Genomic DNA, 109,099 nt, shown 5'->3' on the forward strand with positions numbered 1-109,099 from the left:
GAGGCCGCGACGATGCGGCGCATCGCGGCCGAGATCGGCGCCGGTGCCATGTCGCTGTACCGGTACGTCCCCAGCCGCGACGACCTGATCGAGCTCATGGTGGACCGGATCGAGGGCGAGCAGGACCTCCCGGGCCGGCCCACCGGCGACTGGCGCGCCGACCTGACGCTGGTCGCGCACGAGACCCGCGCGATGTGGCTGCGCCACCCGTGGTTCGCCGGCCTGCGCCGGGCCCGGCCGGTCATCGGCCCCAACCAGCTCCAGATCACCGAGTTCGCGATGGGGACGCTGGACGTCGGCCTGCCCATCGACGAGATCCTCGGCCTCATCGACATCCTCAACGGCTACATCGAGCGCGCCGTCCGCAGCGAGCTGACGTGGACCGAGGAATCCCGGCGGACCGGCGTCGGCGAGTCCGACTGGATGGCCCGCAACGGACCGTACGTGCGCCGCCTCATGGACAGCGGCGACTACCCGATGTTCACCCGGATCGTGGTGGAGGCCCGTCAGCCCCACATGGACTTCGACGAACGCTTCCGGTACGGGCTGGACCGCGTGCTCGACTGCATCGCCGTCGCGATCGAAGCCGCCGTTCCGAGCTGACGGGCGGCCGCCGTCTGCGCGGGCTCGCGCGCAGCGGTTCGCGCACTGGACGGGCACCTCGGTCACCTGGGCGAAGGGCCTGTTCTCCTCCCTGGGAGACGCGCTCCAGCAGGTCGAGGTCGAGGGCGACCCGGCCTGGGTGGTGGCCGGTGACCTCGACGTGCCGGACGCCGAGCCCCACGGCGTGCGGCTCCTGCCCTACTTCGACGGATACGCCTACCGGGTCGGCAACCAGCCGCCCGCCCTGCTCTACCCGGGCCGGGCCGCCGAGCGCGTGCTGCCCGGCAACTTCCAGATCCTGCTCGTGGACGGCATCGTCGCGGGCCTGGGGCACCAGCGGCGCTCCGGCTCGCGGGTCGACATCACCGTCGAGCCGCTCGGCCCCCTGGACGCCGCGCGGCTCAGCGATCTCGACAGGCAGGTGGAACGGGTCGGGAGATCCTCCAGGCCAGGCCGCGGCTCATCCTCGGCACGGTCACCGTAGGGAGTCGCGCCTAGCCGACAATTAGTTTTGTCTTGACTCCTATGCTTGTCGGATGTCAGGGTGAGGGCATGGACGAAGTTGCGGTGATCGAGGACGCGGCGGCGGCCGAGGTGTCGCTCGATCCGATGCGCGCCCGGCTCCTGGCGGAGCTCACCGAGCCGGCGTCGGCGACGATGCTGGCCGCCCGGGTCGGGCTGGCCCGCCAGAAGGTCAACTACCACCTCAAGGCACTGGAGAAGCACGGGCTCGTCGAGCTGATCGAGGAACGGCGCAAGGGGAACGTCACCGAACGCATGATGCGGGCGACGGCCGCCTCCTTCGTCATCTCCCCCACCGCCTTGTCGGCGGTCCAGCCCGATCCGGGCCGCGCCCCCGACCAGCTGTCGGCGCGCTGGCTGCTCGCGGTCGCCGCCCGGCTGGTCCGCGACGTCGGCACCCTGATCACCGGCGCCTCCAAGGCCGACAAGCGGGTCGCCACGTTCGCCATCGACGGGCAGGTCCGGTTCGCCTCGCCGGCCGACCGGGCCGCGTTCGCCGAAGAACTCGCCGGAGCCGTCACGGCCCTGGTGTCCCGCTACCACGACGACAGCGCCCCGGGCGGACGCGAGCACCGCGTCGTCGTCGCCCTCCACCCGAACGTTCCCGCCCCGTCCCAGGCCGGCGAGACCACCGACGACACGAAGGAGTCCTGACATGGGCCACGAGTTCGAGTTGCAGAAGGAGATCACCCTCGCCGCGAACCCCGAGGACGTGTGGGACGCGATCGCCACCGGGCCGGGCGTGGACGCCTGGTTCATGGGCCGCAGCGAGATCGAGCCCCGCGAGGGAGGCGCCACCAGGTTCACCATGGCCGGCCAGACCGAGACCTCCACCATCACCGGCTGGGAACCGGCCAAGCGCTTCGCGCACCGCACCGAGCCCGGCGAGGACGGGGCCTTCATGGCCATCGAGTACCTCATCGAAGGCCGCGACGGCGGCGGTACGGTCCTGCGGCTCGTGCACAGCGGCGTCCTCGGCGGCGACTGGGAGAACGAGTTCGAGGCCATGAAGACCGGCTGGGACATGTACCTGCACACGCTCGGCCAATACCTCCTGCACTTCCGCGGCCGCAGCGCGGGCACGGTCAGCGCCTTCCGGCCCGGCGTCTCCGAGGACGGCTTCTGGGCAGCGCTCAAGACCCGGCTCGGCCTGGGATCCACGGTGGCCGAGGGCGACCGGGTCAGCCTGTCGGTCGAGGGACTCGATCCCATCGAGGGAGTCGTCGACTACGCCGACCTCCCCTCGTTCCTGGGCGTGCGCACCAATGACGCGCTCTACCGCTTCATCTACTCCGGGGCGCACCGCGGCAGCGTGGCGCTGCTGGGCCACCACCTCTTCGCACCGGGCCTCGACTCCGGACAGGCAGAGAAGACGTGGCAGGGCTGGCTCAACGAACTCCCGGTCGGCTAGCGCCGCCGGGCCGACGGACGGCCGCCGGGCCGGGGGTCAGCGCCCGGCGTCGTCGATCCGCGGCAGCCCGTCGTCCGTCGGCTCACGCAGGCGGGCGGCGAGCTCGCGGCGCACCCGTACCGGACCCGCCTCGCGCCAGGCGTCGATACTCCAGCAGATCGGGTTCCAGGTCGGTGACCTTGTGCAGGTAACGGTCGATCTTGGCGATCCGCGCCTTGCCGGGGTCCCGCCTGGTCATCCGATCCCTCGGGCCTGGTCGCCTATAGTTGGTATCCGCAAGATAGTGGCCACCTCGGAGGAGACACCATGGCGGAGACCACGTCCTGGACGGCGGCGGCGTCGGCCGACCCGGAGAACGCCTGCCCGATCGCCCCGGTGGTCGACATCGTCTTCAGCCGGTGGACCACCCCGATCCTCTGGACGCTGCACGCGCACGGCAGGCAGCGGTTCGTGGAGCTGGAACGCCGCATCGGCACGATCACGCCCAAGGTGCTGACCCAGCGGCTCCGGCAGCTGGAGCGCGACGGCCTCATCGTGCGCACGTACCACCCCGAGGTCCCGCCGCGCGTGGAGTACGAGATCAGCGAGCTGGGCCTGAGCCTGGCGCCGCTGTTCGCCACACTCGGCGAGTGGTCGGCGGCCAACCTGCCCGAGGTCGAACGGGCCCGCGCGTCCTACGACGCGAGGTGAGATCCGGCCGGGCCGTCAGGACGTGGGCTCCTGGTCCGGCGCAGGGAAGCGCAGTTTGTCCACGGCGCCGCGCCGGCGGCGTTCGGGACGGCGGTCGTAGCGCGCGGTGGTGGCCGGTGAGGAATGCCCGACGAGCTGCTGCACGGTGACAAGGTCCACGCCCTCGTCGAGGAGGTCGCCGATGAACGTGCGCCGGAAGTCGTGCGGCGTCATCGACGGCAGCCCCGCCTCACGCCGCCGTTTGACGACGACGTTGCGCACCGCCGCGTCGGTGAGCGGGCGATGCTGCAGTGCCCCCGACTTGTGCACGGGTTTGAACAGCGGCCCGGCCGGCCGGTCGTCCAGGGAGAGCCAGGTTCCGAGCAGCGCGGCGGCCGACTCGTGGAGGTACTCCATCCGTTCCTTGTCGCCCTTGCCGACGATCCGGAGCGCGCGTTCACCGGGGTCGTAGTGTTCGCGGCGCAACCCGGCGATCTCCGAACGCCGCGCACCGGTGGTGTAGAGGGTGGCGAGCAGCGCGGCGTCCCGGCGCCCGGCCGGGCCGGGATCGAGCGCGCAGGCCCGCAGCAGAGCGGCGAACTCGGCACCGTGGATGCTCCGGCCGCTCGGCAGCCTGCTGCCCGTGAAGTTCTTGACCGACCTGGCGCGCTGGTAGTCGTCGGTCGACAGCTCCCCCAGGCTCCACGCCGCCCGCAGCACCCCGCGCAGCGCGGCCAGGTGCTGGTTGCGGTAGGCGGGCGACCAGGGACGTTCGGCTCCGTCAGGGCCCGGCGACGTCTGCCGTCCGAGAAGCGCACGGATCGCCGCCGTGTGCTCGGTGCGCAAGGCCGCCCAGGGAAAGTCTCGCCCCGTGGTCCTCTCCGCTGACGCGCCCGAGGCCTCGACGAGGAACGCGGCGATGCGGTCAAGGCAGGCGGCCATGGTCCGCCTGGAGCGAGGGCTTTGCAGCGACGCCACGTACACCAGGTAGGGGTTGCGGGGCGCGGGCACCTCAGCCGTGATCAGGTGCGGCGGCTCGTTCAGGTGTGTCCGGGGCGCGGCCGTCGGCACGACCTCACTCACATGATCCACGCGTAGACCCTAGCCCCCGCCCGGTCAGCGCGCGGGTCAGCGCCGCGAGATCGTCGGGCTTGTCGGAACCGCCAAAGTCGAACCGGAGCCCCGCTCGCTTGGCGAGGCGGGCGAGCAACCCGACGCCGCCATGGGGCAACGTCGTCGTGATCACGTGGGAGTGGTGAAGGCGCTCCAGCCGGCCATCGAAGACCGCGGCGTCAACGTCGAGCGGAATGTCCGTCTTTCTCACGACAGGAAGCCGCCGACCACACGCCGGACCTTGGTCATCGCCGCGTCGTCGCCCAGCCGCGCCGCGGTGTTGGCCGCGGTGAGAACGGCGTCGATCTGGAAGGCCGCCAGATCGACGTCCAGCTCGGCGATCTCTTGCGCGCGGACGGCCTGGCGCAGTTCCCCGGCGATGAGGGCCAGCCAGTCCTGGTGGTGGCGGATCAGCGCGTCACGGACTGGTCCCGGCCGGCTGTCGAAGTCGGGGAGGCTGGCCACCCAGAAGCAGCCGCCCGCGAACAGCGGCGTCTCGACGTAGGTGATCCAGTGTTCGGTCAGCGCGTGAAGGCGCGCGGCACCCGAGCGGACGGCCATGGCGGGCCCGACCACCGCGTCGAGGAACGCCTCGCGCGCCGCCGCGACCGTGGCCAGCTGCAGTCTCTCCTTGGTCCCGAACAGGGTGGCGATCCCGCTCTTGCTGAGCCCGAGATCGGTGGCCAGGCGCCCCATGGTCAGCCCGGTGAGGCCCTCCAGCGACGCCACGTCCACGGCATGCCGGGCGATGGCCTGCCGGGCGCGCGCGCCACGCAGCAGGCGCTGATCCTCACCCTGCGGCGGATCCTCACGCAGCCGCTGATCGTCGCTCTGCCGTTGATCTTCCGTCCGCGGGTGGTTCACATCGCCCATGCCTCCATCCTGTCACGGCTCGCCTTCTACGTACGAACGATCGTACGTTTACTTTCGTAGCCCTCACCGCGAACGTTCAGACCGAAGAATCCGGCCCGTTCTGCGTGTCGCCCGCCACCGGCGCGGACCTCCTTGCCGTCGCCCTGGCGCCGATTCGTCCCGATCGGAGACGGCCTGTCGGCCGACACCGGCCTTCCGGTTACACCAGGCTGGGCTGGCCGGACCATGTCGCCGACGCCCTGCGCCGCGTTCAGCCGAGCGAACGCTGCGGCGTGTGTTGGCGGTCACCACGGGCGCCGGCGCTCAGCTGACGACGTTCACGCTGGGCCGGGCGTTCGTCGTGCCGAGGTTCGAGGACTGGCCGGACCGGGTGCGCACGCTCAACGCCATCACCCGGCGGCAGGCCGCCGAGGTCATCAACTGGCTCGCCCGCCTGAGGGCCGAGGTCAGGTGACCGTGACCTCTATCGGCGGCCTACCTTGCTCAGGAAGTCGGCCAGGTTGGCCGTGGTCCGGTCGATCTGTTCCTGGAGGGTGAGCGACTCCTGGATACGGGCTCCGGGACCGGCCTGCTTCTTGCCCCTCAGATAGAGGGAACACGCCAGATCGGTGCAGAAGTAGGCGCCCACGGAATTGCCCTCCTGCCCGTTCCGGCCCGCTCTGCGCGCGGTCATCAGCGAAACGCCGTCTCCTGGGTGCGTCGTCAGGCACAACGAGCACATGCTGCGCCGTGCGTGCCCGGCGTAGGACGCCGTCAAGCGCAGCGCCACGCCCACAAGCCCGCCGTCGTCCGGCTCGGTGACCAGATAGGCGCGCTGCGGCGAAGCCGGGTCTCGCCACCCGAGGAAGTCCAGGTCACCCCACGGAAGTGTGGCCAGGTCCCTGGGCACGGCCAGACGCTTCGCCTCGCCCTTGGTGCAGTTGACGAACGATGCGCGGATGTCGCGCTCGGTGACTGGTCTCATACTTGTAAGGTATGTTTCCTAGGAGCATTAGGCAAACACTTAGGAGTATTAGGAAGGGTGACATATGGCACGTGCCGGACTGAACGCAGAACGGCTGACCCAGGCCGCGGCCGACCTGGCTGACGAGGTCGGGTTCGAGAACGTGACGATCTCGGCCGTGGCGCGCAGGTTCGGGGTCACGAACGCCAGCCTGTATTCGCATGTCAAGAACCTGCAGGACCTGAAGGCCAGGGTGGCGGCGCACGCCCTCGCCGAACTCGCCGACCGGGCCGCCGCCGCGCTGGCCGGCCGCGCGGGCAGGGACGCGCTGGCCGCGTTCGCGAGCGTGTACCGCGACTTCGCGAAGGAGCATCCGGGCCTGTACGCGGCTGCGCAGTTCCGGCTGGACCCGGAAACGGCGGCCGCCGGTGCCGCACGCCGGAATGCCGAACTGACGCGGGCGCTGTTGCACGCCTACACGCTGCCGGAGCCTGACGAGACCGATGCGGTACGGCTGCTAGGCAGCGTGTTCCATGGCTATGTGAGCCTGGAGATCGCCGGTGCGTTCAGCAATCATCCCCGTGACATCGACGCATCGTGGTCCAAGGCGCTGGACGCCCTGGACACGGCCCTACGAAACTGGCCCTCGTCCTGACGCACGCCACGGCGCGCTCATGGCCGTACAGCTCCCGCGGTCACCGTGGGGTGAGCCGGATGACCGGGTATTGCCGGTCGGATTTGGCTTGGTACTTGGCGTAGCGGGGCTGGGTGGCGGTGATGCGCTGCCACGCCTGTTCACGGTCGGCGTCGTCGAGCCGGTGCGGCGTCACCGGCACGGCCTCCTGGCCGGGCATCTCGATCGCCGCCTTGTCCGGGTGCGCCATCAGATTGACGTACCAGGCCGGGTCCATGCTTCCGCCGCCCGATGCGACGACCAGCCGGGTGTCCTCGCCGTCGGCGAACCAGGCCAGGGGCGTCTGCCGCGGCAGGCCGCTGCGGCGCCCCTCGGTGTGCAGGATCAGCACGTCCATGCCCATGAACCTCCCGCGGCCACGTCGGATCTTGCGGTTGATACGGGCGTTCATCGTCCGCTGCATCCACCGTGACACCGCTCCGGGCTTGCGGCCTCCGCGGCTGTCTGTCTGCTCTTCACGTGTCATCGTGCTGCCTGCCCGGCCGCGATCAAGCCTTGGCCTGCTGCTGGATCCGGATCAGATTGCCCGAGGGATCACGGAAGGCGCTGTCGCGCGGCCCCCAGGGCTGGTCGATGGGTTCCTGCAGGACCTCGGCGCCGGAGGCCCGCACACGCTCGAACGTCGCGTCGACGTCGTCGGTGCTGAAGATCATCATCGGCAGGACGCCCTTCGTGAGCAGCTCCTGCAGGGCGTCGCCGTCGGCCTGGGAACGACCGGCGTGCGGCTGCGACAGGACGATGTCCACGTCCGGCTGCGTCGGGCTGCCGAGCGTGACCCAGCGGAAGCCGTCCGAAGAGACGTCTTTGCGGACCTCAAGGCCCAGCGCGTCCCGGTAGAAGGCCAGCGACTCGTCCACGTCGTTGACGGTGATGTGGCAGTACTGAAGTGCGATGGTCATGTCACCAACAGTAGGCAACGGCCATTCCGGCGTGCTTCTCCGATCCTGCTCGGCGGCTCCGCCCCGCGTACAACGGCCTTGGGGAACATCGGAACAGCGGCTATCGGTGAGAATGATCATGGTCGGTTAGTGCACTGATCCACTCCGTCGCTGGGGTTCGGCGAAACGGCCGCCGGACCGGCCCCGAAGGCGCCGTTGCTGGAGCGGACGGCGGAGCCCAAGCGCACGGCGCTGATGCGGCATCTGGAGGCGAAGGCGATCGACGAGGCCCTGGACCTGTTCCAGGTGCTCATGGCCACCAGGCTGATCAGCACGGCCAGGCGCGCCACTGACAAGGAGCGGCTGTCCACGCTGCCGCAGTCGGAGAAGGCGTCGCGGACGCTCGCCCGCGCGGCGAAGGCGCTGTTAGAGGAGCTGGAGCTGGTCGAGGAACTCGACGCGGACGTGGACGTGGCCGCACTGTGGGCGGCGGTGGAGGAGGTGGCGCCCGGGTTGCGGTGATGAGCGCGACGGCCACCGTGGTGGCCTTGGTGCCGCAGGACGAGGATTCCGCTGAGACCGCCACGCGGTCGGCCCTGGCCACCAGGTACAACACGGTGAAGCCGTTCCTGGCGCTGCTGGGCGAGTCCAAGGCGCTGTCGGCGGCGACGGGCGGTGCCCGGGTGCTGGCCGGGGTCCGCGGGCTCCCGGCGCTGGCCCGGCGGAAGGTGAGCGTCAAGCCGCTGCTGCCGCGTGAGGTGGACGACAAGCTGGTGCCGCCAGCGTGGCGCGAGGCCGTCTACGCCAACCCCGACCTGCCGCAGGGGGCGGTCGACCGCGACGCGTACGTGGTGTGCGTGCTGGAGCAGCTGCACCGGGCCCTGAACCGGCGTGACGTGTTCGCCTCGCCCTCGCACCGCTGGTCCGATCCACGCGCGCGGCTGCTGGACGGAGCCGAGTGGGAGGCCGTGCGCGAGGACGTCCTGGCAGGGCTGAGCCTGGACATGCCGGTCGAGGAGCACCTGGCGGAGCTGGTGCGGGGCCTGGACGCGGGCTGGAAACCACTGGCCGAACGCCTCGCGGAGGCGGGGCCGTCCGCGAGGGTCAGCATCGAGACGACCGACAGCGGCCGGGTGAGGCTGAACGTCGACAAGCTCGGCGCGCTCGGTGAGCCGCAGTCCCTGGCCTGGCTGTGCGGCCGGGTCGAGAAGATGCTCCCGAAGATCGACCTGCCCGACTTGCTGTTCGAGGTGCACGCCTGGACCGGGTTCTTGGATGCCTTCGTCCACCTCGGCGACGGCACCACCCGTATGAAGGACCTGGTCACTTCGGCGGTCGCGTTGCTGGTGTCGGAGGCGTGCAACATTGGCCTGACCTCCGTGGTGAACCCGAACTACGAGGCGCTCACCCGATCCCGGCTCGTGCACGTCGACCAGTATTACCTGCGGGCCCACACCATCGCCGCGGCGAACGCGAAGCTGATCTCCGCCCAGGCCGAGGTGCCCATCGTCCGGTTCTGGGTGAAGGGCTGCTCGCCTCCGTGGATGGACTTCGGTTCGTCGTCACCGTGCGGACCATCAGCGCGGCGCCCTCACCGAAGTACTTCGGGTCCAAGCGCGGCATTACCTGGCTCAACGCCGTCAACGACCAGGTCGCGGGCATCGGGCAGATGGTCGTGCCCGGTACCCCGCGTGACTCCCTGCACATCCTGGACGCGTTGCTGAACCTGGACGGCGGGGTGAAGCCGGAGATGGTGGCCACCGACAACGCCTCCTACTCCGACATGGTGTTCGGCCCGTTCAAGATTCTGGGCTACAACTTCTCCCCGCGCTTCCCCACCTTGCCGACCAGCGGTTCTGGCGCGCGTCCATGCCCGGGGTGGAGGCGAGGATCTACGGGGTGCTGGAGGACCTAGCCCGCAACCGCGTGAACCTGAACAAGGTGATCACGCACTGGCCGGACATGCTGCGGGTGGCCGGTTGCCTAGTCACCAACCAGGTCCGCGCCTACGACCTGCTGCGGGTGGTCGACCCGGTCGACGACACCTACCGCCGCCAGATGAACCGGCAGCTCACCGTGCAGGAGTCCCGCCACAAGCTCGCCCGGGACGTGTGCCACGGCAAACGCGGCACCATCCACCAGGCGTACCGCGACGGGATGGAGGACCAGCTCGGCGCGCTCGGCCTCGTGCTCAACGCCGTGGTGCTGTGGACGACGCGGTACATCGACGCGGCCGTCCAGCACCTCCAATCCGAGGGCCACGAGATCCGGGACGAGGACATCGCCCGGCTCTCACCGCTCAAACACCGCAACCTCAACGTCCTCGGACGCTACAGCTTCACCGCCTCCAACCCGGCCGGAGGCGACCTGCGGCCCCTGCGCGACCCGGACGCGCCCGACCTGGACGAGGACGAGTCCGGTGCCGAGTGACCCTGGACCGGGTCCAGCCCACATACGCCGGAAACCCGCATTGAACGGAGCTCAGTGGCACTGCCAGGTGAAACGGGCTTGGTCGAAACGACGGGCGGCAAGGTCTTCGGCGGTGGTCAGCCAATAGAGGCAGCCCGCATCTCCCCACATCATGTCCGCGTCGTCGTCGCTGGCGAACTGGGCGAGAAGCTCCCACCGTGACGCCTCGGCGAGGATGTCGTCCCGATGGGGATTGTCGGGGGTCCAGTCGCCGAGATCCCAGTCCGGTGGAAAGTCGGCGACCTCGTACTCGACCTGGCCCTGGACATTGTTGGGCAGGCCACCCATCTGGTGCTTGCTGGTAGAGCACAGGACCCGCACGGCGTCGTTGAACTCGGCGTACATCGGGTCGCTGTCCAGCGTCTCAAGGGCGATGCCAAGTGGTCCATACATCTCGTAGGTCTCGATCATCGGAAAGCAAACGGCCGGCTCGGCATGAAGCAGCACCTGCTTGTAGGGCTCCAGCGGCCTCGGTGTCCGGCATGGCTGCACAGGTGTTCCCGCAGGGACGTACAGGATCCGGGAGCCGGGCCGGGACTCGGGTTCTGACGGACTAACCCAGCTTTGATAGTTGTCGGCCTGCCCGTCGAAGTAGAAGAACAGCAGTGTGCCGCTCGTCGGTAGGGGCAGCCCCGTCCTGGTGGCCGACAGCGGGCCGCAGTCGAGTGCGGCGACGAAGGACAGCGGACCGTGACCCTCCCATACCGGCCAATCGAGGGTCTTCGGAAGCCGCGGTTCGCCGCCCAGGAACCCGACCGGTGCGTCTCCGGGCTGGGCAGCCGAAAGGATCTGACCTGACGGTTTCAACAGCGAGCAATATCGGTCCGCGAGATCGGCGGGAAGCCGTTCATGCGCCAAGGCGCTGACCTGAGAGCAACTGATCATCATGCGGCGGAAGTATGCCAAACGCCTGTGACGGAGCGAACCAGAACGACCGGCGGTCCGACACCGGCTCCCGGAACTGGCAGCCTACGCATGCGCCCACCTGTCGGCAAACGAGCGTTTGACGACAGGCGTCGCGCGCGGTCGATGACCCGGGCGTGATCAGGGCACCGGGACGGCAGCGATCCAATCAAATCCGATGGTGATTGATGACAGGGTTTGACGATAGATGGGGTCCGATCCTCCGCAGGGAAGGGCCCCGATGGCGAACCTGATCTACAAGCGGGTTTCGACCGACCAGCAGTCGACCGCCCGGCAGAACCTCGTCCTCGCCGAGGCCCGGATCGCCGACCCGGTCACCTTCGAGGAACAGGCCGGCACTTCCAGCCGCCTCCACCCGCTCCAGCGGCCCAAGTTCGGCGAGCTGCTGACCTACGCGCGGCCCGGCGACACCGTGCACATCTCCGAGATGTTCCGTCTCGTACGCGGCACCCAGCACATCCTCGACGTGCTGCACCGCAACCGCCTCGCCCTGCGCATCCACGACGGCGCGTTCTCCGCGATGGACCTCACCGCCCGCCACCCACGCACCGGAGAACTGCTGTCCACGGTCAAGTTCATGGTCCAGACCCTCGCGGCCGCCGGAGAACTCCAGCGCGACCTCCAACGCGAACTGACCTACGACGGACTACGGGCCGCCGAAGCCAAGGGCAACAAGGGCGGCCGCCGCCCAGCCATCACCACCGACAAGACCACCGCCGTCCGCACCGCCTACCTGAACGGCCGATCCATCGCCACTCTGGCCCGCGAGCACGGCGTCAGCCGCGGCGCCATCCGCACGGCCGTCGCCGACCTCATGCCCAACCACACCGCGACGGCCGACCAACAGAACGCCCCAGCCCCGGAGCTGCCGGTCACGCTGGACATGCCGGGCAAGGTCGCCGACTTCCTCCGCACCGCCGAGCTGGAGCCTGCCGAACGGGCCGCGCTCGACCACGGCGTGACCGTCCGGCGCGGCCAGGGCTACACCCTGCGCATCAGCGCCACGTCCGCGATCCACCGCCAGCTCCTCGCACACTGCCAGCCCTCGACGGCAGCACCCAGGGCCACCCCCGCCATCCCGGCACAGCGCAAGGCCCGCCGCGAGTACGAGAACCGCGTCAACGCCCTCCCGGCAGCCACAGCCGGACCATGATCGTTCTCACCGATAACCGCTGTACTGATGTTCCTCAAGGCCGTACAACGGTGCCCCGGCCTCATCCAGGAGGCCGGGGCACCGATGACCAGGCTGTGGGTCATCCCCGCTTGGTGACTGTCCGCTTCTTCACGCCCGTGTCGCCGGCCGTGGCCTTCCAGGTCTGCTTGCCCTTGGAGTTCTTGTAGCTGAGGTAGGTGTAGCAGTACTTGGTCTTCTTGCACGTCCTGGTTCTGAGAGCGGCGAAAAAGCCGTTCCTCTCAAGCACGATGGAGGTCCTGATAGTCGTCTTGCGCGAGCACGCGATGCCCACCTGCGCGTAGACCTGCTTACCGGAGAAGTAGATCTGGCTGTTCTTCGGAGTCGTTATCTTGCAGCTGATCCGCTGAGCCTCGGCCGTGTCCGCCGCTTGGGCGGGAGCGCTCAGGACGGTCGCGAGCGCCACTGGGACCAGCCCTGCCAGGACGGCTTTCCTTCTCATGGACTTCCTCTCGGGACGACGGACGTGCGCTGCCAGAACCTCTTCCTGGCCCACCTTGGGCGGCTATGAGCGCAGACCGCTCAAGCCGACCATCCGTGCGTCTCCAAGCCGTCTCAGGAACGTCTCCGCGCCTACTCGCCAGCGCGGCGCTCCAGCCGTCTACGCGGCGCAGAACTCGTTGCCCTCCGGGTCCAGCATGACCCACCAGTGCCCGGCAGGGCCTTGGTCCACTTCGCGGACGCGGGTCGCGCCCAGGCCCTCCAGCCGTGACACCAGTGCGTCGAGACCGCCGGGCTCGCTGTGCACGTCAATGTGCAGGCGGTTCTTGCCGGACTTCTCCTCGGGTACATCCTGGAAGAGCAGCCGCCGCCCTCGGCCGATGCCGCTGGTCTCGTCGAAAGGGTCCTCGGGATGGCGGATTGCGGCGTAGCCACGGAAAATCTTGCGGCCGTGATGCTCGATGATCGCCTCCTCACCGACGTGGCCCGCGGCGAGCAACCGTTCGATGAGGGTGCTGGGATCCTCCACCTCGTAGTCGAGGGCCCCGGCCCAGAAGTCGGCGAGCGCGGGCGCGTTGTTGCTGTCGATGACCAGTTTCCAGCTCAGTGCCATGTAACTGGTTATATTGGTTACATGGACTCGACCGCAAGCGCGAGGGCCGCCGTGCAGGTCAAAATTTCGGTCCGGTCGATGTGACGGTGACAGGACCGCCAGACGGTGCCTGGCCTGCGCCGTAAGGCGATGCTCGCGGTGCAGGCGGCCGACCCGCGATCACAGCGTGCCGGGGGCTTGAGCGGCAACCGAACGGCCAGTCACGTCAAGGAGCCCGCAGGGCGCGTCTTATCGTGACCGGCCGTGCCGATGATGAGGTTCACGGTGCGGCGGAAGGTCGCGGCGGCGGCTTCGCCGTCAACTTGGGTACGCATGACGGGCAGCACCGCGCAGGTGAGTTCATCGGGCCGAACAGATTCGTCTCGACCTGAGCGCGCCCACCACCTGGTGGCAGGCCACCAGGTCTGATAGGCGAGGTTGGCGCCCAGACCGCGGCCTACACCCCGGTGATCAGGGAGGTTGGCGTGACGACCCATCAGGAGCCGGTGTCGGCGCGTGAGACGAGGTCGGCGATGCGGGCCCACATCTGCGGTGGGTTGGAGTACATGGGGAAGTGGGCGCAGTGTTCGATCTCGGCGAGTTCGACGTCGTCTTCGGCCAGGGTTGGGAGGTAGGACAGGGTGTTGTTCTGCTCTCCGTACATGAACATCTTCGGTGCGGGGAGCGCGAGGAACCGGTCGAGGAGTTTGCCGTGGTCGGAGAGGCCGACCATGGATTCGAAGATCGGCGTGACCGCTGCGGCCCGGATCTTGTGGGGAAGGCTGGAGGCGTACAGGGCGCCCCCGTAGAAGCGCGAGTCGCCGACGCGTTCGGCGAGGCGGGCCAGGAACTCGTCGGGATCGTCATGGGAGTGGGTGAGGATCTGTCGGCTGAGGAAGCAGTCCTCAGGCGCGAGGTTGCCCTCGATGTTGGTGAAGCTGGCGATCCTGCCGGGGTCGCTGTCGGCGAGCAGGAGCGCGGTCAGGCCCCCCATCGAGTGCCCGACGAGGTGGAACCGGTCGATCTGCCGGGCCATGAGAACCCGCTCGGCGACCGAGACCAGGTAGGGGATGGAGACGGCGGCGAGGTCCGCGCAGGTGCTGGCGCCGCAGCCGGGCGCGTCGTAGGCCAGAACGGGGCGGTCGGCGAGCCGTTCCTGGAGGACGACGTCGGCGTAGTCCTCCTTGGTCGATCCGAAGCCGTGCAGGAACACCAGGGGCATGCCGGTGCCGCCTCGGTGGAGACCCGACACCTCGATGCGGGTCGCGTCGACGGTGAGGGGAAGGGTGAAGCGCTGGAGTTTCCTGACGGGGCTCATCGGGCCTCCTCCAGCTTCTGTACCGCCGGCTCGTACTCGGCGGCGGGGGTGCCCTGGGCACGGAGCGGTTCGGACTTGGCGGCCACGGCGAAGATCGGATCGTCCGTCATCGGTGACACCGCCCGGCCGTTTCGAAGTCGTTGTACAGGTCGAGGGTGCTGCGGCCTTCCCGCAGCCGCTTCATCAGCTCGTTCTCGTGGGTCACGCGCGCGACGGCGCGGTCGAGGATCCGTTCGGTGTCGGACGCGGGAAGGGCCACGACTCCGTCGACGTCCCCGACGACGAGGTCGCCGGGGTTGACCGTGACGCCGCCGACCTTGACGGGACGCCCGAGAACGCCACGGAAGTCCTTGCGGGTGCCGAGGATCGCGTTGTTACGCGAGAAGACCGGGAAGCCGAGCGCCGCGGTCTCCGCGGCGTCCCGGACGCCGCCGTCGATGAGCAGGCCCGCGATCCCGCGTTGCTGGGCGGCCACGGTGAGGATCTCGCCCCAGTGGCCGAAGCGGGCGCCGCCGACGTCGGCGACCAGGACCGACCCGGGCGGGGCCTGCGGTACGGCGTGGTGCAGGGCGAGGTTGTCGCCGCCGGCGCCCTGCACGGTGAACGCCGGGCCGCACAGCCGGGCACCGGCCCACAGCGACCGGATCTGCGGGGACAGCGCCACGAAGAGTCCGGACGCCTCGGACAGGGTCGCGCTGGAATGACCACGGGCGAGATCGTTGCTGCTCACGAGGGGCCCTTCCGGGTCTGAAGCGAGTGGTAGCCGTGCTCGGCGCGCGCCTCGGCCAGTGTGGCGCCGCCGCGGACGGCCTCGATGATGGCCTCTTCGGCGCGGTCGATGCGCCGGGCGATGTCCACGACCTCGTCCCAGCGGGCGGTGGGGACGACGAGAGCGCCGTCGTCGTCGGCCACGAGGATGTCGCCGGGGCGGATGACGACACCGCCAATGGTGATGGCCGTCTGGACCGCGGCCACCCGGACACGGTCCTTGCCGGTGCGCATGAACCGGGAAACCGACCAGATCGGGTAACCGGCGGCGGCCGCGACGGCGACGTCACGGCAGGCGCCGTTGATGACGGTGCCCGCGATGCCGCGCTGGTGGGCGGTCCGGCTCATGATGCCGCCCCACACCGTGCAGCCGGTGCGGCCGGCGTTGTCGATCAGGATCACCGCGCCGGCGGGCACGTCGTCCAGGAAGTCGCCTACCGTGCCGCCCGCCTCGTCGACCGGCTCGTACGTCACGGTGAAGACCGGCCCGACGACCCGCTGGCCCTGGCGCAACGCGCCGATGCCGTGGAGGGACCCGGGGAGCCCGAGCGAGTCGAGGGCGTCGGAGACCGGCGCGGTGGACAGGCCGGTGGCGAGGTCCTCGGTGGGGGCGCTCATCGGACCGGCTCGTTCTCTCCGGCGAGGCGGGCGTCGTCCATGGCCTGGGAAAGGGGCGCGCCCGCGCGCACCTCGTCGGCGATGGCGCGCTCCCTGGCAACGATCGCGGTGGCGATCTCCGCGACTTCCTCGGCCCGGACGCGCGGGACGACGACAAGACCGGTCTCGTCGGCGACGATGACGTCGCCCTGCTCGACCGTGAGCCCGGCGACGCCGACCGGCTCGCCGGCGGAGCGCTGCCGCAGCCTGCCCCGCGCCGTGGCCGGGATCGAACCCCGCGAGAACACCGGGAAACCCAGCTCGCGAGCCTCCGCCACATCGCGGCACACGCCGTCGGCGACGACACCGCGGACCCCGCGCTGGACCGCGCCCAGACTCAGGATGCCGCCCCAGCACGACACGTCGGTGCGGCCCTGATTGTCGACGACGATCACACTCTGGTCGTCGGAGATCTCGACGGCCGTAGTGGCGATGTGGGCTCCGGAAGGGCCGTCAGTGCGCGGTTCGAGCCCCACGGTGACGGCGAACCCCACGACCGCCGAGGGCCCCCACACCGGACGGATGCCACCGACTCCGGAGGGAAGCCCGAGCCGGTCGAGCGCGTCGCTGACCGCGGCCGAGCCGACCGCCGCGAAGCGACTCAGGAGAGATGAGTTGCTCATGGCTTCCACCTCAACAGCCTCCGCCTATATTCGGAAGGTCTGATTTCATCTATCAGTAAGAGGCTGAGCGAATCATGATGGAGATCCGGCAGGCCCGGTACTTCGTCGCGGTCGCCGAAGAACTCCACTTCGGCCGCGCGGCCAGGCGGCTGCAGATGTCCCAGCCCCCGCTGTCCCAGGCGATCAAGCAGCTCGAACAGCAGCTCGGCTGCGAACTGCTGCACCGCACCCAGCGGTCAGTCGCCCTCAGCCCCGCCGGAGCCGTCTTCCTGGACCACTGCCGCGCCCTGATCCGGCACGCCGAGGAAGCCGAAGCCGCCGCCCGGCAGGCCGCCACCGGGCGCGGCGGGCGGCTGAGCCTGGGAGCCGTCGCCTCGGCGTTCTCCTGGCCTCTGCCGCTCGTACTGGAGCGGTTCCACCAGGCCCTGCCGGACGTCGAGATCCGCACCCAGGAGATCGACACCCACGAGGCCGCGGCGGGGCTCCTGGACCGCTCGCTCGACTGGGCGATCGTGCGCCAGACCGCCCCGGTGCGCGGCACCACGGCGACCTCGCTGTTCGCCGACCGGTTCGTCGCGGCTCTGCCCCCGCACCACCCCGCCGCCGACGCCACCGGCCCGCTGGACCTGGCGGACCTCGCGGGCGGCCCGTGGGTGTGGCTGCACCGCCACATCTCCCCCGACTACCACGACGCCATGGCGACCATGTGCCGTGCCGCCGGATTCAGTCCCGTCCCCGTCCACTGGGCACGGTCGGTGACCTCGCAGATCGCCATGGTCGAATGCGGACTCGGCGTCACCGTCGTGCCCGCCGCGGCGTCCGCGTCACGCCCCGCCGTCCGCTTCAGACCACTCCGCCACGCGACGGCGACCATCGACCTCACCGCCATGACGAGATCCAACCCCGGCGCACTGGCCGAACGCCTCACCACCATTGCCACACAACTGACCACGGCACAGGCACCCCCGCCGCACCACTGACTCCGATGACGAACACAGCGGGCCGCAACCGGAATACGGCCGATGCCGCCGAGGGCCGTCCCGTCGACCTCGCCGTCGGCCGCCGTCCCCGACCACGCACCTCGGCCTCGAGTCCCATGCGGCGAGACGTGTGCCGGGGAACGAGCTATGCACCGTCGTTGCCATCGCGCAGGGAATGGATCATGCTCCGCAGGATCCGGAACGCCTGTGACCGCTCGGTCTCGGTCATGCCGGCCAGCATTCTGTCCTCGACGGACCGGACCGCTACGGTCGCCTTCTCGAGCTTCCGTCGGCCGCGAGGCGTGAGTCGCGTGGGAAGAGCCTTCCCGGCGGGTGCCTTCGCAGGCCTGGTCACGTCGCCCTCTCGTTCCAGGGCCTGCAGCAGCACGTTCATCGTCTGCCGTGTCACGAACGCGCCCCGCGCGAGCTCGGAGTTCGACAAGCCCGGTCGTTGAGCCAGCAGTTCGAGGCAGGAGTAGTGCGTCACGCTCATGCCGAGCGGCCGCAGCACCTCCTCCATGGCCGCGCGCAGGGCGCTCGACGCCTCTTTCAGCAGGTAGCCCAGCGACGTCTCCAGGTCGACGCCGACATCGTTTTGACCCATGTCAGTATTCTGACATACACTGCCCTATGTCAGAAAACTGACATAGAAGAAGGAGCATTATCATGCCCGCCACCGGCCCTGACTTCATCTCGCTCCAAGCGCGCGACCTCGACGCATCGCAGGCGTTCTACGAGCAGTACCTCGGCCTCGTCCGCTCGCAGGCCGGACCTCCGCACGCCGTCGTCTTCGAGACGAAGCCGATCGCGTTCGCACTGCGCGAGGTCATTCCCGGCACCGATCTCGCATCGGTTGCTCAGCCCGGCATCGGTGCCGCGATCTGGCTCCACGCCACAGACGTCCAGGCCATTCACGACGCTCTCGTCGCCGACGGTCACACCATCGTCTCGGCACCGATCGACGGCCCCTTCGGTCGGACCTTCGCCTTCGCCGACCCCGACGGCTACCAGATCACTCTCCACGACCGCGCCGGATAGGCCAAACGCCACCGGACGATCACCGACCGCGGACATGCGACGCCGATGAGCCGGCCGCGGGGCGAAAGCGGAATCTGCCCTCGCCGGTGGTGGCAGACTCCGACCGGCAGTCCACGCACCGGAGCGACAGCCTGGTCCCGCGGAGGTTCCAGCACGGTATGAGGTGGTGAAGACATGATCTCTCTAGACCTGACACGAGGCCGATTGCGCGCGGCCTCAAACGCTGAAGGGGCCAGGCGCGCACGGGCAGCCCGGCAGAGCCGACGGGAGGGTCGGCTTGATGGTGAGCGGAAGAAGGTGTCAGCTCTACAGAGCAGGCGGCGTCACGCGGCTTGTCCCGCGTCTGGCGTCTGCTGAACTCCTGGCTCGCCGCCCCCGATCGCGCCGCCCGAGTACGACTCCTCCCCGCCGACCTGGCCACTTCCTGACCTCACCGGAAGGGTGAGGCTTGGGACGTCCTGTGGTCGAGGGCTGGGCGTAGGTGGGTGTAGGCCCAGCCGGCCAGGGTGGTGGGTGTGGTGGTGAGCAGGTCGCGTGGCTGCTCGGGGACCAGGTCACGTGATCCAGCTGTCATGCCGACGATGCCCTCGATCGCGGTCGGGTCCAGGCCGGCTGAACGCAGCGCGTCGCGGACCTGGTCGTCGGTGACGACCTGAAGGCCGATCGGACGGTCCAGTGCCCGGGTGAGGATGTCGGCGACCTGGGTGAAGGTGAGGTCTTCGGGGCCGTGCACGGCCTGCACCACCCGGCCGTGCCAGGCGTCGTTGAGCAGCCGTGCGGCGATCACCTCTCCGATGTCGCGGGGGTCGACCCACGGCATCGGCTTGTCCGGCGGCACCGACGTGGTCAGCACCCCCTGCCGCAGGCCCTCGGCGTCCAACAGCAGATTGGTGAAGAAGTACGCCGCCCGCAGATGCAGCACATCGGTGCCGGCGCCATCCAGCCGCTCCTCGATCCGGGCCAGCCCGTCGATGTGTCCCACTCCGTGTCGCCGCTCAGCACCGATGCTGCTCAACAACACCACCCGCGCCACCTCACCGGCCTGGGCGGCTTCCACCAGGCCTGTGGCGGTGCGCTCGGAGGCGGCGATCGGGTCGGGCACCAGGTGCGGTGTCGGGTCCACCCACAACACCGACCGCACCCCCGCGACCGCCTCCCGCACGAACGCGGCATCGGTCAGATCGCCCTGCCGCACCTGCACCCGTTCACGCGTCGCCGCATCCAGCCGCGCCGGATCCCGCACCAGCACCCGCGGCCGCACCCCCGCCTGCAGCAACAACCGAACCACCCGCGACCCCACATGCCCGGTCGGAGTAGTGACGGCGATCCCTTGATGGTTCTCGGTCCGAACGTCCATGGCAGAGACCCTAGGAAGTGCGGACCCACCTGCAGGAGGGCCGAACGTGTCAATGGCCGGACCTTACGCGTCAGCGCCTGACGCTCCTATGTCTGCGCAAGTCGGTGTTGGCTGCTCGGTTGGGTGACCAGACGCGGTAGATCTCGCGACCGGCCCAGCGGGTGTGGCGGGTGCCTCGCCGCCAGACTTGGCGGATCGATCGGGTGGCGGTGATGTCCTGGGTGGGATCGCCATCGACCAGTACGAGGTCGGCGCGGAGGCTACGCGGCGCCGTGCAGGCCAGGAAGCCGCCGTGCGGACCGTCGTTGGCGTCGGTTCCGGCAAGCAGCGGGACGCCGGCGCGGTGCAGCGCGTTGGTGATGCCATCGGGATGACCGGGAAGCCGTCCACCGGGGTGGTGGCGGCGGCCCTTGCGTTGGTGCTAAGCCGGGGCCAGACGCGGTCGTCGCGCCAGAGCTCGGCGCCTGGCTCTTCTATTTCGAGGCGCGGACCCACAACTTCAGTTCATACGCGAACACCGACGATCCAGAGACCTATGCAGGCGCGCAGGTCCTGTACGTTCCGGACGGTACAGAGGGTGAACCGCGCCGCACGCCAGAACCGCTATCCCCGTACCGGCACGTGCCGTTGCGCAAAGAGCCGGGGATGGACCCAGTCCGCATCACGGATCCGGAGGTGTGGGAGCCGCTAGGGCTGACCGAGGATGATCTCGATGGCGTCGAGCACTTCGAGTACGTGCTCTTCGACGAGGACGAGGCCGGTCATCAGGTGGGCGGGGCGACGGCGGGCGGCTCTACTGGATGACCATGTGCGAGGACCTTGAGGCGCGGCGCTTCGACCGGACCCGGCTCGCGTGGCAGAACCACTAGAAAACCTAGCGTGATCGCGCCACAAACGGCCTGGGGCAGAACCGGTCTTTGTGCCCGCCAGTGGGGCGATCTCCTGGCCACCTACAGGAAGTACTGCCGGGCCCACATTGCAGTGTTCGTCCGTGAGCTCACCAGCAGGCCAAGCCGACGCGGAGCTAACGTCGTGTCGATCGATTCCGGTGCGGGGCTGTCGAACGCCACAATCCAGCAGCGACTGGTTGCTGTCCGGCTGTTCTCCGACCACCTCATCGACGAGGGCCTTCGTGAGTCCAACCCCGGACGGGCCTGGTCAAGCTGCCCTCCCGATGAGCGGCAGTGGCGGCTGGTCCTGGCGGTCCACCGCGACCTTCCCTGGGGCATGCGGGCTTTGGCACAAGTCCGGCTTCACACTCGCCTGCCACGGCGGCGCGAAATGTCCGGGTGCTGACGTGTTCGGCCCTTTGGGGGCGGAGCGGCGGTCCTTAGCTTCGATCTTGTCCACGTTCGAGGGGAGGATGATCGATGGATCTGCAAAGGGCCGGTAAGACCGCGGTCGTCGCGGCCGCGAGCGGCGGCCTCGGTGATGGCGACCTGATCGTCGGCGCTCGCCGGTCGAGCAGTGCAACGATTCGCCAAGGCGATCGCGCCGCCGGGCCTCACGCGGTCGAACAGCGAGGCGCCGAAATCGCCTCCCACCAGATCGAGCGCCGCCTCGACCTTCCCGATCGCCGTGACAAGCATCGGCTCGGTGTAGTCCACGCAGGTGTGCGCGCCCAACTCGTACAGCGTGGAGTGGTGGTCGGGACGCGCCAGGGCGGTGACCGTGACGCCGCGCGCGACCGCCGATTACAGGCAGAGGTCGTTCAGCTCGAGTGAGTACGGCACGCTCAGCAGGCGGGGCATGTTCAGCCGGTACGGCTGCGTTGGTCCAGTCCAGGACATTGCTCAAGCCGAGTTCGGCCAGCAGTTCGGGCGTGTGGAAGGTCTCGTTGAGTGCCGGTCCCAGCCAGCCGCGGGGTCGTTGCCCGGTGCCCCGCTCGATGAATCTCGACGACGTCGGCGAGGAAGGCCCGCTCCTCCTCTAGCGGCGTTCCGGCGGGGAGGATGGAGTTGGTCTTGCCGTGTGCCAGCCAGGCCCAGCCCCGCGCGCGCCCGGCCTGGATGATCTGCGGATACCGTTCGGTGACGTCGGAGTTGAGCAGGACGCTGGCGCGCACGCGGTGCCGGTCGAGGATCTGCATCAGCCGCCAGATGGCGACGCGTGGTCCGTAGTCTCGCCAGCCGTAGTTGAGGGGGACGGGTGTCATCGGTTCGCGGTCGACGATCGGGCAGTAGTCGAAGAGCTGGTTCTCCACGGTGTACCTCCCAGTTGTGTTCATGGCGCGGGTCAGCTGAGGCGGACGAGCACGGTCCCGGCGAGCCGGCCGCGCAGGGCGGCGATGAGGGCGGTAGGCGCCCGGTCGAGTCCCTGGATGATCTGGTCCTGTGACCCGAGGTAAGTCTCGGCCGGGCTCAATGTGGTGTCGATGACGCTGGTGTCGGCGGCGTTGACCACGGCGTACTCGCGCCAGCCCGCGAAGTGGGCGACGGGCGCGTGCACCGGAACGGCCGCCGCGAGGGAATCGATGACCTCGCCGACGGCCTCGCCGGGGATGACCTCGCCAGGGTGTGGGGATGCGAGCCCCGGATCGTGCCGTAGGTAGGGCTCCAGCGACATCCAGGTGTTGCGGACCAGCAATTGGCCCGGCCGCGGAGCGGCCACCCGCACGCGGACCAACGCGAAGTGCTCGGGCCCGACCTCGCCGACCGGCCGGGAGGTCAGCAGTATCGCCCGGCCGGTCAGCAACGTTCCGTGCCTCATGCGGCGGCGTTCCTCGTCCTGCCCACCGTGGGGTGCCCGGCGCGTGTTTGATTCATGGTCGGTACGTTAAGAAGGCGGGCCCTGCCCCGGGAGGACTGGACGCGACACGAGGGGGACCGGACGCGTCAGTCCGGGTTCTGGCGGACGGTTCGGGGGCTGTGCCCGTACCAGCGATGGATCGCCCGGCGCAGGGCGCGCGGGTCGGAATAGCCGACGCGCGCGGCGATCGACTCCACGCTCAGCGACGTCTCCCGCAGATACTGGTCCACGCGCCGCTGGCGGAGGCGTTCCAGCTCCTCGCGCCAGCTCGTCCCGGCTTCGTTCAACCGGCGTTGCAGCGTTCGCGGCCCCATGGCCAGCCGGTGCGCCACCCGCGCCAGCTCGGGCGGGCCGTCGCCGACCGCGGTTTCCAGCGCGAGGTGGAACCTGTCCAGCCAGCTGACGACCGGTCTCGCGGTCTCCACTGTGATCCGCGCATGGTCGTTCAAGATCGCCGCAAGCGCGGGGTCGGACTGCGGAAGCGGTGTGGCGGCGTCCGCCTCGGTGAACGTGATCGACGGCGCTCCGGCCTCGAACTCGACGTTGCGCGTGCCGTACAGCTCGCACAGCGCGGCATGGCTGAGCGGTGCCCGGTGCGGCAGCCGCACCTGGACCGGCGTGAGCGGACGTCCGGCCCCCGAACTCGCCACCGTTTGGAACATGGACGGCACGAACTCCGCGATCAGCGGGTAGGACGGGTGATCCCGGTACGGACCGTCCCAGCTGACGGTCACCCCCGCACCGTCACGGGTGACGGCGATCGCGTCGACGGGGTCGGCGATGACCGCGAAGTGAAGGCCACTGGCGCGTAACGCGTCGGTGAGCGTGCCGGCGGCGGTGAACAAGTAATCCCACACGCCCAGGGTCCCCGGCCGCCACAGCTCCATCACCCGGGCGACCCCGCCCACCTCCATCAGCGCGCCGCCGACCGCCTCCCAGGTCCGCATGATGGTGGCGGTGGGTATCCGGACCGGATCCACACTCAACGTGTCGAACCCCGGAAGGCGCATGACCTGTCCCCGGTCCAGCCCGGCGGCGGTCCCCGCGTCGATCAGGAGCCGGGTCAGGTGCGGGGAAACGGTGTGCCGCACCAGCGGTTCACCGGCGCGGCGCCCGGTGTCCACGTCAGGCGCCCGGCCCTCGGGAGGGCCCGTCGGCTCAACGCCCCCCGCTTCACCTGGCAAAACCATAGAAACCAGACACTACAGATCGCCCCCAGAATGGATCAACACCAGGAGCGGTATCCCCCTTGGCCCGACCATTTGCCGACGACACCGACGGCCAGGCCGGACGATGTGGCGCTGCAGCTGGTACAGGGCCGGCCCCCCCGGCGCTCCGGCTCCACCCCTTCGTGATCGGCCGTTCAAGCGACCACGACGGGCCGAGTGCCCTCCTGGGGCACGCTCTCGGCCTTGGGGGTCCGCAAGACGACCATGGCGACGACGAACGCGGCCACCAGCAGTCCTGCCGCCGTGGTGAACGCCAGGTGGTAGCCGCCGGTGAGTGCCTCGGCCTGGTTGTGGCCCTGGCCGAGCAGGCGTTCGGTCTTGGATGCGGCGAGCGTGGACAGGACGGCGACGCCGAGCGCGCTGCCGATCTGCTGGGAGGTGTTGAAGAGACCGGAGGCCAGGCCCGCGTCGCCGCCCTTGGCGCCGGACATGCCCAGGTTGGCCAGGGCCGGGAGGACGAGGCCGCCGCCCGAGATCAACAGCATGACCGGCAGCAGGTCGGCGACGTAGTCTGCGTTCACCGGGACGCGGGTCAGCCAGACCATCGCGGCGAACAGCAGCACCAGGCCGCAGGCCAGGACGGTCCTGATGCCGAAGCGGGCGCTGAGTCGCGCCGAGGCGAACAGCGAGACCGCGCCGACCGTGAGGGCCGCGGGGAGCATGGCCAGTCCGGTCTCCAGCGCGGTGTAACCGAGAACTTTCTGCATGTGGAGCGCGACGATGATCTGGAAGGCGAACAAGGCCGAGAGCGCGAGTACTTGTACGAGGTTGGCGCCCGAGACGTTCCGTGAACGGAAGATGCGCAGCGGCATCAGCGGGGTCTTCGCCCGGGCCTGGCGGAGCACGAACGCGGCGAGCAGCGTGAGCGAGACGGCACCCAGGCCCAGGGTGTGACCGGCGAGCCAGCCGTGTTCCTCGACCTTGACCACGGTATAGATGCCGAGCATCAGGCCGGCGGTGACCAGCACTGCGCCGTAGATGTCGGCCCCGGCTGCGAGCCCGATGCCGCGGTCTGGCGGCAGCGCCCAGACGGCCAGCGCGATCGTGATCGCGCCGATCGGAAGGTTGACGAGGAAGATCCAGTGCCAGTTGAGCAGGTCGGTGAGCACGCCGCCCATGACCTGGCCGATCGAGGATCCGGCGGCCCCGGTGAAGCTGAAGACGCCGATCGCCTTGGCCCGTTCACGCGGCTCGACGAAAAGCGTGACCAGGATGCCGAGCACCACCGCCGAGGCCATGGCGCTGCCCACGCCCTGCAGGAACCGGGCGACGATCAGCATGGCCGGGGTCGTGGCGAAGCCCGCCAGCAGCGAGGCGGCGGTGAAGACCGCGTTCCCGGCCAGGAACATCGGCTTGCGGCCGATGAGGTCGCCGAGCCGGCCGGCCAGGAGAAGCAGCCCGCCGAACGCGATGAGGTAGGCGTTGACGGTCCAGCTCAGGCCGGCGGGTGAGAACCCGAGGTCGTTCTGGATGGCGGGCATGGCCACGGTGACGATGCTGCCGTCCAGGATCGTCATCAGGCCTGCGGCGGACAGCACTCCCAGGGCCAGCCCCCGGGAACGCGTGGTGGTGGTCGACATCGTCTCTCCTGGATGAGACAGCGCGCACCCGGTCATGGGTGGATCCATGACCGGGTGCCGGGGAAGGGCTATCGGATGACCTTTTCGGCGCCGCCGTCGACGATGTAGTCGACACCGGTGACGTAACCGGCCGCCGGTGAGCCGAGAAAGACGATCACATTGGCGATCTCCTGCGGGGTCCCCCAGCGGCCGAGCGTGACATTGGCCGCCCCGGGCAGGTCGGTGAGGAACTTCTGGGTGTCGTCCGACCCGCGGGCCGCGCTCAGCCTGGGGCCATACTCGTCCCACAGGGGCGTCTGGATCAGCCCGGGCGAGACAGTGTTCACCCGGATCCCGCGCGGGCCCAGCTCATCTGCGAGCCCCTTGCTGAAGTGGCTCAGCGCAGCCTTGGAGCTGCCGTACCAGTTCGGGCCGGCGGTCGGCCACCGGGCGACGCCCGTCGAGATGTTGACGACCGCTTCCCGCAGCAGGGTCTCGAGCGCACGGGTGACGCGCATCGTGGCGAAGAAGTTGAGCTCGAAGGCCTTCTGCCAGGTCTCGTCCGTGGTGTCGGCAAGCCCGCCGACCGGCAGCCCGGCCAGGCCACCCACCCCGTTGACGAGCAGGTCCACGCCGCCGAGCTCGGATTCGGCGGCCTGCCTGACCTTCTCCACGCCCTCGGCGCCGGTCAGGTCGGCCTCCACGGTAACGGCGCCGGTCTCTTTCAACGCGGGCGTCACGGTCCGGTCCACGCCCAGAACGCGTACACCCTCGGCGATCAGCGTGCGGACCACCGCGCCCGCGATGCCACCGCTCGCGGCGGTCACGACGGCGGTCTTCCCGGCGAGTTGCAGATCCATAGCTTTCGTCCTCTCAAGCCACGCCCCGGTCGGCGTTTCTCACGCCTGAACGCTAAGGAGCACGAGGGGCCCGAAGGAGGGTCGAACACGTCACGAAGAGGACAGAACGCGTCAGGCATCAGCCGATCGCCGCCGACGCCGAATGCGCGAGCTGTTCAGACGGCGTCACGCTCGCGGCGGGGTCACCAGGTCGAGCGTGCGATCCGAGATCGCGGGACGGCTACAGGGCGCGCAACGGATCCCTCGCATGGTCCGGAGGTTGGCACGCCCAATCTCCCCTCAAGGATCAAGTTGTAGCGTGTGCGGCGTGCGGCCGGGTCGCGGCGGCAGAACCTTGCCGATGGCGGAGACCGGAACACCTTCCACCACCTGCTCCAACGGGGACCGCATAGGGGCGGGCAAGAAAGCGAGGATCTCGAAGGCCCTCCGCTCGGGTCCGTGCGACCAGATGAAAGGTAGCTCTGCGTGACAACGTGAACGGCCCAGGGCGCTGGGGGAGCTACGCCCTTCGATCGGCAGGGGTGTTCGCCCCGTGGGACCACGGAGGTGGCCGCCTTCCCCGCCTTGGGGTGATCGATGTCAGTGCCATCGCTTCATGGCTCCGTCGGCGATGGCGTCGGCGGCCTCGCCGATGTGGCGGCCGACCATCTCCAGGCGTCGGATCAGCGCCTGCCGCTTCATCGATTCGATGGTGAGGGCACCGGTGAGGACCTGTGCGTTCTCGTACTGGCAGAGACGGCGGATCGTGCCGGCGGCCTTGCGGACCGGCATGGCGCTCCTGGTGGCCCGGGTGGGCCGGTCGGCCAGGTGGCCGGCGGTCTCCTGCAGGCTTTCCACGCTGGTGAGGACTTGGGTGAGAATCGGCCCGAAGCGTGACTGGTCGCTGACTCGGTACAGATGTGACTCGCGGATGAAGTCGCGGAGCGTGTCGAGCACGTCGTCGATGGACCGGGAGAGCCGGAACAGGTCCTCGCGGTCGAGTGGTGTGATCACCGCGTCGCCCAGCTCGCCGATGAGCCGGGCCCGGCAGGCGTCACCGCGATGTTCGATCTCGCGGATCCGGTCGTGGGCCGCCGCGGGGTCGGTGGTGCCGTGGATCATCGCCAGCGCGAGCCGGGCGCCGTCGAGAGTGGCGCGCAGCTGGCCGCCGAGCGCGTCGGCCAGTGCGGTGTCCATGCGTCCGCGGACGATGCCGCTGAGCCGGCGCAGATACCTCATGCCAGTGCACGCTGGGCCAGAAGCGCCGCCGCCGCTGCCGAGAGCAGGCTCGCCGGGAGCGTCACCAGCCAGGCGAGGACGATCTGCCCGGCGATGTTCCAGCGCACGCGGGCACGGCCGTGCCGGGCGGCGGCGCCGGCCAGGCCCCCGGCGAGGGCCTGGGTGAGGCTTACCGGCGTCCCGGCCATCGCGCATCCGAGCACCGTCCCCGCGGCGGCGATCTCCGCAGACACAGCGTGGACCGGCCGTACGGCGACCAGCCGGCCGCCCAGCGTACGGCCGACCCGTGCCATGGCGGACACGGTGCCCAGCAGCCACAACCCGGCGATCAGGACGAGCGTCGGGAGCGGTGCGGGCACCGCGGCGCCGGCGGCCACCGGACTGGACATGACGGCGAACACAGCGAGCATCTTCTGGCCGTCGTTCGCCGCGTAGGCCACGCACTGCAGCCCGAAGCCGAACCTGTGCACGTGCAGCAGGGCGTTGGGGCCGGTGGCCCGGGCCAGGCCGTGCGCGACGGTCACCGCCACGGCCGCTCCGACCAGGGGTGCGACCATACTGATCGCGAGCACGGACGCGAGTACGCCGGGAGAGACCGGCAGGCCGAAACCGAGCCCGGCACCGGTGAGGCCGCCCACGATCGCCAGCGTGAGACTCGTCGGACGGCCGGTCCAGGTGATGCAGCCGGCGACGACGAACGCGGCGAGGACGGCGACCGCCATGGCGGTACGGCCGTGCGGGCCGTCGAAGGTCACCAGACGGCTGGCGAACGTGGTGGCGACGTGGGCGCCGAGGAGCAACGGCACGGCCACGACCGCACCGCTCAACAGGAGCAGCCCGGACGAGGGGCGGGGGCGGGAGAACTTGAGGGTCGTCGCCAGGAGCGCACCGCCTTCGCTCGCGCCGCTGATGAGGATGAAGAGCACTGCGACGATCGCGAACGTGACGGTCACGCCTGCTCCGCTTTGGCCGGGACGCCCGGGGTGGGCGATGCGGCGAGCATGTCGATGAACTGCCGCGCGGGGCTGGAGGAAGGGAGATCCCGGCGGATGATCGCCCACAGCGGCTTGCGCAGCCGGGCCTGCTCGATCCGCAGGGCATGCAGGCTACCGGTGCGCAGTTCGTCCTGGACGGCCCCGGCGAGCACCAGGGAGATCCCCAGGTCGTTGCGCACCGCCTGCTTGACCGCTTCGGTGCTGCCGAGATTCATGGTGACGCGCAGCTTGTCGGCGGCCGCGCCGAGCCGCTGCCTGAGCAGCGTGCCGGTGCCGGTCTGCGGCTCGCCGCCGAGGATCGGCTGCCCGGCCAGGTCGGCCGGGGCGACCGTCCGCCGGTCCCGCCAGGCGTGCCCGGGCCCGACGATCACCACGAGTTCCTCGTCGGTCCAGGCCGTCGCCTCGAAGCCGGGCCGGTCCTCCCACCATTCCATGAGCGCGACGTCGATCCCGCCGGCCTCCAGGCGCTCGGCGATCGTCCCGTTCGCGCCGATGACCAGGTCTGCGTCCAGGTGGCCGGCGTACTCCTCGACGAAGCGCTTGAACACCGGCTGGATCAGGTACGTGCCGATGTTGGACGCGGCTCCGATCACCAGTCGGGGCCGCGACAGCACCCGCCCGGTGCGCTCGGCCAGATCCACGAGCAGTTCCGCGTAGTAGGCGAACTGCTCGGTGCCCGGCACCGGGCGGCAGCCGGCCCGGTCTCGTACGACCAGCGCCGTCTGCTGTGCTTCCTCCAACATCCGGATGTGCTGGGACACGCTCGCCTGCGACAGGCCCCGCTCCCGCGCGGCCGCGTGGAAGCTGCCGGTGCCGATGACCGCGAGGTAGGACGCTATGTGATCGAGGTTCACCTGGGCACCTCATTGAGCGCGTAGTCGGGGCTTCGGCCGGACAGTACGGCCTCTACCTGGCGGGCGGCAGCCAGCGACATGCCGCGCCGTACGGAATCCACGGCCGTGCCGAGATGGGGGGTGAACAGGGTCCGAGGGTGCCTCAGCAGCCGCTCCGGGATCCGCGTCCGGCGGCCCGGCTGTGCCCAGTCCTCCATCGCGAACACATCGGCTGCGTAGCCCGCGAGGTGCCCGGCCTCCAAGGAGTCGACGACCGCGCATTCGTCCACGACCGACCCACGGCAGACGTTCACCAGGTGGCTGCCTGGGCGCATCGACGCGAGCGCCGCGGAGTCCAGCAGATGGTGCGTCTGCGGGGACAGCGGCACCAGAGGGACGACGAGATCGCTGCTCGCCAGCAGCTCCGCCAGATCCACTTGCCGGGCTCCTGGCGGCGGTTGCACGGGCCTGGCGTCCGTATAGACGACCTGCGCGGCGAAGGGACCCAGCATCGCCACCAGCGTTCGGCCCACTTCACCCATGCCGATGATGCCGACCGTGGCGCCCTCCAGCGAGGACCCGTAGAGCTGCGGACGCCAGCCCTGGTACGTGCCCGTGCGGACGTGCCGGTCTCCTTCGCCGACTCTGCGCAGCAGGCCCAAGATCAGCGCCATCGCCAGCTCGGCTGCGGGCCGGGTGAGCTGGTCGGGGAGGTTGGTGACCCAGATCCCGCGGCGCGTGCACGCGGCCACGTCGATGTTGTCGTAACCCTTCAGGGTGGCGCTGACGACGCGCAGCTCCGGGCCTGCCTCGATGAACTCCTCATCGACATGGTCGGCCATGCAGACCAGCACGCCGACGGCGTCCTTGAGCTTCGCGAGCACCTCCCCACGCGGTACGACATCCCGCTCGGCGGGTGCTAGGGGCCGGCAGGAGCGCTCCAGCGCTCGGAGCACCTCGGCATGAACCCAGTGGGTGACGACCACCGGCCAGTTCGGATGGCTCAGCATCGATTAGCCTTCCTGAAGGAAGCCATGATTCAATTACATTAGCCTATCAAGGAGCTTCCATGGATCACCGACTGCTGGTGGGATCGACCTGGACCTGCCGGGAGCTGGACCTCCTGACAGCCCTGGGAACCCTGGAACGGGCCGGCTTCGCCGAGGTCGAGGTGTGGGCAGAGGGATTCCATCTGGACCCGCGCGTGAAGCCTGCCGTCGACAGCCTGGTCACCTGGCTCGACGCCCGCTCACTGGCGGTCCGGTCCGTACATCTGCCCTTCGACGCCATCCTCCCCGGCGGATCCGCCGACGACCGTGCGCAGGAATGGCAACGTCTGTGCACCGAGACGCTCGACCTCGCCCAAACCCTCGGCGCGAGCCTGGCCGTCGCGCATCCGGTCCTCTTCACCGACGGAGCCGACCAGGGTGACCGGGTGCTCGACCGCCTCGTCGACTCCGTGCAGGCGATCGGCGAACACGCCCAGGCGAGGGGCATCCAGCTGGCCCTGGAGAACATGCACACCCTGCGCGGGCCCACACTGCAATCGGTCCGCGAGCTTCGCACCGCGCTCGGGCGGCTGACCTGCCCGGCGGGCATCTGCCTCGACATTGGGCACGCGGTGTTCAACGGCTACACCGGGGACGGGCTCATCGCCGAGATAGCCGGTGCGGGTGAGCTGCTCATCAACACCCACATCCACGACTCCGACGGCGTCGGCCGCGATCCCCACCTGGTCCCCGGTGACGGGCTCGTCGACTGGCCCGCCACCTTCGACGCCTTCCATGCGGCCGGCTACCAAGGCCGCCATGTCCTCGAAATCCGAGGTGGGAGCGACCCGTACGCCACGCTGCTGCGGGCACGCGAGCGGCTCCTGTCCTGAAGCGGAGCCTGGGTTCCGCATCAGTTCCGCGGCAAGCGGGGCTCGCGCGGCAGGTCAGGCTGGTAGAGCGCGATCCGCGCGTGCGTACCGAGTTCCTCTCCGAAGACATCGATCAGGAGGGTGGAGGCGCCGTTCAAGACGGCGGGCGCCTCGGCGAATCCAGGCACGCTGTTGACGTAGCCCGCAAGTCGTACGACGCGGGCCACGTGGTCGAGACTGCCCAACTCGGCACGTGCCATGGCCAGCAGATTGATCGCGACCAGGCGCGCTGATGCGATCCCCTGCTCGACCGTGAGGTCACGGCCGATGTTCGTGCCGGAGCTGATCGCACTCACTCAGACCAGCTTCTGCAAACGAACATTGTCGTAAGTTAGAGCGCCACGTTTTCTGGAAGTTGTTATTTTCTGGAAATAGAAATTCAGAAAAGCTAGCGTGTGTCGGGTGAGCGATGTTGAGACGGTCGGCGAGCGGCCTTGCCGGTTCTGCGGGCGTGCTGTCGCGCAGCGCGCAGGACGAGGACGGCCTCGGGAATACTGCCTGCAGGGCGACTGCCAGGCGCGAGCCAAGCGGGAACGCGAACTGAGGCGGGCCACACCGGGACTGGAGGGTGCGCTGGCACGGGCCGAGGATCTGTATGAACGAATGGAGCAGGGCTTGACCGCCGCCCTCGCTCCCCTGGCCCAGGCACTGGACGCCGAACTGTCTCCGCGTGGTGTCGAGGCCCAGATCACCGCGGTGCGGGCCGAGGCACAGGCACAGGTCGCGGCGGCCCTGGCGGAACGGGAAGAGGCCACCGAACGGGCCGTTCGAGCTGAGAAGGACGCCGAGAAGGCCCGGGAGCAGGCACGGGCGGTACGGCAACGGGCTCAAGAGGCCGAAAAGCACCGCGACGACGCCGAGCAGGCACGTGCCGAGGCCGAGGCAGCGATGGCGACCACCAGAGATGAGGCGGAACGCGCGATCGCGGCGGTGCGGACGGAGGCCGACCGCCTCGTTCGCGAGGCCCGGGTGGAGGCCGCCAGGACCGCCGAGGAGGCCGCGGCGCAGGTGGAGAGCGCGCGTGCGGAGGCCCGGGAGGCACGGCGGACCGAGGCGATCGCGGTCAAGGAGGCCGAGCAGGCGCGCGAGGCAGCCGCCACCGCCGAGCGCGAACGGGCTGCCGCCGAGGCTCGGACGCAGGCCGTCGAGGAATCACGTGGGCGAGCCGAGTCCCGCCTGCGAAAGGCTGAGCAAGCCCACCAACAGGCCGAGACGCGGGTGCGGGAGGTTGAGGAGAAGGCCGCTGAACGCGACGCGGCCAGGGTGGCGGCGGAGCAGGCCCGTCAACAGGCCGAGAGGCAGATGCGGGAGGCCGAGCAGGCTCGTGAACGGGCGGAGGCGCGGATGCGGGAGGTTGAGGAGAAGGCCGCTGAACGGGACGCGGCCAGGGTGGCGGCCGAGCAGGCCCGTCAAAAGGCTGAGATGCAGATGCGAGACGCCGAGCGGGCTCGTGAGCGGGCCGAGTCGCGGGTGCGGGAGGTTGAGGAGAAGGCCGCTGAGCGGGACGCGGGCAGGGTGGCGGCTGAGCGGGCGTGGCGGCAGGCTCTTGAACGGGTGGAGACGGTGCGGGAGGAGAGCGCTGAGATGCGTGCTCTGGTCGAGCGGCTTCGGGGTGAGGTCGCTGAGGCCCGGCTCGAGCTGCGTGCCGAGCAGGTCCGCAACGGGGAGCTCGCCCGCGAGCGTGACTCGGCGCGGGAGGAGGCGTCCGCACAGCGGGAACGTGCGGTGGCGGCGGAGCTGCAGGTCAAAGGCGTGGTGACGCCGCCGGACTGATTCTGGGGTGACGATTTTTGTGACGGGATGTAGAGAGTGGGGCCGTCAGGTCCGACCTCTGGGTGAGGCGCCTCGTCCGGGGCGCGACCAGGAGGACGGGCATGTCAGATCCAGTGGTGCACTTCGAGATCATCGGAAGCGACCCGGGCCGGCTCCGTGAGTACTACGGCGCGCTGTTCGGGTGGGAGTTCAAGGTCGGCGACGCGGTGAACGAGGAGGTCTCCGAGCCGGGTGCCTACGGGTTCGTGGAGAGCGGCATCAACGGAGGCATCGGCGGCGGGCCGGGCTATGAGAGCCGTGTGCTGTTCTATGTGGGTGTCCCGGACGTCGAGGCGGCGCTCCAGGAGGCGGAGAGGCTCGGCGGGAGGCGGCTGATGGGCCCGGTGGGACGGGACTTCGCGGTCGGGCACTTCACCGACCCCGAGGGACACGTGATCGGCGTCGCGGGGCCGCCGGTGAAGGAGGGCGAATGAAGTACCTGCTGCTGATCTACAGCAACTCGGAGAACTGGGAGCATCCGATCTTCCTGGGCGATCCCGGGTTCCAGGCCCTGCCGCAGGAGGAACGCGATCGGCTGATCCGGCAGGCCGACGACCTCCACAAGGAGATCACCGAGTCCGGGGAGCTGGTGAGCGGCACCGCGCTGGCCGATCCCGTCACCACCATGACGGTGCGGGTGCGCGAGGGCGTCCCGGTGACCACGGACGGGCCGTTCGGCGAGGCCAAGGAGCAGCTGGCCGGCTACTTCGTCATCGACTGCGACGGCCCCGAGCGGGCGGCCGAGATCGCGGCGAAGTTCCCCGACGCGCGCTTCGGGCCGGTGGAGATACGCCCGATCATGGATCAGTCCGGCCAGGAGATGTGAACGGCGCCACCACGGTCGAGGACCTGCTGCGCCGCCTGGCGCCGCGGGTCCTCGCCGCGCTCGTGCGCCACCACGGGCATTTCGAGACCGCCGAGGACGCGGTCCAGGAGGCGCTGCTCGCCGCCGCGACGCAGTGGCCCGAACGCGGCGTGCCGGACCGCCCGGACGCCTGGCTGATCACGGTGGCGTCGCGCCGGCTGACCGACCAGCTCCGCAGCGAACGGGCCGGCAGGCAGCGGGAGGAGAAGGTCGTCGCGCGGACGTCGCCCGACGAGCTTCTCGCGCCCGCGCCCGACATCGAGCTGTCGCGCGGCGCCGACGACACCCTGACCCTGCTGCTGCTCTGCTGCCATCCCGGCCTCACCCCGCCCTCGCAGATCGCGCTCACGCTCCGCGCGGTCGGCGGCCTGACCACGGCGGAGATCGCCCGCGCGTTCCTGGTTCCCGAGGCGACGATGGCGCAGCGCATCAGCCGGGCCAAACAGCGCATCAAGGCGTCCGGCGCCCGCTTCCGGCCGCCGCCCGAGCACGAGCGGCCGGACCGGCTGCGCTCGGTCCTGCGCGTGCTCTACCTGGTCTTCAACGAGGGGTACACCGCGAGCTCGGGGCCCGACCTGCACCGCAGCGACCTCACCGGGGAGGCGATCCGGCTCGCCCGTGTCCTGCGCGGGCTGCTGCCGGGCGACGGCGAGGTCGCCGGGCTGCTCGCCCTCATGCTCCTCGTCGACGCGCGCCGCCCCGCCCGTACCACCGGAGACGGCGCCCTGGTCCCGCTCGCCGAGCAGGACCGCGGCAGGTGGCACCGGGAGTCGGTGGACGAGGGCATCGAACTGATCAGCCGTACGCTCTCCCGCGCCCGGCTCGGGCCCTACCAGCTCCAGGCCGCGATCGCCGCCGTGCACGCGGAGGCCGCGCACGCCTCCGACACCGACTGGCCCCAGATCGTCGCGCTCTACCGGCTGCTCGAACGGATGGACCCCAACCCGGTCGTCACCCTCAACCATGCCGTGGCGGTCGCGATGGTGGACGGACCGCACGCCGGTCTCGCGCTCCTCGAACCGCTGCGCTCCGACGACCGGCTGTCGGGCCATCACCGCCTCCACGCCGTACGGGCGCACCTGCTGGAGATGGCCGGTGACCGGGAGACCGCACGTTCGTGCTACCGGGCGGCCGCACGCCTGACCACCAGCCTCCCCGAGCAGCGTTATCTGCGAGGCCGCGAGGCCCGGCTCTCCGCCGCGCCGCCGTCACCGTAGCCCCGCTCTCCAGGACCGGCCCGCGTCAGCTTCCTGTCCGGGGCACGACCAGGCCCGACTCGTAGGCGGTCACGACCGCCTGGACGCGGTCGCGCAGGCCCAGTTTGCGCAGTACGCGGCTGACGTGCGTCTTGACGGTCTCCTCGCCGACCGTCAGCCGCGCGGCGATCTCGGCGTTGGACAGTCCCTCGGCGACCAGGCGCAGGACGTCGGTCTCGCGGGGCGTGAGCGCGCCGAGCGACGGCGCGATCGGGCGCGGGCGCAGCCGGGCGAACTCGCCGATGAGCCGGCGGGTGACGCTCGGTGCCAGCAGCGCCTCCCCGGCCGCCGCGACGCGGACGGCGTCGAAGAGCCGTTCGGCCGTCACGTCCTTGAGCAGGAAACCGCTGGCGCCCGCGACGAGCGCGTCGTAGACGTGTTCGTCGAGGTCGAAGGTGGTCAGCATGACGATCCGGGGCGAGCCGCCATCGCCGGCCGCGGCGGTGATCCGCCGGGTGGCCTCGATGCCGTCCATGGCGGGCATCCGCACGTCCATCAGCACGACGTCCGGGTGCTGCTCGCGGCAGGCCAGGATCGCCGCGGCGCCGTCGGCGGCGGTGCCGACCACGGTCAGGTCGGGCTGGGTCTCCAGCAGGGCGCCGAATCCGGCCCGGACCACCTCCTGGTCGTCGGCCACCACGATCCGCACGCGCGCGCTCACCTGCCGTCTCCCGCCGTGACCGGGAGCGTGGCCTCGACGAGGAATCCGTGGCCGGGCGCCGGTCCGGTGCGCAGCTCGCCGCCGACCGTCGCGGCGCGTTCACGCATCCCCAGCAGCCCGTGCCCGTCCGCGGGCCCCACGCCGTTCCGGCCGCCGCCCGGCCTCAGATCCTGTCCCGGGACCGGTGCGAGGCCTGGGCCGTTGTCGCGGACGCGCAGCCGCAGCACGTCGTCGTCGTAGTGGACCTCGACGTCGACGGCCGCGCCGGGGGCATGCCTGCGGGCATTGGTGAGCGCCTCCTGCACGATGCGGTACGCGGTCAGCTCGACTCCCGGGTCCAGCGGCGTGGCACGGCCGCGCAGGATGAGGCGGGCCGCGACGCCGCCGGACTCGCGTGTCTCGTCGATCAGCTCCAGCAGCTGCTGCAAGGTCGGCTGCGGCCGGCGGGTGGTCTCGGCGCCGGCGTCCTCGCGCAGCACGCCGAGCAGCCGGCGCATCTCGGTGAGCGCCGTCCGGGCGGTGTCGCCGATGGCGAGCAGGTGCTTGGCGCCCTCGGGGGGCATGCCGGGCACGGCGAGCCGCGCGGTCTCGGCCTGCACGGAGATCATCGAGATGTGGTGGGCCACGACGTCGTGGAGTTCGCGGGCGATCCGGGCCCGTTCGCCGCGCGCGGTGAACTCCAGCAGCGTGCTCTCGATGGCGCGTCTGGAGGCGTCCCGTTCGACCGCCGCGGCGCGTACCCGCGCCACCCTGCGGCGGACCACCAGGTACCAGGCGGCGGCGAGCGCGGCGACGCCGGTGGCCAGCGGCGACCGGTAGAACGGCACGGACAGCAGCGTCGCGGCGGTGACCGCGGCGGCCACCGCGAGGATCTGCCGGCGGGCGAACGTGACCGGCACGGTCGCGCACAGCGCGAGCAGCACGCCGACCGGCAGGTTCGCGTTCACGCCGGTGCGGGCCACGGTTTCGGCGAGCGCGGTCAGGCCGAGCGCGGCGCCGGCGATGACGGGGGCGCGGCCGCGCGCCGCCTCGGGCAGGTTCACAGCGTCATTCTCACTGACCGGGACGGGTCGTGGCGTCCCCCTGGTCCGCGGTCCGCCCGTCCCCCGTGCGGGGGACGCGGCGGCGGCCCGTCCCCCGGCCCGCGCGAACGAAGATGACCCCCGCGCGTGACGACGGCGCGGGCCCGCGCTTCCTAGCCTCCTGGTCATGAACGCAACCATCGAAGTCCGCGGGCTGCGCAAGCGCTACGGGCCAACCGTGGCCGTCGACGGCCTGTCCTTCACCGTCGAGCCGGGGCAGGTCACCGGGTTCGTCGGGCCCAACGGCGCGGGCAAGTCGTCCACGATGCGGATGATCCTCGGGCTGGACCGGCCGGACGAGGGCAGCGCGCTCGTCGGCGGCCGTCCCTACCGGACGCTGCGCTCCCCCCTGTGCCAGGTCGGCGCGCTGCTCGACGCGTCGGCGGTGCATCCCGGCCGGCGGGCACGCGACCACCTGCTGTGGATGGCGCACTCCAACGGCCTGCCCGTGCGGCGGGTGAACGAGGTGATCGACCTGGTCGGGCTGGGGCCGGCGGCCGGACGCGCGGCGGGCGGCTTCTCGCTCGGCATGCGGCAGCGGCTGGGCATCGCGGCGGCGCTGATCGGCGACCCCCCGGTGCTGATGTTCGACGAACCCGTCAACGGCCTGGATCCCGAGGGCATCACGTGGATCCGCGGGCTGCTGCGTTCCCTGGCGGCCGAGGGCCGCGCGGTGCTGGTCTCCAGCCATCTGATGAGCGAGCTGGAGGACAGCGCCGACCATCTCGTGGTGATCGGCCGCGGCCGGGTCATCGCCGACACCAGCGTGCGTGAGCTGCTCACGGCCGCCTCCAGCGGGCGGGTGATGCTCCGCACCGGCCGGCGGCAGGAGGCGATGACCGTGCTCGCCGCCGCCGGCGCGACCGTGGCGGCGAACGGCCCCGACGTGCTGACGGTGTCGGGGCTGCCCGCCGAGCGCATCGTGGCGCTGCTGACCGAGGGCGGCGTGAGCTTCTCCGGCATCGCCGAGCACCGTGCCTCCTTGGAGGAGGCCTACATGGAGCTGACCCGCGACACCGTCGACTTCCGAGGCGGGGCGAAATGACGACCACGACGACGACGCGGTTCCAGAGTTCCGTCTCCGGGGCACGGGACGGCTTCACCCGGCTGGTGCACGCCGAGTGGACGAAGTTCCGGTCGGTGCGCAGATGGACGCTGGGGATGCTGGCGATGGCGGCGCTCACGGTCGGGATGGGCCTGTTCATCGCCTCGGGCAGCGGGACCGACGCCAACTCCCACCCGGAGGAGCTCACGATCGGGCCCGACGGGACCCGCGTCCAGGACGTGTTCCAGTTCACGCATCGGCCGCTGCGGGGCGACGGCACCGTCACCGCCCGCGTGACGTCGCTGAAGAGCGTCGACGGCGGAACGACCGCCGGGTGGGCGAAGGCCGGTGTGATCATCAAGGCGGGCACCAGGCCCGGCTCGACGTATGCGGCGGTGATGGTCACGCCGGGCCACGGCGTCCGGCTGCAGTCCGACTTCACCAAGGACGTGGCCGGTGAGTCCCGGGCCATCCCGGGCTGGCTGCGCCTGGTCCGTTCCGGCACGTCCGTCACCGGTTACGAGTCGGCCGACGGCAGAACGTGGCGCGAGGTCGGCACGGTCAAACTGCCCAAGCTGCCGCAACGCGCCGAGGTCGGGCTGTTCACGACGTCGCCGGGGATCATCAAGGTCCAGCGGGAATTCGGCAAGACGGCCGCTGGGCAGACGACCTCCGTCGTCTCCGCGACGTTCGACAGCGTGAGCGTGCAAAACCAGCAGCAACCCCCGCAGCCTGCCCAGCCCGCGCAACCCCCGCAGCCCGGGCAGCCCGGGCAGCAGGCGGTGCCGTGGACCCACACCGCGGTCGGCCCGTCCGCCAAGGGCGGCGACGAGTTCCAGGGCAGCGAGAACGCGGGCACCTTCACGCTGCGCGGGCTCGGCGACATCGCTCCCCGGTCGGCCGATGACGACCCGGTCCGGCTCGCGTTCACCGGCGTCATCATCGGCATGATCGCGGCGGTCGCGCTGGGCGTGCTGTTCATCACCGCCGAGTACAAGCGCGGCATGATCCGGACCAGTTTCGCGGCCGGCCCGCGCCGCGGCCGGGTCCTGGCCGCGAAGGCGATCGTGATCGCCGCGGTGACGTTCGCCGCCGGGCTGGCCGCCGCCGTCGTGCTGTTCTACGTCTCCCAGCCGGTGTTGCGCTCGGGCGGCTTCGCGCCGCCCACCTATCCCGAGCCGTCGCTCGCCGACCCGCCGGTCATGCGCGCCGTGGCGGGCACCGCGCTCTTCCTGGCCATGGTCGCGGTGCTGGGCCTCGGCGTCGGCGCGATCCTGCGGCGCAGCGCGGGCGCGATCGCCGGTGTCGTCTCGCTGCTGGTGCTGCCGGTCGTCATCGCGTCCGCGCTTCCGGTGTCGGCCGCGACGTGGATGATGCGCCTCACCCCGGCCGCGGGCATGTCGATCCAGCAGACCGGCACGACCTACCCCCAGGTGGAGAACGTGTGCCTCCCCGAGGACGGCTGCTACTACTCCGAGCCGTGGGCGGGCATCGGCGTGCTGGCCGCCTACACCGCGGCCGCCCTCGGCGTCGCGTACTGGCTGCTGCGCCGGAGGGACGCGTGATCCGCACGCTGCACGCCGAATGGACCAAGCTGCGCACGTTGCCGGGCAGCGCCTGGTCGTTCCTTGGCGTGGTCGCGGTGACGGTGGCGCTGAGCGTCGCGTTCACCGCGTCGGTGGACGCCGCCGACTGCGTGACGGCCCAGGGCTGCCATGAGGACACCACCAAGCTGACGCTCTCGGGGACCTGGCTCGGGCAGGCCGCCGTCGTCGTCCTCGCCGCGCTCGTGATCACCAACGAGCACGGCACCAGGATGATCCAGACGACGCTGGCGGCCACGCCGCGCCGGGCGGTGGTGCTGGCGGCCAAGGCCGTCGTGGTCGCGGGCGTGGTCCTGGCGGCCGCGGTCCTGGGCGTGTCCGGGTCGCTGCTCACCGGCCGGTTCCTGCTTGAAGGGAACGGGTTCACGGCGGCCAACGGCTATCCGCCGCTGTCGCCGGCGGCCGAGCCGACGTTGCGGGCGGCGGCCGGCACGGTCCTGTACCTCGTCCTGGTCGGCCTGCTGAGCCTGGGCGCCGGGGCGCTGCTGCGCGACACGGCCGCGACGATCACGGCGGTGCTGACGTTGTTCTACGTCGCGCCCGTGGCCGTCCAGGTCGTCGGCGACGCGCAGTGGCGGGAACGGCTGGAGAAGGCGGCGCCGACCGCCGGCCTGGCCGTGCAGGCGACCCGGGACCTGGACCGGCTGCCGATCGGCCCGTGGGCGGGGCTGGGCGTGCTCGCCGCCTACGCGGCCGGTGCCCTGCTGGCCGGGGGCGCCGCGTTCATCCGTCGTGATCCCTGACCGGGGACGCGGCCCGGCGGTGCGGGCGCGGGCGGGGGCGGCCCGCGCCGGTGGCGTACGCCGTGGCCCGGGTCAGCGGCCCGCCGTCCGCCGCCTCGCGCCACAGGTCGCGCCATACCGTGGGGAAGGCGTAGCACGGCACCCCGTCGTCGATCAGTTCCAGGACGCGGGGCTCCCCGAGCCAGGTCGCCGCGAACGAGTACAGCCCGGTCAGCCGGGGCGCGATGACGCCGAAGTCCAGCAGCCGCGGCAGCGACCCCTCGGCGGCGACCAGGTCCTCGACCGTGAGGCCGGTGAGCGGGTAACGCTCGGGGAAGGCGCGGCGCAGGTCGAGGAAGAAGCCGACCGAGCCGCGCCGGGGGTCACCGGCCAGCCGCCCGACCGTGCCGAACGAGCCCAGAGCCAGCCGCGGCCGGGCCACCAGCGCGTGGGTGTAGAGGACACGCAGGAGGGCGACGTTCATCATGAACCGCTCGGCGGCCAGCTCCGCCTCGGCGAGCGCCACGTTCTCCAGGTAACCGGCCACGATGCTGGAGTTGTGCGCGCGGTACCAGGCGGCGGGCGTCGGGACGCGCAGGAACTCGCCCCACAGCCCGACGCTGTGCGCCGAGGGCCGGCCGGCTCCCGTCTCCCGCAGCAGCGCCGCCTCGATCTTGTCGCACAGCAGGCGGTCGTTGACCGCGCGCCACCACGGGCTGCCGGGCGTGGCGGCGGTGGGCGGGTTGAGCACGCCCCGTGCGATCGCCCAGCGCAGGAACGCCAGCTCGGCGCGGCCGTAGGAGCGGCAGGAGCGGTGTCCCCGGCCGGCCGCGACGTAGAACTCGGTGGCCAGCCGTATCCGGTCGTCCGTCGCGCCCGTGACCTCGCGGACCCTCGCCGCGGCCAGGGACGCGGCCTCTGTCTGCCCCACCTGCAACCTCGCTCGACCTCGCCGCGGCACCGCGGAACCCAGTGTCGCATCCCAGGGTGATCGCCTACGATCGCCGCCATGGCCTTTGCCGTCCGTCCCGCCAAGGACCGCGACCTTCCTCTGCTGGCCGAGATCGAGCGCAGCGCGGACAGGCTGTTCGCCCCGCTCGGCATCGTGTTCCCGGCCGGCCCCACCGTCATCGAGGAGGTCGGCGCCGGCGCGCTGCAACTGCTGGTGGCGGGCGACCCGCCGGTGGGGTTCGCGGCGGTCATCGAGGTCGACGGCCACCGGCATCTGGAGCAGATCGCGCTGCGCGCCGACCACACCGGGCGCGGGCTCGGCCGCCCGCTGCTGGAGCGCGTCCTGCGCGACGCGCGCGGTCACGCGGGCGGCGAGGTCACGCTCATCACCTTCCGCGACGTGCCATGGAACGGTCCGTGGTACGCGCGGTCCGGCTTCACCGAGATGCCCGAGGCGGAGTGGGGTCCCGAGCTGCGCGCGCACTGGCAGGAGGAGATCGCGGCGGGCCTGCACGAGCTCGGGCCGCGCCTGGTCATGCGTCATCCCGGCGGCTGAAGACGCCTGCGCGGGCGGCGGCGAACGCGGCCGACCCCGCCCGGTCCGCGACGTCCCGGTCGACGGGTTCACCGGAGATGAACAGCCGGTAGTAGAGCGGTGCCACGGCCGTGCGCACCACTTCCGCGGCGTCGGTTCCGGATGGCAGCTCACCGCGTTCGACCGCGCGCGTGACGATGACGGCGGCGTCGCGCTGGCGCCGGGCGAAGAACGCGTGCAGCGCGGCTGCGGCGGCGCGGTCGTGGACGGCGGCGGCGACGAACGCGGACGAGGCCGGTCCGAGTTCGGGATCGGTGAAGCCGCCGTGGACCAGCCGGGCCAGCTCGCGCAGGTCGCTCTCGGCCGAACCGGTGTCGGGGACGGGCCACGGTTCTTCGGCGGCCAGATCCAGTGCGTCGGCGATGAGACCTTCGGCGTTCCCCCAGCGGCGATAGACGGTCGTCTTGTGCACGCCCGAACGGGCCGCGACGTTCTCGACGGTCAGCCCCTGATAGCCGTGCCGGGCGAGTTCGGCGAGCGTGGCCTCACGTACGGCGGCGCGGGTCCGAGCGGTGCGCCCGCCTGGGCGTACCGTCCCCGGCTCCGACGCCTCGGCGGACATGCCCTCACTCTAACGCGACCCGGGTTGCGTTAGAGATCGTGCGATCCGGCGGTTTCGTGTGCCCGCGCGCGGCGGAAATCCGGTTGGCCGGAAATGCGGCGGTCCGTTACAACGGATCACATGCTTCACAAGTATCCCCGGACCCGGCACATCGAGGGCTCCCGGTTGCAGCCCGGGGACCACGATCTCGCCGCCGTGCCCTTCCGGGAGATCGCGGGGCGGTACCTGGTGGTGGAGGAGAAGCTCGACGGGGCGAACGCCGGGATCAGCTTCTCGGCGGAAGGCGAGCTGCGGCTCCAGAGCCGCGGCCACTACCTGACCGGCGGGCCGCGCGAGCGCCAGTTCGGCCCGCTGAAGGCGTGGGCGGCGTCGGTGCGGCACCGGCTGTGGCCCCGGCTCGGCGACCGGTACGTGCTGTACGGGGAGTGGCTGTACGCCAAGCACACGATGTTCTACGACGCCCTCCCCCACTACTTCTGCGAGTTCGACGTCCTCGACCGGCATGACGGCACGTTCCTGTCGACCGCGCGGCGGCGCGAGCTGCTCGCCGGGACGCCGGTGGTGTCGGTGCCGGTGCTGCACGAAGGACCACTGCCCGACCTGGCGTCGCTGACGGCCTTGACCGGCCCTTCGACCTGCCGGACGGCGGGGTGGCGGGACGCGCTGCGGGCCGCGGCGGCGGGCGGCGCGGCCTGCGAAGGCACCGACCGGTCGGACGACATGGAGGGCCTCTACATCAAGGTGGAGGAGGACGGGCTGACCGTCGACCGCTTCAAGTGGGTGCGGCCGAGTTTCCTCACCGCGATCTCGGAGTCGGGCACCCACTGGCAGGACCGGCCGATCGTCGCCAACGGCCTGGCCGATCCGGAGGTGCTCTATGCGGGTGTTTGAGGATCTGTGTCCTTCCCCGCCGCACTGGCGGGTGCCCTGGCAGGAGATCAGGGAGACGTTCGCCTGGGTGCGCGATATGGCCGGCGTGCCGCAGGACGCGGTCCACCACGCCGAGGGCGACGTGGAGGTGCACACGCGGATGGCGTGCGAGGCGCTGGCGTCGCTCCCCGCCTGGCGGGCCCGCCCGGCCGGTGAACGTGCGCTGCTCTTCACCGCGGTCCTGATGCACGACATCGCCAAGCCGTACTGCACGCAGGCCGACGGCGACGGCCGGATCACCGCGCACGGCCATTCGCGGCGCGGTGATCTGATGGTGCGCCGGATCCTGTGGGAGCTCGGCGCGCCGGTCGCCTGGCGCGAGCACGTGGCGGCGCTGGTGCGCCACCATCAGGTGCCGTTCTGGGCGCTGGAACGCCCCGACCTGCGGCAGATCGTGTTCCGGGTGAGCCTGCTGGCCCGCAACGACGACCTGGTGCTGCTGGCCACCGCCGACATCCTCGGCCGGATCTGCGGCGACTCCGCCGAGGTGCTGGACAACATCGCGCTGTACGAGGAGTACTGCGCCGAGCAGAACTGCCTGGACGGGCCACGGCGGTTCCCGTCCGACCACGCCCGCTTCTGGTACTTCCGCAAGCCCGGCCGGGACCCCGACTACGACGCCTATGACGACACTCGCCTGACGGTGACGGTCCTGTCGGGGCTCCCGGGAGCCGGCAAGGACCACTGGATCGCGGCGAACCGCCCGGACCTGCCGGTCGTGAGCCTGGACCGGCTGCGCGGCGAGATGGGCGTGAACCCGTCCGGCGACCAGCGTCCGGTGGCGGCCGCCGCACACGAGCTGGCGCGCGGGCATCTGCGGGCGGGCCGCTCGTTCGTCTGGAACGCCACGAACGTGTCACGGACGCTGCGCGAACAATGCACCGGACTCGCCGCCGACTACCGGGGCCGCATCGAGCTGGTCGCGCTGGAGGCGCCGCCGGGAGTGCTGCGCGAACGCAACCGTTCCCGCCGGGCGCCCGTCCCCGAAGCGGTCGTCGACCGGCTGGTCGGCCGCTGGGAGACCCCGGACCCGACCGAGGCGCACCAGGTCCACTGGCTGTCGACGGCCTGACCACAGGTGGCGTGGCTACTGGTCGGCGAGGAAATCCCGCAGGGCCAGGGCGACGGCATCGGGGGACGCGAAGTGTTCCTCGTCCGGCATGACGTGGTGGCGGCCGTGGGGCATGGCGGCGGCGAGTTGCCTGCCGGTTTCGATCATCCAGTCGAAGCTGGCGCCGCCGCACAGCAAGAGCGTGGGGACCGGTACGGTCGCGGCCTGTTCTGCTGGTTGGGCGCCGCCTCTGCTGGCGGCGGTGAGCACCTCGAACGGGTCGTTGGGCAGGGTGTGTGCGGCGGCCTGCGTGGCCGGATTCTGACTCAGTTGGTCGATGACCTGCCGCGGCATTCCTGTTGGCGCCAGAAAGCGTTCGATCGCCTCGGCGCGGCGGCCTTGCGCGAGCAGTGCCTTGATGGCCTCGGCCTGCCGGCGGGCGGCCTTGTCCTCGGCGGCCTGGCGCTGTTGGGGGTCCTCGCCGTCGCGGTGGGGGGTGAAGGGCGGCTCGTGCAAAATGAGCTTGGTGATGGGCAGGCCGTCGGCGGCCGCGTGCAGAGCCAGGGCCGCTCCGGAGGAGTGGCCGTAGACCGAGGCGCTGCCACCGGCGTGGTCGATGAGCGCGGCGAGGTCTTCGATTTCGCGCTGGACCGCGTAGGGCGGGGCGTCGCCGCTGTCGCCGCGTCCTCGGCGGTCGTAGTTGAACACTGTGCAGTGCCGGGCCACTGCTTCGGCGAGGGGACGGGTCGCCGCGCGGTCGCAGAGCGCCGCACCGATGAGGATGACCGGTGGGCCTTCGCCCAGCCGGTCGTAGGCGATGGCCGTGCCGTCTGATGAGACCACTTTTTCCATGGCCGTTCCTTTCCCAAAGGCCGCGTCGCTGGATTGGGTGCGGCTCTACCAGGACGACAAACGAGGCCACCGAGAATCGACACCGGAGCCGGATCAACTGTGGCGGAGCGCCTCCGCGAGGCGTCGGGACAGGTACCGGCGCTCAGCGTCGGTTCCGGCGAGTTCGAGTGCCTGGCGGTAGCTGTGAGCGGCAGCTCGGTGTCGTCCCAGGCGGCGGAGGAGATCGGCTCGGGTTGCCGGAAGCAGGTGATAGGAGGAGAGAGCGCCGGATCGCTCCAGGTCCTCCACCAGGTCCAGCCCGGCTTGCGGGCCATAGGCCATGGCTACGGCCACTGCCCGGTTGAGATGGACGACAGGGGTGGGCATCAACCGGGCGAGCTCGGAGTAGAGGGCGGCGATCTGGGGCCAATCGGTGGCCGCGGCGGTGGGCGCGGTGGCGTGGCAGGCGGCGATGGCGGCTTGCACCTGGTACGGGCCGGGTGAGCCGAGCTGGAGTGCCGCGTCGAGCAGGCCGGTGCCCTCGGCGATGGCCGCGCCGTCCCAGCGGCTGCGATCTTGGTCCTCCAACGCCACCAGGTCGCCGGTGTCGTCCTGACGCGCCGCGCGGCGGGAGTCTTGGAGCAGCAGGAGTGCCAGCAGGCCGGAGACCTCGGGATCGCCGGGAAGGAGCTGGGCCAGGACCCGGCCGAGCCGGATCGCTTCGGCGCACAGATCCGGGCGGGTGTGGTCGGCGCCGGCGCTCGCGGAATAGCCCTCGTTGAACAGCAGGTAGATGACGCCCAGGATCGCGTTGGTCCGTTGCGGGAGAAGGTGGGCGGGCGGGACGCGGTAGGGGATGCCCGCCTGGCGGATCTTGCGTTTGGCCCGGACGAGCCGTTGCGCCATCGTCGGTTCCGGGACCAGGAAGGCGCGCGCGATCTCAGCGGTGGTCAGGCCGAGCAGGGTGCGCAGCGTGAGAGCGACGCGCCCGTCGAACGGCAGCGCGGGGTGGCAGCAGGTGAAGATCAGCCGCAGCCGGTCGTCCGGGACGCCGCTCTCGTCGAGGGGATCGTCCAGGTGGTTCAAGGTGGCCGCCTCCTGGAGTTTGCCGGCCTCGGTCGCGGCGCGGCGCAGCCGGTTGCGGGCGTGGTTGCGCGCCGTGGTGGTCAGCCAGGCGCCGGGGTTGCGGGGCAGGCCGTCGCCGGGCCAGCGTTCCAACGCGCGCGCGATGGCGTCCTGCGCGCACTCCTCGGCCAGGTCCCAGTCGCCGGTCAGGCCGATCAGCGTCGCGACGATGCGGCCCCATTCCTCCCGGAAGACCTTGGCCACCGCGGCCTCGGCCTCGCTCAACTCGGCCAGAGCGGCCTCACCTCGATCGTTCCGTACCGGGCCACGGGATGCCTGGAGACGACGGCGATCGCCTCCTCCAGATCCTCGCATTCGATGAGGTCGAAGCCGAGGATCTGTTCCTTGGTCTCGGTGAACGGGCCGTCGGAGACCAGCGTCTCGCCGTCACGCACCCGGATGGTGGTCGCGGTGCTGGTGGCGCGGAGCGCGGTGCCGAACGTGCGGATGCCCCGGGCGTCCATCTCCCTGACCCAGTCCTCGGTCTCCGGGTCGGGCGGGGGGTGGTCCAGGTGCTGGTGCGGTCCCACGGTCTCCGACTCGACAGCGCAGATCAGCAGCAGGTACTTCACGGGTTCCTCCTAGATGGGCTGGTGGTTCTTGCGGGGCGCAAGAGGATGTGGGCCAGCGGCAGGGTGACCAGCGCGATGGCCACCGCGACCATGAATCCGAAGCGGTAGCCATCGGTCAGTGCGTCCTCCAGCATGGTGCCCGCCGGGGCACGGCCGGTCCGCCAGACGGCGGCACTGGAGATCAGCGCGACGCCGAGGGCGCCGCCGAGCTGGAACGCCGCCGTGCTGATCCCCGAGGCCACGCCGGAATGGCGTTCCTCGACCTCCGACAGCGCCGCGATCGTGCCGGCGACGGTCCCCGCGCCGAGTCCGGCACCGAAGATCAGCAAGGCGGGGAGCAGGTCGGTCAGGAAGGTGCCGTCCGCGTCGATCCGGGTGAGGTGCGCGCAGGCCAGCGCGGTGATCAGCAGGCTGACCACCGCGACCCGCCCAGGCCCGCACCTGGTCACCGCGCGCTGTCCCACGGTGGAGCCGACGATGGCCATGACCGCGTTGATCGAGCTCATCAGCCCGAACGCCGACGCGCTGTAGCCGAGGACGTTCTGTGCGTACAGCGTGAGCGTGAAGGCGACGCCGCCGAAGACCATCATCCCGATGGCGACCGTGACCAGGCTGCCACCGATCAAGGCCGGTGAACGGGCCAGCCGCGGCGGGATCAAGGGATCGGCCGAACGCGATTCGGCCCGCCAGAAGACGACGCCCAGCACGGCCACGGCCACCAGGGCGGGCCACGTCCGCGGGCCGGTCCATCCGTGCACCGGCACCTGGACGACCGCGTACACCAGCAGCATCGCCGCCATCGTCACCGTCGCCGCGGCCGGCGCGCCGAAGGAGCCGCCGCGGCCACGCTCGTGGTGCTCGCGCAGCAGCACCGGGCTCAGCGCGAGCAGCGCGACGCAGACCGGCACGTTGAGGAAGAAGATCCACGGCCAGCCGGGCCCCTGCGTGATCGGCCCGCCCACGAGCGCGCCGGTGGTGCCGCCGATGCCGCCGGTGGCGCCCCAGAACCCCAGGGCCCTGTTGCGCTCCGCGGCCTCGACGAACGTCGCCATGACGATCGACAGCGCGCTGGGTGCCATCATGGCCGCCCCGGCGCCCTGGAACATCCGCGCGACGACCAGCAGTTCACCCGACGGGGCGAGCCCGCAGCCCAGCGACGACAGCGCGAACACCGCGACGCCCCACATGAACACGCGCCGGCGTCCGAGCCGGTCCGCGGCCCGGCCCCCGAGCAGCAGCAGGCCCCCGAACGTCACGGCGTAGGCGCTGACCACCCACTGCGCTCCGTCCGCCGACAACGCCAGGTCGCCGTCGATCGACGGGATCGCCACGATCACGATCGAGGAGTCGAGGATGATGAGGAACAGGGTCGTGCACAGCAGCGCCAGCGCGTACCAGCGGTGCGGCTGCGCCCGCTCAGGCGACGTCGCCACCCGGATGGGCCGGCTCATTCCACCGCTCCCTTGCCGTCGCGGCCGGGACCATCCCGGCTCACCCTGACGACAAACGAGATCGCGGCGGATCGACACCTCGACCGAAATCGACCCTGCGAATTCAGAGCAGCCCGGGCGGATCGAGCGTGCCGGGGGCGCTGTCGAGGTAGGCGAGCACGGCCCGTACGCGGCGGTGGCCGGAGTCGTCCGGGGCCAGGCCGAGCTTGGCGAAGATGTTGCCGATGTGCTTGTGGACGGCGTTGTCGGAGATGCGCATCCGCTCGGCGATGGTGGCGTTGTCGTGGCCCTGTGCCATGAGGGCGAGTGACTCGCGCTCGCGGGGCGTGAGGCTGTCCAGGGGGTCGCCGGCGCGGCGCGCGAGGAGCTGGGCGACCACTTCGGGGTCCATGGCCGTGCCGCCGGCCGCGACGCGGCGCAGGGCGTCGATGAACTCGGCCACGCGGCCGATGCGGTCCTTGAGGAGGTAGCCGATGCCGCCGCGGCCGTCGGAGAGGAGCTCGCCGGCGTACTCGCGCTCGACGTACTGCGACAGCACCAGGATCGGCAGCGCGCCGTGCTCGCGGCGGGCCCGCAGCGCGGCGTGGATTCCCTCGTCGCGGAACGACGGCGGCAGCCGCACGTCCACGATGGCGATGTCGGGGCGGTGCTCGGCGACGGCCTCCAGGAACGCCTCGCCGTCGGGGACGACCGCCGCGACCTCGCAGCCCTTGGCCGCCAGCAGCAACTCCAGGCCGCCGGCCAGCAGGACGTTGTCCTCGGCCATCACGATCCGCACGGGATCTCCTGAACGCTCACGTCGCGCACGGTACCTGGACGGCGAGCGTGGTGGGGCCGCCCGGCGGGCTGTCGAGGCGGACGGCGCCGTCCAGGGCGGCGACCCGCCGGCGCATCCCGGCGATTCCGGTGCCGCGCGCCTCGTCGGCGCCGCCCTTTCCGTCGTCGGTGACCTCGATGGACAGCACGTCGCCCGCGCGTTCGACCCGGAGGGCGGCCCGCGTGGCGGCGGCGTGCTTGGTCACGTTCGTCAGCGCCTCAGCGATCACGTAGTAGGCCACCGCCTCCACGGCCGCCGGGAGGGCGGGCAGGTCGGCGAGCTCGATGTGGACCGGCACGCTCGACCGGGCGGCCAGCGCCGCCAGTGCTCCGTCGAGCCCGCGGTCGGCGAGGATCGGCGGGTAGATCGTCTGAAGCACCGTGCGGAGCTCGGTCATCGCCTCCTCCGCCGTCTCGTGCGCCTGCCGGAGCAGCGTCGCGACCGTGTCGGGGTCGTCGGCGAGCGACTCGCGGGCCAGGCCCACCTGCATGGCGATGGTCACCAGGCGCGCCTGCGTCCCGTCGTGCAGGTCGCGTTCGATCCGCTGGAGCTCGGCGCCGTGGGCGTCGACCACGCCGACCCGGCTCCTGGTGAGCACGTCGACGCGCTCGGTGAGCCGTTCGCGGGCGGACGGGGCGAGCACCGCCAGGCACAGCCGCGCGTGGAGCCGCGCCAGCGCCGGGAGCACCCACCAGGCCGCCGCGCCGAGGACGGCGATCTGCGCGGGCCCCAGGATCAGCGCGGTCGCCCAATCGTCGACACGGACGTCGAAGAACGAGAGGAGGCTGGGGCGCTCGTCGGCGGGGAACGCCCACCACAAGGGGATCGCCACCGCGGCGACCAGGATGTTGCCCAGGCATATCAGGGCGGCCATTCCCAGCGGGAATCCGACGGCGACGTGCGCGAGCGCCCAGGCGAGGATTCGCCGCCCGGCCGTCCGGCCGCCGGTGGGCACGCCGAGGAGCCTGCCGGCCCGCTGACGGTGCCGGCGCGCCCAGCCCCGCGCCGCCGCCGGTACGAGCAGCACCGGAAAGGCCACCGCCGTGGCCACGGCGGTGGCGAGCGTGGCCAGCAGGTAGACCGACCCGGAGAATGCACGGTCACGCATGCGTACCTCCCCGCGACGCCCGTGTGGAGATCATTATCCGCCGCCGCTGCCCGCCGGGCACTACAGCGGGCTGTACCAACGCGCCTGCGGCCGGCTGTATCGTGCCGGACGCCCGCCGTGAATAGCGTCCTCGACCATGAAACCGACATTCACGCGGACCGGCAGGCGCCTGGTCCCGGCCCTCGCCCTGATCGCTGTGTCCGCCACCGTCGTGCCCCTGGCCGAAGCCGCCGGTGGCCCGCCCGCCGACGGCGGGCCGCCGCCACCGCTGCGCTGGAAGTCCTGCGTCCAGGTCAGCGACGACGCGGCCGGCCGGGAGCTCGACCGGGCGGGCGCGCGGTGCGCGGAGCTCACCGTCCCGCTCGACCACTCCAGACCCGGCGGCCGCACCATCACGCTCGCGCTGTCGCTCCTCCCCGCCACAGACCGCGACCGCCGCATCGGCACCCTGGTCCTCAACAGCGGCGGCCCCGGCGAGGGCACCCTGGACAAGCCACTGCAGACCCGCGCGGCCATGAAGGACGTCGGCGCCCGTTACGACCTCGTCGGCCTGGACCCGCGCTTCGTGGGGCGCAGCACGCCGCTCGACTGCGGCTGGCCTATCGGCCTGTGGCTCCGGTCGGCCGGCCCGACCCGTGCCCGGTTCGACCACCAGGTGGCGGTGCAGCGCGACCTGGCCGAACGCTGCGCCCGGCGCCACGCCGACGTGCTCCCGTACGTCAACACGCGCGACACCGCCCGCGACATCGACCTCGTGCGCCGCGCCCTCGGGGAGCGCCGGGTCTCCTTCCTCGGCTACTCCTACGGCAGCTACCTGGGCGCGGTCTACCTGCAGATGTTCCCCGGCCGCACCGACCGCGTGGTCCTCGACAGCGCCGGCGACCCGCACAAGTGGGGCCCCAGGGCGACGCAGGGCACCGAGGACGAGGCGGAGCGCGCGCTGCACGGCTGGGCGGCCTGGGCCGCCAGGCGTCACGGCACCTACGGCCTCGGCGCCACCCCCGCCCGGGTGCTGGCCACCGTGAACGCGATCGTCGCCGCCGCGGAGAGGCGTCCGCTGCGCGTCGGACCGTACGAGGTGGACGACCAGGCGGTCCCGTACCTGCTCTCCGTCGGCTCGGGTGACGACCGCCCGGCGGCCCGCGCGGACTTCGCCTCCACCGTCCGCACGCTGAACGAGGCCGCGCACCGCCGCCCGGCCGAGCCCGGCCCCGAGCTCGACCGCTTCCTCACGTTCATCCTGACCGGCGCCGGCTCGCCGCTCGCGAGCCCGACCGCCGCGATCACCTGTGGCGACCGCGCCGCGCCACGCGACCCCGGCACCTACTGGAACGACGTCCAGCGCAGCCGCGCGCGCCATCCCCTCTTCGGCCCTCTCAAGAACAACATCTGGCCCTGTGCCTTCTGGCCGAACGAACCGCGCGAGCTCCCCACGCGCATCGGCAATTCGGCCCCCGCGCTGATCGTGTCCGCCACCGGCGACACCGCCACCACCTACGAGGGCAGCAGGGCCATGCGCCGGGCGCTGACCGGCTCGCGCCTGCTCACCCTGCGCGGCACCACCGCCCACGGGATCTACGGCGAGTACGGCAACGCCTGCGTGGACGCCAAGGTCAACGCCTATCTGGCCACCGGCGCCCTGCCCGCCGCCGACCTGGTCTGCCGGCCCTGACACGCCGCCCCGGAGCCATGACATCGGCGTGCCGGGTGGCACACTCCCTGTGTCAGTGACCTTTGCGGCGAAGGAGGAACGGTCGTGGAAGCTTCCGGTCAGGTGGCGCTGGTGACGGGTGCCGGGTCCGGCATCGGCGGCGCGGTCGCCACGGCACTGCTGGGCGCCGGGTGGCGGGTGGCGCTGGCGGGCCGCCGGGCCGGGGCGCTGCGGGCCACGGCGGACGCCGCCGGCGCGCCGGCGGACCGGGTCCTGGCCGTGGCCGCCGACGTGACGTCGCCGGAGTCGGTCGAGGCGCTGTTCGCGGCCGTGGCGGAGCGGTGGGGGCGCCTGGACCTCCTGGTCAACAACGCCGGGACGTTCGGTGCTCCCTCGCCGGTGGAGGACTTCGGCATCGAGCAGTGGCGGACGGTCCTCGACACCAATCTGACCGGCTCGTTCCTGTGCGCGCGGCAGGCGTTCCGCGTGATGAGGGAGCAGCGTCCGCAGGGCGGCCGGATCATCAACAACGGGTCTCTGTCGGCGTACACGCCGCGTCCCCACTCGGTGGCCTACACCGCCAGCAAGCACGCGGTGACGGGGCTGACCAAGACGTTGTCGCTGGAGGGCCGCCGCTACAACATCGCCTGCGGGCAGATCGACATCGGCAACGCGGCCACCGACATGACGAGCGGTTTCGGGTCGGGCACCCTGCAGGCCGACGGGTCGACCAGGTCCGAGCCGGTGATGGACGTGCGGCACGTGGTGGACGGCGTGCTGTACATGGCGGGCCTGCCGCTGGACGCCAACGTGCAGAGCCTGACGGTGCTGGCGACGGCGATGCCCTCGTTCGTCGGCCGCGGCTGATCAGCGGCGTCCGGCGGCGCCCGCGTCCCAGGCCCGGTGCGGCTGTCCCGGGACCGAGCGCACCAGGAAGGAGACCCAGGAGCGCAGCGGCCGCCAGTGGTCGGCGATGCGCGCGTAGTCGGCGGCCTCGGCGGACTCCGGCAGCCCGTAGAGGCCGCGGACGGCGGCCAGAAGCCGCGGTTCGGCGTCGGGGAAGACGTCGGGGGTCCCGGCGCCGCGGACGAGGATGAGCCCGGCCGAGAACGGGCCGACGCCCGGGAGCCGCCGCAGCAGTGCCAGGGCCTCACCGGGCGGCGCGGCCCGCAGCGCCTCGGCGTCCAGGGTGCCGTCGAGCGCGGCGTGGGCCAGGGCGCGGATGCGGGACACCTTCACGCCCGGCACGCCGGGCAGGGACGGCGCGGCCGCCACGACGTCGGGAGCGGGGAAGGCGGCGGCCCGGTGGCCGTCCCAGTGCACCTGCGAGCCCAGTTCGCGGGTGATGCGTTCCTTGACGGCCGAGGCCGAGCGCATGGAGGTCCGCTGCACCAGGACCGCCCAGCAGGCCGCCTCCCAGGTGCTCCAGAAGCACACCGGCCGCCGTCCGGGTGCGCGGGAGATGAGATCGGCGGCGATGTCGTCGCGTTCGGCGATGCCGGCCAGCGGGGTCCCGTCGACGTCGGCGGACAGGATGCGGGCGACGTCGCCCGCCAGGTCGCGGGTGACCGGCCGGGAGGCCGTCACGCGCAGGCGCTGGCCGGTCTGGGTCACGTGGACGCCGGTGGGCGTCCACTCGCCCGGGACGCAGTAGGCGAACCGCAGGCCGCCGGCCGCTCGCGGGGCCGCCCGCGCGGTGGGCGGCCAGTCCTCCAGGAACTCCAGCGTCTGGCCGAGATCGTAGGGACCGCGTACCCGCACGGTCCCGGCGTCACCGACGGTCACGGTGCCCCCCTTTCGCCGGGCCACCTTACCTGTCGGCGTGACGCCGCAGGTCATCGGCCAGTTCGCGGACGGCGGCGCGCAACTCTGAGGGGCGGCGGATCTGGAAGGGCCAGCCGAGCCCGGCGAGCATCACCGCCATGCCGTCGAGGCGTTCGGCGCGGGTGACCATGAGGACTCCCCCGTCGGCCTCGGTCAGCGTGGCGGTGGAGGCGGGCACGCGGCGCCGCGCCTCGTCCAGGGACGTCTCCAGCCAGACCTCGACGTCGTACCGGTAGGGGACCTTGGCCAGTGAACGGGTGACGTGCTGGACGGGGTCGACGTCCACGGGGATCTGGAAGGTGGCGTCGCCGGGTTCGGCCGAGACCACGCGGTCCACGCGGAAGGTGCGGACCTCGCCGCTGCGGTGGTCGTGCCCGGTCACGTACCAGCGTCCCGAGTGGAAGACCAGCCCGTAGGGGTCGAGGTCGCGTTCGCTGTCGCCGCCCTGCCAGGAGCGGTAGCGCAGCCGGACACGGCGCCGCTCGCGCGCGGCGGCCGCCAGGGTGAGCAGGGCGGCGGTGGCCGGGGCGGTGGCGTCGCGGGCGGCGAGCGTGAAGCCGAGGGTCTCCTGCAGCGCCTGGACGCGGTCGCGCAGCGCTGCGGGCAGGACGCGCTGCACCTTGGCCAGTGTGCTCTCGGTGGCCTCGCCGGGCAGGCCCAGGCGCCGCCCGGCCAGCAGCCCGAGCACCACGGCGGTCGCCTCGTCGTCGGTGAGCATCAGCGGCGGCAGCTTGTAGCCGGGCATCAGCCGGTAGCCGCCGTAGCGCCCGCGCTCGGCGACGACGGGGATGCCGAGCTCCTCCAGCCGCGCCGCGTACCGCCGCACGGTGCGTTCGTCGACACCCAGCCGCCGGGCCAGCTCGGTGCCGCGCATACGGTGGTTGGCCTGCAACAACTCCAGCATGGCCAGGACGCGGGTCGTCGGGTGTGACACAGCTCACTCACTTAATCCGGGCGGGAACTGTCCGGTATCGACCTTACGTTAGTGCCAACGGATCGACAGAGAGAGAAGGCATCGATATGGCGACGTTCGTACTGGTCCCCGGCTTCTGGCTCGGCGCGTGGGCGTGGGACGAGGTGGCCGCCGGGCTGCGCGCGGCGGGGCACGAGGTGCACGCGGTGACGCTCACCGGCCTGGCCGAGCGGGCGGCGGAGGCGACTCCCGAGGTGAACGTCGACACCCACGTCGCCGACATCATCGGCGTCATCGAGGACAACGACCTGCGGGACGTGGTCCTGGTGGCGCACAGCGGCGCCAACATGCCGGCGACGGGCGCGGCCGACCGCGTTCCCGAGCGGCTGAAGCGGATCGTCTACGTCGACACCGGGCCGATGCCGTCGGGCATGGCGCAGATCGACTTCGCCGACCCCGAGGAGCAGGCGGCCACGCGCCGGCAGGTGGAGTCCGAGGGCGAGGGCTGGCTGCTGCCGGTGCCCGCGTTCGACCCCGAGGCCGACCCGGTCACGCTGGCGGGGCTGACGGCCGAGCACCTGGCCGCGTTCGCCGAGCGCGGCACGCCCGAGCCGTTCGGCGCGGCGACGCAGCCGCTGATCCGGCCGGAGACGCTGCCGGACCTCCCCAAGACGGGGATCTTCACCACCATCCCGCTGGCGGTGGTGGAGCAGATGGCGGCGGGCGGCAACCCGGGGTTCAGCCTGATGGCCGGGCCCGAGTGGACCTACCACGAGCTGCCGACCGGGCACTGGCCGATGTTCTCCAAGCCCAAGGAGCTGGCCGGGCTGCTCGACGAGATCGCGCGCTGACCCGTCCCTCACGCCGCGGTGTCGCGGCGCCGCACCGCCCTCTGGCCCGGCCGGGTCAGGGGGCGGTGAACGTGCAGGGCAGCCGCTTGACGCCGTTGATGAAGCTCGACACCAGCCGGTCGGGCTCGCCGGCGGTGCGGATGTCGGGCAGCCGGGTGAACAGCTCCCGGAACATGACGGTGATCTCGCGGCGGGCGAGGTTGGCGCCGAGGCAGAAGTGGGGGCCGGGGCCGCCGAAGCCGACGTGGGGGTTGGGGTCGCGGGTGATGTCGAAGACGTCGGGGTCGGCGAAGACCGCCTCGTCGCGGTTGGCCGAGTTGTAGAACAGGATCACCTTGTCGCCCGCGCGGAAGGTGTGCCCGTTCAGCTCGTGGTCGCGGGTGAGGTTGCGGCGGAACTGGATGACCGGCGTGGAGTACCGCACGATCTCCTCGACCGCGCCGGCGATGCGGCCGTCGAAGTCGGCCAGCAGCAGCTCGCGCTGGCCGGGGTTGTCGCTGAAGAGCGTGAGGCCGTGCGCGATCGCGGTGCGGGTGGTCTCGTTCCCGGCGACCACCAGCAGCAGGAAGAACGTGCCGAACTCCTGCGCGGTGAGCTTCTCACCGTCGATGTTGGCGTTGACCAGCGCCGAGGTGAGGTCGCCGGTGGGCTTGGCGATGCGCTCCTTGCCGAGCCTGGCGGCGATCACGTGCAGTTCCCGGCTGGCGCGGGCGACCTTGGCCAGGCCCAGGCCGGTGCGGATCCTGCCCAGGTCGGGGGTGATGCCGGTGTACTCGGCGTCGGAGTTGCCCAGCACGATGTTGGTCAGCCGCACCACGCGGGGGTAGAGGCTCGCGGGGATGCCGAGCATGTCGCAGATGACCTCGACCGGCAGCCGCACCGCGACCCCGGCGACGAAGTCCCCGGGCCCGGCGGCGATGAGCTCGTCGACGATCCGCGCGGCACGGCTCTGGATGTCGTCCTCGGTCTTGGCGAGCATCTTGGGGCTGAACGCGCGCGACACGATCCGGCGGATCTTGGCGTGCCGCGGATCGTCCATGTTGATCATGGAGTTGACGTAGCGGTCGAGCCACTTCGGCGAGTCGACGACCGTGGTGGCGTTCGGCTCGCTGCTGAAGATCTGCGGGTTGCGGCTGGCCTCGGTGACGTCGGCGTGCCGCACCAGCGCCCAGTACCCCTGCCCGCGGCGGGTGAAGGGGATCGCCGGGTCGGGGAACAGGCGCGGCCCGTCCTGCTCGCGCAGCACGGCGAACGCGGCGGCCCGCTCGTCCAGCGGACGCTGCCAGAACCGCAGGTCACTGAGGTTGATGTCGCCGACCTGTCCGCCGGGCGCCTGGATCGCCACCGCCACACCGCCTTCCCGCAGCCCAACTGACCTTCTCCAGCCCATACTTGGGTAAGTGCTTGGTTACGGTCAATGGGGTGGGGCCTCCTGTGACCCAGGCCACCCCGCCACGAGCGCGGCGCCGATCCGGCCGAGCACCACGCCGAGCGCCCAGCCCGCGATGGCGTCGGTGGGCCAGTGGTAGCCGAGGGTGACGACGGCCACCGCGACGCCCGCGATCAGCACGTGCGCCGCGACGCGGACGCGCCGGGTCGCACCGAGCACGGCGAGGATGAAGATCCAGCAGGCGGCGGCGTTGGCGGCGTGCCCGGACGGATAGGACAGGTACCCGTCCTGGAACAGCAGGTCGGCCCCGGCGAGCGGCGGGGTGCGCGCGAACGCGACCTGCGCGGCCCGGATCGTCAGCTCGGCGCCTACCAGCCAGAGCGCCGCCCTGGCCAGGAAGCCGATGACGCTGCCCGGCCCGCGGTCGCGGTGCCGCCAGGCCACCCACAGGGTCGCCAGCGCCGCGGCGGTGGCCACGATCCAGTACTGGCCGCCGTTGACGACCGTCCGCCAGAAGAAGTGCCAGGCGCCGGTACGCGGTGGCAGCCCGTCGGCGAACACCCAGTGGTCGAACCGCCGCAGCGGCCCGCCGGCGAGCACGTCGACGGTCGCCGCCACCGCGACGACGGCGGCGGCCAGCGGCGGCGCGTACGGCCGCAGCCGGTTGGGAAGGCGCCCGCCCCCCGATCGAGGCACCCGCATACGTCGATCTTGCCTCACCGGCCGGGCGGTCACTCCCCCCGGCGCGCCCGCGGTCTCGGCCCGGGGGGACAATGTCTGCCGTGACCACAACCTCCTCCCCCACCCCTGCCGTGCCCCCGGCCGCCACGGCCTATGACCGCCTCATCGCGCTGCTGGACGAGGCGGGCGCCTCGTACCGGCTCATCGACCACGAGCCCGAGGGGCGCACCGAGCTGGTCAGCGCGATGCGCGGCAACGACGTCGCCGCCGCCGCCAAATGCATCGTGGTGATGGTGAAGCTGGACAAGAAGACCAAGCGGTTCGTGCTGGCCGTCGTGCCGGGCGACCGCCGCGTCGACCTGGGCGCGGTGAAGGCGCTGCTGGGCGGCACCTACGCCGGGTTCGCCACGGCGTCGGTCGCCGAGGAACTGGCGGGCAGCGTCAGCGGCACGATCCTGCCGTTCTCCTTCCATCCCGACCTGGAGCTGGTGGTCGACCCCGCGCTTCTGGAGCACGCCGAGATCTACTTCAACGCGGCGCGGCTGGACCGGTCGATGGCGCTGGCCACCGCCGACTACCGGTCGCTGGCACGGCCGCGCACCGCCGCCATCGCCGAGCCCTCACCGGCCGTCTAGAACGCGCCGTCTAGAACGCCGTCGGGTCAGCGGCGGTAGCTCAGGCCGTGGCCGAACGGGTAGAGGGTCTGGCCGGGGTTGTCACGCGCGGGGATGGTGACGGGCAGCTTCCCGGCCGGGGACAGCTCGCCGAACAGCACCTTGCCGAGGGACCGCATCGCCTCGGCGGTGTAGGAGTAGGTCGCCAGGTAGGTCTGCGCCTCGGGGAAGTAGGCGATGTCGTAGGGGTCGCGGGCGGCGACCACGACGACCGGTTTGCCGGTGGCGATGAGGGCCTTGACCAGGTTCATCTGGCCGGGGCCGTTGTGCGGGGCGCCGGGGGCCGGCTGCTCGATGTCCCAGGCGCGGTTGGTGACGGCGACGATGAGGTCCTGGCCTTGGGCGGCGGCGACGGTCTGCTGGATGCGTTCGGGGGTCGGGCTGACGCCGCTCTCGGACACGGTGGCGGCGGCGCCGCGCTTGGTGAGCTCCTCGCCGAGGAGCCGGGTGGTGGTGGCGCCCCAGCCGGCGACCAGGACCTTGCGGGCGCCGGGGCGCAGCGGCAGCAGCCGCGCGTCGTTCCTGACCAGCGTGGTGGTGCGGTCGGTGGCGCGCTGCGCCACGGCCAGGTGCGCGGGCCGGCCGACGAGCTGGTCGACCTTGGATTCGTCGGCGAACGGGTCGCGGAACAGGCCGCGCTTGTTCTTCAGCGCCAGGATCCGGTAGACCGACTCCTCGATACGGCGTTCGGTGAGCTCACCGTCGCGGACGGCGTTGACGACCGCGTTCAGCTGCACCCGGAACAGGCCGTTGCCGGCGGCGTCGAACGAGGGCGGCTTGAGCAGCACGTCCACGCCCGCCTTGAGCGCCAGTACCGGGACGCGGTCGTCGCCGTACTTGGTCCGCACGCCCTGCATGTCCAGCGCGTCGGTGACGATGACGCCCTTGTAGCCGAGCTTGCCGCGCAGCAGGCCGGTGATGATGGGCCTGGAGAGCGTGGAGGGGTCCTCGGAGGGGTCGAGGGCGGGGTAGATGATGTGCGCGGTCATGATGGAGTCGGCGCCGCGCGCGATCGCGGCCTTGAACGGCGGCAGGTCGACGCGTTCCCACTCCTCGCGGGTGTGGTCGACGCGCGGCACGCTGATGTGGCTGTCCAGGTGGGTGTCGCCGTGGCCGGGGAAGTGCTTGACGGTGCCGGTGACGCCGCCGGCGCGGTACCCGTCGACCTGCGCGGTCACCATCTTCGCCACGAGCGCGGGGTCGGAGCCGAAGGAGCGGACGCCGATGACGGGGTTGGCCGGGTTGACGTTGACGTCGGCGTCGGGCGCGTAGTCCTGGTTGACGCCGATGGCGCGCAGTTCGCGGCCGGTGATGCGGGCGAGGGCCGCGGCGTCGCGGGCGCTGCGCCCGGCCGCCAGCGCCATGCTGCCCGGTGACTGGGTGGCGGGCGGCTGGACGCGCGCGACGATGCCGCCCTCCTGGTCGATGGCGATCGTCGCCGGGATCGGGACGCGGGTGGCCATCGCGGCGCGCTGGATGCCGTTGGAGAACGCGGCGAGCTGCCCCGGGTCGGTGACGTTGGGCGGGTCGGCGGAGTAGTAGATGATGCCGCCCGGCTTGTAGCGCGCGATGAGCTGCGCGGCGTTGTCCAGGCCGTACAGCCTGCGGTTGCGGGCGACGTCGGCGGGGTCGGTGGTGTCGGCGCTCTTGCCGTACACCTGCAGCACGAACAGCTGCGCGGCCTTCTCCTCCAGCGTCATCGACCTGATGAGCCGCAGCAGCCGCCGGTCCTTGCCGCGGTCGGCGGCGTCCGCGTGGGCGGGGACGGCCGTCATGCCCGACAGGGTGAGCGCCGCCAGCGCGGCGGCCAGGGCGGTACGGCGGGGTGTTGAGGCTGCGATGGGCATGAGGGCTCCCTGCGCTCGCTCCGGCGCCGCCCCCGTACGGCAAGGGACACGACCAAGATCGCGTTCCTGCTCGCAACGTAGGCACCCGCGCGGCGCACGTCAACCGTCCCGCTCGCCTTTGTCCCCGGAGTCCCCGGAGTGTTGGTTCTTGGAGCGTCCGTGTTGGCGCCGGGTGCGCAGCCGGGCCGGGACCGGCGGCGGCCCGACGACGGTGAGCGGGTCGTCCTCGACGTCGTACCGGCGGATGTAGGCGCTGAGGAACGCCTGGAGGCTGGCGCCGACGGGCAGCGCGAGCAGCGCGCCGATGGGCCCGACGAGGGCGGTGCCGGCGAGCACCATGCCGAACGCGACGGCGGGGTGCATGTCGAGGGTGCGGGCGGTGATGCGCGGCTGGAGCACGTAGTTCTCGAACTGCTGGTAGGCGATGACGAACAGCAGGACCCACAGGGCGGTCGAGGGGCTCTTGGCGAGCGCCACCAGGGCCGGTGCGGCGCCAGCGAGGTAGGTGCCGACCGCGGGGATGAACTGCGACACCACGCCCACCCACAGCGCCAGGGTGACCGCGTACGGCACCTCCAGGATCGCCAGCGCGATGTAGTGCGCGATGCCGGAGAACAGCGCGAGCAGGGCGCGGGAGTAGATGTAGCCGCCGGTCTTGTCGACGGCGATCCTCCAGGCCCACAGCACCTGGCGCTGGCGGTGCGGGGGCAGCAGCGAGCACACGCTGCGGCGGAACTGGGGTCCCTGCGCCGACAGGTAGAAGGTGAACAGCAGCATCCCCAGCCCCTGGAAGACCACGCCGAGGGCGGTGGCGCCGATCCCCCACACGTTGCCCGCCAGGTCCGAGGCGTGCTTGGACATCTCCTCGGTCATCGTGGGCAGCTTGGACAGCAGCGTGTCCTGCGACAGCCGGGTGCCGAACGTGTCGTTGATCCAGGAGATGAGCTGGTCCACGTAGCCGGGGAAGCCGTTGGCCAGGTTGGTGGCCTGCGCGACGATCAGCGAGCCCAGCACGCCGATGAAGGCGGCCGACACCGCGGTGAGCACCAGGAACATCGCGCCGGTCGCCCAGCCGCGCCGCCAGCCCCGGTCGGCGAGCCAGTTGACGGCGGGCTCGATCGCGAGTGCCAGGAACAGCGAGGTCAGCAGCAGCAGCAACATCCCGCGGAGCTTGCCGAGCAGCCACAGCCCGCCCGCGAACATCAGCACGGTCGTGGCCGCGAGCACGAACGCCTTGGGCAGCCACAGCGGCATCGCCCGCGCCGGGCCGGGGGCCGGCGGGTCCTTCGGATGCGCCATTCCGGCACGCTAACCGCGGCCGCCCTCACCTTTCCCGGGGCCGCGCCACCGCTGTGGAGGGTTCTTTGCCGAGCCTTCGTCTCGCCCGTACGGAGGATGCGCGAGGGCGGTGCCGCAGGCCAGGATGCCTGCCATGGGAGAGATCTTCACGCACCGGCTGCGGGTGCGCTACAGCGAGTGCGACCAGCAGGGCGTTGTGTTCAACGGGCAGTATCTGTTCCTGTACGACGTGGCGCTCACCGAGCTGTGGCGGGAGGCGATCGGCCCCTATCCCGATCCGGTCGAGGCCGGCTACGACCTGGTGGTGGCGGAGTCGCGGATCCGGTACCGGGACGGCGCGCGGTTCGACGAGCTGATGGACGTGCGGATGCCGGTGGTGCGGCTCGGCACCACCAGCATGATCGTGCGGCCGGAGTTCCGGGTGGGCGAACGGCTGATCGCCGACGGGGAGGTGCGGCACGTGTTCATCGACCCGCCGACCAAGCGCAAGAAGGAGATCCCCCCGGACGTGCGGCTGGCCCTGGAGTCCTATCTGGTGGAGCCCGGCGCGGCGGAGCAGGCCTCCGGCGCGGAGGCGGGTGCGGGACGGGCGGCCGGCGCCTCGTCGGGCGCATGATCGTTCCAAAGACGAATCCCAAATGTGGAATCAGGGTTTCGCCCGACGTGCCCGGCTCAGTTCCCGCATGACGATTCAAGTGGTCCCGGGCCACCCGGGGCAACCGGTTTACGCGATCGCCCGGGCGAACAGGGAGGCGTAGACGGGCCGTCCGCCGTCGGTGACGACCTGTCCGGCCAGTGCGGCGCCGGTCACGGTGGACAGCCGCAGGCCGAGGTAGCGTTCCTCCTCCTGAAGGCGCGCGTCTCCGGCGGGGACGGCGGCCACCCAGCCGGCGGCCTCGGCGGTGCGGGCGGCGCGGTCACGGACCAGCTCGGCGCGCAGCGACGTCAGGTCGGCCGCGTCGTAGGGGGCGGCGTCTCCGGCGGCGGGCGGCGGTTCGGCGTGCCAGGCGGCGGCGCCGTAGGCGAAGCACACCAGCGCCATCCATACCTCGGCGAAGTAGACCGGGTCGGGTGCCAGTTCCAGGCCGGCGAACCGGCCGCCGATGAAGAACAGCGCGCCGAGCTGGCCGGGCTGCGGTTCCAGCCGGCTCTGGAACTGGGTGAGGACGGCGCGCTTACGCGACAGCACCTGCTCCAGGTGGCCGCGCCGTGGCAGGCCGTAGCGCCGGTTGAGCTCGGCGATGTCGTGCCACAGCTTGCTGTAGCCCTCGACGCCGCGCAGCTCCAGCGCGCGGGCGCGCAGTTCGACGGGCAGCACGAAGAACCACTGGTCGCGTTCGGTGAGGTAGCCGCCCTGGCTCTCCTGCACGCAGCAGGCGTCCTCGAACATCACCGCGGCGCCGGGCGCCAGGAACGCCGAGCGGCACAGGGCGTGGTTCTGCGCGGCGTCCTGGATGTAGCCGATGTGGAGGGGGACGATCGCGACGCCGTGGGCCGAGCCGTTGCGCAGCTCCACCCGCCCGTACCCGGCGACCTGCGTCAGCTTCAGGCCCGAGCGGGGCGGCACGATGCCGGGGTAGGCGGGCCCGGTGATCGGGATCATCGTGAGCGCGCCCGCCCGCTGCGGGGCGCCGAGCCGGTAGCCGGCCAGGTCGAGCGGCCCTGGCAGGAGCGGCGCGAGCGGTTCGAGCCTGTCGGTGGTGGTCATGCGGCGATGCCTCCCAGCTGTGCGGCCTGCCGGTCCAGGGTGTCGAGGCGGGCGCGCATGGCGGCGCGCAGCCAGGGCCCGCCCGCCGCGCAGTGGCCGAACATCCAGGGCAGCAGCTCGGTGAAGTCGTCCTGGTGCCAGAAGCCGCGCTGGGGCAGCGCGGGCGCGGGGCGGCGCAACGTGAGGTCGTCGGCGCCGGTGAACTGCGCGTGGCAGAACACCACCGGTGTGGTGACGCCGGCGCGCGGCAGCGTCGCCGCGACGCGGGCCAGGTCGCCGGGGAACAGGTTCTCGTAGCCGTCGGAGATGACGGCCACCAGGTCGGGGGCGGCGGTGAGGGCGTCCAGCACGCCGGTGGCCAGGTCGGTGGCGCCGGCCGGGGCGTGTTCGTGTCCGCCGACCTCGACGACCTCCAGCCGGGCGCAGACCCGCGCCAGCACCATCCGCAGCGCGGCGGCCTGCGACAGCACGGCCCATTCGCGTTCGCCGTAGCCGCGCATGGAGGCCGAGGCGTCCAGCACGAGCGCGACGGTGCCGTCGAAGCGCGGCAGCGCGGCGGTGGCGGCGGCCACGTACCGGCCGAGCGCGACGCGCAGGTCGTCGGCGTGCGGATCGTCGGCCTGCGAGCCGTGGGCGTGTGAGCTGTGGGCGTGGCCGCCGCGGTACAGGTGGACGAGGGTGGCGGCGATGTCACCGCGGTTGGTGGCGGTGACGACGGGGCTGCGTTCGCGGCCGGGGTCGAGGGCGAGCACCGGCTCGTACGGCAGGACCACCCCGTGCCGCGCGTGCTCGCCCGCGCCGTACAGCGCCCGCACGCGCGGCATCGCCGTGTGCGGCGCGGTCAGGAACCTCAGCAGGCGCCGCCGCAGGTAGTCCGAGCCGGTGTCGCCGTCGCCGATGCGGCGGGCGCAGCCGCGCGCTGTGGCCTTGCCGAGGGCGTGCTCGAAGCAGTCGACCAGGGCGGGGCGGCGCGCGGCGATGATGACGTCGGCCTCGGGGTGTTCCAGGACGAACCGCAGCGCGGTGCGGGTGGTGTGCTTGTGGTTGGCGCGCAGCCGCCGCAGCCCGAGCAGGACGGTGATGACGGCGGCGGGCGGCAGCGCGAGGGTGAGGACGCGGGCGACGCGGGCGAGCGTGCCGCGGGTGGCGTCGTCCAGGCCCGCCTGGGAGGCGGCCAGCAGCTGCAGCAGCACCCGCGCGCGCTGCCAGGGCAGGACGCCGGGCGCGAGCCCGAGCAGCGCGTAGCCCTCGGGGTCGTCGGTGTAGGCGGCGCGGTGGAAGTCCGCGTCGTCCCAGCACAGCGTGCCGCCCCGGGGAAGGCTCAGCGCGCCGGTGTGGGTTTCGAGGTGGGCCAGGAGTGTGGGGGTGTCCATGAGTGCCTCCGCAATCATGGAGTTTAAGAATCGCCGGGAGTGCCCCGACACCTATTTTTCGTCGGCCTCGTCACTCGCGGGGCGCGCGGCGTAGTCCCCCAGTCCCTGTTCGAGCAGGTCGAAGACGCGGCGGGCGTTGGCGTAGACCGCCTCGCGCATTTCCGCCAGGCTCTGGCCGGCCAGCTTGCGCCGCTGGATGTCGTCGATGAGCTCCCAGTGCGCGGCGAAGATCATGGCGGCGGCGATGCGGGGGGTGATGTCGTCGGGGTCGGCGCCGGTCTCCTCGGCCAGCAGCCCGGCGACCCGGGCCTGGGCCTCCAGGCCGATCTCGCGTGCGCGGGCGGTGAGGGCGGGGCTGTCGCGGACGGTCTTGGCCCAGACGTCGGCGCCCTCGTGGAAGGCGGTCTGGTAGCTGTTGCGGTCCAGGCCGTCGAGGAACTCGCGGCGGAACACCGCGACGACCGGCTCTCCCGGCGCGCGGCCGCGCAGGGCGCGTGCGGCCTGCTCGGTCACCTCGCCCTGCCGGTCGAAGAACAGGTCCTCCTTGGTCTTGAAGTAGTTGAAGACCGTGTTGACCGACACGTCGGCGTGGCGGGCGACGTCGGCGACGGTGACGTTGTCGAACCCGCGCATCATGAACAGCCCGGTGGCGATGTCGGAGATGCGCCGCCGGGTCTGGCGTTTCTTGCGCTCGCGGAGCCCGAGCTCCGGCGCGTCCGTCTCGTCGACTTCGCCCATGCCCGGAGTCTATCCAAACTGGAATGACTTAAAATTTGGTGTCACTTAAAGTTTGTGGTTACTGTGGTGTTCGTCATCGACGTTCGCGGGAGGCGATTGTGATCGAGGCGAGCGGGCTGGCCCGCACGTTCACCGGCAGGCACGGCACGGTCGAGGCGGTGCGCGGCGTCGACCTGCGGATCGGGCCCGGCGAGATCGTCGGCTTCCTGGGGCCCAACGGCGCGGGCAAGACGACCACGCTGCGGATGCTCACCACGCTGCTGGCGCCGACGGCGGGCAGCGCCACCGTCGCCGGGCATGATCTGCGCGGTGACCCGGCGGGCGTACGCCGCCGCATCGGCTACGTCGCGCAGGGCGGCGGCACCGACCCGGCGGTCCCGGCCGGCGAGGAACTGGACCTGCAGGCACGGCTGTACGGGGTGCCCGACCCCCGCGAGCGGATCACCAAGCTGTGCGCGCGGCTGGAGCTGGAGGGCATGCTGGACCGGCCCGCGGGCGCGCTGTCGGGCGGGCAGCGCAGGCGCCTGGACATCGCGCTGGGGCTCGTCCACCGGCCGCCGCTGGTGTTCCTGGACGAGCCGACGACCGGGCTGGACCCGCAGAGCCGCGGCAACCTGTGGGAGCACATCCGGCGCCTGCGCGGCGAGGACGGCACCACGGTCTTCCTCACCACGCACTACCTGGACGAGGCCGACGCGCTGTGCGACCGGATCTTCATCATCGACCACGGCCGGATCGTCGCCGAGGGCACGCCGGCCGAGCTGAAGCGCCGCGTGGCCGGCGACGTGGTCACCCTCGACCTCGCCGGCGGGCCGGACGGCGCCGCCCGCGCCCGGTCCGCGCTGTCGGGCCATCCCGCCGTGCGGCAGGCCACCGTCACCGGCGGCACCGTCCGGCTGACCGTGGAGGACGGCGACCAGGCGCTGATGGGGCTGGTCCGCGCCCTGGACGCGGCCGGGGCCGACCTGGTCTCGCTGCGCCTGTCGCGCCCGACGCTCGACGACGTCTTCTTCACCGTCACCGGCCGCTCGCTCCGCGACGCCGCCTGAACCCCCGTCTGGATCCGCCGTCCGGACCCCGCCCGTCCGGACCCCCCGAGAGGAGCCCGCTGTGTCCCTGGCCCGTACGGTGCGCGACACCGGCCTGATCTTCCGCCGTCATCTGCGGCAGACGCTGCGCAGCAAGGTGGCGATCGTCTTCGGCATCGTGCAGCCGCTGCTGTATCTGGTGTTGTTCGGCCCGCTGCTGACGAGGATGACCGGCGCCGGCGGGTTCGGCGGCGCCGACGCCTGGCAGGTGTTCGTGCCCGGCGTGCTGGTGCAGCTCGCGCTGTTCGGCGCGGGGTTCGTGGGGTTCGGCCTGATCGCCGACCTGCGTTCGGGGGTGGTCGAGCGGCTGCGCGTCACCCCGGCCAGCCGCGTGGCGCTGCTGCTGGGCCGGGTGCTGCGCGACACGCTGGTGCTGACCGTGCAGGCGGTGATGCTGGTGGCGGCCGGGCTGGCGATGGGACTGCGCGCCCCGGCCGCGGGGCTGGCGGCGGGGCTGGTGCTGGTGGTGCTGCTCGCGGTCGCCTGCGCGTCGCTGTCGTACGTGCTGGCGCTGATGACGCGGTCGGAGGACGCGTTCGCGCCGCTGCTGTCGGCGGTGACGCTGCCGCTGATGCTGCTGTCGGGGATGCTGCTGCCGATGAGCATGGCCCCGCGCTGGCTGGACGTGGTCTCGCACTTCACGCCGTTCCGGTACGTGGTGGAGGCGGTGCGCGCGGTGTTCCGCGGCGACTACGCCAGCCTGGCGGTGGCCGAGGGCACCGCGGTGACGGTGGTGCTGCTGGTGGCGTCGCTGGCGCTCGGCACCCGCCGCTTCCGCCGCGAGAACGCCTGAGGGCCGGTCAGCGGTCGACGGCGTGGACGGCGGCGTGAGGTGGCCCCGGCGTGTCGGGCACGCTCGGCCCGGTGCTCGTTCCGGCGCCCGTTCCGGCGGCCGGTCCGGCGGTGACGCTCGCCGCGGCGAGGTCGCGGGCGCTGACGGCGCGTTGCGCGATGAACGCGCCGGCCAGCACGACCGCGCCACCGGCCAGCTGCACCGGCGTCAGGCGCTCGCCGAGCGCGGCCCAGGCGATGAGGGTGGCGGCGACGGCCTCGGTGTAGCAGATCGCGCCGGCGACCTCGGCCGACAGCCGCTGCACCGCGGCCACGCCCGCCAGATACGCCAGCACGGTGCTGACCACGATGATCCAGGCGGCCAGCAGCCAGCCGGGCGCGGCGTGGTCCCCGACGGGCACCCGCGCGCCCAGGACGTCCCACGGCAGGGCCCACGGGGCGGCGATCGCGGCGAGCGCCACGGCGGCGACGACGGTCCCGGCGGCGGTGGTGACGAGCGGGTCGACGCCGCCGGTCAGCCGTTCGATCAGCAGGAAGTAGGTGGCCTGGCAGGCGGCGGCGCCCAGCCCGGCCAGCAGCCCGAGCGTGTCCAGCCGCAGCCCGGTCCAGACCTGCACGACCATGGCCAGGCCGGCCATGGCCACGGTGATCCCCAGCAGCGCGGTGCGGTGCACGGGCGCGCGGCGCACCAGCCGGATCCAGGCCAGCACCAGCAGCGGCCCGGTGAACTCCAGCAGGATCGCGATGCCCACCGGCAGCCGCGAGGCGGCCACGAAGTAGAACGCCTGGCAGCCCGCCACACCGGTGATCCCGTAGGCGATCACCGGGCGCAGGTGCGGCCGCAGCGCGCGCAGCCACGCGGTGCCGCGCAGCGCCAGCACCAGCGGCACGAGGACGAGCGCGGCGCCGGCCAGGCGCAGCCACACCGCCTGCAGAGGCGTCAGCCCGGCACTGATCAGCGCCTTGCCGAACGGCCCGGAGGCGCCGAAGCACACCGACGAGATCACCGCCAGGACCAGCCCCCAGGTCTTGGCGCGCGCCGCACCGCCCGTTCCCGCGTCAACCCGCACGTCCGCCGCCATGCCACCTCCTCGCGCGCCGCCATGCCCGAAATTCATGAGCATAGTCCCATAACACTCATTACAGGTCGAGGTCGTGATCGGCGATCATGACCGCCGATCCGGCGGGGCGCACTAGTATCGCCGCGTGAGCTGGCAGGGGGCCGGGGCGGGACCCGGCGGAACCGGGAGCGGCGCGGCGACGGGGGGCGGCGCGGCCGGCGACCTCTTCACGGCGGTGGAGGCGAACGTCCGGGAGCTGGTGACCTCGGCGTGGTGGCAGACCGCCCCCGCCCAGCAGCGCGCCGAGCAGACCGTCGCGCGCATGCTGTGGGGGGCCGGCGAGTGGTGGCTCTACGGCGCGTGGGGCCGCTGGTACCGCTGCGGCCTGGACGGCAGCTGGCATCCCAGCCCGCCGCCGGCCGACCCGGCCGACCGCCGGGTGGCGGTGCCCGCGCCGCGCGGCGCGGCGACCCCGCCGGTGCCTCCGCAGCTGTTCCCGACCGGCCCGGACCTGTCGGCCGGGCGGGTGTCGTCGCTGGGGTTCCTCGGCCCGCCGCCCGACACCTCGGTGGTGGCGCCGGTCCAGCAGGCGATCACGACCGCGCTCGCGGTCAACCCCGCGCAGTTCGCCCAGCAGGACCCCACGTTCGCGCCGGGCACGCCCAGCACGATCGCGGCCGCGTGGGCGGCGCTGCTGTGGTGCGCCGGATCGCCCGTGGCGCTCACCGAGAACCCGCTGATCGAGTCGTTCGTCCCGTTCCTCACCACGCCCGCCGAGCGGCTGCACTGGATGATGCCGCCCGACTTCAGCACGCTGGCCGGCTACTACATCAGCAGGCTCGGCGCGGGCGACGCCGGCGGCGCCGCGCACATCGCCCGGGTGATGTACGAGGTCGCGGCGGGTCTGCAGGGCGACCCGCGGTTCCGGCCCGGCGCCGACGCGCTGGCCGCCGTGACCGCCGCGTCGCTGCGGCTCGTACCGCAGGACCTGGCCACCGCCCGCTACGGACCGGCCGCGGTGCTGCAGGAGTGGCGGCGCCGCTGCCCGGCCGAGTACGCCACCCCCATGGTGCGTGACGCCGCGCCGGGCGAGTACCTGCGGCTGGCGCTGTACGACCTGCAGCAGATCGTGGCGGGCCTGACCGGGCCGCGGCAGGCGCCCGCGGGCCGCGGCCACGACGAGGTGCGCCGCGCGGGCATCGCCGTGCTCGCCGCCGACCTGCAGGCCGCGCCGCACGTGCTGCCGGCGCTGCAGCGCTGGCTCGACCCCGACAGCGCCCGCACGCTGCAGGCCGTGCTGGCCGACCCCGGCAGCCCGCTGCGCGAGCTGTGGCCGCGCGACGGCCGCCTGCCAGAGCCGCTGCGTTCCACCGACGCCGACGCGCTGGCGGCGCTGCTGGCCACCACCTACACCCTCGGCCTGACCTGGTGCCGCCTGGCGCAGGTGTCGCCGCCGGCGATGGGGTTCGCGGTGCCGCAGGCGACCGCGGCCGAGCTCACCGGCACCGGCCTGCACTCGCCGCCCTCCACCGACGAGCTCAGCGCCTGGGACATCATCAAGGCCGCCCGCGCCCATCTGGCCTCCGAACGCGAGCAGGCCGCCGACGCCGCCGTCGCGCCGCTGCCGCCGCAGCCTGAGGCGCCCGCTCCCGCGCCGCCTCCCCCGCCACCGCCGGCCGCGCCCGTTCCCCCGCCGGCGCCGCCCGCAGCCGAAGCGGCACCCGAGCCGCCCACGCCACCGCCGCCCACGCCGCCGCCGCCCGCGCCGCGGGCGTCCGACGCGGCTGCCGACGAGCCCGCCGCGCCCGCGTGGCCGCAGGCCGACGCCGCCGAAGCGGTCCCGGCCTGGCCGGGCGAGGCCGAGGCCACCCAGCTCGACCCCGGCGCCGGAGCGACCCAGCTCGACCGCGCCGCGGCCCCCGCCTGGCCGGCCGGTGACGCACCCGCCGCCCAGCCCGCGCCGCCGGTGCTGCCGCCGCCCCCGGCGCCGGTCTCCGAGCCGCCGCCGCCGGTGCCGCCCGCCGCCGCGCCCGAGCCGGGCACGCAGGTCGCCGAGGCGTACGGCATCCGCTTCCTGTGCGGCGCCGACGACATCGAACGGGTCGTCACCGAGGTGCGGCGCCGCGGCAAGTGGGCCAAGGGGCTGCGCGGCCAGGAGGTGTCCAGCGCCTCGGTTCCCGCGCTGCTGCTGATCGGCGCGGTGTCGTGCGGGCAGCGCCGCCTGGCGCGCATGGTCGCGCGTGCCCTCGCCGAGGTGGAGGTGTCCAGCGGCGAGGTCCACGGCATGCACGCCGAGGAGCTGCGCGAGGCCGGGCCCGACGGGCTGCGCGGCGCGCTCGACGAGCACGCCGGGCACGTCCTGCTGCTGGAGGGCCTGGACGGCCTGATCCTCGACGACGCGCAGGGCCCCGCCTACGCCGCCGCGATCTACCGTGCCCGGCTGGAGGGCGTCAGCGACACCGCGCTGCTCGGCACGTGCGAGCCCGACCGGGTCGGGGAGTTGTCGGCCGCCGCGCCCGAACTGGTCGCCGACCTGCGCGCGGTGCGGCTGCCCGACCTGGGCGCGCCGCGTCCGCGCACGCGGCTGCTGGGGCTGCTGGCCGAGGAGCGGCGGCTGCGGCTGGGTCAGGACGCCTGGGAGATCGTGCACCGCGACATGGCCGCGCTGCACGGCCGCGGCCGGCTCACCGGCGCGCGTCTCATCGAGGCCTACCTGGACCGCGCCGCGACCCGCGGCCTGGGGCGGGCCCCGGCGACGCAGGCGATCGGCAGCGGGCCGGCGCTGACGCTCACCAAGGCCGACTTCGACGGCGTCGCGGCGGAACTGTCTCCACGCTGACGCTGAAAAATGTCAGTGCCGCGCGTCACGATGGTGGGGTGAACCGTGCGGACCGGTTGCTGGCCCTGACCGCCGAGCTGCGGGCCGCGGCGCCCGAGCCGCTGCCCGCCGACGCCCTCGCCGCCCGCCTGCGGGTGAGCGTGCGCACCGTTCGCCGCGACCTGGAGCTGCTGACGCACGGCGGCCTGCCGGTCCGGCTCGAGCGCGGCCGCGGCTATGTGCTGCCGCCCGACGAGCCGCCGCGTCCGCTGAGCGAGGCCGAGTCCCTCGTGGGGCCGGTCCGCCGCACCCTGTCCGACGCCGTGCGGGGCCGCCGGGTGGTGCGCCTGGTCTACACCGACCAGTCCGGTGTGCGCACCTGCCGCGACGTCGAGGCGCACGGCCTGGTCACCGCGCCGCAGGCCGAATACCTCGTCGGCTGGTGCCGCATGCGCGACGGGCCCCGCATGTTCCGCGTCGACCGGATCGGCGCCGCCTACCTCAGCGGCCGTGAGGCGGGCCTGCGCGACCTGGACGACCTGCTGGCCGCGCTGCGCGTCCCGTTCCCCCGCACGCCGCCGGAGGAGGCGCCGCGCGGGCCCGCCGGCGCCGAGCGGGCCCGCGCGTGGACCCTGGACCGGCTGCGGCATGTCCGGGGCCGTCTCGCCGACACCCTCGCCGAGGTCCGTTCCCACCGTGAGGGCGCCGCGGCGCTGCGCGCGGTGCTGGGCCACCTCACCGAGTGGACACGCTGGCAGGCCGCCGCCGTCCGCGCCGCCACCGACGGCTCCCCCTCCCCCACGTTCCCGGCGTTCGAACGTGACCTGCCCTACGAGACGCGCGAGCAGCTGATCCAGGACGCGATGGCGCTGCGTTCCCTCGGCGAGCTGGCGCGTGGCCTGGAGGGTGTGCTGGACGACGTGGCCCGGTGGGCGGCCGACTGCGACGACGCGTTGTGGGACGTCCCGCTGCGCGACCCCGCCGACCCGTCCCGGCGGCGCCCGCTCGCCGACCTGCTGGCCGGCTGGCGCGGCCCGCTCGCCCACATCGAGTGGCACCTGGACCGCCTCACCGACGGCCCGCCCGCGGCCGAGCTGGACGCCGACGACGAGGGCGTCTGGGTCGTGGACCGCTGCCCCCTGCAGACCTGACCGCCGCGCGCAGCGCCACGCGCCCGCGGCGATCCCGCTCGCGCCTCGTACGGAGGCGACGTGCCACGGCGTGGCGCAGATTGAGGACGGCGGCTCGGCGTAGGCCGTCAGCGGGTGGTGTTGATCAGGGCCGGGCCGTTCCAGCTGGGCAAACGTCCGTTCCGGTACGTGGGAATGGTCGTGGGGCGCCGGCCCGTTGTCGTGACGTGGGTGCGATGGAGCTGGACGAGGGCGGTGTCCTGGTCGTGGATGACCAGGCCGAGGTACGGGAGGCGCTGGCCGAGGGGTTGCGGATCGCCGGATACGAGGTCCGTGCCGAGGCCGACGGGGAGGCCGCGCTGCGTGCCGCCGCGGCCTGGCACCCCGATGTGATGATCGTCGATGTGATGATGCCGGGCACCGACGGGCTGGCGGTCTGCCGTGCGCTGCGGGCCCGTGGCGACCGGACCCCGGTGCTGGTGCTCACCGCCCTCGGCGCCGTCAGCGACCGGATCGAGGGGCTGGACGCGGGCGCCGACGACTATCTGAGCAAGCCGTTCGACCTCGGGGAGCTGGTGGCGCGGGTGCGTGCCCTGCTGCGCAGGTCCCGGCCCGGCCCGGCGCGGGGGTTCGCCGATCTCACCGTGGACGCCGAGACCCGGACGGGCTGGCGTGGCGAGCGCAGGATCGAGTTCACGCTCACCGAGTGGAGCGTGCTGGAGGTGCTGCTGGAGCACCCGGGCCGGACCCTGAGCCGCGGTCAGATCGGGGAGCGGGTGTGGGGCCTGGACTTCGGGCCCTCGTCCAACTCGCTGGAGGTCTACATCGGCTACCTGCGCCGCAAGCTCGAAGCCGGAGGCGAGCCGAGGCTGGTGCACACGGTGCGGGGCCTGGGCTACCGGCTGGGCGAGAGGTGAGCGGCGGCCTGGCCGCGCGGTGGCGCCGGTCGCGGCTGCGGTCCCGGCTGGCGGTGACGACGGCGGGGGTGATGGCGCTGATCGTGGCGGGCCTGACCACCGGCGTGTACATCGCGGTGCGCCACGAGCTCGACTGGCAGCTGAACCTCAGCCTGCGCAGGCACCTGGACGACCTGAGGGAAAGACCGGACCCGTGGCTGCGGACGGTGACCACGCCGTGGACGTCCTCGGCCTCGTGCTCGCTGCGCGGCACGAACGTGTGCGCCCAGACGATCCCGGCCGGGACGCCGCCGGGGACGATGGGAGACTCGGGCATGCCGGTCACCGCCGACGCGGCCCGGGTCGCGGCGGGCCGGTCGAGTTCGGCCTACTCCGACGTCGAGGTGAACGGGGCTCGCGGGCGGGCGCTGACGATCCCGGTCGAGGGCGGCGCGCTGCAGGTGGCGATCCAGGCGCAGACCTACGCCAACTCGGTGGCGCGGCTGAAGGTCCTGCTCGGGGTGCTGGGCGCGGCGGGGGTCGTGCTGGCCGCGGGCGGCGGCTGGCTGGTGGCCCGTGCCGGGCTCGGCCGGGTGAGCCGGCTGACCGACACCGCCGAGCTCATCGCCGCGACCGGTGATCCGCGGCGCAGGTCGGAGCTGCCGGTCGCCGACGGTGCGCCGGGCCGCGACGAGGTCGCCCGGCTCGCCGCGTCGTTCGACACCATGCTGGACGTGCTGGAACGGTCGCTGGCCGCGCGCCGCCAGCTCGTCGCCGACGCCTCGCACGAGCTGCGCACCCCGCTGACCGCGCTGCGGACCAACATCGACATCCTCGGTTTCGGTGACCGGATCACCCCGGGTCAGCGTGAGCGGGCGGTCACCGCGCTCGACGGGCAGCTGCGCTCGATCACCGATCTGGTCAACGACCTGGTGGAGCTGGCCCGCGGCAAGGAGCCGCCCGCGCTGCTGGAGGACGTGCGCCTGGACGAACTGGTGCTCGGCGTCGTGCGCGCCGCCCGCGCCAACTGGCCGCACGTGGTCTTCGAGGCCGAGACGGGCGAGGCGGTCGTGTCCGGCGTTCCCGCGCGCCTGGCGCGGCTGGTCTCCACCGTCCTGGACAACGCCACCAAGTTCAGCCCGGACGGCGGCACCGTGGAGGTCAAGGTCACCGCGGGCGACGGCGCGGAGCTGACGGTCCGCGACCACGGCCCGGGGATCGCCGCCGAGGACCTGCCGCACGTCTTCGACCACTTCTACCGGGCGCGCAGCGCCCGCGCCCTGCCCGGCTCGGGACTCGGGCTGGCGATGGCCCGCCAGATCGCGGTCTCCCACGCGGCCGTCCTGGACGCCGAGAACGCCCCCGGCGGCGGCACCCTGATCCGGCTGCGCTTCCCCGGCCAGGGCTAGCGGCTCGCGTCCGCCCAGGCCTGGACCCGGTCGGCCTGGCCGGTGCGGCGCGGCCGGCCGAGGCCGCCGACGGCCGCCTTGACCAGCGGCGGGGCCAGCCGGCAGGTCAGAGCCGAGCCGGCGGTGTCGCGGTGACCGAGGACCACCCCGTACACCAGCACCGGGACGCCCGCCTTGCGGGCCAGCGCCAGGAACACGAAGTTGCCGCCCGCCGCGCCGGTGTAGCCGGTCTTGCCCGCGATGATGCCCTCGCGCCCGAGCGCCAGGTTGGTGGTGGGGCGGCGGCCGGCCGTGCCCGGCGCCTCGAACCACGGCCGGGACGCGGTCTCCAGGAACCCCGGCAGCCGCGACGCCGCGCGCAGCAGGACGAGCTGGTCGGCCGCCGTGCTGACCGTCGCGGCGTCGAATCCGCTGGGGTCGGTGTAGCGGGTGTCGTTCATGCCCAGCTCACGGGCCGCGGCGTTCATCTTGGCGACGAACGCGCGCTCGCTGCCGGCGTCCCAGCGGGCGATCTCGTGGGCGAGGTTGTTGGCCGAGACGGTGAGCAGCGCTTCCAGCGCCTGCCGCTGGGTGTAGCGCTCCCCTGCCCGGACGGGCACCAGCGACTCCTGCCGGGCGAGCCGTTCGCCGTACCGTGCGGCCTCCTCGGCGGAGACGGTGAAGACCGGACCGCCGCGGCCCGGCGGCAGCGGCCGGTCCTTGAGGAAGACGTAGGCGGTCATGACCTTGGCGACGCTGGCGATCGGCGTCGGCTTCCGGGAGCCGTGCAGCCGCGTGCCCGGCACCCCTTCGACGCCCAGCGCCCCCCGCGCGTCCGGCGGCCACGGCAGGCCGGCGCCGCCTCCGGGCGGCGCGGCCGGTCCCGCGGTCCGCGCGGCCAGCGTGAAGGACCCCGCCGTGATCACCATGACCAGGCCCGCGGCGCCCATCGGCAGGCCCCAGCGCCGTCTTCCCATCCCGTTGATCTCCGTCATGGGCGCGACGGTAGGAACCGGCGATAAGACCAACCTGAGAGCCTGTCAGCACGTGACCACAAGGAGTGACGACAGGTGTCGGCGCCCTACGGCCACGACTGGAGGACGAGCGGCGGGTGCGGTGGTGCGGCAGGCGGGGGGTGGGCAGTGTGCTGCGCTCCTGGTGCTGGGTGCGCGGGAGGCCTGTCGTTCGGGCGTCAGGTCAGGCGGGTGCGGCCGTTGGGGGTGTGGCCGTTGGCGGTGTGGAGCAGGCGTGTGAACCAGACGGTCTTGCCGGGATCTTCGGGGCGGCAGCCGAACTCCGATGCCAAGGCGGCGACCAGGAGCAGCCCGCGGCCTTGTTCGGACCAGTCGAGCAGGGGCGGGGAGGAGGGGCTGCCCGGGGCGGCGGGGTTGTCGTCGGTGACTTCGGCCACCACGCGGGCGCCGTCGAGGCGCAGCCGGAGCCTGACGGGGCCGGCGCCGTGCACGATCGCGTTGGTGATGAGCTCGTCGACCATCAGCACGATGTCGTCGACGGCGGCGGGGTCGGTGATCCGCCAGGCGTGCAGGGTCTCGCCGGTGAGCGCGCGCGCCAGCGACGCGGTGCGGGCCTCGGCGGCCAGTTCCCAGGCCGCGTGGTGGCCGGACGTCGTCGGTTCCCCGGTCCCGAGCCGTTTCGTACTCAATGCCCCGACTCCTCACATTGCGGGTTGCCGCAGGTCGGCACCCACCTGGCATGTTCCCGGCCCGCGCCGGGGCGATAGGGCCCCGTCTTCAGATCTGGCCCGGCCGGGACTTCCCCGTACCCGTGGTGGTCACGGTGCGTGCGTGCCGGTCATCCCCTGCGTTTCGTCACAAGAAGGGACGCTCCGCCGCGCGGGCGGGTGCACGTTCATACATAATCCTCACTTCCCGGTCAGGTGATCGGCGGCGGGATGGAACAGGCACCCCGCGGATGCCGTTATGGTGGGGGTGTCGGTGTGGCATGTGTCCCCCGGGCTCTACACAACGCCTTCGTGGAATACCGCCGGGCCGCAAGGCCTGGGCCGGAGCCACGTTGTGCCTTTCGCCGTGAGGCGACCACCACACCGGCCTGACGTCGGAGGCCCCGGCGAGAGGTTTCTCTCGCCGGGGCCTCCGGTGTCGTCAGGAGATCGCGGTCTTCAGGAGATCGCGGTGATGACTGCGGACACGACCGCCGTCACCACTCCGATCGCGGCGACGACGATGGCCGCGATCAGGCGGATCCGGCGGCGCCGCCGCTCGTGGCCGAGCCTCGACAGGCGATGGGCCAGCCGCGGGTCGTCCTCGCGGAGCTGGATCTCGATCTCGGCGAGGATCCGCTGCTCTTCCATCGACAGCGCCATGCCATACCTCCGGGGGGCGTCAGGTGCTGTGTTCCTCCCCCGCGAGCAAGATCATTATCCACCCCGGACGGTAACCGTTGCGCCACGACCGGGGGCGCTCTCGTGATGCAACCGGTCCAGTGCGGTCACGTAGTAGGTGTAGGTCCTGCCGGGCTTGGCGGTGGGATCGGCGATGCCGCCGCCGCGCACGCTGGCCAGCAGCGTCGCCGGATCCACCGGGGCGCAGGCGGAGCGGCGGCCCTCGGCGCGGTAGACCGCGTACGCCGTGGCGTCCTTGGACTCCCGCCACCGCACGCGCACGCCCTGGCCGTCACTCTCCGCCGTCACCGTGCGGGTGGGCGCGGGCGCCTTGCCGCCGCGTCCGGGCACCGCGGGCGGGATCGCGGGACGCGCGTAGTGGTCCTTGCGCAGGCGTTCGGCGAAGCCGCGCCGGTTGGCGGCCAGGTCGGCGGCGCTGAAGTACACGTCGCCGCGTACGCCGGGGTAGCGCTGGTTGAGGGTCAGGTGCCTGGACAGCTCGGTGGGCTTCTTCCAGGTGGCGTCCTGGCCGACGCGGTAGCCGGCCTGCCCGATCGTCAGCTGCACCTTGGTGCCGGCGACCTGCCGCGCCCACCAGTCGACCAGCCGCGCGTAGTCGGCGCGCGAGTCGCCGATGGGCCAGTACAGCTGCGGCGTGACGTAGTCGATCCAGCCGTTGCGGATCCACTTGCGGGTGTCGGCGTACTGGTCGGAGTAGCTCTGCAGCGCCCGGGTCGCCGAGCCCGCCGGGTCGGAGGTGGAGTTGCGCCACACCCCGAACGGGCTGATCCCGAACCGCACCCACGGCTTGGCCTCGTGGATCTTCTGCGAGAGGCCGCGCACCATCGTGTCGACGTTGTGGCGCCGCCAGTCGGCCTTCTTCATGCCCTTGCCGTAGGTCTTGAACGTGGCGCCGTCGGGGTAGTCGCGCCCGCCCTCGGGATAGGGGTAGAAGTAGTCGTCGAAGTGCACGGCGTCGATGTCGTACTTGCGCACGACGTCCAGCACGGCCTTGGTCGCCAGGTCGCGCACCTGCGGCAGCCCCGGGTCGTACCACAGGCCCGTCCCGTACTTGCGCACCCAGCCGGGGTTCTTGCGGGCGGGGCTGCCCGGCGCCAGCTTGTTGATGTCGCTGGTGCGGCTCACCCGGTAGGGGTTGAACCACGCGTGGAACTCCAGGTTGCGCGCGTGCGCCTCCTTGAGCATGAACGCCAGCACGTCGTAGCCGGGGTTCTTGCCGGGCGTGCCGGTGAGCCACTGCGACCACGGCTCGTAGGGCGAGGGGTAGAACGCGTCGGAGTTGGGCCGGATCTGCACGAACACCGCGTTGAGGTTCATCGCCTTGGCGGTGTCGAGCAGCGCGCGGAACTGCGCCTGCTGCGTGGCCACGGGTTTCTTGGGGTCCTTGGGCCAGTCGATGCCCGCCACGGTGGCGATCCACATGCCGCGCACCTGCCGCGCCCGCGAGTCGCCCGGCGGCGCCGCGACCGCGCACTCGCCCTTGACCGCGTCGGGCGCCTGCGCCCGTTCGGCCCCGCCGCCGGAATCACCGCTGGCGGGAATGCACGCCGTCATCAGCGCCGCCGCCGCGGCGGCCGCGGCCGCCTTCGCTGCCGTCCCCGAATGCCATGCCATAGCGGCCCATTGTTACGCAGGAGTCGCGGTGCTACGGCCAAAACGGCCACGCCCGTGTGCTCCCCCGTTGTCCGGATCGTCCCCGCGCGACTTGCGATCTTCGAACATGCGTTCCAAACTGGCCGTGCTGGAGATTCGTTCACACGTTCGATCGGAGGCGCGATGCGCTGGGACCACCTGCGGCTCGTCGACGGGGCCGCCGCCGAGCCCGCCCTGCCCCTGATCGAACGGCGGGCGGTCGCCCGCACCTTCGACACGCCCGAGTTCCGCGGCATGACCTTCTACGAGGTCCAGGCCCGCTCGATCATCAACCAGGTCCCGCCGGCCTCGCGCATGATGTTCCGGTGGACGATCAACCCCTACCGGGGCTGCTCCCACGCCTGCAAATTACTGCCTTGAGGGCGACACGCCGATTCTGATGTCCGACGGCCGCACGCGGGCGCTGCGCGATCTGAGGCCGGGCGACCGCATCTACGGCACGCGCGTGGAGGGCGGGCGGCGCCGCTATGTGATCACCGAGGTGCTGGACCACTGGCCGACGGTCAAGCCCGCCTACCGCGTCACGCTCGCCGACGGCACGCGGATCGTCGCGAGCGGCGACCACCGGTTCCTCGGCGAGCGCGGATGGAGGTACGTCAGCGGCGGCGGGCCGGGTGCCGGCCAGGGCCCGCGGCTGAGGCCGGGCGACCGGCTGGCCGGCACGGGCTCGTTCACCGCCCCTCCCAAGGAGGACGACGACTACAAGCGCGGATACCTGTGCGGCATCCTCCGCGACGACGGCAGGGGCGGTGGCGTCCATCGGCTCGGCCTGGCGCCGGTGGAACGTGAGGCGCTGGACCGCGGCGGACGCTATCTGCGCGACCTCGGGATGCACGCGCGGACCCCGGCGGCCGTGACCGACGAGCTCATCCGATGGCCGCCACAGGTCTCGGACGCCTGGCGTAAGGGCTTCCTCGCAGGCCTTGTCGACGCCGCCCCCGACGCCGCCCCCGACGTCGACGCCAACCCCTGCCCCGGCCTCGGCCGCGGCGTGCTCGGCTTCAGCGGCTCCGACGCCCGCCTGCTGCGCATGCTCGTCGACTGCCTGCGGCATTTCGGCTTCGGCCCGGTATCGGAGCACGTCCCGGGCGAGGCCGCGGTGACCGTCGTCCGGCTGAGGGGCGGGCTCAAAGAACGCCTGCGGCTGCTGCAGCTGGTCGACCCGGCCGGCACGCGCCAGCGGTCGATCGAGGGCGCGGCGGTCACGAGCGACGCCGCGCTCGCCGTGACCTCGATCGAGCCGCTGGGGATCGATCTGCCCATGTTCGACCTGACCACCGGAACCGGCGACTTCGTCTCCAACGGGCTCGTGAGCCACAATTGCTTTGCCCGCAAGACACATGAGTATCTGGACTTGGACGCGGGCGCCGACTTCGACTCGAAGGTCGTGGTGAAGGTCAACGCCGCCGAGCTGGTGCGGCGGGAGCTGGCGGCGCCCCGGTGGCGCGGCGAGCACATCGCGATGGGCACCAACGTCGACTGCTACCAGCGCGCCGAGGGCCGTTACCGGCTGATGCCGGGCATCCTGGCGGCGCTGCGCGACGCGGCCAACCCGTTCTCGATCCTGACCAAGGGGTCGCTGATCCTGCGCGACCTGCCGCTGCTGCTGGAGGCGGGTGAGCGCGCCGAGGTGAGCACGATGGTGTCGGTGGGGTCGCTGGACCGGGAGCTGTGGCGGCTGGTGGAGCCGGGCACGCCCGCGCCCGGCAGGCGGATGGAGGTGTGCGCCGCGCTGAACGAGGCGGGCATCGGCTGCGGGGTGCTGATGGGCCCCGTGCTGCCGTATCTGAGCGACTCGCCGCGCGAGCTGGAGGCGGTGGTGCGCGCGGCGGCGGAGGCGGGCGCGACCTCGATCGGCGCGATCACCCTGCACCTGCGGCCCGGGGCACGCGAGTGGTACCTGTCGTGGCTGCGCGACCACCATCCCGAGCTCGTCGTGCCCTACGCGCGGCTGTACGGCGACCGGGCGTACGCGCCCAAGGCCTACCAGGAACGCATCTCGGCGCGGGTCAAGGAGCTGGCGGACCAGTACGGCATCGGCGGGCGGGGCCGACGCTTCGCGGGCGGCAGGGCGGGCGGCGGGGCGGGCGGCGGGGAGCAGCGGCCTGCGCCACCGGCGGGCCCGCAGCAGCTCACCCTGATGTGAACGGCGACCGCGCGGGGCGACATGTTAGCGATCGACGCGGCGAGATAAGGCGACCGTCAAGATTTTTTCAAACATCTCGTGGCGGGCGTCACATCTAACAGGACGTCGCCAACGAGGAGCCACGGAGCCAACGATGAACGCCACCGCAGACCCGAGCCGCATCGCCGGCCCCGCGCCGATGGTCACGGCCGTCATCCCGACCCTGAACGAGGCCGACAACCTGCGATGGCTCCTGCCCCGGCTGACCGGCGTCGACGAGATCGTGATCGTGGACGGCGAGTCCACCGACGGGTCCGCCGAGGTCGCCGCCGCGCTGCGGCCCGACGCGGTCATCATCAGCCGGCCGCCGCGCGGCAAGGGCCTGGCGCTGCAGGCGGGGTTCGCCGCCGCCACCGGCGAGGTGATCGTGATGCTGGACGCCGACGGGAGCATGGATCCCGCGGAGATCCCGGCGTTCGTGGCGCTGGTCGGCCGCGGCTTCGACTTCGACTTCGTCAAGGGTTCGCGGTACGCGTGCGGCGGCGGCTCCGAAGACCTGACCTTTCTGCGCCGGGCCGGCAACAAGTGGCTGACGCGGCTGGCCAACACGCTCTACCGCACCGGCTGGACCGACCTGTGCTACGGCTACGTCGCGATGCGCCGCGGCGCGGTCGACCGGCTCCGGCTCAGGTCGACCGGTTTCGAGATCGAGACCGAGATGTGCGTCAACGCCGTCACCACCGGGCTGCGCATCGCCGAGGTCGCCAGCTTCGAGAGCAACCGGCGGTTCGGCGAGTCGCACCTCAACACCTGGCGCGACGGCTACCGGGTGCTGAAGATGATGGTCGCCGGCCGGCTGCGTCCCGTCCGCGACACCGCCGCCGTCCCCGACGCGGTGGCGTTGCCCGCGGCGGCCGGCCTGGCCGCCTGACGTTCCGCGGGGGTCCAGGGCCCCGGTCCGCCAGCGGTGGACCGGGGCCCTTCACTTCGCCCGGCCGCAGGCGCCGCCCATGACCCTGGCGGGCGCTTGCAAACAGGTAGGACTTTCCCTACCCAGCCGTCGAGTGGTCCGTCCGGGGCGAAGTCGTTCGTCGGAACGGTGGAAGACCTGATACGGAGGAACCGTGAAGTACATGCTGCTGATCGCCGGGGACGAGTCCGCCGCCGAGCACGCCGAGGACGGCTGCGGCGGCTGGAGCGAGGAGATGATCGCGCGCGGTGTGATCCGCGGCGGCGGCGGGCTGCGGCCGCCCGCGGAGGCCACCACGGTGCGCGTCCGCGACGACCGGGTGCTGCTGACCGACGGCCCGTTCGCCGAGAGCAAGGAACAGATCGGCGGATTCTGCCTGATCGAGTGCGCCGACCTGGACGAGGCCATCGAGATCGCCGCCAAGCACCCGGCCGCGGGCTACGGCACGATCGAGATCCGGCCGCTCTGGCCGCAGTGACCGGCCCGGAGACCTCCCCCGCCGCCACGGCCGTCGACCGGGCGTTCCGTGACGAGTGGGGCCAGGTGGTGGCCACCCTCATCCGCGTCACCGGCGACTGGGACCTGGCCGAGGAGTGCGCGCAGGACGCCTTCGCGCAGGCTCTGCGCACCTGGCCGCGCGACGGGGTGCCCGAACGGCCCGGCGCGTGGCTGACGACGGCGGCGCGCAACCGCGCGACCGACCGGCTGCGCCGCGCCGCGACCGGCGCGGCCAAGCTACGGGAGATGGCCGTGATGGAACGTGCCCACAGCGGCGGAACGGGACGCGACCAGGTGTCCGACGGCGCGGTGCCCGACGACCGGCTGCGGCTGATGTTCACCTGCTGCCACCCGGCGCTGGCCCTGGAGGCGCAGGTGGCGCTGACCCTGCGCACGCTGGCGGGCCTGACCACCGCCGAGATCGCGCGTGCTTTCCTGGTGGGCGAGCAGACCATGTCCAAGCGGCTGACGCGCGCCAAGCAGAAGATCCGGCACGCCGCCATCCCCTACCGGGTGCCGCCCGCGCATCTGCTGCCCGAGCGGACACCGGCCGTGCTGGCGGTGCTGTACCTGCTGTTCAACGAGGGATACTCGGCGTCGGCGGGCGCCGATCCGGCGGAGCTGTCCGGTGAGGCGATCCGGCTGGCGCGGGTGCTCGCGCGGCTGATGCCCGACGAGCCCGAGGCGGTGGGGCTGCTGGCGCTGATGCTGCTGCACGACGCGCGCCGCCCCGCACGCTTCGACACCGCCGGTGACCTGGTGCCACTGGAAGAGCAGGACCGTACCCGGTGGGACGCCGGGCAGATCGGCGAGGGCACGGCGCTGCTGGAAGCGGTGCTGCGACGCGGCCGTCCCGGCCCGTACCAGGTGCAGGCCGCGATCGCCGCCTGCCACACCGGCGCCGCCCGCGCCGCCGACACCGACTGGCCGCAGATCGCCGCCCTGTACGGGGAGCTCGCCCGGCTGGCGCCCTCTCCCGTCGTCGAGCTCAACCGGGCCGTCGCGATCGGCATGGCCCAGGGCCCGGCGGCGGCGCTGCCCCTGGTGGAGGCACTGGACGAGGCGGGCCGGCTGGCGGGCTATCACCTGCTCCCGGCGGTCCGCGCCGACCTGCTGCGCCGCCTGGGCCGCACCGCCGACGCCGCGGCGGCCTACCGCGACGCGCTCGCACTGACGACGGACGAGCCCGAACGCCGCTACCTGCAACGCCGCCTGGCCGAAGTGTCCGCCTGACGATTGACGATCCCGAGCCACACGCTGCCCGCATGGCGATGTCGAACGGGTCGGCGTGACGGCGTTATGCCAGACGGCGTCCGTATGACGGAGTTCCGCGAGCGCGGGGTGGTCGGTGGCGTCGGCGTGATGTGTCGTGCCATTCCGCTGTGGTGTCTGTCTGGCGGGTGTTCGTTCGTCGGTGGGGTGTCCGGTGTGACGAATCGCTGGCGCGGCGTACGGCGCGCACGTGGGAGGCAGGCATGAACGAGACCGATCTTCGGGCTGAGATCGCGGCGGAACGCCGGGAGCTGGCGGCGGTGCTGGGTGATCTCCCGGCCGCCGGCTGGGACGCGCCGTCGCTGTGCGAGGGGTGGCGGATCCGTGAGGTCGTCGCTCACATCACGATGGCCTACCGCTACTCGGGACCACGGGTGATCTTCGAGCTGATCCGGTCGGGTGGCGGGATGAACCGCATGCTCGACCGGTGTGCCCGCCGCGACGCGGCCTCTGTCCCGGCGGCCGGGTTGCACGCCTCGTTGCGCGACAACGCCACGCACCCGTGGAAGCCGCCGGGCGGCGGCTACGAGGGCGCGCTCACCCACGACGTCGTGCACGGCCTGGACATGACGGTCGCGCTGGGGGTGGACCGGCGGGTGCCCGAGCAGCGGCTGCGGGTGGTGCTGGACGGGCTCGCCTCCGCCCGCGCCATCAGGTACTTCGGCGCCGATCTGGAGGGCGTCGAGCTGCGTGCCGATGACCTGGACTGGTCGTTCGGCTCGGGTTCCACGGTCACCGGCGCGGCCCAGGATCTGGCGCTGGTGCTGTGCGGCCGCCGCCTGCCTCCGGGACGCCTGGGCGGCGAGCAGAGCACCCGCTTCGCCGCTGTCTAGCGTTCGGCGCTCAGCTCGACCGGCTCAGTGATCACATCGACCATCGCGCCGTTGCGCAGCACGGTGATCGGCAGTGGCCGCCCGATCGCCTCGGCGAACATCAGCCGCTGCAGGCTCTGGGCCTGGCTGACCGGCACGCCGCCGGCGGTGAGGACCAGGTCGCCGCGGCGCAGCCCGGCACGCGCGGCGGGACTGCCGGCGACCACGTCGGCGACCCGCAGCGCCTCGCGCTGGCCGAGGCGGTCGCGCAGCGCCGCCGGGACCGGCACGGGGACCGCGACCAGGCCGAGGAACGCCCGTCGCACCCGCCCGTCACGCATCAGCGCGCCGATGATGCGGCGGGTCGTGGAGTTGATCGGCACCGCCAGGCCGAGGCCGATCCCGGCGACCGCGGTGTTGATCCCGACCACGTGACCGCGCGAGTCGGCGAGCGCGCCGCCGGAGTTGCCAGGGTTCAGGGCGGCGTCGGTCTGGATGACGTCCTCCACCACCCGCACCGCGTTGCCGCTGCGGGTCGGCAGCGACCGTCCGAGCGCGCTGACCACGCCCGCGGTGACCGACCCGGCGAGGCCCAGCGGGTTGCCGACGGCGACGACCAGCTGCCCCACCACGAGCCCGTCACTGTCGCCCAGGGTGACCGGCCCCGGGGTGCCGCCGTCGGCGCGCACCACCGCCAGGTCCGACAGCGGGTCGGTGCCGACGACGGTGAACGAGGTGGTGGTGCCGTCGGCGAACGAGGCCTGCCCGCCGCGGGCGCCGCCGACGACGTGCGCGTTGGTGAGCAGGAACCCGTCGGCGGTGAACGTCACCGCCGACCCCGAACCCTCACGGCCGCTCTGGCGCACGCGCAGGCTCGCCACGCGCGGGGTGAGCTCGCCGGCCACGGCCGACACCACGCGGGAGTAGGCGTCAAGGGGCTGAGCGGCGGGATCGCGTGGTTCGGGGACGGGCTCGGAGATCGGTTCGGGGCTCATCTCACCTCCCGATGATTACACCGTTACACGCTAGCCGCGGAAGGTGAATCTGTAATCCCCTCTTTCAGCGCAGGGTGGACAGGCCGCCGTCGACGCCGATGACCTGGCCGGTGACATAGCTCGCCCGCCGCGACAACAGGAACACCGCCACCTCGGCCACCTCCCACGCGGTGCCCTGCCGCCCCATCGGAATCAGCTTGGCGACACGGTCACGGTCGGTGTTGCCCGCCGACGCCATCCGGCCCATCACGGTGTCGATGAGGCCCGGTGCGACCACGTTCGCCCGGACACCGCGCGGCGCGCCCTCCGCCGCGACATGCCGCACCAGACCCGCCAGCCCCGCCTTGGACGCGTCGTAGGAAGGAGAACCGCTGCCCGGCTTGGCCCCGGCCAGCGACCCGACGAACACCAGCGCATCACCCTTCCCCAGCAGCGGCACCGCCGCCTTGGCGATCAGGAACGGGCCGCGCAGGTTCACCGCGAACACCCGGTCCCAGTCGGCCGTCGCGGTCCCGGCCAGCCCGTACCCGACGCCGATCCCGGCGTTGAACACCACCCCGTCCAGCCCGCCGAGGGCCTCGGCGGCGCCCGCGACCATCCGTTCGCACGCGTCCGGGTCGGCGGCGTCACCGGCCAGCACGTGCGCACGGCCGCCGGACGCGGAGATCAGCTCAGCGGTGACGGCCGCGGCCGCCTCATCGAGGTCGGCGCAGACCACCGCCGCGCCCTCGCGCGCCGCGGTCACGGCGATGGCACGGCCGTTGCCGGGCGGCGCGCCGGGCTCATCGCTGGGACGGGTGCCGGCGCCGACCACCAGGATCCGCCGACCGGGAAGAAGCGTTTCTGCCATGCGCAGACGCTAGCGGCGCCATCACCACGCGCCCAGACCCAAGATCAGCGAGTGAGCGCGGCGGCCACAGCGTAGGCCAGCGCCGCCGCGCCGACACCCACCACCAGGCTCCCCACCGCGTACCGGCCGGCCGCGGGCACCTCGCCCAGCTTCACCAGCCGCACCGTCTCATACCCGAACGTACTGAACGTGGTGAACGCCCCGCAGAACCCCGTCCCGGCCAGCGACGACACCGGCCCCGCCACCCCCGCGCCGGCCAGCACCCCCAAAATCACCGACCCCAGCACGTTCACCACCAGCGTCCCCCACGGGAACACGCCACCGACCCACCGCGTGACCATCCGATCCAGCACATAACGCGCGGGAGCTCCCACCGCCCCGCCCGCGAACACCAGCAGCAGCGTCACCGCACGCCCTCCCCCGCCCCAGGACGCAGAACACGCCGCGCAACGACGGCACCCGCCCAGACCGCGGCGACCCCGGCGGCCACACTGCCGAGCCCGTACACCGCCGCCTGCGCCAACGCACCACCGGCCACCAGATCACGCACCTCCACCGCATGGGTGGAGAACGTCGTGAACCCGCCAAGGAAGCCGATCCCCCAGAACGGGCGGACGTAGCGGCTCGGCGGCCACCTCTCGATGACACCGACCATCAGCACGCCCAGCGCCAGGCACCCCGTCACATTGATCAGCAACGTCGCCCACGGAATCCGCCCCGCCTCCGCAGACACCGCCACCCCGACCAGATACCGCGCACAGCTCCCCAGGCCGCCGCCCACCGCGATCGCCAGCAGGACAAGCCCGCGCCGCCGGGACGCCCTCTCACGCCCGAGCGGCACCGCGGCATCACTGTCCGCCCGCCCCACCTCCACCACGGCCGCATCCGGCTCGCCCGCGTGCCGCCCGGCCGCAGGCGGTTCGGTTGCGGGCGGCGGCGGGACGGTTGCGTCCCGTCCGGTTGCAGGCTGCCCGGTTGCAAGGCGCCCTGCTGCGGGCGGCGTGGCCATGTCCTGCCCGGACGCTGGCGGTTCAGGTGTGGGCGGCGGGGCGGTTGTAGGCAGTCCAACTGTGTTCGGACCGGTTGTGGGCAGTGTGGCCCTGTGCTGCTCGGTCACGGGCGGTGCGGTTGCGTCCTGCCCGGCGGTGTCTTGCCCGGCCGTGTCCCGTTCGGCCGCAGGCGGTTCGGTTGCGTCCGAGGCAGCTGTGTTCGGCCCGGTTGTGGGCGGAGCGGCCGTAGGGGGTTCGGTTGTGGGTGGGTCCGGGGCGGTTGGGTCCGGGGTGGGTGTGTTGGGCTTGGGTGTGGCCGGTGCCGTTGTGGGTGGTTGGGGGTTGTGCGCGGGTGGGTCGGGGTTGGTGGGCACGGGCGGTCTCCCTTCGCGTTCAGGGACCGTTGGCGACCCGGGGGCCGCGGATTTCGGCGGGCCCCTCCGCCGTCACCGCACGTCATGAGCTTACCGGCGCGCCGATCACGGCTGGGGCTAGGCTGCCGGGGTGACTGCCAGCGCGACCGTCGAACGCGCCCACGGGCCGAGCGGGGAACTGGTGCTGCGGCGCGCCGGCGCCCACTACGAGATCATCAGCAATGGCGTGTTCCTCATGGACACCCGCAACGGCGAGTCCGAGCGGCTGCTCGTCCGCGCCGCCGTGGCCGGGCTGCGACCGCCGGTGTCGCTGCTGATCGGCGGGCTGGGCGTCGGGTTCTCCCTCGCCGAGGCCGTCGCGTTGCCCGGCGTGGCCGCCGTCACCGTCGTGGAGATCGAACCCGCCGTGATCGGCTGGCACGCCACCCATCTGCGGCCGTTCTCGGCCGCCGCGCTCGACGACCCGCGCGTCCGCGTCGTCGGCGCCGACCTGCTCGATCATCTGCGCCGTAGCGGTCACCACTACGACGCGATCTGCCTGGACACCGACAACGGCCCCGACTGGACGGTGACCCCCGCCAACGCCGATCTGTACGGCGAGGACGGTCTGGCCCTGCTGGCCGCGCGGCTGACCGGGCGCGGGGTCCTGGCGGTGTGGAGCGCGGCGGCCGCACCCGCCTACGAGGAACGGCTGCGGGCACGGTTCGCCGAGGTGGAGGCACGGCCGGTGCCCGTCCCGCGCGGCGAGCCCGACGTCGTCTATCTCGCCCGCCGCCCGCGTCGATGACCCCCCGGGTGGTCCACCGGTCCGTCCCAGTTCGCTAGGTTTCGCCCTGACACAGTCTTTGTGGAGGGTTTTGTGACTACTGCGCAAGCGGCCCGGCGCCCCATCGTCCTGGGCGACCTGCTCCCCGGCTCCCTGGCCCGCGACGCCGCGCTCGTCGCCGGCTCGGCGGCCTTCGTCGGCCTGGCCGCCCAGATCGCCGTCCCGCTCCCCGGCACCCCCGTCCCCGTCACCGGCCAGACCTTCGCGGTGCTCCTGGCCGGCGCCGCGCTCGGCTGGGGCCGCGCCGCGCTCGGCATGGCCGTCTACCTGCTCGCCGGGATCGCCGGCGTGCCGTGGTTCACCGACGGCGAGTCCGGCGCCGGCCTGCACACCCTCGGATACGTCATCGGGTTCGTGCTGGCCGCCGCCGTCGTGGGACGCCTGGCCGAACGCGGCGGCGACCGCACCCCCGCCCGCACCGTCGGGACGATGCTGCTCGGCACCACGATCATGTACGCGACCGGCGTCCCCTACCTGATGGCCTCACTCGGGGTCGACCTCGGCAAGGCGATCGACCTGGGCCTCACGCCCTTTCTTGCCGGCGACGCGCTAAAGGTCCTGCTGGCCGCCGGGTTGCTGCCGGCGGCGTGGAAACTGGCCGGAACGCGCCGCTCCGCCTGAACGCCCGCCCGAGCCTGTGCCGCGATCCCCGTGGCACAGGTTCGGCACGGCCCCGCCGGGGAACGAGTAGGGGCGCTCGCGCAGCGGATGTGGCGCAGACCTCACCACGACCGGCCACCCCGACAGTTTGAACGGGTTCAACTTTGTCGTAGAGTGGCACGCGTGAAGCTCGCCGTGACCGCACCGGACCGCCTGATCGTCCGCACCGAGCGGGTCGCCGACCCAGGCGACCTCATCTCGCGACTTCCGCATCCCACCGCGCTGGCCTGGGTCCGGCACGGCGAGGGCATCGTCGGCTGGGGCGAGGCCGCCCGCCTCACGCTGCCCGGCGGCGAGGACCGCTTCGCCGTCGCCGACCGCTGGCTGCGCGATTTGTTCGGCTCCGCCGACATCGACGACCCCGTCCAGGTCCCCGGCTCCGGGCCCGTCGCCTTCGGCAGCTTCGGCTTCGACCCCAAATCACCCGACTCGGTGCTCATCGTGCCGCGCTGGATCGTCGGCCGCCGCGACGGCGCCGCCTGGCTCACCACCATAGGCGAGCAGGCCGACCCGCTCGCCCTGGTCCGCCCGCCCCAGCCCCCCGCCCGCCTCGACTGGAGCGACGGCACCCTCAACGCCCCCGCCTGGGAACAGGCCGTCGCCGCCGCCGTCGACCGCATCCGCCACGGCCGCCTCGGCAAGGTCGTCCTCGCCCGCGACCTGCACGCCGAAGCCGCCGAGCCCATCGACGCCCGCGTCCTGCTGCGCCGCCTGGCCGACCGCTTCCCCGCCTGCTACACCTTCTCCTGCGCCGGCCTGGTCGGCGCCACCCCCGAACTGCTCATCCGCCGCACCGGCGACCACCTCGACTCCCTCGTCCTGGCCGGCACCACCGCCCGCGGCACCACCCCCGCCGAGGACGCCGAACGCGCCGCACGGCTGCGCACCTCCGCCAAGGACCTCGAAGAACACGCCTACGCCGCCGAAATGGTCCGCGACGCCCTCGCGCCCCTGTGCGCCGAGCTCACCGTCCCCGACCGGCCCGAACTCCTCACCCTCGCCAACGTCATGCACCTGGCCTCGCCCGTGCACGGCCGCCTCGGCAGCGAACGCTCCGTCCTCGACGTCGTCGCCGCCCTGCACCCCACCCCCGCCGTCTGCGGCACCCCCACCGACATCGCCCTCGACCTCATCCGCGAACTCGAAGTGATGGACCGCGGCCGCTACGCCGGCCCCGTCGGCTGGGTCGACGCCCGCGGCGACGGCGAATGGGGCATCGCGCTGCGCTGCGCCGAACTCGACGGCACCCGCGCCCGCCTGTTCGCCGGCTGCGGCATCGTCGCCGACTCCGACCCCGCCGCCGAACTCGCCGAAGCCCAGACCAAGTTCCGCGTGATGCAATACGCACTGGAAGGCTGACCACACCCGCACACACCCCCCCCCGGGGAGCCACCAGATGCACCGCCGCCGTCCCACCGCCGCCCTGCTCGCCTGGCTCCTCGCCATCGCCGCTCTCGCCGCGGCACCACCCGCACAAGCCACCACCGGCCCGCGCACACCCCAGGCCGAGATCTTCGCCACCAGCAACACCGCGATCATCACCGACCCCGCCGACCCCCGCCTGAGAACGCGCCTCACCCGCTTCGACCGGCAGGTCCGCCGCATCATCGCCGACAACGGCGCCCGCACCCGCCGCTCCACCCTCCTCGACGGCGTCTTCTGGTCCAGCGACCTCCAGCAGGCCACCTACGAACGATCACGCCGCTTCGACCTCGACCGCACCGACCCCCTGGAGCTGCACCACATCGCCGACCTCATCCGCAAACAATTCCGCCAGGAATCGGTCCTCACCTTCGAACACCTGCCCAGCGGCTCCCCACGCGCCGACGCCGTCCGCATCCAGGTCCCCGGACTCGACGTCCGCCGCCTCCACGACGGCCTCGCCGCCGACCCCGCCGCCCGCGACCGGCTCTACGGCGGATCGGTCACCCTGCGCGGCCACCTCATCCTCGTCGCCGAACTCGCCGACCTCGACCTGGCCCGCCGGTTCGTCACCCGCATCGGCGGCGACTGGAACCGCGCCACCCTGCACCACGGCGACCGCGAATTCGTCGGCTGACCCGCCCACGGCCCACACCCCGCAGCGCGGACGTCACCGCGCCGCGGGCTGACAGGCCGGACACCAGAACAGATTGCGGCCCACCAGCCGCTCGGTACGCACCTCGGTCCCGCACACCAGGCACGGCAACCCCGCACGCCGGTACACGTACACCTCACCACCATGATCGTCCACCCGCGGCGGACGGCCCATCGCCTCCGGCGTGTGCTCGGGCCGCACCGTGTCGATCCGGCCCGTCGCCACACCCACCCGCATCAACCCCACCAGATCGGCCCAGATCGCCGACCACTGCTCACGCGTCAGAGCACGCCCCGGCAGCCCCGGATCGACACCCTGCCGAAACAGCACCTCGGCCCGGTACACATTGCCCGGCCCCGCCACCACCGACTGATCCATCAGCAACGCCGCGATGCTCGTCCGGCTCCGCCCGATCCGCCGCCACGCCCGCTCCGGATCGGCGTCCGCACGCAGCGGATCCGCGCCGAGCCGATCGAGCAGCACCTTCACCTCACCCGGCTCCAGCAGCTCGCACGCCGCCGGACCACGCAGATCGGCGAACTCCGACACCCCCGTCAGCCGCAACCGCACCAGACCCCGCGGCTCCGGCGCCGGCACCGGGCCGAACGTGTACGTCCCGTACAGCCCCAGATGGATGTGCACCAGCCACTCGTCCTCGAACCGCAGCAACAGGTGCTTGCCGTGCGCCTCCGCCTCCGTCAGCACCCGCCCGTCCAGCCGCCGCGCCCCCTCGGCGAACCGGCCCTGCGGGCTCTCGGCACGCAACGCACGGCCGCCGAACATCCGCAGATGCTCGGCGGCCAGCCGGTGAATCGTGTGTCCTTCAGGCATCGCAGACCCAAGGATAAGGCTCACGAACGCAACGGCTCGCCCACCTCGCGCATGTGCCCCAGCGCCTCCCGGTACGACTCGAACAACCCCGTCTCCACGTACGGCAGCCCCACCCACGCACAGTGCTCACGCACCAGCGGCTGCACCTTCCGCAGGTTCGGCCGCGGAATGCTCGGGAACAGGTGATGCTCGATCTGGTAGTTCAGCCCGCCCAGCATGTAGTCGGTCACCAGGCCACCACGCACGTTCCGCGACGTCAGCACCTGCCGCCGCAGGTGATCCCACCGCGTCCCCTCCGCCGGCATCTCCATCCCCTTGTGGTTCGGCGCGAACGACGCGCCCAGATGCACACCGAACAACGCCTGGTGCACCAGGATGAACACCACAGCCTGCAGCGGCGACAGCAGCACGAACGCCAGCCCCAGATAACCGGCCAGATGCGCCACCAGCAGCGCCCCCTCGACCAGCTTCTCCCGCCGCGGCGCCCCCTTCAGGTACAGAACGCTGTTGACCTTGAGGTTGAACCCCTCCAGCGTCAGCAGCGGGAAGAACAGCCGCGCCTGGTGGCGGGCCAGGAACCCCAGCACCCCGCGCCGCCCGCGCGCCTGCTCCCGCGTCCACGCCAGCGGCCCCTCACCGACGTCGGGGTCCTTGTCGACATGGTTGGGGTTGGCGTGGTGACGGTTGTGCTTGTCGTTCCACCACCCGTAGCCCATCCCGAGCATCAGATCGCCCAGGATCAGGCCGAGGGCACGGTTCACCCGGTGCGAGCCGGCGATCTGCCGGTGCCCCGCGTCGTGGCCCAGGAACGCCGTCCGGGCCGTCACCAGCGCCAGCGGTACCGCCAGAAGCACCGCCCACCACGTCGCGCCCGCCCACGCCACCGCCGCCCAGATCGCCGCCGTGGCCGCCACGTTCAGGCCGATCGCCCACGCGTAGTAGCCGAGCCGCCGCTCCAGCAGCCCGCTGTCGCGGACCTGCCGTGACAGTGGCGCGAAATCGCTGCCGGGGCTTCGGCGGGACGGTGCCGGCGGTGCCGGCGCTTGGAGGGTGACGGTCATGGACACTCCCATTCGTGCGGGCTTACGGGGTCAGTCGACTCCAACGCTATGGAGCCGACGATCAAACGGTCGCCACGCTGCGGAGCCATCTCCGGCCTGGCTCGCAGGTCTTGGTATCGGCCTGAAACCGCATGTGACGAGCTTGATCACAGTTCAGTCTGGCCGCCGGGCGAAGCGATCACATGGGCTCCAGCACCCCGGTCGCAGAGGTGCTGACTCCCAGATCCGGGGTGGTGGCAGCTCCCCCCACAAGACATGACAGACCGGCCATATAGGGTCATAGGTCATGAATGCGCGCTCTCGCTGGATCGATCTGGACGGTGCGGTCAATGTCAGGGACCTCGGCGGACTCCCCACAACGGACGGCGGAACGACCCGGCGAGGGCGGATCCTGCGGGCCGACAACCTGCAGGACCTGACGGCCGCCGACATCAGGACCCTCGTCGGCCACTACGAGCTCAGGGACGTCATCGACCTGCGCAGCGACGCCGAGGTGCGCCTCGAAGGCCCAGGACCGCTGACCCGTACACCCTCGGTCACCATCCACAACCTCTCACTGTTCGCCGAAGGCGGCCGCCACACCGACGTCGCCGCCGACACCGGCACCGAACCCGCGTCCGGCGCACAGACGAACTCCGTGGACATCGCCAAGGTACTCCCCTGGCAGACCCGCCCGGACAATTCGCCCGCGCAGGACCGCTCGATCGGCCACTATCTCGGCTACCTGGAGGACCGCCCCGACTCGGTCGTGGCGGCGCTGCGCGTGATGACCAGGCCGGCCGGAGCGGCGCTGGTGCACTGTGCGGCGGGCAAGGACCGCACCGGCGTGGTGTGCGCGTTCGCCCTGGAAGTGGCTGGGGTGACGCGGGAGGCGATCGTGGCCGACTATGCCCAGACCGGCGAACGCATCGAGGCGATCCTGGCCCGCCTCCGCGCCAGCAGCACCTACGCCGAGGACCTCGACTCGCGGCCGGCCGACAGCCACATACCGCACGCCTTCATCATGGACAAATTCCTGTCCCGCGTGGACGAGAGGTTCGGCGGCTCGCTCGAATGGCTGGCCGCCCATGGCTGGGCCGACGAGGACACCGAAGCTCTCCGGGCTCGCTTGCTGGAATGAGCTTGTAAAGGTTCAATTTCATTACAACGGTCGGCCTTTACGTTGTAAGTTGAGTGTTGAACTTCTTCAGGTGCGCAGGGCGCGGCAGGCCAGCTGGAGCGCCAGCCGCTGCTCCGGGTCCGCCAGGTCCACCCCCAGCAGGCCGCCCGCCCTGCGCACCCGCTGGGTGACGGCGTTGCGGTGCAGGTGCAACTCCTCCGCCGCACGCGCGGGCGACCCCTGGTGGTCGAGATAGGCCTGCAGCGTCCGCAGCAGCGGCTCGGCCCGCTCGGGGCCCAGCGCCTCGATCGGCGCCAGCAGTTCCCGCGCCGCGGCCCGGGCGGTGTCCGAGGCGTACCACTCCCCCAGCATCCGGTCCAGGCCCGCCAGGTCGTGCGCCGTCACCGGGCGGTCCCGTCCGCCGCCCCGGGCCAGCGCGGTCCGGGCCTCGCGCGCCGACGCGCGCAACCCGAGCGGCCCGCGGTGGGCGCCGCCGACGCCGCAGCGCAGGCCCGCCGCGGGGAACCGGCCGCGCAGCTCCCCCAGCAGCCGCTCGGCGTCGCCGACGGCCGAGCGCAGCCCGTCCCGGCCGGGGTCGCCGGTCTGCGTCCGGATCAGCAGCAGGGCGTCGTCCGCGCGGGCCGGGTTCCACTGCGCGCCGCCCGCCGACCGCAGGCTCTGCAACGCCGCCCGTCCCGCCGCGTCCAGCAGGTCGTAGCGTTCGGACCCCTGCGACGCCGCCGGCTCCACCCGCAACGCGATGTGCCAGCCGTCCACCGGGAGCCCGACCCCGCGGGCCCGTCCCAGCAGCCGCAGCGCCTGGCCCTCGGGTGACACCAGCAGCTCCGACAGCAGCAGCATCCGTGACCGGACCGGGGTGTCGTCGCCCGCTCCCCCGGCGGCACGGGCGATCACCTCCGCGCCGACCCGCATCGCGGCGGCCACGGCGTCCCCGAGCCGCCCGCCGGCGGCGGGCGCCGCGAGCGTCACCTCCCCCTCCGGCCCCGCGGCCACCTCGCCATGCTCCCCCGGCCCTGCCGGACGCGCCTCGACCGGCACCCCCAGCGACCCCGTCAACGCCGCCGCCGTGCGCCCGGCGTCGCCGCCGGCACGCACGACACCGTCCAACGCCGCCGTCAGCCGCGCGAACGCCTCCGCCGCACCGCCCTCGACCACCCGGGCGAGCGTGATCACGAGCCCGCCGAGGTCCGCGCCGTCGCCGTACAGCAGCGCGACCCGGCCCCGCTCGGCGATCCCCTGCGCCGTGCGGGCCACGGACGGCGGCGCTCCGCCGCCCGTCAGCACCAGCCCCGCGCCGCCGGCGGCCACGACGTCGCGCAGGGCCACATCGAGGCGGTACGCGGTGGCGGCGGACGAGGCGGGACCGGTCAGCACCACGAGCGAACCCGGCGGCACCGCGGTCAGCGAACGCAGGTCCTCGACCAGCCGCACACCGCGGACCGGCCCGGCGGTGACCGGACCGGCCAGCAGATCGAGTGATCCGGGCCGTCCCGGCGCGGCGAGCAGGTCGGCGATGACGGTCTCCACACCGGCAGGCTACCTCCACCCGTGTGTGCGGACAGCACACTGACCTGGCTAAACAGGGTCGTTGAGCACACCAGTTCTTGGCGCGGGCCGTCCTACGCTGACGCCATGACACTCCTGGACGCCACCACGCTGCCCGCGTACGCGCGTGGCTGCGCGGTGCTCGGCTCCGGGGGCGGCGGACCCGTCGGCGTCGCCCTCGCGACCGCCCTCCAGGCCGTCGCCGACCACGGGCCCGTCCGCGTCGTACGCGCCGAGGACCTCGACGGCGACGCGCTGGTGATGCCGTGCGGGATCATCGGCTCCCCCGCCGTCGCGAACGAGCGCATCGGCGGCGGCACCGAGGCCGAGGTCCTGCGCGAGACCGTCGAACGGCTGCACGGCACGCCGGTGGCGGCGCTCATGTCCAGCGAGATCGGCGGCTCCAACGGCTGTCTAGCCGCCGCGTGGGCGGCCCGCCTCGGCCTGCCGCTCGTCGACGCCGACGCCATGGGCCGGGCGTTCCCCCGGATGGACCAGAACGCCATGGAGCTGGCCGGCATCGCCCCCACGCCCTGCGTCCTCACCGACGAACGCGGCCGCACCGTCATCCTGGACCGCGTCGACGGCCGCTGGCTGGAACGCCTGGCCAGAGGAGTACTGGAGTCCTTCGGCGGGCAGGCGGCCACCTCCGAGTACGCGCTGCGCGCCGGGCAGGTCCGCACCGCCGCCATACCCGGGTCGGTGTCGCGCGCCCTGGCCATCGGGACGGCGCTGGCCGGCGGTGTGCCCGACGCGCCGGACGGCGGCCTCGACCGCCTGATCACCGGCAAGATCTCGACGGTCGACCGGACCGGCGCAGGCGCCGGCACCGCCACGGCCGCCCTCGTGGAGGGGCTCGGCGGCGACGCCGGGCGGCTGCTGAGGCTGGAGGCGCAGAGCGAGTACCTCGCCGTCTACGAGGACGGCCGCCCGCTCACCCTGGTCCCCGACATCATCGCCGTCCTCGACACCCGGACCGCCGCCGCCATCGACGTGGAACGGCTGCGCTACGGCCTGCGCGTCAGCGTGCTGGCACTCCCCTGCGCCCCGGTCTGGAACACCCCCGCCGGCCGCCGGCTCGCCGGACCGGCCGCCTTCGGCCTGGCGGACGGCACCCCGGAGGCCAGCTCATGATCACTGGAATCGACGTCGGGCCGACCCACACCGACGCCGCGATCCTCACCGGCGACGGGACGCCCTGGGCGACGGCCAAGGTGCCGTCCGTTCCGGATGATCCCGTCACGTCCGTCCGCCACGCCCTCGCCGCACTCCACAAACGCCAGCGGCCCGGGCATCCCGGGCCAGGGAAGGCCGAGCCCGCCCAGGTCGCGGTCGGCCTCCGCGGCCCCGCGCAGGCCGTCGTCGAACGCAAGGGGCTCGCCAAGGTCGCCGTGCTCCGCATCGGCGGCCCCGCGGCCCAGGCCGTACGGCCCCTGTTCGGCTGGCCCGCCGACCTGCGCGACGCCGTCCGCGCCGGTACCGCCGTCGTCGAGGGCGGCGGCGGCTTCGACGCCGCCGAATGGACCCCGCTGGACACCGGCGCCGTCGCCGAGTTCGCCGCCGCACTCGCCGGCCGCGCCGACGCGATCGCCATCACCGGCGTCTTCTCACCCGTGGACGGCACCCAGGAACGCCAGGCCGCCGACATCGTCCGCCGCGAGCTCGGCGACGCCGTGCACATCTCCCTGTCCGGCGAACTCGGCCCCCTCGGCCTGCTGGAACGCGAGAACACCACCGTCCTGGACGCCGCGCTGCACCGCCTCGCCGCCGACCTGTCCGACGGCCTGCGCGCGGCCATCGGCGCGTCCGCCACCGTCCTGGTCACCCGCGGCGACGGCACCCTGATGGGCCTGGACCACCTCCGCAGGCATCCCGGCCTCGGACTCGGCGGCGGCCTCGCCGGCACCCTGCGCGGCGCCGCCGCCCTCACCGGCCTGCCCGACGCGGTCGTCGCCGACGTCGGCGAGCACCGCGTCCGCGTCGCCGCCCTCACCGCGGGCTTCCCGCAGCAGGCCCTCGACGCCGAGATCGGCGGCGTTCCCGTCGGCTTCTGGATGCCCGACCTCATCCGCGTGGCCCGCGGCGGCCCGCACGCCCGCCACGCCCTCGCCGAGGCGGTCGACCGCATGCAGCCCGCCGCCGGACGCCTGCCCCTGGTCGTCGTCGGCGGCGGCGCCGGCGAGGTGCCCGCGACGCTGCCCGGCGTCGCCGAGGTCCTGCACCCCGAGCACGGCGCCGTCGCGGGAGCCATCGGCGCCGCCGCCAGCCCGGTCGGCGGCCAGGCCGAACGCGTCGTCCGCGTCGACCCCCGCACCGACCTCGGCGCGGTCCTCGACGAGGTACGCGAGGAGGCCCGCGTCAGCGCCGTACGCGCCGGAGCCGACCCGCGCCGCGTCCAGGTGTCGGACGTCACCCGGACCCCTCTGCCCTACCTGCCCAGCGTCACCCTCCGGCTCCACGCCCGAGCCTCCGGCCCCGCCCACCCCCTGTAACCCGGCCCAGCCCGAAAGGCCAGCCCATGTCAGAGACCACCTCGCCCACCGGCCAGCCACCGCCGCGACCCGCGCAGCCCTCGGCGTCCCACACCGACGAGGACTTCCCCCTCGAACGGGTGCCGCGATCGGCCCGCTACTCGTGGTTCAACGTCGCGGTGCAGCGCTTCGGCCAGCTCTCCGACCTCACCCAGTTCCTGCTCGGCGCCACGCTCGGCGCCGGCCTGTCGTTCTGGGGCGCCTTCTGGGCGTTCACCCTCGGCTCGGTGATCCTGGAGGTCGTCTGCATCTTCATCGGCATCGCCGGGATGCGCGAGGGCCTGTCCACCTCGGTGCTGGCCCGCTGGACCGGGTTCGGCCGGTACGGGTCGACGCTGATCGGCGTGGTCATCGCGGTCTCGCTGTTCGGGTGGTTCGGCGTGCAGACCGCCGTGTTCGCCCAGGGCCTGCACTCGCTGGCCGGCGGCCCGCCGCTGTGGATCTGGTCGATCATCGCCGGGCTCGGTGTGACGGCGCTGGTCCTCAAGGGCTTCCGGGCCATGGGGTGGACCGCGTTCGTCACCGTCCCCGCGTTTCTCGGCCTGGCCGGCTGGGCGATGTACGTGGAGATCTCCAAGCACAGCGTCGGCGACCTCGTCTCCTCACCGCCGTTCGGTGAGCCGATGTCCATCGCGACCGGCGCGACCATCGTCGCCGGCTCCTACATCGTCGGGGCGGTCACCACCCCCGACATGACCCGCTTCAACCGCAACGCCGGCGACGTGGTCAAGCAGACCCTCGTCGGCATCTCCCTCGGCGAGTACGTCCTCGGCCTGGCGGGCGTACTGCTGGCGTACGCGGTGAAGACCTCCGACGTCATCGCCATCATCACCGCCTCCTCCGGCGTCGCCGGCGTCATCATCCTCATCTCCGCCACCGTGAAGATCAACAACTGGAACCTCTACTCGGCCGCGCTCGGCCTGATCAACGCCGTCGAGTCACTGACCGGCGTGCGGCTCCACCGGGTCGCGGTGACGGTCGGCATCGGCGTGCTCGGCAGTCTCGCCGCCGCCGCGGGCATCCTCGACCGGTTCACCGACTTCCTCACCCTGCTCGGCGTCCTCACCCCGCCGATCGCCGGGATCATGGTCGCCGAGTACTTCGTCGCCCGCCGCTGGCGGCCCGCCCTGGACGCCTCCCGCGAGCTCGGCAGGCTGCCCGAGACCGAACCCGGCTGGGTCCCCGCCACCCTCGTCCTCTGGGCCGCCGCCGCGACCGTCGGCTGGTTCAGCGAACACCACCAGTGGTGGGGCATCCCCGCGCTCAACTCGCTGCTGCTCGCCGGTGTCGGCTACGTGCTCGCCGCCCGCCTCGGCCTGGTCCACGGCATCCGCGAACTGCCCGTCGAGCAACCCGACCACCCCGCCGCCGCCCTGGAGGCCGCGACCGGCGGCACCGCCGCCACCACCCGCCCATAAAACCCGTACACCCACCCGTAAGGAACGGAATGCGCATCGGCATCGACGTCGGCGGCACCAATACCGACGCGGTCCTGCTGGACGGCGACACCGTGCTCGCCACGGTCAAATCGCCCACCACCCCGGACGTCACCAGCGGCGTGGTCACGGCCGTCAACGCCGTCCTGGACGGATCCGGCGCCGCACCCGCCTCGATCACCGCCGTCATGATCGGCACCACCCACTTCGTGAACGCGCTGGTGGAGGCCGACCGGCTGGCACCCACCGCGGCCGTCCGCCTCGGCCTGCCCGCCACCGCCGCGCTGCCGCCGATGGCCGACTGGCCCGCCCGGCTCCGCGCCGCCCTCGGCGACGGGCTCGGAGACGCGCCCACGTTCCTCTGCCACGGCGGCCACGAGTACGACGGCCGCGAGATCTCCCCCCTCGACGAGGACGAACTGCGCAGGACCGCCGCCGCGATCACCGCCCGCGGCGTGCGCTCGGTCGCCATCTCGTCGGTGTTCTCACCGGTCAGCGCCGACGCCGAGCTCCGCGCCGCGCAGATCCTCGCCGCCGAGCTCGGCGACGGCGTGCACCTGTCGCTGTCCCACGAGATCGGGCGGGTCGGCCTGCTGCCCCGCGAGAACGCCACCATCGTCAACGCCGCGCTGCGCGACCTCGCCGCCACCATCGTCGAGGCGTTCGGCGGCGCCCTCACCGCCGCCGGGATCACCGCGCCCCTGTTCCTCTCCCAGAACGACGGCACGCTCATGGACGTCGAGCACGCCCGCCGCTACCCCGTCGCCACGTTCGCCTCCGGCCCCACCAACTCGATGCGCGGCGCGGCCTACCTGTCCGGCCTCACCGACTGCGCCGTCATCGACGTCGGCGGCACCACCGCCGACGTCGGCATCCTCACCGGCGGCTTCCCGCGCCAGGCGGCCGGCGAGGCCGAGCTGGCCGGCGTGCGCACCAACTTCCGCATCCCCGACGTACTGTCCCTCGGCATCGGCGGCGGCTCCCTGGCCGACCTCGACGCCCCCTCCGTCGGCCCGCGCAGCGTCGGCTACCGGCTCACCGAGCAGGCGCTGGTCTTCGGCGGCGGCACGCTCACCGCGACCGACCTCGCCGTCGCGGCAGGCCGCGCCGACATCGGCGACCCCGCCCGCGTCGCGCACCTCGACCCCGCCGCCGTCCAGGCCGGGCTGGCGCACATCGCCGAACGCCTCGCCGAGACCGTCGACCGCATGCGCACCTCCGCCGAACCCATCCCCGTCGTCGCGGTCGGCGGCGGCAGCATCCTGGTCGGCGACGGGCTGCCCGGCTTCCCCGACGTCCGCCGCCCCGGCCACTTCGCCGTCGCCAACGCCATCGGCGCCGCCATCGCCCAGGTCGGCGGCGAGGTCGACCGCGTCTACCAGGTCCCCGCCGGCCGCCGCGACGCCGTCCTGGACGACGCCAAGGCCGAAGCCGTACGCGCCGCCGAGGAGGCCGGCGCCCGCCCCGGCACCGTCACCATCACCGACATCGAAGAGGTCCCGCTCGCCTACCTGCCCGGCGGCGCCACCCGCATCCGGGTCAACGCGGTCGGCGACCTGGACCTGCAGCGACTGGAGACCGCCCATGCGTGAGATCCACCCCGCCAACCTGGACGACCTGGCGCGCGGCGCCGGGATCCTCGGCACCGGCGGCGGCGGCGACCCCTACGTCGGCAAGCTGCTGGCCCAGCACGCCATCCGCGAGCACGGCCCGGTGACCGTCGTGGACATCGGCGAGGTGCCCGCCGACGCCACCGTCGTCGCCATCTCCGGCATGGGCGCCCCCACCGTGTCGCTGGAGAAGATCCCCGCCGGGACCGAGGAGGTCACCGCCCTGCGCGCCCTGGAGAAGGTCCTCGGCCGCGAGGCCACCCACCTCGTCCCCATCGAGGTCGGCGGGCTCAACTCGATGACCCCGTTCATCGCCGCCGCCCGCACCGGGCTCCCCGTGGTCGACGGCGACGCCATGGGCCGCGCCTTCCCCGAGGCCCAGATGGTGCTCCCGGGACTCATCGGCGTCACCGTCGCGCCCATGGCCGTCGCCGACGACAAGGGCAACACCCTGGTCCTGGAGACCGTCTCCAACCTGTGGTCCGAACGGCTCGCCCGCACGGCCTGCGTCGAGATGGGCTGCTCGGTCTCCTGCGCCGACACGGTCATGCGCGGCGACCAGCTCGCCGACGGCCTCGTGCCCGCCACCCTGACCCTCGCCGAAGACCTCGGCCGCACGGTCCGCGAGGCCCGCGCCGCGCACGCCGATCCCGTCGCCGCGGCCGCCGGTCTCCTCGGCGGAGTCCGGCTGCTGACCGGCAAGGTCACCGACGTTCGGCGCCGCACCTCCGGCGGCTTCGCCCGGGGGCAGGCCCTCCTCGACGGCCTCGGCGGCGACGGCGGCCGGTCGCTGGAGCTCAGTTTCCAGAACGAGCACCTGCTGGCCCGCCGGGACGGCGAGATCGTGGCGACCACACCCGACCTGATCTGCGTGCTCGACACCGACAGCGGCGAACCGGTCACCACCGAGGGCCTGCGCTACGGCCTGCGCGTCACCGTCCTCGGCGTGCCCTGCGATCCCCGCTGGCTGACGCCCGGGGGCCTGGAACTGGCCGGTCCGCGTTACTTCGGCTACGACACCGACCACGTCCCGCTCAACGGCCGGCGTCTCGGCTTCACCGGCGAGCTCAGCCGTTGAGGAGGCCCGCGACCGTCTTCTCCAGCCGGGCCGCACGCCCGGCGGGCGTCCTGGTCTTCAGCAACGGCAGGATCAGCTGGTAGCGGGCGGTCTTGGTGAGCGCCTCGAACCGGGCGGCGGCCACCGGGCTGGCCGCGAGCGCCGCCTCCAGGTCGGGCGGCACGGTGGCCTCGCTCTGCGCGGCGTAGGCGGCCTCCCACCGGCCGTCCGCCTGCGCGGCGGCCACCTCGGCCATCCCCGCCGGGCGCATGCGCCCGGCGGCGGTCAGGGCCTCCACCTTCTCGACGTTCACCCGCGACCACGGGCTGCCCTTGCGGCGGGGCGAGTACCGCTGCAGGTAGAAGTTCTCGTCGTAGGCCTTGCGCTGGCTGTCGATCCAGCCGTAGCACAGCGCGACGTCCAGCGCCTGACCGATCGAGACGGACTCGGCGTTCCCGCCCTTCTTGGCGATCTTCAGCCAGACGCCCTCACCGGCGGCGTGGTGCTCGGCCAGCCAGGATTCCCACTGGGCCTCGTTCTCGAAGTGCATCATGCGCTCTCTCCTTCTCCTCACTGCCGAAGGTAGAGGTCGTTGAGGAACGTGCGGTTCCTCAACGACCGGAGATACTCCAAACCCGGCGCCTTTACATTGTAATTTGAAAGTTGAATCGAAGGAGGGTGGCGCACGAGGCGCGGCGTTCGGGTCGTTCAGCGGGCGAGCAGGTCGCGCACGGCCTTGTGGGCGGCCTTGCGCATCTCGGCGTGGAGCACCGCGTTGGCGTCGCGGTCGGTGCGGGCCTCCACGATGCGCAGCCCCTCCCCCGCGATCACCTTGGGCAGGTCCGCTGCCGCCTCAAGGCGCCGGTAGGGAATGCCGTGCGCGGCGGCGATGTGCTCCAGGTCGACCCGGTGCGGCGTGCCGAAGACCCGCTCGAACGGGTCACGCAGCCCCGCCTGGGGCAGCAGCGAGAAGATCCCGCCGCCCTGGTTGTTGACCACGACGATCGCCAGGTCGGGCCGGCGGTCGTCCGGGCCGAGGATCAGCCCGTTCTGGTCGTGCAGGAACGCCAGGTCGCCGAGCAGGGCATAGGCCCGGCCGCTGTGCACCAGCGCCGCGCCCATCGCCGTGGAGACCAGCCCGTCGATGCCGCTGGCGCCCCGGTTGGCCATCACGCGGATGCCGCGGCGCGGCCGCATCACCTGGTCGAGGTCGCGGATCGGCATGCTCGCCGCGGCGAACAGCAGCGACCCGCCCGGCAGCCCGGCCACCAGGTCACGGGCCAGCCGCGGCTCGCTGACCTCGGGCATCGCGTCGAGCACCGCGTCCACCGCCGCCGCGGCGGTCAGGTCGGCGCTGCGCCACGACTTCAGCCACGCGTCGTCGCCGGACACCACCGGGATCTCCACGTCCTGCGCCACCTGGGTGGCCGAGCGGACGGGGTCGGGCCAGCGCGTCAGGTCCGGCGACAGCACCACGTGCTCCTCCGCGCGGCGCAGCAGCGACAGCAGCGGACGGGACAGGCCCGGCTTGCCGAGCGTCACGACGACCTCGGGACGGTGCCGTTCGACGAACTCCGGCACCCCCAGCAGGAAGTGGTGGGACGACAGGGCGTGGTCGCCGTAGCGGGCGTTGCCGTTGGGCTCGGCCAGCACGGGCCAGCCCGCCATCGAGGCGGCGGCGACGTAGCGCTTGACGTTGGTCGCGCCGTCGCCGACGACGAGGACGCCGCGGCGGGTCGGCGGCACGTGCAGCACCGACCCGGGGGTGGCCGCGCGCACCTTGGTCCAGGCCCCGGTCGCGTCCCCGTCGAGGGGTTCGCACCAGGTGGCGTCGCCGTCGGGGATCAGCGGCTCGCGGAACGCCGCGTTCAGATGGACCGGGCCCGGGTCGGGCGCCAGCGCCAGCCCCCACGCCCGGCTGATCAGCGAACGCCAGTAGGCGACCATACCGGGCCGGTTCTCGGGCACGCCGATCTCGCAGCTCCACCGGGCCGCGGTGCCGTAGAGCTTGACCTGGTCGATGGTCTGGTTGGCGCCGGTGTCGCGCAGCTCGGGCGGCCGGTCGGCGGTCAGCACGATCAGCGGCACATGCGACTCGTGCGCCTCGATGACGGCCGGATGGAAGTTGGCCGCGGCGGTGCCCGAGGTGCAGACGAGCGCGACCGGGCGGCCGGACCGCTTGGCCATGCCGAGCGCCAGGAACGAGGCGGAGCGCTCGTCGACGCGCACGTGCAGCCGGACCCGGCCGGCCTGGACCGCCTCGTACAGCGCCAGCGCCAGCGGCGCCGACCGCGAGCCGGGCGCCAGCACCGCCTCGGTCATCCCGCAGCGCAGCAGCTCGTCGACCAGCACGGTCGCCAGGGCGGTGGCCGGGTTCATCGCGCGACTCCGATCACCGGTGGTGCGTCCATCAGGGCCTGGGCGTCGGCGACCCGGCGCCGCCAGCCGGCCTGCAGTTCCTCGTCGGCGGGCTCGAACCGGCGCAGGGCGTCCTCGACCACGTCGGGGCGGCGTACGGGGATCACGCCGTCCTCGGCGACCAGCGGGTCGCCGACGACGTCGCCCTCCAGCAGCGACAGGGTCGCCAGGCCGCACGCGTAGGGCAGCTCCGGCAGCGCCGCGGCCAGCGCCAGCCCGGCGGCGAGCCCGACCGAGGTCTCCACCGCGCTCGACACCACCACCGGCAGCCCGCACGCCTCCGCGATCTTGAGGGCGGCACGGACCCCGCCGAGCGGCTGCACCTTGAGCACGGCGATGTCGGCGGCCTCGGCGGCCCGCACCTTGAAGGGGTCCTCGGCGCGCCGGATCGATTCGTCGGCGGCGACCGGCACGTCCACCAGCCGCCGCACCCGCGCCAGCTCGTCCAGCGTCGCGCAGGGCTGCTCCACGTACTCCAGCCCGAACCGGTCCAGCGTCCGGATCATGCGCACGGCCCGGTCGACGTCCCAGGCGCCGTTGACGTCCACGCGGACCTTGCCGCCGGGGCCGATCGCGTCGCGGACGGCCTCGACCCGGGCCACGTCGTCGGCGTCGTCCTGCCCGCGCTCGGCGACCTTCACCTTGGCGGTGCGGCAGCCCGACGCCCGCGTCATCTCGGCGGCCGTCCCGGGCCCGACCGCCGGGATCGTCACGTTGACCGGGACGGTCTCGCGGAGCGGCGCGGGCCAGCCGTCGTAGGCGGCCTCACGCGCCGCCGACAGCCAGCGGGCGCACTCGGCCGGGCCGTACTCGGCGAAGGGTGAGAACTCGCCCCAGCCGGCGGGGCCGTGGATCAGCACGCCCTCCCGTTGCGTGATGCCGCGGAACCGCGTCCGCATCGGGATGGAGTAGACCCTCACCCGCTGACCCCCTGCCGTTCAACTGAGGTTTTTAGTAGTACCACGGGAAACGCGACCAATCGGGGTCGCGCTTCTCAAGGAAGGAGTCGCGTCCCTCGGCGGCCTCGTCGGTGCCGTAGGCCAGCCGCGTCGCCTCCCCCGCGAACACCTGCTGGCCCACCAGACCGTCGTCCACGAGGTTGAAGGCGAACTTGAGCATCCGCTGCGCCGTCGGGCTCTTGCCGTTGATCTTGGCGCCCCACTCCAGCGCGGTGCGCTCCAGCTCCGCGTGCGGCGCGACCGCGTTGACCATGCCCATCCGGTGCGCGGCCTCGGCGTCGTAGGTGTCGCCCAGGAAGAAGATCTCCCGGGCGAACTTCTGCCCCACCTGCCGGGCCAGGTAGGCCGACCCGAACCCGCCGTCGAAGCTGGCCACGTCGGCGTCGGTCTGCTTGAAGCGGGCGTGCTCGCGGCTGGCCAGCGTCAGGTCGCACACCACGTGCAGGCTGTGGCCGCCGCCCGCGGCCCAGCCGGGCACGACGCAGATGACGACCTTGCCCATGGTCCTGATCAGCCGCTGCACCTCCAGGATGTGCAGGCGCCCGGCCCGGGCGGGGTCGATGCTGTCGGCGGTCTCGCCCTCGGCGTACTTGTAGCCGTCCTTGCCGCGGATGCGCTGGTCGCCGCCCGAGCAGAACGCCCAGCCGCCGTCCCTGGGCGACGGCCCGTTCCCGGTGAGCAGCACGCAGCCGACGTCGCTGGACATCCGCGCGTGGTCCATGGCCCGGTAGAGCTCGTCGACCGTGTGCGGCCGGAAGGCGTTGCGCACCTCGGGCCGGTTGAACGCGATGCGGACCGTTCCCTGGCCGATCGCCCGGTGGTAGGTGATGTCGGTGAAGCCGAACCCCTCGACTTCCTTCCACGCGCCGCTGTCGAACAGCTCCGAGACCATGTGCCCCTCTTCCGTGTCGCTGGCAGGCCCCCATTCAACTGCACGCGTATTCGAACGCGTTCAGCGGGTCGATTAGGCTGATCGCATCATGGACCGCCGCCTGCACGCCGTCGTTCTGCCGCCGGGGCCGCGCCTGTACGCGGCGCTGGCCGCGGCGCTGGACGGCTCGGGCCCGGCGATCTGCCCGATCTCGCCGGACCTGCCCGGCGCGGCGCTCCAGGACCTGCTGAACGCCCTGGCCCCGCACGCGGTCGAGACCGCGGACGGTCTCCGGCCGTACCGGCCGCGCAGCGCCTGCGTGCCGATCGCGGGCGTCCCGGCGGCACCGGAGACGGCCGTGCTGATCGCGACGTCCGGCTCCACCGGCGTTCCCAAGATCGTCGAGTTGTCCGCCGGCGCGCTGCGCGCCTCGGCGTCCGCCACGTTCACCCGGATCGGCGCCGAGCCCGGCGACCGCTGGCTGTGCTGCCTGCCGACCAGTCACATCGCCGGTGTGCAGGTCCTCGTGCGGTCGCTCGCCGCCGGGACCGAGCCGGTGATCCAGCCGCGTTTCGACGTGACGGCGGTGGCGGGCGCCGATGTGGCGCATCTCTCGCTGGTCCCCACGCAGCTGCGCCGTCTGCTGGCCGCGGGCACGGACCTGTCGAAGTTCCGTTCGGTCCTGCTCGGCGGCGCCGCCGCTCCCCCGGACCTGCTCGACGCCGCCCGGGAACGCGGCGCCCGGATCTTCACCACCTACGGCATGAGCGAGACCTCGGGCGGCTGCGTGTACGACGGCGTACCGCTGGACGGCGTCCGCGCGGACATCGGCGGCGACGGCCGCATCCGGCTCGCCGGGCCGGTGCTGTTCAGCGGATACCGGCTGCGTCCGGGGCTCACCGAGTCCGCCTGGGACGGCGACTGGTTCGTCACGCAGGATCTCGGCGTGCTGGACGACGGGCGGCTGCGCGTCCGCGGCCGCGCCGACGACGTGATCGTCACGGGCGGGGAGAAGGTCGTCGCGGGCGAGGTCGCCGCCGCCCTGTCCCGCCATCCGAACGTGGCGGACGTGGTGGTCGTCGGCCGCCCCGACCCCGAGTGGGGGCACCGGGTCACCGCCGTGGTCGTGCCCGCCGGGCGGCCGCCCGTTCTCGACGAGCTGCGCGGCTGGGTCCGTGAGACCATGCCCGCCTGCGCCGCGCCGCGCGAGCTGCGGGTGGTCACCGAGATTCCCCTCCTGCCGTCCGGCAAGCCTGACCTGGAGACTCTCCGGCGCCCCGCTCCCCGGTGACCGCCGCCCGCCATGGCAGGCTTGGACGAGGGGTGTCATGGCCGAGGAGCAGCAGGAGAGCACGCTGACGGTGCTGCTGGCGTTCGGCGCCAATCTGGGCATCGCCATCGCCAAGATCGTCGCGGCGGTGGTCACCGGTTCGGCGTCCATGGCGGCGGAGGCGGCGCACTCGATCGCCGACACCTTCAACGAGGTGCTGCTGATCGTGGGGCTGCGCCGCAGCGGCCGGCCGGCGGACCGGCGCCATCCGCTCGGCTACGGCAAGGAGCGCTACATCTGGACGCTCCTCGTCGCTGTGGCGATCTTCGGGATGGGCGCGCTGTTCGCCTTCTACCAGGGCGTCGAGACGCTCCTGGGGCATCGGGGCGAGGAGGCCGACCCGCTCGCCGGCTACATCGTGCTGGCGGTCTCGTTCGCCCTGGAGGCCGTCTCCTGGCAGCAGGCCCTGCGGCAGGTCCGCCGGGACGCCCGGGAGGAGGGCCTGTCCATGCTCGCCTACATCCGGCGCACCGACGAGCCCACGTCGATCAGCGTGCTGCTGGAGGACTCCGCCGCCCTGCTCGGGCTGATCTTCGCGTTCGCCGGTCTCGGCCTGCACCAGCTCACCGGCTCGGCCGTCTGGGACGGGCTCGGCTCGATCATGATCGGTGTGCTGCTGACGGCGGTCGCGCTGGTCCTCGGGCGCATCAACCTCAACCTGCTCATCGGCAACCAGGCCGACCCGCGCCTGGTCCACGGCGTGCGGGACCTGCTCGGCGCCGCCCCGGAGGTGGAGTGGGTCGTCGACATCGTGACCATGACGGTCGGCGCCGACCGGGTCCTGGTCTGCGCCCGGCTCGACTTCCGCGACGCGCTGACCTCCGGTGACGTCGAACGGGCGTGCGTGCGGATGTCGCACGAGCTGCGGGCGGCCCACGAGGAGATCGACGAGGTCTTCATCGAGCCGGTCCCCCGTGACGACCCCGAGCTCCGCGACCGGGTGATCGCCCGCTACGGCCGGCGAACCTGAGAATCCTTCAGAACCGGTACGGGCCCGCCCCGGCTGGGGTTTTCGTCCGCTCCGGGCCCGGGCCGGGGGTTTCGGACAGGGCCAGCGGGAACAAGAAGGCGTCTGTGCAGCGTTCCGATAAGTGCGCGCATTTGTAGCGAACACGCCTCCGCGTCGCACCCACACAGTGAAGGGAGAGGGGTGCCCCCATGCCGCGAACCGCTGTAGAGACCCCGCTCACGGAGTTGACGAGCCCCGCGCTCGCCGGGCTCCTGGAGCGTGGCCGCACCCAAGGGCGCCTCTCGCT

114 protein-coding genes and 2 pseudogenes (2 of these 116 cut by a window edge) are annotated in these 109,099 nt (G+C 72.5%); 55 read left to right on the forward strand and 61 right to left on the reverse strand.

All coding sequences use genetic code 11. The features are described from left to right. The 4 genes and pseudogenes from ABD333_RS13835 to ABD333_RS13850 form a co-directional block, all read left to right on the forward strand. A protein-coding gene (locus ABD333_RS13835; protein ID WP_344541023.1) for a TetR/AcrR family transcriptional regulator crosses the window boundary here: on the forward strand, positions 1-603 show its 3' portion. The gene continues 126 nt to the left of window position 1, outside the view; the window shows 603 of its 729 coding nt (coding positions 127-729); its start codon lies beyond the left edge, outside the window; its stop codon occupies positions 601-603. Positions 604-637: 34 nt separating this feature from the next. After that, a pseudogene (locus tag ABD333_RS13840) lies at positions 638-1,087 on the forward strand (DNA glycosylase AlkZ-like family protein); the annotation flags it as partial. Positions 1,088-1,155: 68 nt separating this feature from the next. After that, positions 1,156-1,779: an ArsR/SmtB family transcription factor gene (locus ABD333_RS13845; RefSeq protein WP_344541025.1), complete on the forward strand. Its 624-nt coding sequence runs from the start codon at positions 1,156-1,158 to the stop codon at positions 1,777-1,779. Position 1,780: 1 nt separating this feature from the next. Continuing rightward, positions 1,781-2,536 (forward strand): SRPBCC family protein, encoded by a 756-nt coding sequence (locus ABD333_RS13850; RefSeq protein WP_344541027.1) that lies wholly within the window; start codon positions 1,781-1,783, stop codon positions 2,534-2,536. Between the two features lie 82 nt (positions 2,537-2,618). Here ABD333_RS13850 and ABD333_RS13855 read toward each other — a convergent pair whose 3' ends face one another. After that, positions 2,619-2,774 carry a hypothetical protein gene (locus ABD333_RS13855; protein ID WP_344541028.1) on the reverse strand — a complete coding sequence of 52 codons (156 nt, stop codon included), beginning with the start codon at positions 2,772-2,774 and terminating at the stop codon, positions 2,619-2,621. Between the two features lie 68 nt (positions 2,775-2,842). Between ABD333_RS13855 and ABD333_RS13860 the strand changes: the two genes are divergently transcribed. Then, complete coding sequence (locus ABD333_RS13860) at positions 2,843-3,226, forward strand: winged helix-turn-helix transcriptional regulator (protein WP_344541030.1); 384 nt, start codon at positions 2,843-2,845, stop codon at positions 3,224-3,226. Positions 3,227-3,241: 15 nt separating this feature from the next. Here ABD333_RS13860 and ABD333_RS13865 read toward each other — a convergent pair whose 3' ends face one another. The 3 genes from ABD333_RS13865 to ABD333_RS13875 are packed head-to-tail and all read right to left on the reverse strand — an operon-like array spanning position 3,242 to position 5,191. Further along, a complete protein-coding gene (locus tag ABD333_RS13865) occupies positions 3,242-4,297 on the reverse strand; it encodes a tyrosine-type recombinase/integrase (protein ID WP_344541032.1) in 1,056 nt (351 codons plus the stop codon). Continuing rightward, complete coding sequence (locus ABD333_RS13870) at positions 4,281-4,529, reverse strand: hypothetical protein (RefSeq protein ID WP_344541033.1); 249 nt, start codon at positions 4,527-4,529, stop codon at positions 4,281-4,283. The genes ABD333_RS13865 and ABD333_RS13870 overlap by 17 nt, the downstream gene beginning before the upstream one ends. After that, complete coding sequence (locus ABD333_RS13875) at positions 4,526-5,191, reverse strand: TetR/AcrR family transcriptional regulator (RefSeq protein ID WP_344541035.1); 666 nt, start codon at positions 5,189-5,191, stop codon at positions 4,526-4,528. The genes ABD333_RS13870 and ABD333_RS13875 overlap by 4 nt, the downstream gene beginning before the upstream one ends. Positions 5,192-5,465: 274 nt before the next feature. On the opposite strand from ABD333_RS13875, the gene ABD333_RS13880 reads away from it, so the two are divergent. After that, complete coding sequence (locus ABD333_RS13880; RefSeq protein ID WP_344541036.1) at positions 5,466-5,645, forward strand: hypothetical protein; 180 nt, start codon at positions 5,466-5,468, stop codon at positions 5,643-5,645. 9 nt (positions 5,646-5,654) lie between these two features. Here ABD333_RS13880 and ABD333_RS13885 read toward each other — a convergent pair whose 3' ends face one another. Beyond that, positions 5,655-6,155: an FBP domain-containing protein gene (locus ABD333_RS13885; protein ID WP_344541038.1), complete on the reverse strand. Its 501-nt coding sequence runs from the start codon at positions 6,153-6,155 to the stop codon at positions 5,655-5,657. A gap of 64 nt (positions 6,156-6,219) precedes the next feature. Between ABD333_RS13885 and ABD333_RS13890 the strand changes: the two genes are divergently transcribed. After that, positions 6,220-6,789: a TetR/AcrR family transcriptional regulator gene (locus ABD333_RS13890; protein WP_344541039.1), complete on the forward strand. Its 570-nt coding sequence runs from the start codon at positions 6,220-6,222 to the stop codon at positions 6,787-6,789. 40 nt (positions 6,790-6,829) lie between these two features. Here the strand turns inward: ABD333_RS13890 and ABD333_RS13895 are convergent, their stop codons facing one another. Both ABD333_RS13895 and ABD333_RS13900 read right to left on the reverse strand, forming a co-directional pair. Continuing rightward, a complete protein-coding gene (locus ABD333_RS13895) occupies positions 6,830-7,294 on the reverse strand; it encodes a nitroreductase family deazaflavin-dependent oxidoreductase (protein ID WP_344541041.1) in 465 nt (154 codons plus the stop codon). Positions 7,295-7,316: 22 nt separating this feature from the next. Beyond that, entirely contained in the window at positions 7,317-7,727 is a 411-nt protein-coding gene (locus ABD333_RS13900; RefSeq protein WP_344541043.1) for a VOC family protein, read from the reverse strand. Positions 7,728-7,922: 195 nt separating this feature from the next. Between ABD333_RS13900 and ABD333_RS13905 the strand changes: the two genes are divergently transcribed. Together ABD333_RS13905 and ABD333_RS13910 are read left to right on the forward strand one after the other, a co-directional pair. Beyond that, complete coding sequence (locus ABD333_RS13905) at positions 7,923-8,228, forward strand: hypothetical protein (RefSeq protein WP_344541045.1); 306 nt, start codon at positions 7,923-7,925, stop codon at positions 8,226-8,228. A gap of 689 nt (positions 8,229-8,917) precedes the next feature. Beyond that, a pseudogene (locus tag ABD333_RS13910) lies at positions 8,918-10,136 on the forward strand (transposase). Between the two features lie 51 nt (positions 10,137-10,187). On the opposite strand, the gene ABD333_RS13915 reads toward ABD333_RS13910, so the two are convergent. Continuing rightward, positions 10,188-11,063 carry a YwqG family protein gene (locus ABD333_RS13915; protein ID WP_344541047.1) on the reverse strand — a complete coding sequence of 292 codons (876 nt, stop codon included), beginning with the start codon at positions 11,061-11,063 and terminating at the stop codon, positions 10,188-10,190. A gap of 256 nt (positions 11,064-11,319) precedes the next feature. Between ABD333_RS13915 and ABD333_RS13920 the strand changes: the two genes are divergently transcribed. After that, positions 11,320-12,252 (forward strand): recombinase family protein, encoded by a 933-nt coding sequence (locus tag ABD333_RS13920; protein WP_344541049.1) that lies wholly within the window; start codon positions 11,320-11,322, stop codon positions 12,250-12,252. A gap of 100 nt (positions 12,253-12,352) precedes the next feature. Here the strand turns inward: ABD333_RS13920 and ABD333_RS13925 are convergent, their stop codons facing one another. The 6 genes from ABD333_RS13925 to ABD333_RS13950 form a co-directional block, all read right to left on the reverse strand. Then, the gene (locus tag ABD333_RS13925; RefSeq protein ID WP_344541051.1) at positions 12,353-12,733 is read right to left on the reverse strand and encodes a hypothetical protein; all 381 of its coding nucleotides are present in this window, start codon (positions 12,731-12,733) and stop codon (positions 12,353-12,355) included. Between the two features lie 159 nt (positions 12,734-12,892). Next, complete coding sequence (locus ABD333_RS13930) at positions 12,893-13,345, reverse strand: VOC family protein (RefSeq protein ID WP_344541053.1); 453 nt, start codon at positions 13,343-13,345, stop codon at positions 12,893-12,895. A 475-nt stretch (positions 13,346-13,820) separates the two neighbouring features. After that, positions 13,821-14,642, reverse strand: coding sequence for an alpha/beta fold hydrolase (locus ABD333_RS13935; RefSeq protein WP_344541055.1), 822 nt, complete (start codon positions 14,640-14,642; stop codon positions 13,821-13,823). Between the two features lie 106 nt (positions 14,643-14,748). Beyond that, the gene (locus ABD333_RS13940; protein ID WP_344541056.1) at positions 14,749-15,372 is read right to left on the reverse strand and encodes an RraA family protein; all 624 of its coding nucleotides are present in this window, start codon (positions 15,370-15,372) and stop codon (positions 14,749-14,751) included. Next, entirely contained in the window at positions 15,369-16,028 is a 660-nt protein-coding gene (locus ABD333_RS13945) for an RraA family protein (RefSeq protein WP_344541058.1), read from the reverse strand. Before ABD333_RS13945 ends, ABD333_RS13940 begins: the two co-directional genes overlap by 4 nt. Continuing rightward, positions 16,025-16,690, reverse strand: coding sequence for an RraA family protein (locus ABD333_RS13950; protein ID WP_344541060.1), 666 nt, complete (start codon positions 16,688-16,690; stop codon positions 16,025-16,027). The genes ABD333_RS13945 and ABD333_RS13950 overlap by 4 nt, the downstream gene beginning before the upstream one ends. A gap of 74 nt (positions 16,691-16,764) precedes the next feature. Here ABD333_RS13950 and ABD333_RS13955 point away from each other — a divergent pair, with 74 nt between their 5' ends. After that, the gene (locus tag ABD333_RS13955; protein ID WP_344541062.1) at positions 16,765-17,670 is read left to right on the forward strand and encodes a LysR family transcriptional regulator; all 906 of its coding nucleotides are present in this window, start codon (positions 16,765-16,767) and stop codon (positions 17,668-17,670) included. Positions 17,671-17,815: 145 nt separating this feature from the next. On the opposite strand, the gene ABD333_RS13960 is transcribed toward ABD333_RS13955, so the two are convergent. After that, positions 17,816-18,274 carry a MarR family winged helix-turn-helix transcriptional regulator gene (locus ABD333_RS13960; protein WP_344541064.1) on the reverse strand — a complete coding sequence of 153 codons (459 nt, stop codon included), beginning with the start codon at positions 18,272-18,274 and terminating at the stop codon, positions 17,816-17,818. 62 nt (positions 18,275-18,336) lie between these two features. Between ABD333_RS13960 and ABD333_RS13965 the strand changes: the two genes are divergently transcribed. Next, complete coding sequence (locus ABD333_RS13965) at positions 18,337-18,708, forward strand: VOC family protein (protein ID WP_344541066.1); 372 nt, start codon at positions 18,337-18,339, stop codon at positions 18,706-18,708. Positions 18,709-19,138: 430 nt separating this feature from the next. On the opposite strand, the gene ABD333_RS13970 is transcribed toward ABD333_RS13965, so the two are convergent. Then, positions 19,139-20,065 (reverse strand): NmrA family NAD(P)-binding protein, encoded by a 927-nt coding sequence (locus ABD333_RS13970; RefSeq protein WP_344541068.1) that lies wholly within the window; start codon positions 20,063-20,065, stop codon positions 19,139-19,141. A 645-nt stretch (positions 20,066-20,710) separates the two neighbouring features. On the opposite strand from ABD333_RS13970, the gene ABD333_RS13975 reads away from it, so the two are divergent. Further along, positions 20,711-20,869, forward strand: coding sequence for a hypothetical protein (locus tag ABD333_RS13975; protein ID WP_344541070.1), 159 nt, complete (start codon positions 20,711-20,713; stop codon positions 20,867-20,869). Positions 20,870-21,435: 566 nt separating this feature from the next. Next, the gene (locus ABD333_RS13980; protein WP_344541072.1) at positions 21,436-21,789 is read left to right on the forward strand and encodes a hypothetical protein; all 354 of its coding nucleotides are present in this window, start codon (positions 21,436-21,438) and stop codon (positions 21,787-21,789) included. A 29-nt stretch (positions 21,790-21,818) separates the two neighbouring features. Here ABD333_RS13980 and ABD333_RS13985 read toward each other — a convergent pair whose 3' ends face one another. The 9 genes from ABD333_RS13985 to ABD333_RS14025 form a co-directional block, all read right to left on the reverse strand. After that, positions 21,819-22,268 carry a polysaccharide deacetylase family protein gene (locus ABD333_RS13985; protein ID WP_344541074.1) on the reverse strand — a complete coding sequence of 150 codons (450 nt, stop codon included), beginning with the start codon at positions 22,266-22,268 and terminating at the stop codon, positions 21,819-21,821. 32 nt (positions 22,269-22,300) lie between these two features. After that, positions 22,301-22,774: a hypothetical protein gene (locus tag ABD333_RS13990; protein WP_344541076.1), complete on the reverse strand. Its 474-nt coding sequence runs from the start codon at positions 22,772-22,774 to the stop codon at positions 22,301-22,303. 125 nt (positions 22,775-22,899) lie between these two features. Next, complete coding sequence (locus ABD333_RS13995) at positions 22,900-23,937, reverse strand: helix-turn-helix domain-containing protein (RefSeq protein ID WP_344541077.1); 1,038 nt, start codon at positions 23,935-23,937, stop codon at positions 22,900-22,902. Positions 23,938-24,176: 239 nt separating this feature from the next. After that, positions 24,177-25,622, reverse strand: a complete 1,446-nt coding sequence (locus ABD333_RS14000) for an MFS transporter (protein WP_344541079.1) — start codon at positions 25,620-25,622, stop codon at positions 24,177-24,179. A gap of 68 nt (positions 25,623-25,690) precedes the next feature. Further along, positions 25,691-26,461, reverse strand: coding sequence for an SDR family NAD(P)-dependent oxidoreductase (locus tag ABD333_RS14005; protein ID WP_344541080.1), 771 nt, complete (start codon positions 26,459-26,461; stop codon positions 25,691-25,693). Positions 26,462-27,040: 579 nt separating this feature from the next. Then, the gene (locus tag ABD333_RS14010; RefSeq protein WP_344541082.1) at positions 27,041-27,679 is read right to left on the reverse strand and encodes a DUF47 domain-containing protein; all 639 of its coding nucleotides are present in this window, start codon (positions 27,677-27,679) and stop codon (positions 27,041-27,043) included. After that, positions 27,676-28,632, reverse strand: a complete 957-nt coding sequence (locus tag ABD333_RS14015) for an inorganic phosphate transporter (protein WP_344541084.1) — start codon at positions 28,630-28,632, stop codon at positions 27,676-27,678. Before ABD333_RS14015 ends, ABD333_RS14010 begins: the two co-directional genes overlap by 4 nt. Beyond that, entirely contained in the window at positions 28,629-29,528 is a 900-nt protein-coding gene (locus ABD333_RS14020; RefSeq protein WP_344541086.1) for a LysR family transcriptional regulator, read from the reverse strand. The genes ABD333_RS14015 and ABD333_RS14020 overlap by 4 nt, the downstream gene beginning before the upstream one ends. Continuing rightward, positions 29,525-30,517 (reverse strand): NAD(P)-dependent oxidoreductase, encoded by a 993-nt coding sequence (locus tag ABD333_RS14025; RefSeq protein WP_344541088.1) that lies wholly within the window; start codon positions 30,515-30,517, stop codon positions 29,525-29,527. Before ABD333_RS14025 ends, ABD333_RS14020 begins: the two co-directional genes overlap by 4 nt. A gap of 59 nt (positions 30,518-30,576) precedes the next feature. Here ABD333_RS14025 and ABD333_RS14030 point away from each other — a divergent pair, with 59 nt between their 5' ends. Next, a complete protein-coding gene (locus tag ABD333_RS14030) occupies positions 30,577-31,389 on the forward strand; it encodes a sugar phosphate isomerase/epimerase family protein (RefSeq protein WP_344541090.1) in 813 nt (270 codons plus the stop codon). A 20-nt stretch (positions 31,390-31,409) separates the two neighbouring features. Here ABD333_RS14030 and ABD333_RS14035 read toward each other — a convergent pair whose 3' ends face one another. Then, positions 31,410-31,724 (reverse strand): RidA family protein, encoded by a 315-nt coding sequence (locus tag ABD333_RS14035; protein ID WP_344541092.1) that lies wholly within the window; start codon positions 31,722-31,724, stop codon positions 31,410-31,412. 106 nt (positions 31,725-31,830) lie between these two features. On the opposite strand from ABD333_RS14035, the gene ABD333_RS14040 reads away from it, so the two are divergent. From ABD333_RS14040 to ABD333_RS14055, 4 genes are all read left to right on the forward strand, one after another. Beyond that, positions 31,831-33,201: a coiled-coil domain-containing protein gene (locus ABD333_RS14040; RefSeq protein ID WP_344541094.1), complete on the forward strand. Its 1,371-nt coding sequence runs from the start codon at positions 31,831-31,833 to the stop codon at positions 33,199-33,201. A 101-nt stretch (positions 33,202-33,302) separates the two neighbouring features. Continuing rightward, complete coding sequence (locus ABD333_RS14045) at positions 33,303-33,674, forward strand: VOC family protein (RefSeq protein ID WP_344541095.1); 372 nt, start codon at positions 33,303-33,305, stop codon at positions 33,672-33,674. Beyond that, positions 33,671-34,066 (forward strand): YciI family protein, encoded by a 396-nt coding sequence (locus ABD333_RS14050; protein ID WP_344541096.1) that lies wholly within the window; start codon positions 33,671-33,673, stop codon positions 34,064-34,066. Before ABD333_RS14045 ends, ABD333_RS14050 begins: the two co-directional genes overlap by 4 nt. After that, a complete protein-coding gene (locus ABD333_RS14055) occupies positions 34,063-35,322 on the forward strand; it encodes an RNA polymerase sigma factor (protein ID WP_344541097.1) in 1,260 nt (419 codons plus the stop codon). Before ABD333_RS14050 ends, ABD333_RS14055 begins: the two co-directional genes overlap by 4 nt. A gap of 25 nt (positions 35,323-35,347) precedes the next feature. Here the strand turns inward: ABD333_RS14055 and ABD333_RS14060 are convergent, their stop codons facing one another. Together ABD333_RS14060 and ABD333_RS14065 are read right to left on the reverse strand one after the other, a co-directional pair. Beyond that, positions 35,348-36,022: a response regulator gene (locus tag ABD333_RS14060; protein ID WP_344541098.1), complete on the reverse strand. Its 675-nt coding sequence runs from the start codon at positions 36,020-36,022 to the stop codon at positions 35,348-35,350. Next, positions 36,019-37,065 (reverse strand): sensor histidine kinase, encoded by a 1,047-nt coding sequence (locus ABD333_RS14065; RefSeq protein WP_344541099.1) that lies wholly within the window; start codon positions 37,063-37,065, stop codon positions 36,019-36,021. Before ABD333_RS14065 ends, ABD333_RS14060 begins: the two co-directional genes overlap by 4 nt. A gap of 166 nt (positions 37,066-37,231) precedes the next feature. On the opposite strand from ABD333_RS14065, the gene ABD333_RS14070 reads away from it, so the two are divergent. Genes ABD333_RS14070 through ABD333_RS14080 form a run of 3 tightly spaced genes read left to right on the forward strand, consistent with a single transcriptional unit; the run spans position 37,232 to position 40,496 of the window. Then, on the forward strand, positions 37,232-38,149 hold the full coding sequence (locus ABD333_RS14070) for an ABC transporter ATP-binding protein (protein WP_344541100.1): 918 nt from the start codon (positions 37,232-37,234) through the stop codon (positions 38,147-38,149). Continuing rightward, complete coding sequence (locus ABD333_RS14075) at positions 38,146-39,714, forward strand: ABC transporter permease subunit (protein WP_344541101.1); 1,569 nt, start codon at positions 38,146-38,148, stop codon at positions 39,712-39,714. The genes ABD333_RS14070 and ABD333_RS14075 overlap by 4 nt, the downstream gene beginning before the upstream one ends. After that, the gene (locus tag ABD333_RS14080; RefSeq protein ID WP_344541103.1) at positions 39,711-40,496 is read left to right on the forward strand and encodes an ABC transporter permease; all 786 of its coding nucleotides are present in this window, start codon (positions 39,711-39,713) and stop codon (positions 40,494-40,496) included. Before ABD333_RS14075 ends, ABD333_RS14080 begins: the two co-directional genes overlap by 4 nt. Here ABD333_RS14080 and ABD333_RS14085 read toward each other — a convergent pair. Further along, a complete protein-coding gene (locus tag ABD333_RS14085) occupies positions 40,477-41,406 on the reverse strand; it encodes a hypothetical protein (protein WP_344541105.1) in 930 nt (309 codons plus the stop codon). The two genes, ABD333_RS14080 and ABD333_RS14085, sit on opposite strands and share 20 nt — an antisense overlap. 78 nt (positions 41,407-41,484) lie before the next feature. Between ABD333_RS14085 and ABD333_RS14090 the strand changes: the two genes are divergently transcribed. Next, positions 41,485-41,982, forward strand: coding sequence for a GNAT family N-acetyltransferase (locus ABD333_RS14090; protein ID WP_344541107.1), 498 nt, complete (start codon positions 41,485-41,487; stop codon positions 41,980-41,982). Here the strand turns inward: ABD333_RS14090 and ABD333_RS14095 are convergent. Continuing rightward, positions 41,960-42,583: a TetR/AcrR family transcriptional regulator gene (locus ABD333_RS14095; protein WP_344541108.1), complete on the reverse strand. Its 624-nt coding sequence runs from the start codon at positions 42,581-42,583 to the stop codon at positions 41,960-41,962. The two genes, ABD333_RS14090 and ABD333_RS14095, sit on opposite strands and share 23 nt — an antisense overlap. A gap of 120 nt (positions 42,584-42,703) precedes the next feature. Here ABD333_RS14095 and ABD333_RS14100 point away from each other — a divergent pair, with 120 nt between their 5' ends. Beyond that, entirely contained in the window at positions 42,704-43,474 is a 771-nt protein-coding gene (locus tag ABD333_RS14100) for an RNA ligase family protein (RefSeq protein WP_344541109.1), read from the forward strand. Next, positions 43,461-44,585, forward strand: coding sequence for an AAA family ATPase (locus ABD333_RS14105; RefSeq protein ID WP_344541110.1), 1,125 nt, complete (start codon positions 43,461-43,463; stop codon positions 44,583-44,585). The genes ABD333_RS14100 and ABD333_RS14105 overlap by 14 nt, the downstream gene beginning before the upstream one ends. A gap of 15 nt (positions 44,586-44,600) precedes the next feature. Here the strand turns inward: ABD333_RS14105 and ABD333_RS14110 are convergent, their stop codons facing one another. The 6 genes from ABD333_RS14110 to ABD333_RS14135 form a co-directional block, all read right to left on the reverse strand. Continuing rightward, entirely contained in the window at positions 44,601-45,416 is an 816-nt protein-coding gene (locus ABD333_RS14110; RefSeq protein ID WP_344541111.1) for an alpha/beta fold hydrolase, read from the reverse strand. 93 nt (positions 45,417-45,509) lie between these two features. Then, on the reverse strand, positions 45,510-46,745 hold the full coding sequence (locus ABD333_RS14115) for an RNA polymerase sigma factor (RefSeq protein ID WP_344541112.1): 1,236 nt from the start codon (positions 46,743-46,745) through the stop codon (positions 45,510-45,512). Then, on the reverse strand, positions 46,742-47,092 hold the full coding sequence (locus tag ABD333_RS14120; RefSeq protein WP_344541113.1) for a YciI family protein: 351 nt from the start codon (positions 47,090-47,092) through the stop codon (positions 46,742-46,744). The genes ABD333_RS14115 and ABD333_RS14120 overlap by 4 nt, the downstream gene beginning before the upstream one ends. Beyond that, on the reverse strand, positions 47,089-48,543 hold the full coding sequence (locus tag ABD333_RS14125; protein ID WP_344541114.1) for an MFS transporter: 1,455 nt from the start codon (positions 48,541-48,543) through the stop codon (positions 47,089-47,091). The genes ABD333_RS14120 and ABD333_RS14125 overlap by 4 nt, the downstream gene beginning before the upstream one ends. Positions 48,544-48,646: 103 nt before the next feature. Continuing rightward, positions 48,647-49,321, reverse strand: a complete 675-nt coding sequence (locus ABD333_RS14130; protein WP_344541115.1) for a response regulator transcription factor — start codon at positions 49,319-49,321, stop codon at positions 48,647-48,649. A 16-nt stretch (positions 49,322-49,337) separates the two neighbouring features. Next, positions 49,338-50,468 carry a sensor histidine kinase gene (locus ABD333_RS14135; protein ID WP_344541117.1) on the reverse strand — a complete coding sequence of 377 codons (1,131 nt, stop codon included), beginning with the start codon at positions 50,466-50,468 and terminating at the stop codon, positions 49,338-49,340. Between the two features lie 136 nt (positions 50,469-50,604). Between ABD333_RS14135 and ABD333_RS14140 the strand changes: the two genes are divergently transcribed. Together ABD333_RS14140 and ABD333_RS14145 are read left to right on the forward strand one after the other, a co-directional pair. Then, positions 50,605-52,140, forward strand: coding sequence for an alpha/beta hydrolase (locus ABD333_RS14140; protein WP_344541119.1), 1,536 nt, complete (start codon positions 50,605-50,607; stop codon positions 52,138-52,140). Positions 52,141-52,224: 84 nt separating this feature from the next. Next, positions 52,225-52,986: an SDR family oxidoreductase gene (locus ABD333_RS14145; protein WP_344541120.1), complete on the forward strand. Its 762-nt coding sequence runs from the start codon at positions 52,225-52,227 to the stop codon at positions 52,984-52,986. On the opposite strand, the gene ABD333_RS14150 is transcribed toward ABD333_RS14145, so the two are convergent. Both ABD333_RS14150 and ABD333_RS14155 read right to left on the reverse strand, forming a co-directional pair. Further along, positions 52,987-53,904: a DNA-3-methyladenine glycosylase family protein gene (locus ABD333_RS14150; RefSeq protein WP_344541122.1), complete on the reverse strand. Its 918-nt coding sequence runs from the start codon at positions 53,902-53,904 to the stop codon at positions 52,987-52,989. 25 nt (positions 53,905-53,929) lie between these two features. Continuing rightward, complete coding sequence (locus tag ABD333_RS14155) at positions 53,930-54,877, reverse strand: helix-turn-helix transcriptional regulator (RefSeq protein ID WP_344541124.1); 948 nt, start codon at positions 54,875-54,877, stop codon at positions 53,930-53,932. A gap of 86 nt (positions 54,878-54,963) precedes the next feature. Here ABD333_RS14155 and ABD333_RS14160 point away from each other — a divergent pair, with 86 nt between their 5' ends. Continuing rightward, positions 54,964-55,707 carry an alpha/beta fold hydrolase gene (locus ABD333_RS14160; protein ID WP_344541126.1) on the forward strand — a complete coding sequence of 248 codons (744 nt, stop codon included), beginning with the start codon at positions 54,964-54,966 and terminating at the stop codon, positions 55,705-55,707. Positions 55,708-55,762: 55 nt separating this feature from the next. On the opposite strand, the gene ABD333_RS14165 is transcribed toward ABD333_RS14160, so the two are convergent. Then, positions 55,763-57,052, reverse strand: coding sequence for a cytochrome P450 (locus tag ABD333_RS14165; RefSeq protein ID WP_344541127.1), 1,290 nt, complete (start codon positions 57,050-57,052; stop codon positions 55,763-55,765). A 69-nt stretch (positions 57,053-57,121) separates the two neighbouring features. After that, positions 57,122-57,799, reverse strand: coding sequence for a phosphatase PAP2 family protein (locus tag ABD333_RS14170; RefSeq protein WP_344541128.1), 678 nt, complete (start codon positions 57,797-57,799; stop codon positions 57,122-57,124). Positions 57,800-57,879: 80 nt separating this feature from the next. Here ABD333_RS14170 and ABD333_RS14175 point away from each other — a divergent pair, with 80 nt between their 5' ends. Next, a complete protein-coding gene (locus ABD333_RS14175) occupies positions 57,880-58,413 on the forward strand; it encodes a YbaK/EbsC family protein (protein WP_344541129.1) in 534 nt (177 codons plus the stop codon). A 26-nt stretch (positions 58,414-58,439) separates the two neighbouring features. Here the strand turns inward: ABD333_RS14175 and ABD333_RS14180 are convergent, their stop codons facing one another. Next, positions 58,440-60,299, reverse strand: a complete 1,860-nt coding sequence (locus tag ABD333_RS14180) for a glycoside hydrolase family 3 protein (RefSeq protein WP_344541130.1) — start codon at positions 60,297-60,299, stop codon at positions 58,440-58,442. A gap of 99 nt (positions 60,300-60,398) precedes the next feature. Next, positions 60,399-61,598 carry an AI-2E family transporter gene (locus tag ABD333_RS14185; RefSeq protein WP_344541131.1) on the reverse strand — a complete coding sequence of 400 codons (1,200 nt, stop codon included), beginning with the start codon at positions 61,596-61,598 and terminating at the stop codon, positions 60,399-60,401. A 133-nt stretch (positions 61,599-61,731) separates the two neighbouring features. On the opposite strand from ABD333_RS14185, the gene ABD333_RS14190 reads away from it, so the two are divergent. Further along, positions 61,732-62,214: an acyl-CoA thioesterase gene (locus tag ABD333_RS14190; RefSeq protein ID WP_344541132.1), complete on the forward strand. Its 483-nt coding sequence runs from the start codon at positions 61,732-61,734 to the stop codon at positions 62,212-62,214. A gap of 108 nt (positions 62,215-62,322) precedes the next feature. Here the strand turns inward: ABD333_RS14190 and ABD333_RS14195 are convergent, their stop codons facing one another. Genes ABD333_RS14195 through ABD333_RS14205 form a run of 3 tightly spaced genes read right to left on the reverse strand, consistent with a single transcriptional unit; the run spans position 62,323 to position 65,417 of the window. Next, the gene (locus tag ABD333_RS14195) at positions 62,323-63,306 is read right to left on the reverse strand and encodes an ARPP-1 family domain-containing protein (protein WP_344541133.1); all 984 of its coding nucleotides are present in this window, start codon (positions 63,304-63,306) and stop codon (positions 62,323-62,325) included. Next, a complete protein-coding gene (locus ABD333_RS14200; RefSeq protein ID WP_344541134.1) occupies positions 63,303-64,679 on the reverse strand; it encodes a hypothetical protein in 1,377 nt (458 codons plus the stop codon). The genes ABD333_RS14195 and ABD333_RS14200 overlap by 4 nt, the downstream gene beginning before the upstream one ends. Before the next feature lie 51 nt (positions 64,680-64,730). Next, positions 64,731-65,417, reverse strand: coding sequence for a TetR/AcrR family transcriptional regulator (locus tag ABD333_RS14205; RefSeq protein WP_344541135.1), 687 nt, complete (start codon positions 65,415-65,417; stop codon positions 64,731-64,733). Between the two features lie 98 nt (positions 65,418-65,515). Here ABD333_RS14205 and ABD333_RS14210 point away from each other — a divergent pair, with 98 nt between their 5' ends. Together ABD333_RS14210 and ABD333_RS14215 are read left to right on the forward strand one after the other, a co-directional pair. After that, positions 65,516-66,466 (forward strand): ATP-binding cassette domain-containing protein, encoded by a 951-nt coding sequence (locus ABD333_RS14210; RefSeq protein ID WP_344541137.1) that lies wholly within the window; start codon positions 65,516-65,518, stop codon positions 66,464-66,466. Between the two features lie 61 nt (positions 66,467-66,527). Next, positions 66,528-67,298, forward strand: a complete 771-nt coding sequence (locus ABD333_RS14215; RefSeq protein WP_344541138.1) for an ABC transporter permease — start codon at positions 66,528-66,530, stop codon at positions 67,296-67,298. A gap of 7 nt (positions 67,299-67,305) precedes the next feature. Here ABD333_RS14215 and ABD333_RS14220 read toward each other — a convergent pair whose 3' ends face one another. Next, entirely contained in the window at positions 67,306-68,379 is a 1,074-nt protein-coding gene (locus ABD333_RS14220) for an EamA family transporter (protein WP_344541139.1), read from the reverse strand. Between the two features lie 124 nt (positions 68,380-68,503). Here ABD333_RS14220 and ABD333_RS14225 point away from each other — a divergent pair, with 124 nt between their 5' ends. The 4 genes from ABD333_RS14225 to ABD333_RS14240 all read left to right on the forward strand — a co-directional run bounded on the left by ABD333_RS14225 (position 68,504) and on the right by ABD333_RS14240 (position 74,611). Further along, entirely contained in the window at positions 68,504-71,197 is a 2,694-nt protein-coding gene (locus tag ABD333_RS14225; RefSeq protein ID WP_344541140.1) for a hypothetical protein, read from the forward strand. Between the two features lie 38 nt (positions 71,198-71,235). Continuing rightward, on the forward strand, positions 71,236-72,327 hold the full coding sequence (locus ABD333_RS14230; RefSeq protein WP_344541141.1) for a helix-turn-helix transcriptional regulator: 1,092 nt from the start codon (positions 71,236-71,238) through the stop codon (positions 72,325-72,327). 215 nt (positions 72,328-72,542) lie between these two features. Next, positions 72,543-73,223, forward strand: a complete 681-nt coding sequence (locus ABD333_RS14235; RefSeq protein WP_344541142.1) for a response regulator transcription factor — start codon at positions 72,543-72,545, stop codon at positions 73,221-73,223. Continuing rightward, the gene (locus ABD333_RS14240) at positions 73,220-74,611 is read left to right on the forward strand and encodes a sensor histidine kinase (RefSeq protein ID WP_344541143.1); all 1,392 of its coding nucleotides are present in this window, start codon (positions 73,220-73,222) and stop codon (positions 74,609-74,611) included. Before ABD333_RS14235 ends, ABD333_RS14240 begins: the two co-directional genes overlap by 4 nt. Here ABD333_RS14240 and ABD333_RS14245 read toward each other — a convergent pair. The 4 genes from ABD333_RS14245 to ABD333_RS14260 all read right to left on the reverse strand — a co-directional run bounded on the left by ABD333_RS14245 (position 74,608) and on the right by ABD333_RS14260 (position 78,587). Further along, positions 74,608-75,585, reverse strand: a complete 978-nt coding sequence (locus ABD333_RS14245) for a D-alanyl-D-alanine carboxypeptidase family protein (RefSeq protein ID WP_344541144.1) — start codon at positions 75,583-75,585, stop codon at positions 74,608-74,610. The two genes, ABD333_RS14240 and ABD333_RS14245, sit on opposite strands and share 4 nt — an antisense overlap. Before the next feature lie 197 nt (positions 75,586-75,782). Next, entirely contained in the window at positions 75,783-76,253 is a 471-nt protein-coding gene (locus ABD333_RS14250; protein WP_344541145.1) for an ATP-binding protein, read from the reverse strand. Positions 76,254-76,730: 477 nt separating this feature from the next. Then, positions 76,731-76,934 carry a DUF3040 domain-containing protein gene (locus tag ABD333_RS14255; RefSeq protein WP_344541146.1) on the reverse strand — a complete coding sequence of 68 codons (204 nt, stop codon included), beginning with the start codon at positions 76,932-76,934 and terminating at the stop codon, positions 76,731-76,733. Positions 76,935-76,988: 54 nt separating this feature from the next. Further along, a complete protein-coding gene (locus ABD333_RS14260) occupies positions 76,989-78,587 on the reverse strand; it encodes a glycoside hydrolase family 10-like protein (RefSeq protein WP_344541148.1) in 1,599 nt (532 codons plus the stop codon). Positions 78,588-78,749: 162 nt separating this feature from the next. On the opposite strand from ABD333_RS14260, the gene ABD333_RS14265 reads away from it, so the two are divergent. From ABD333_RS14265 to ABD333_RS14290, 6 genes are all read left to right on the forward strand, one after another. Further along, complete coding sequence (locus ABD333_RS14265) at positions 78,750-78,986, forward strand: radical SAM family protein (protein WP_344541150.1); 237 nt, start codon at positions 78,750-78,752, stop codon at positions 78,984-78,986. A 19-nt stretch (positions 78,987-79,005) separates the two neighbouring features. After that, positions 79,006-80,772, forward strand: a complete 1,767-nt coding sequence (locus ABD333_RS14270) for a hypothetical protein (RefSeq protein ID WP_344541152.1) — start codon at positions 79,006-79,008, stop codon at positions 80,770-80,772. 133 nt (positions 80,773-80,905) lie between these two features. Further along, positions 80,906-81,682, forward strand: a complete 777-nt coding sequence (locus ABD333_RS14275) for a glycosyltransferase family 2 protein (RefSeq protein WP_344541154.1) — start codon at positions 80,906-80,908, stop codon at positions 81,680-81,682. Positions 81,683-81,884: 202 nt separating this feature from the next. Beyond that, positions 81,885-82,199 carry a YciI family protein gene (locus ABD333_RS14280; protein WP_344541570.1) on the forward strand — a complete coding sequence of 105 codons (315 nt, stop codon included), beginning with the start codon at positions 81,885-81,887 and terminating at the stop codon, positions 82,197-82,199. Next, positions 82,196-83,452: an RNA polymerase sigma factor gene (locus ABD333_RS14285; RefSeq protein ID WP_344541155.1), complete on the forward strand. Its 1,257-nt coding sequence runs from the start codon at positions 82,196-82,198 to the stop codon at positions 83,450-83,452. Before ABD333_RS14280 ends, ABD333_RS14285 begins: the two co-directional genes overlap by 4 nt. 242 nt (positions 83,453-83,694) lie before the next feature. Continuing rightward, positions 83,695-84,324, forward strand: a complete 630-nt coding sequence (locus ABD333_RS14290; protein ID WP_344541157.1) for a maleylpyruvate isomerase family mycothiol-dependent enzyme — start codon at positions 83,695-83,697, stop codon at positions 84,322-84,324. Here the strand turns inward: ABD333_RS14290 and ABD333_RS14295 are convergent. The 4 genes from ABD333_RS14295 to crcB (ABD333_RS14310) all read right to left on the reverse strand — a co-directional run bounded on the left by ABD333_RS14295 (position 84,321) and on the right by crcB (ABD333_RS14310) (position 87,025). Next, the gene (locus ABD333_RS14295) at positions 84,321-85,298 is read right to left on the reverse strand and encodes a S1C family serine protease (protein ID WP_344541159.1); all 978 of its coding nucleotides are present in this window, start codon (positions 85,296-85,298) and stop codon (positions 84,321-84,323) included. The two genes, ABD333_RS14290 and ABD333_RS14295, sit on opposite strands and share 4 nt — an antisense overlap. Before the next feature lie 64 nt (positions 85,299-85,362). Further along, positions 85,363-86,148 (reverse strand): SDR family NAD(P)-dependent oxidoreductase, encoded by a 786-nt coding sequence (locus ABD333_RS14300; RefSeq protein ID WP_344541161.1) that lies wholly within the window; start codon positions 86,146-86,148, stop codon positions 85,363-85,365. Positions 86,149-86,192: 44 nt separating this feature from the next. Further along, positions 86,193-86,555 carry a fluoride efflux transporter CrcB gene (gene crcB, locus ABD333_RS14305; protein ID WP_344541163.1) on the reverse strand — a complete coding sequence of 121 codons (363 nt, stop codon included), beginning with the start codon at positions 86,553-86,555 and terminating at the stop codon, positions 86,193-86,195. Continuing rightward, complete coding sequence (crcB, locus tag ABD333_RS14310) at positions 86,552-87,025, reverse strand: fluoride efflux transporter CrcB (protein WP_344541164.1); 474 nt, start codon at positions 87,023-87,025, stop codon at positions 86,552-86,554. The genes crcB (ABD333_RS14305) and crcB (ABD333_RS14310) overlap by 4 nt, the downstream gene beginning before the upstream one ends. Before the next feature lie 616 nt (positions 87,026-87,641). Between crcB (ABD333_RS14310) and ABD333_RS14315 the strand changes: the two genes are divergently transcribed. The 4 genes from ABD333_RS14315 to ABD333_RS14330 all read left to right on the forward strand — a co-directional run bounded on the left by ABD333_RS14315 (position 87,642) and on the right by ABD333_RS14330 (position 91,056). After that, complete coding sequence (locus tag ABD333_RS14315; protein WP_344541166.1) at positions 87,642-88,298, forward strand: spermine/spermidine synthase domain-containing protein; 657 nt, start codon at positions 87,642-87,644, stop codon at positions 88,296-88,298. Between the two features lie 72 nt (positions 88,299-88,370). Beyond that, positions 88,371-88,958 (forward strand): biotin transporter BioY, encoded by a 588-nt coding sequence (locus tag ABD333_RS14320; protein WP_344541168.1) that lies wholly within the window; start codon positions 88,371-88,373, stop codon positions 88,956-88,958. 162 nt (positions 88,959-89,120) lie between these two features. Next, positions 89,121-90,356, forward strand: a complete 1,236-nt coding sequence (locus tag ABD333_RS14325; RefSeq protein WP_344541170.1) for an isochorismate synthase — start codon at positions 89,121-89,123, stop codon at positions 90,354-90,356. Positions 90,357-90,393: 37 nt separating this feature from the next. Then, positions 90,394-91,056, forward strand: coding sequence for a hypothetical protein (locus ABD333_RS14330; RefSeq protein ID WP_344541172.1), 663 nt, complete (start codon positions 90,394-90,396; stop codon positions 91,054-91,056). Positions 91,057-91,089: 33 nt separating this feature from the next. Here ABD333_RS14330 and ABD333_RS14335 read toward each other — a convergent pair whose 3' ends face one another. Both ABD333_RS14335 and ABD333_RS14340 read right to left on the reverse strand, forming a co-directional pair. Continuing rightward, positions 91,090-91,905: an Fpg/Nei family DNA glycosylase gene (locus tag ABD333_RS14335; RefSeq protein WP_344541173.1), complete on the reverse strand. Its 816-nt coding sequence runs from the start codon at positions 91,903-91,905 to the stop codon at positions 91,090-91,092. Between the two features lie 20 nt (positions 91,906-91,925). After that, positions 91,926-92,966, reverse strand: coding sequence for a fatty acid desaturase family protein (locus tag ABD333_RS14340; protein ID WP_344541175.1), 1,041 nt, complete (start codon positions 92,964-92,966; stop codon positions 91,926-91,928). Positions 92,967-93,252: 286 nt separating this feature from the next. Here ABD333_RS14340 and ABD333_RS14345 point away from each other — a divergent pair, with 286 nt between their 5' ends. Beyond that, positions 93,253-94,086 carry a tyrosine-protein phosphatase gene (locus tag ABD333_RS14345; protein WP_344541177.1) on the forward strand — a complete coding sequence of 278 codons (834 nt, stop codon included), beginning with the start codon at positions 93,253-93,255 and terminating at the stop codon, positions 94,084-94,086. A 66-nt stretch (positions 94,087-94,152) separates the two neighbouring features. Here the strand turns inward: ABD333_RS14345 and ABD333_RS14350 are convergent, their stop codons facing one another. After that, positions 94,153-95,613, reverse strand: a complete 1,461-nt coding sequence (locus ABD333_RS14350) for a PucR family transcriptional regulator (protein ID WP_344541178.1) — start codon at positions 95,611-95,613, stop codon at positions 94,153-94,155. Positions 95,614-95,718: 105 nt separating this feature from the next. Between ABD333_RS14350 and ABD333_RS14355 the strand changes: the two genes are divergently transcribed. The 5 genes from ABD333_RS14355 to ABD333_RS14375 are packed head-to-tail and all read left to right on the forward strand — an operon-like array spanning position 95,719 to position 102,286. Further along, a complete protein-coding gene (locus tag ABD333_RS14355) occupies positions 95,719-96,765 on the forward strand; it encodes an S-methyl thiohydantoin desulfurase family protein (RefSeq protein WP_344541179.1) in 1,047 nt (348 codons plus the stop codon). Further along, complete coding sequence (locus ABD333_RS14360; protein ID WP_344541180.1) at positions 96,762-98,123, forward strand: hydantoinase/oxoprolinase N-terminal domain-containing protein; 1,362 nt, start codon at positions 96,762-96,764, stop codon at positions 98,121-98,123. The genes ABD333_RS14355 and ABD333_RS14360 overlap by 4 nt, the downstream gene beginning before the upstream one ends. 26 nt (positions 98,124-98,149) lie before the next feature. Beyond that, positions 98,150-99,580 carry a purine-cytosine permease family protein gene (locus ABD333_RS14365; protein ID WP_344541181.1) on the forward strand — a complete coding sequence of 477 codons (1,431 nt, stop codon included), beginning with the start codon at positions 98,150-98,152 and terminating at the stop codon, positions 99,578-99,580. Positions 99,581-99,609: 29 nt separating this feature from the next. After that, a complete protein-coding gene (locus ABD333_RS14370) occupies positions 99,610-101,190 on the forward strand; it encodes a hydantoinase/oxoprolinase N-terminal domain-containing protein (RefSeq protein ID WP_344541182.1) in 1,581 nt (526 codons plus the stop codon). Next, on the forward strand, positions 101,183-102,286 hold the full coding sequence (locus ABD333_RS14375) for an S-methyl thiohydantoin desulfurase family protein (RefSeq protein WP_344541183.1): 1,104 nt from the start codon (positions 101,183-101,185) through the stop codon (positions 102,284-102,286). Before ABD333_RS14370 ends, ABD333_RS14375 begins: the two co-directional genes overlap by 8 nt. On the opposite strand, the gene ABD333_RS14380 is transcribed toward ABD333_RS14375, so the two are convergent. The 4 genes from ABD333_RS14380 to ABD333_RS14395 form a co-directional block, all read right to left on the reverse strand. Beyond that, positions 102,276-102,818, reverse strand: a complete 543-nt coding sequence (locus ABD333_RS14380; RefSeq protein ID WP_344541184.1) for a YdeI/OmpD-associated family protein — start codon at positions 102,816-102,818, stop codon at positions 102,276-102,278. The two genes, ABD333_RS14375 and ABD333_RS14380, sit on opposite strands and share 11 nt — an antisense overlap. 155 nt (positions 102,819-102,973) lie before the next feature. After that, a complete protein-coding gene (gene menD, locus ABD333_RS14385) occupies positions 102,974-104,644 on the reverse strand; it encodes a 2-succinyl-5-enolpyruvyl-6-hydroxy-3-cyclohexene-1-carboxylic-acid synthase (RefSeq protein WP_344541185.1) in 1,671 nt (556 codons plus the stop codon). Then, positions 104,641-105,603, reverse strand: a complete 963-nt coding sequence (locus ABD333_RS14390) for an o-succinylbenzoate synthase (protein ID WP_344541187.1) — start codon at positions 105,601-105,603, stop codon at positions 104,641-104,643. Before ABD333_RS14390 ends, menD begins: the two co-directional genes overlap by 4 nt. 31 nt (positions 105,604-105,634) lie before the next feature. Next, complete coding sequence (locus tag ABD333_RS14395; protein WP_344541189.1) at positions 105,635-106,534, reverse strand: 1,4-dihydroxy-2-naphthoyl-CoA synthase; 900 nt, start codon at positions 106,532-106,534, stop codon at positions 105,635-105,637. A gap of 88 nt (positions 106,535-106,622) precedes the next feature. Between ABD333_RS14395 and ABD333_RS14400 the strand changes: the two genes are divergently transcribed. The 3 genes from ABD333_RS14400 to ABD333_RS14410 form a co-directional block, all read left to right on the forward strand. Continuing rightward, positions 106,623-107,804, forward strand: a complete 1,182-nt coding sequence (locus ABD333_RS14400) for an AMP-binding protein (protein ID WP_344541191.1) — start codon at positions 106,623-106,625, stop codon at positions 107,802-107,804. Between the two features lie 37 nt (positions 107,805-107,841). Then, positions 107,842-108,813, forward strand: a complete 972-nt coding sequence (locus ABD333_RS14405; RefSeq protein WP_344541193.1) for a cation diffusion facilitator family transporter — start codon at positions 107,842-107,844, stop codon at positions 108,811-108,813. Between the two features lie 188 nt (positions 108,814-109,001). Then, positions 109,002-109,099: the start of an RNA polymerase sigma factor gene (locus tag ABD333_RS14410; RefSeq protein ID WP_344541195.1), read on the forward strand. It continues 1,342 nt past the right edge of the window; only the first 98 of its 1,440 coding nucleotides appear in the window; its start codon is at positions 109,002-109,004; its stop codon lies beyond the right edge, outside the window.

Source organism: Actinomadura fulvescens, assembly GCF_039533225.1.
GTDB classification, from domain to species: domain Bacteria; phylum Actinomycetota; class Actinomycetes; order Streptosporangiales; family Streptosporangiaceae; genus Spirillospora; species Spirillospora fulvescens.

What these genes read in the sequence shown, in the direction of transcription:
- ABD333_RS14095 (WP_344541108.1), bottom strand. Translation starts at nt 42,583, where the DNA reads ATGTCCGCCGAGGCGTCGGAGCCGGGGACGGTACGCCCAGGCGGGCGC.
- ABD333_RS14110 (WP_344541111.1), bottom strand. Translation starts at nt 45,416, where the DNA reads ATGGAAAAAGTGGTCTCATCAGACGGCACGGCCATCGCCTACGACCGG.
- ABD333_RS14275 (WP_344541154.1), top strand. Translation starts at nt 80,906, where the DNA reads ATGAACGCCACCGCAGACCCGAGCCGCATCGCCGGCCCCGCGCCGATG.
- ABD333_RS14265 (WP_344541150.1), top strand. Translation starts at nt 78,750, where the DNA reads ATGCGCTGGGACCACCTGCGGCTCGTCGACGGGGCCGCCGCCGAGCCC.
- ABD333_RS14140 (WP_344541119.1), top strand. Translation starts at nt 50,605, where the DNA reads ATGAAACCGACATTCACGCGGACCGGCAGGCGCCTGGTCCCGGCCCTC.
- ABD333_RS13900 (WP_344541043.1), bottom strand. Translation starts at nt 7,727, where the DNA reads ATGACCATCGCACTTCAGTACTGCCACATCACCGTCAACGACGTGGAC.
- ABD333_RS13845 (WP_344541025.1), top strand. Translation starts at nt 1,156, where the DNA reads ATGGACGAAGTTGCGGTGATCGAGGACGCGGCGGCGGCCGAGGTGTCG.
- ABD333_RS13980 (WP_344541072.1), top strand. Translation starts at nt 21,436, where the DNA reads ATGGATCTGCAAAGGGCCGGTAAGACCGCGGTCGTCGCGGCCGCGAGC.
- ABD333_RS14180 (WP_344541130.1), bottom strand. Translation starts at nt 60,299, where the DNA reads ATGCCCATCGCAGCCTCAACACCCCGCCGTACCGCCCTGGCCGCCGCG.
- ABD333_RS14005 (WP_344541080.1), bottom strand. Translation starts at nt 26,461, where the DNA reads ATGGATCTGCAACTCGCCGGGAAGACCGCCGTCGTGACCGCCGCGAGC.
- ABD333_RS14050 (WP_344541096.1), top strand. Translation starts at nt 33,671, where the DNA reads ATGAAGTACCTGCTGCTGATCTACAGCAACTCGGAGAACTGGGAGCAT.
- ABD333_RS14395 (WP_344541189.1), bottom strand. Translation starts at nt 106,534, where the DNA reads ATGGTCTCGGAGCTGTTCGACAGCGGCGCGTGGAAGGAAGTCGAGGGG.
- ABD333_RS13875 (WP_344541035.1), bottom strand. Translation starts at nt 5,191, where the DNA reads ATGGGCGATGTGAACCACCCGCGGACGGAAGATCAACGGCAGAGCGAC.
- ABD333_RS14355 (WP_344541179.1), top strand. Translation starts at nt 95,719, where the DNA reads ATGACACTCCTGGACGCCACCACGCTGCCCGCGTACGCGCGTGGCTGC.
- ABD333_RS14160 (WP_344541126.1), top strand. Translation starts at nt 54,964, where the DNA reads ATGGCGACGTTCGTACTGGTCCCCGGCTTCTGGCTCGGCGCGTGGGCG.
- ABD333_RS14200 (WP_344541134.1), bottom strand. Translation starts at nt 64,679, where the DNA reads ATGGACACCCCCACACTCCTGGCCCACCTCGAAACCCACACCGGCGCG.
- ABD333_RS13935 (WP_344541055.1), bottom strand. Translation starts at nt 14,642, where the DNA reads ATGAGCCCCGTCAGGAAACTCCAGCGCTTCACCCTTCCCCTCACCGTC.
- ABD333_RS13965 (WP_344541066.1), top strand. Translation starts at nt 18,337, where the DNA reads ATGCCCGCCACCGGCCCTGACTTCATCTCGCTCCAAGCGCGCGACCTC.
- ABD333_RS14045 (WP_344541095.1), top strand. Translation starts at nt 33,303, where the DNA reads ATGTCAGATCCAGTGGTGCACTTCGAGATCATCGGAAGCGACCCGGGC.
- ABD333_RS13925 (WP_344541051.1), bottom strand. Translation starts at nt 12,733, where the DNA reads ATGAGAAGGAAAGCCGTCCTGGCAGGGCTGGTCCCAGTGGCGCTCGCG.
- ABD333_RS14185 (WP_344541131.1), bottom strand. Translation starts at nt 61,598, where the DNA reads ATGGCGCATCCGAAGGACCCGCCGGCCCCCGGCCCGGCGCGGGCGATG.
- ABD333_RS14360 (WP_344541180.1), top strand. Translation starts at nt 96,762, where the DNA reads ATGATCACTGGAATCGACGTCGGGCCGACCCACACCGACGCCGCGATC.
- ABD333_RS14280 (WP_344541570.1), top strand. Translation starts at nt 81,885, where the DNA reads ATGCTGCTGATCGCCGGGGACGAGTCCGCCGCCGAGCACGCCGAGGAC.
- ABD333_RS14295 (WP_344541159.1), bottom strand. Translation starts at nt 85,298, where the DNA reads ATGAGCCCCGAACCGATCTCCGAGCCCGTCCCCGAACCACGCGATCCC.
- ABD333_RS14255 (WP_344541146.1), bottom strand. Translation starts at nt 76,934, where the DNA reads ATGGCGCTGTCGATGGAAGAGCAGCGGATCCTCGCCGAGATCGAGATC.
- ABD333_RS14000 (WP_344541079.1), bottom strand. Translation starts at nt 25,622, where the DNA reads ATGTCGACCACCACCACGCGTTCCCGGGGGCTGGCCCTGGGAGTGCTG.
- ABD333_RS14090 (WP_344541107.1), top strand. Translation starts at nt 41,485, where the DNA reads ATGGCCTTTGCCGTCCGTCCCGCCAAGGACCGCGACCTTCCTCTGCTG.
- ABD333_RS14380 (WP_344541184.1), bottom strand. Translation starts at nt 102,818, where the DNA reads ATGATGCACTTCGAGAACGAGGCCCAGTGGGAATCCTGGCTGGCCGAG.
- ABD333_RS14205 (WP_344541135.1), bottom strand. Translation starts at nt 65,417, where the DNA reads ATGGGCGAAGTCGACGAGACGGACGCGCCGGAGCTCGGGCTCCGCGAG.
- ABD333_RS13970 (WP_344541068.1), bottom strand. Translation starts at nt 20,065, where the DNA reads ATGGACGTTCGGACCGAGAACCATCAAGGGATCGCCGTCACTACTCCG.
- ABD333_RS13860 (WP_344541030.1), top strand. Translation starts at nt 2,843, where the DNA reads ATGGCGGAGACCACGTCCTGGACGGCGGCGGCGTCGGCCGACCCGGAG.
- ABD333_RS14070 (WP_344541100.1), top strand. Translation starts at nt 37,232, where the DNA reads ATGAACGCAACCATCGAAGTCCGCGGGCTGCGCAAGCGCTACGGGCCA.
- ABD333_RS14370 (WP_344541182.1), top strand. Translation starts at nt 99,610, where the DNA reads ATGCGCATCGGCATCGACGTCGGCGGCACCAATACCGACGCGGTCCTG.
- ABD333_RS14330 (WP_344541172.1), top strand. Translation starts at nt 90,394, where the DNA reads ATGCACCGCCGCCGTCCCACCGCCGCCCTGCTCGCCTGGCTCCTCGCC.
- ABD333_RS13930 (WP_344541053.1), bottom strand. Translation starts at nt 13,345, where the DNA reads ATGGCACTGAGCTGGAAACTGGTCATCGACAGCAACAACGCGCCCGCG.
- ABD333_RS13990 (WP_344541076.1), bottom strand. Translation starts at nt 22,774, where the DNA reads ATGAGGCACGGAACGTTGCTGACCGGCCGGGCGATACTGCTGACCTCC.
- ABD333_RS14075 (WP_344541101.1), top strand. Translation starts at nt 38,146, where the DNA reads ATGACGACCACGACGACGACGCGGTTCCAGAGTTCCGTCTCCGGGGCA.
- ABD333_RS13950 (WP_344541060.1), bottom strand. Translation starts at nt 16,690, where the DNA reads ATGAGCAACTCATCTCTCCTGAGTCGCTTCGCGGCGGTCGGCTCGGCC.
- ABD333_RS13920 (WP_344541049.1), top strand. Translation starts at nt 11,320, where the DNA reads ATGGCGAACCTGATCTACAAGCGGGTTTCGACCGACCAGCAGTCGACC.
- ABD333_RS13915 (WP_344541047.1), bottom strand. Translation starts at nt 11,063, where the DNA reads ATGATGATCAGTTGCTCTCAGGTCAGCGCCTTGGCGCATGAACGGCTT.
- ABD333_RS14170 (WP_344541128.1), bottom strand. Translation starts at nt 57,799, where the DNA reads ATGCGGGTGCCTCGATCGGGGGGCGGGCGCCTTCCCAACCGGCTGCGG.
- ABD333_RS14290 (WP_344541157.1), top strand. Translation starts at nt 83,695, where the DNA reads ATGAACGAGACCGATCTTCGGGCTGAGATCGCGGCGGAACGCCGGGAG.
- ABD333_RS14030 (WP_344541090.1), top strand. Translation starts at nt 30,577, where the DNA reads ATGGATCACCGACTGCTGGTGGGATCGACCTGGACCTGCCGGGAGCTG.
- ABD333_RS14220 (WP_344541139.1), bottom strand. Translation starts at nt 68,379, where the DNA reads ATGGCGGCGGACGTGCGGGTTGACGCGGGAACGGGCGGTGCGGCGCGC.
- ABD333_RS14135 (WP_344541117.1), bottom strand. Translation starts at nt 50,468, where the DNA reads ATGCGTGACCGTGCATTCTCCGGGTCGGTCTACCTGCTGGCCACGCTC.
- ABD333_RS14010 (WP_344541082.1), bottom strand. Translation starts at nt 27,679, where the DNA reads ATGAGGTATCTGCGCCGGCTCAGCGGCATCGTCCGCGGACGCATGGAC.
- ABD333_RS14190 (WP_344541132.1), top strand. Translation starts at nt 61,732, where the DNA reads ATGGGAGAGATCTTCACGCACCGGCTGCGGGTGCGCTACAGCGAGTGC.
- ABD333_RS14105 (WP_344541110.1), top strand. Translation starts at nt 43,461, where the DNA reads ATGCGGGTGTTTGAGGATCTGTGTCCTTCCCCGCCGCACTGGCGGGTG.
- ABD333_RS14025 (WP_344541088.1), bottom strand. Translation starts at nt 30,517, where the DNA reads ATGCTGAGCCATCCGAACTGGCCGGTGGTCGTCACCCACTGGGTTCAT.
- ABD333_RS14195 (WP_344541133.1), bottom strand. Translation starts at nt 63,306, where the DNA reads ATGACCACCACCGACAGGCTCGAACCGCTCGCGCCGCTCCTGCCAGGG.
- ABD333_RS14340 (WP_344541175.1), bottom strand. Translation starts at nt 92,966, where the DNA reads ATGACCGTCACCCTCCAAGCGCCGGCACCGCCGGCACCGTCCCGCCGA.
- ABD333_RS14300 (WP_344541161.1), bottom strand. Translation starts at nt 86,148, where the DNA reads ATGGCAGAAACGCTTCTTCCCGGTCGGCGGATCCTGGTGGTCGGCGCC.
- menD (WP_344541185.1), bottom strand. Translation starts at nt 104,644, where the DNA reads ATGAACCCGGCCACCGCCCTGGCGACCGTGCTGGTCGACGAGCTGCTG.
- ABD333_RS14100 (WP_344541109.1), top strand. Translation starts at nt 42,704, where the DNA reads ATGCTTCACAAGTATCCCCGGACCCGGCACATCGAGGGCTCCCGGTTG.
- ABD333_RS14270 (WP_344541152.1), top strand. Translation starts at nt 79,006, where the DNA reads ATGTCCGACGGCCGCACGCGGGCGCTGCGCGATCTGAGGCCGGGCGAC.
- ABD333_RS14345 (WP_344541177.1), top strand. Translation starts at nt 93,253, where the DNA reads ATGAATGCGCGCTCTCGCTGGATCGATCTGGACGGTGCGGTCAATGTC.
- ABD333_RS14375 (WP_344541183.1), top strand. Translation starts at nt 101,183, where the DNA reads ATGCGTGAGATCCACCCCGCCAACCTGGACGACCTGGCGCGCGGCGCC.
- ABD333_RS14125 (WP_344541114.1), bottom strand. Translation starts at nt 48,543, where the DNA reads ATGAGCCGGCCCATCCGGGTGGCGACGTCGCCTGAGCGGGCGCAGCCG.
- ABD333_RS13885 (WP_344541038.1), bottom strand. Translation starts at nt 6,155, where the DNA reads ATGAGACCAGTCACCGAGCGCGACATCCGCGCATCGTTCGTCAACTGC.
- ABD333_RS13850 (WP_344541027.1), top strand. Translation starts at nt 1,781, where the DNA reads ATGGGCCACGAGTTCGAGTTGCAGAAGGAGATCACCCTCGCCGCGAAC.
- ABD333_RS13895 (WP_344541041.1), bottom strand. Translation starts at nt 7,294, where the DNA reads ATGACACGTGAAGAGCAGACAGACAGCCGCGGAGGCCGCAAGCCCGGA.
- ABD333_RS13855 (WP_344541028.1), bottom strand. Translation starts at nt 2,774, where the DNA reads ATGACCAGGCGGGACCCCGGCAAGGCGCGGATCGCCAAGATCGACCGT.
- ABD333_RS14405 (WP_344541193.1), top strand. Translation starts at nt 107,842, where the DNA reads ATGGCCGAGGAGCAGCAGGAGAGCACGCTGACGGTGCTGCTGGCGTTC.
- ABD333_RS13960 (WP_344541064.1), bottom strand. Translation starts at nt 18,274, where the DNA reads ATGGGTCAAAACGATGTCGGCGTCGACCTGGAGACGTCGCTGGGCTAC.
- ABD333_RS14365 (WP_344541181.1), top strand. Translation starts at nt 98,150, where the DNA reads ATGTCAGAGACCACCTCGCCCACCGGCCAGCCACCGCCGCGACCCGCG.
- ABD333_RS13890 (WP_344541039.1), top strand. Translation starts at nt 6,220, where the DNA reads ATGGCACGTGCCGGACTGAACGCAGAACGGCTGACCCAGGCCGCGGCC.
- ABD333_RS13975 (WP_344541070.1), top strand. Translation starts at nt 20,711, where the DNA reads ATGGACCCAGTCCGCATCACGGATCCGGAGGTGTGGGAGCCGCTAGGG.
- ABD333_RS14400 (WP_344541191.1), top strand. Translation starts at nt 106,623, where the DNA reads ATGGACCGCCGCCTGCACGCCGTCGTTCTGCCGCCGGGGCCGCGCCTG.
- ABD333_RS13955 (WP_344541062.1), top strand. Translation starts at nt 16,765, where the DNA reads ATGATGGAGATCCGGCAGGCCCGGTACTTCGTCGCGGTCGCCGAAGAA.
- ABD333_RS14235 (WP_344541142.1), top strand. Translation starts at nt 72,543, where the DNA reads ATGGAGCTGGACGAGGGCGGTGTCCTGGTCGTGGATGACCAGGCCGAG.
- ABD333_RS14245 (WP_344541144.1), bottom strand. Translation starts at nt 75,585, where the DNA reads ATGACGGAGATCAACGGGATGGGAAGACGGCGCTGGGGCCTGCCGATG.
- ABD333_RS14260 (WP_344541148.1), bottom strand. Translation starts at nt 78,587, where the DNA reads ATGGCATGGCATTCGGGGACGGCAGCGAAGGCGGCCGCGGCCGCCGCG.
- ABD333_RS14335 (WP_344541173.1), bottom strand. Translation starts at nt 91,905, where the DNA reads ATGCCTGAAGGACACACGATTCACCGGCTGGCCGCCGAGCATCTGCGG.
- ABD333_RS13945 (WP_344541058.1), bottom strand. Translation starts at nt 16,028, where the DNA reads ATGAGCGCCCCCACCGAGGACCTCGCCACCGGCCTGTCCACCGCGCCG.